Origin of the sequence: Thermobifida fusca NBRC 14071 = JCM 3263 (assembly GCF_001592045.1) — a bacterium.
In the GTDB taxonomy this organism is placed as follows: domain Bacteria; phylum Actinomycetota; class Actinomycetes; order Streptosporangiales; family Streptosporangiaceae; genus Thermobifida; species Thermobifida fusca.
The window spans coordinates 1-114,813 of sequence record NZ_BCWB01000037.1 but is presented as its reverse complement, the minus strand read 5'-3'; the positions used below and the strand labels follow the sequence as shown (position 1 = coordinate 114,813).

Here is a 114,813-nt window from a genome sequence, read left to right as displayed (position 1 = left end):
GATGGCCGAACTCGCGGCGAAGTGGTTCACCGGGCGCGATATCGCGGTGCTGTACTCTTCGCCGCTGGAACGGGCCCGGGAGACTGCGGAACCCATCTCTGCCGCGTTCGGCCTGCCGATCACCGTGGACGAGCGGCTGGTGGAGGCGGCCAACCATTTCCAGGGCATGGCCTTCACCTCGCGTTCGATCGCCAACCCGCGCACCTGGCGCAGGCTGTACAACCCCTTCCTGCCCTCGTGGGGGGAGCCGTACCGCAAAATCGTGCAGCGGATGAACGAGGTGATCGGCCAGGTACGCAAAGAAGCGTGGGGCCGGGAAGCGGTGTGCGTCAGCCACCAGTTGCCCATCTGGGTGACCCGGCGGGCAGCAGAACAGCGGCGCCTGTGGCATCGGCCGGACCGGCGCCAGTGCAACCTGGCGAGCGTCACCTCGCTGACCTTCGAAGAGGAACGGCTGGTCGGCGTCTCCTACGCGGAACCGGCGGCTTCCCTCTACCCGGGCAGCTCCTCGGTTCCGGGTGCCTGAGCACGAGGCTTTCTGCCCTAGCCGCGTTCGGCCAGCGGCGGAAGCGGGTACGCTAGCCCTTTGGGCAACCGCCTCGGTTGGGGCGGCTCGCCCGGTGCCGCGCCCCGGCGGGGCGTCCGGCGCCTTCGAGACGGCGGGCCGGTCCCCTGTCCAAAGTCGCCCGTCGTGTCATGTCTCTGTCCGTGTCAAACCGAGGTGGTGATCCCATGGGGTCAGTTGTTAAAAAGCGTCGCAAGCGCATGGCGAAGAAGAAGCACCGCAAGCTTCTGAAGAAGACCCGCATCGCACGCCGCAACAAGAAGTAGGCTTTTCTGTCTCCGCGGACGCCTGACGGCGCCGACCCCCTGCCGGCCCCCAACGGCACGGCGGCCGGGCGACGCGGAGAAGAACCTCGCTACTGCCGCCAGCCAGTCGAAGGAGTCTCGATATGGCCCGCGTCGTGCTCGTTACCGGGGTCTCCGACTATCTGGGGGCCAGGGTGGCTACCGCGCTCCAAGACCATCCCGAAGTAGCCCGGGTGGTCGGGGTGGACTCGGTGGAACCCGAGCACCCGCTGGGGCGGGCGGAGTTCATCCGGGCTGAACTGCACGACGGCAGCCTTGCCGAGGCCGTCCAGGATTCCGGTGCAGACACGGTGCTGCACCTCCGGCTGGCTCTCGCACCGTCGCACAACGGGCGGGAAGACAGGACAGGCAACGGGGTCCTGGGCACGATGCAACTGCTGGCGGCCTGCCAGCGGTCTACGACCGTGCGCAGGCTTGTGGTGCGTTCGACGGTCGCGGTCTACGATTGTCTGTCCGAGCCAGGGCAGTCGGTTCCAGAAGCGACGAAGGCCCGGGCACGCAAGGCGGCACGGGCCCGCCTCCACGAGGCCATGGAAGCCGCCAAAGCGGAACGCTACGTCCGCGGCCTGGCCCGCCGCCGTCCCGACCTGTCGATCGCGGTGCTGCGCTTTGCCGATCTCATGGGCCCGTCGGTGGACTCTCCGCTCACGCGCTACCTGGGGCGGCGCTGGGTGCCGGTGCTCCCCGGCCACGACCCCCGGATGCAGTTCCTCCACGAGGACGACGGGGTGGAAGTGATCCGACGGATGGCGCTCGTCGATCGGGAAGGCGTGTTCGACGTGGCCGCTCCGGGGACGATCCCCTTGTCACAATGCCTGCGCCGGACCGGGCGGTCCATGAAGCTGCCGATGCCTGCCCCTGGACTGCGCGTGCTGAGCAGTCTGGCAGGCCGCGACCGGTTGGCCTACTCACCGGAGCAACTGCGGCGCTTGGGCACGCCCCGGATGCTGGACTGCACTGAGGTCCAGCGGGTCCTCAACTGGTCTCCGACCTACACCTCTCAGGAGGCCTTCGACAGTTACGTGGCTGCCTGGGCGGCGACCTCGCGTGTGCTTTCCGTGCGCCGGCGTCGCCCGGCACGCAGCACCTGAGCGGCGTAGCGGCCCGGTACGGGCTTTCTCTCCCCGCGTTCTCAACCGCGTCGACGATTCCGGAGCAGCCCGACGAGGGCTCCTCCGGCCAGGGCGCCTGCCATGGCGGACGGCAGGCCGACGGTGAGGGCGGTGCGGTGCCTGCGGAAGTCGTGCACCGGCCAGCCGTGCGCTTGGGCGTGCCGATGCAGAGCGTCGTCCGGGTTGACCGCGTTGGGGTGGCCTACCAGGGACAGCAGCGGAAGGTCGTTGTAGGAGTCGCTGTAGGCGGTGCACTGCGCGAGGTCGAGTCCTTCGAGCTTCGCGAGCTTGCGGACCGCTTCGGCTTTGGCAGCCCCGTGTAACAGGTCCCCCACGAGACGCCCCGTGTACACCCCGTTCACTGATTCGGCGACCGTGCCCAGCGCTCCGGTCAGCCCGAGGCGGCGTTTGATGATGTCGGCGAGTTCGACCGGGGTCGCGGTGACCAGCCAGACCCGCTGTCCGGCATTGAGGTGCCGGTAGACCAGCCGCCGGGCCCCTTCCCAGATGCGGTCGGCCACGGTCTCGTCGTAGATCTCCTCGCACAAGGCGACGAGGTCGGAGACCTTGCGCCCGGCGACGAACGCGAGCGCCGTTTCGCATGCCTCGTTGATGTGATGCCGCTGCTCCGCCCCGCTGAAGCGGAAAACGAGCTGCCCCCAGCCGAAGCGGATCAGGTCGCGGGTGGTGAAGAGCTTCCGTGCTGCCAGTCCGCGGGCGAAGTAGTAGAGCGAGGCGCCGCGCATCAGCGTGTTGTCCACGTCGAAGAAGGCGGCGGTGCGGTCGAAACTGGGCGAGCGCGGTACCGGAGAGGAGAGTCGGGTCGACGCCGTGACGGAGGCCGCTCCGGTGAATGCGGTACGGCTGGGGCCACGGTCTCGGAGACGGCTCCACATGGAACTGAGCCTACGGCCCGAGATGCCGGATGAGTCCGTCATAGCAGATCCCCACCTATGATGAGTGAGGTAAGTCACAGATACCTGTTAGGTGTGACCGTTATGCGAGAATGATCCCGCTCTTTTGGTGGTCCGTTCCGGGAACGAATGCTCGTTCCGCCCGGAAAGTGCAGCATCATTGTCGGGATGGTCGAGGTAGGACTTGCATTCGTTTGCGCCCTGGTGGCGTGGAGCGCCACCGCGTCACTCGGTGTGCGCGCATACCGGTACCCGGACATCGCCACCATCGCCTGGGCGGTCTCCGCGACGGCCACCGCGATCGCGCTGAGCGCGGCGTTCCCCGCGGCGCTGCTGGACTTCTCCAACGCCACCTTCCGGCTCCTGCACATCGGGATCGGGCTCATCGGCCCGCTCTTCCTGGGCTGGGGCGCCATCGAATACACGGTGGAGTCGCCCCGCGGACGGTTCGGCACCCGTCTCGTCGTCACCACGCTCACCATCGTCCCGCTGGTGATCCTCACCATGGACCGGTTGCGTGGACGCTACGACACCAGCTACCCGGCGGCGGCCGACCACTACGACGTCATCCCGATGTTCGTCCTCACCCTCGTCCATCTCTTCGTCCTCGTGGCGCTCATCACCGGGGCGGCCCTTGCTGGAGTGCGCCTCTCCCGGGACCCCGAACGAGGACAGCGCGAACTGGGCGTGGTGGGGCTGATCGCGCTGGCAGCGCTTCTGGAGATCCTCGTCAGCCGGTTCGGTCTCGGCATCCTCGGCCAGCTCATGATGCTCGGTGCAGTATCCGCCCTGTGGGCTGCGGTGCACCGGGCCAGCGCCCCCGCCCGGCGCGGAGGACGGCGCCGGGTCCGCGACCACGACGAGGACGACTTCTTCGACGACGAGATTGACGACGAGGACGAGGAGGAAGAGCCAGTGCGGCGCAGACGGCGCAGGGCCGACTACGACGAGGACGACGAAACTCCCGCCCGGGGTCGGCGGAGGAGAAGCGAATACGACGACTACGAGGAAGACGGGGAGCCCGCACCGCGTTCCCAGGTCTCCCGACTGCAAGGCATCATCACCATCTACACGCTCCGGGAAGGCCACGAAGACCTCTTCGACGCCTGCGTCGCCGACGTCGTTGACGAAGTCGCCCGCCAGGAACCCGACACCCTCCTGTACGCCTGCCACACAGTGGCCAGCTCCCCCCAGCAGCGCATCGTCTACGCCATCTACCGCGACCGGCTCGCCTACGAAGAACACGAACAGCAGCCGCACGTCATCGACTTCGCGCGGCGTTCCGCCAGGTACGTGGTCGCCACCAACGTCATCGAGCTCTCCCTGTCCGGTGCGGTGGCGGGCGAGCGGCTGCTCGACATGCTCATGCCGGAGTAGAAGCGAGGGAGCCGAGCAGTGCCGGAGACAAGGTCATCCTGTGCGTTTCCTCAAAGTTCGCTGGGATACTCCGGTGCAAAACCAGGCCAACAGGACGAGTGCAGTAATCTCCTACCGATACCCGCGTCCGGTGCGTTATAAGCGCAGCGCGGCTCGCCGAATCGACGGAGTGTTCTGGAAACCCGATGAGAAAGTTCCTCGTCCTCCTGATTTTCCTGCTGGTGCTGCTAGCAGTCGCCGACAGGGGGGCGCACTACGCGGCAGAGAGCGAAATCGCCAAGCGGATTTCCTACCAGTACGAGATGGCGGCCAAACCCGAGGTCACCATCGGCGGCTTCCCGTTCCTCACCCAGGCCATCGGCGGGAACTATCAGGAGATCCACGTGGTCACCGGCGCGATGACGGTCGAGGAGGTGCAGGTCGACCGGGTCGATGTGACACTGACCGACGTCCAGGCGCCTTTCGCTGACCTGTTGACGGAACCCAGGGTGGTCGCCGGGGGAGTCGAAGGCACCGTGCTGCTCCCCTACAGCGAACTGCAGAAGCGACTGCCCCAAGGCATCGTGATCGAGACCGCTAACGGAACGCCGCGCATGTCCGGCGACCTCGCCTACCAAGGGTTCAGCGTCTCGCTCTCCAGCGAATTCCGCATCGAGGTGAACGGCGACGAACTCACCGTCACCCCGGACAACATCGAATTGGGCGAGGAATTCGTGCCGGTGAGCACCGTGGAGAGCATGCTCACGCTCACCATGAAACTGCCCCGGCTCCCCTTCGACCTCGAAGTGACCGGGGTCGAGCTGCTGCCCAACGGTATCCAGGCGACCGCCGTGGGGAGCAACGTGCCGATCGTCGGCAGCACACCGCAGGAATAGCCCGCAGCAACGTCTGTGTCAGGGCCGCTCACGCAGGGCGGCCCTGCTGCGTTTCCCCTGTGAAACAACCCACCCGTGACATTCCCCGCTTAAGCACGTACCATCGTCTGCGTGACTCTTCTGACAGATGCGCTTTTGACGAAGCGACGCGCTATCGACTTCTGCCGTGTCGCCACGGCGCTCTGTCCCCTTGCCCGTTAGAGCGCAATCGCTCACGGCCGCGCGGCTGTTTTCCGCCGCCCCTCTCCGTTTCCCCCACCGTTGCGCACCGAGCCGACTGCCCTGACGCGGGCAAGCGCCGGCTGCGCTGAGCACTACGTCCGATCCGATCCGCAGACAACCGCTGGCCGCAGCAGACTTCCCAGATCACCAGCATTCCGTGCCGGCAAGTATGCACACCGTCTCAGAGCGGTAGAACGCACACTAAGGAGGTTCCCCATGAGCCGCGCCGACGTCCTTGTGGACGCCGACTGGGTGGAGGCTCACCTGGACGACCCGAACGTCGTGATCGTCGAGGTCGACGAGGACACCTCGGCCTACGACAAGGGCCACATCCGCAACGCGATCAAGCTCGACTGGAGGAAGGACCTCCAGGACCCGGTCCGCCGCGACTTCGTCGACAAGGCCGGGTTCGAGGCACTGATGTCCGAGCGCGGTATCGCCAACGACCACACCGTGGTGCTCTACGGCGGCAACAACAACTGGTTCGCCGCCTACGCCTACTGGTACTTCAAGCTCTACGGCCACGAGAAGGTGCGCCTGCTCGACGGCGGCCGCAAGAAGTGGGAGCTGGACTCCCGCGAGCTGGTCACCGAGGTGCCGGAGCGCCCGAAGACCAACTACGTCGCCAAGGAGCAGGACACCTCCATTCGCGCCTTCCGCGACGAGGTCGTCGACGCGATCGGCAAGAAGGCCCTCGTCGACGTCCGTTCCCCCGACGAGTTCGTTGGCAAGCTTCTGGCCCCCGCGCACCTGCCCCAAGAGGTCTCCCAGGTTCCCGGCCACATCCCCACCGCCCGCAACGTCCCGTGGGCCAAGGTCGTGAACGAGGACGGTACCTTCAAGTCCGACGAGGAGCTCCGGAAGCTGTACGAAGAGGCCGGGGTCGACCTGGACAAGGAGATCATCGCCTACTGCCGGATCGGTGAGCGCTCCTCTATCGCGTGGTTCGCGCTCCACGAGCTCCTCGGCCTGCCGAACGTGAAGAACTACGACGGATCCTGGACCGAGTACGGATCTCTGGTCGGTGTTCCGGTGGAACTGGGAGAAGCCAAGTGAGCACTTGCGGAGCCCCTGCTGGAGGGGTGGCACTCGCAGACGTCAACGTGGGGAACCAGGCAGTCATCCAGGGCCGGGTGACCCGGGACGGCCAGCCGCTTGCCAGCGCCTACGTACGTCTGCTCAACTCCTCCGGCGACTTCGTCGGCGAGGTTGTGACCAACGAGGAGGGCACCTTCCGCTTCTTCGCCGCGGACGGCGAATGGAAGGTGCGGGTGCTGGCCTCCGGCGGTTTCACCGCTGAATACACGGTGACTGCCGAGGTCGGCAAGGCCGTCGAACTCAGCGTTCAGGCCTAGCCAGCCCGTTCTCGTTGACCTTTCCTCCACCGGTGGCGGCAGGCGGGTCCCCTGCCGCCACCGGTGACGTTCTTCTGCGGCAGTACCGCGGAAAGCCAGTATCCGCAGAGCCGGGGCTGTGCGCGGTCCCGCCGTTGCCGCCCGCGAAAGTGCCGCGTTCTGTCCTCATGAACCGGACGGGGCGTGCGGTGCTCCTGCTGCCCCGCCCCGAGCGGCACGACCGCACTGCCACCGGGGCTGTATGCCCCAGCCGAAGGGACCCCAGCGCGCACCCGCGCAGCGCGCAGACCACGTTCTGACCAGCGTTGTCCTCGCCGCTCGCCCCCGGGTAGCCCCAGAGCCGTCCCCGTATTTGGCCGCACCGCCAAGGGCGCATCCTTACCCAAAGGGGAGCAATGAGGGGACTATGCCGACAACAGGAGTGAAGCTAGGCTCTTGGCCATGCGTGACGCAGACATCGTGCACGCGATCGCGAAGGACGAGCGGGACGGGCTGAGCGCGGCGTACCGGGCCTACGCCGACCGCCTCTACGACTACAGTCTGGTCACGCTTGACGACGCTGAAGCCGCCGCTGACACGGTGCACGACGTCTTCCTCATCGCACGCGAACAGATCGCCCGCTTGCGGGACACCCACGCACTCCGCCCCTGGCTCTATGCGCTCACCCGTGCCCAATGCCACCGGGCATTGCGTCTCCGCGACGGCCATCCACCTCCCGACCTGCTGGACGGGCACCCCTCCCACGCCACCCTGTCCCCCGACGATCCCCGACTCCTCCTCCACGAAGCCCTCTGCGGTCTTCCCCCGCACGAACGCGAAATCCTCCACCTGACCGTGCGACACCAGCTCGCAGGACCAGAACTGGCCGCAATTCTCGGGACCAGCCGCAGGCGCGCCGACGCGAGAGCCGCTGCAGCGCACGCGAGTTTTACCGACGCGGTCGGCGTCCTCCTCGCCGTCCGGCGCACAGAAGCGCACTGCCCGGCGCTGCGCACCCTCCTCCAGCCGTGGGACGGCGGGCACCTCACTCCGGCGTGGCGCAAACGCATCACCCGCCACCTGAGGACGTGCCCGGACTGCGACCGCACCCGAGCGGCCCTCCCCGCCCCCGACGCACTGCGGGACGCCTTCCCCCTCACCGCGCCGCCCGCGTTCCTCCACGACCAGCTGTTGACCAACGCTTTCGACCCCGGCCTCGCCGCCCACCACGCCGAGTTCGCCGCCCAAGCCGGCCCGTACCGGAACGACGGCTTCCCCGCCACCGGCGGCCCTGCCGAGGAGACCGCCCTGCCGTGCACTCGGCTGCCCGCCGTCCTGACCCTGGCCGCCGCCCTCCTGTTCCTCGTGCTCATCGGCTGGGCCGCGCTCCCCCTCCTCACCGCTGTGGTGACCGGAAGCACCGGCGTGGAAGCAATCCCCGTCGTCTCACTCGAACCCGCCGAGCCGCCCAGCCCTGCCTCCTCCCCGCACAGTTGACCCGCCCGGCGCTGCCCCGCAGCAGTCGGCCGCCCAAGGCCGCAGCGCAGAAGCGGGGAGCGTGGGGGTGCTTTCCACAAACCTGTGACACCATGGCTACGAATTGGCCACGATCGTGTCTATCGCCTGAGGACTCGCTAGTTTGTCCCCTCGTAGCCGGGTGGGAGGTTGTGAGCGGTGCCCGACGACCGAGCGGAGCGGAAACGGCCGGGCAGGCCTTTTCTCGGTTGGCGCTACCAGACCCTGGTCCCCCCGCCAGGGCCGCCGCCGCGCCGCCCCACGCCCCCGGAGCGGGTCGACTACGACCTTGATTGGGAGAAGGCCAGGCTCCGCGCGGAAGCCGAGACCAACCGGCCGCTCCTGTTCGGACTGTGCCTGCTCGTCCTCATCGGCACCGTGCTGCTCCTGCTGACCATCGTCGGGGTCATGCCGCTCCTGCTCTCCCTCGTCGGCTGTCTCGCCTGCCTGGCCGTGGCCTTTCCCGTCCTGCTCATGCTCATTCAGAGCCGCAGCGACATGGGGGAACTGTTATCCCGGGAGCGAGCGAAAAGACGCGCGGAACAGGAACGCCGAGAACGAGAGCTCTGGGAGCGCCAGGAAGAACACGCCGCCCGATACACCGAATGGCAGCACCGCAAACGCGTCTATGAGGCCCAGCCCCGCTGGTATGCCGTGGAAATCCCCGAAGGCACCCAGCGGGTAGCCGCCGTGGGAGGAGCCGAGGCGGGATGGTCCGCGCTGCTCACCACGCTCGGAGCCGCACTGATCAAAGAAGGCGGCGACCTCACCGTCGTGGACCTGTCGGGGCGCGCGGTCGCCGAACAGTTCGTGTCCCTCACCCAGCGCTGCGGCCTCATCCCCCGGATCTGGGTGCTGCCCGCCGACCTGCCCCGGGTCAAGATCGGCGCTCACCTCAGCGCCCGGCGCCGTGCCGCCATCCTCGCCGCCACCGCCCAGGCCGTGGAGCCCGGGGACGAAATCGCTGCCCGCCGCAGCATCCTGGAACGGATCTTCGCTGTCCTGGGCAAGGACGCAGAAATCGTCCACGTCGTTGCCGCCCTGGGACTGCTCGCCCTCCCCGACGACGGCGACACCGCCGACGATCCGGCCCACCTCCTGCTCACCCGGGAAGAACGCGAAAAACTCCGCGCCGCGTTCGCCGACGAGCCTGACGTGGCAGTCCGCGCTGCCGCGCTGCACCGCGCCCTGCTCCCCTTCGAAGGACTGGGGATCAAGGCGGAACGCGAGCCCTATGCCCAGGTGAAGATCATCGCCACCGACCGCAGCGTCGGAGAGTTCGCGGAACGCGCCTACGGAACCTACACCGTCGAAGCGCTGAGCACCCTACTGGACCTGCGGGCGGCCCGCGGCAAACCGGGACGGCCGTGGGCGCGCATGATCATCCTGTGCGGCGCTGATGCACTCCCCGAGTGGGCGGTGCGGCGCCTGAGCGACGCGGCAGCGCGACTCGCCACCGGAGTGGTGCTGCTCTACCGGCGAGCCAGCGAGAACGCCCTGGCCCAACTGCGCGCCGACGGAACCCTCCCCGTGGTCATGCGCCAACCGGACGCTGCAGCAGCCGCGGCCGCCGCAGCCTTCCTCGGCGCAGACCACGCGGGGCGGATCCACCGCCTCACCGAGATCGTCGGCACTGCTCTGGACGGCGCCACTGCCGACGGGTACACCACCGATGCCTCCTACCAGGTCACCGCGGCCGCACCGGTCCGCTACGCCGCGAAGTCCATTGCTCCGCTGACCCTGGCCCGGCACATCCGCTCCGCCACCGCCTGGGGGAACGCCACCGGGCAAGCCGCCGAACACGACACCCTGTCCGCCGAGTCGGACACCGACCGGATGACCACCCAGAAGTTCGACGTCTACGGGCTGCAGCACCTGCCGCCCACCGCCATGATCATCCCCGAGCGGGGAGACGCGCCGATCATCGTCGACGCCAACCCGGGCATCCTCACCCTGCCCACCGCCACCCTGCAAACCGTGGCGGACGCCACCGCCCTCACCGAACAGGCCCTCGCCGACGTGGGCGCAGACGAGGTCGTGGCCCACATCGGCCCGCCCCCGGAGCGGCTCGACTGGCGGCGGTCCGCAGGGTGAGGGCGCGCACTACGCCGCGGCCAGGAAACCCGACAGCGCGGCACAACCGGATATTTCCCGCCTCAGAACCGTGCAAGAGTGTGTTCCCGCAGTGTTTCGGACATATGAAATTAAGAGCGACCCGAGGTGTGATGACGGTTTGTCTCCCCGCCAGGGCAATAGGCTTGAGCTGCCGCCTGTAGCGAAGGCGTTGTGCATTTCTTCTATCGAACGTTGTGGGGATCAATGAGCGAACTTCCCTTGCGTGCCCAGCTTGCTGCCGCGCTGGGTAGGGGTGCGGCCTCGTTGTCCCGGGCTACCGGACGCGGCGACGGCTCGGTCATCGGGGGGCGAATCGCGCTCAAGGTCGAACCGAACCTGCTTGCCGAACTCGCCCGTGGACGTCGGATCGCCCTGATCAGTGCCACCAACGGAAAAACCACCACGACCAGACTGATCGCTGCAGCGCTGCGCGAGATCGGTGAGATCGCCACCAACGAGCACGGCGCGAACATGCCGACCGGTCACATCACCGCGCTGGCCAACAACCCCAAAGCCCTGATCGGCGTTCTCGAAACCGACGAAAAATACTTGCCGCAGGTGCTCCGGGAAACCAACGCGGTCGTGGTCGTGCTGATGAACCTGAGCCGCGACCAGATGGACCGCGCCTCCGAAATCAACCTGCTGGCCAAGAAATGGCGGGAAGCACTAGCAGCCAGCCAGGCGCACGTCGTCGCCAACGCCGACGACCCGCTGGTCGCCTGGGCAGGGCTTGCCGCGCCCCACGCCACCTGGGTGGCGGCCGGGCAGCGGTGGAAAGAAGACTCGTGGTGCTGCCCCGAATGCGGGGGGCACCTCAAACGCGACCCCGACCCGCACTGGGAGTGCCCCGAATGCGGCCTCAGCCGGCCGTACACCACCTGGTCGCTGGACAACGCCACCGACACCGTCACCGACCCGGAAGGGAAGACGCACCGGCTCCAACTGCGGCTGCCGGGTGACGCCAACCGTTCCAACGCGGTGATCGCGCTGGCCACTGCCGCCGCCTACGGGCTCCGCCCCGAACAGGCACTCCCTCGGATGCGGGAGATCGAGTCGGTGGCCGGGCGCTACACCTCCATCGTCACCAAAGGGGTCGAAGTCCGGCTCCTGCTGGCGAAGAACCCCGCTGGATGGCTGGAGTCGTTCGCGATCCTGGACCCGCCCCGGGTGCCGGTCATCCTCTCCGTCAACGCCCAGGTCGCCGACGGCCGCGACACCTCGTGGCTGTGGGACGTGGACTACACCGTGCTCCGCGGGCGCCGTGTCTTCGTGATGGGGGAGCGCCGCACCGACCTCGCCCTGCGGTTGGAGACCGACGAAGTGCCCTTCGAGATCGCGGACAGCGTCGACCAGGCGCTCACCCGCCTCAAAACCGAGCAGCCCGACATCACCAAGGTCGATGTGATCGCCAACTACACCGCGTTCCAGCAGATCCGCACGGCCTACGGACGAGTCCAGTAGAAGGGGAGCCCATGAGCGACACCAGCAGCACCCTGCGGATCGTGTGGATTTACCCCGACCTCCTCAGCACGTACGGCGACCGGGGCAACGTGCTGATTCTCCGGAGGCGCGCCGAACTGCGCGGCATCCCCACCGAGGTCGTGCGGGTCCACTCCAGCGACCCGGTCCCGGAAGAAGGGGACGTCTACCTGCTCGGCGGCGGGGAAGACCGGCCGCAGATCCTCGCCGCGCAGCGGCTGCGCGCCGACGGCGGCTTGAAGCGGGCCGCGGAGCGGGGAGCCGTCGTCTTCGCGGTCTGCGCCGGATACCAGATCATCGGCGAAACCTACGGTGACGACCAGAACAACCCGCTGCCCGGCGTGGGCATCCTCGACGTGCGCAGCGGCCGCGGAGACACGCGGGCGGTGGGGGAGATCGTCGCCGACGTCGACCCGGCGCTCGGCGTGGGGCGGATCACCGGCTTCGAAAACCACCAGGGCCGCACCGCGATCGGGCCCGCGGCCCGGCCCCTGTCGACCACGGTGCGTGGGGTCGGCAACGACGGCACCACCGAAGGCGCCTACCAGGGCACCGTGATCGGCACCTACCTGCACGGACCGGCGCTGCCCCGCAACCCGGCCCTTGCCGACCTGCTGCTGCGCTGGCGGGTCGGCGAGATTCCGCCGCTCCCGCCGTCCTGGGGCGAGCGGCTCCACGAGGAGCGGCTGGCCGCCGCGCTCTAGGCGGGCAACGAGAAAGGACCGTGCCGCAGCGGCACGGTCCTTCGTGTTTCCTCTCGGTACACCAGGGGTTTAGGCGGGAGGCATACCCCAGACCAGGGTGCCGCCGAGGTATGCGGTGATCACCTCGCTGAGCTCCCAGTCAGTGTTGGTGCCGCGGCTGTAGTCGTCGCTTTCGTCGAAGTTCGCCCAGTTCGCGGTGTGGATCCGGCCTTGGAGCTCGGTGCTCGCCCCGGGAGCGAGGCTGCCGCTGAGGGTGAGCACCAGGGAGGTGTCGGCGCCCGGAGCCGACAGCGACGTGAAGGACGCGTTGACGTTGGCGCAGCCCACTTGAGCCCAGTCGCAGGTGAACTGGAGGGTACCGCCGGGCTCGTTGGTGAAGTAGTAGTGGATTTCCACGTCAGCCAGGTCGACCGTGCTGCTTCCGGTGTTGACCAGACGCAGCCCCGGCGCGATCTGGCTGTCGTCGGCCGCAAGACTGTTGTTGCGGTAGTAGACCTCGAGCGCACCCGTGGGGTTGGCGGGCGGCTCCGTCGGCTCCGTCGGCGGCTCCGTGGGCTCCGTCGGCGGCTCCGTGGGTTCCGTGGGCGGCTGGCTCGGTCCGCCCCCGCCGTAGTACTGGTTCAGCGACACACCGGTGGTGGAGCCCACCCCGCCCAGCGGCACATCGTGGTCCAGGCCGACGAACTTGCCGTTGGCGTCCTGCCACAGCGCAGGCTTGAGGAACGCGTACTTGGCCTCGTCCCAGGTTGTCCAGTCGTAGTTGAGCAGGCCGCCGGTGTCACCCGAGTTCGGGTTCAGCGCCCAGAAGGTGTGGTGCAGCTTCTCGTCGATGATGAGCGAGCGCAGCGCCGTCATCCACTTCTCGTTGTCGCCCCCATCCAGGAAGCCGCCCCACTCGCCGATGAGCAGCGGAGCGATGTCGTCTTCGTGGATGTAGAGCCAGTTGGGACGCCACACGTCCTCGGTCAGGGTCTGCCGGTTCCACTCGCCTTCGAACCAGGGCTGCTCGAACACGCTGGGACCGTAGTCGTGCGGCGAGTAGACCAACTGGTCCTGGTGGGCGCCCAGGTCGACGGGGTGGTCGGCGACGCCGCGCAGGTTGCCGCCCCACCAGGTGGAGTAGTAGTCCCGCCCATCGGTCGAGGACCAGTCCTGCCCATCCTTGGGGTAGATCTCGATCCCCTCGCACAGGATGAGCATGTTCGGGTTGATCGCGAGGATGCGCTTACCGGCGGTCTCGCAGACGTGCTTGAAGTTGTCGATGTCCGTGGAGCCGTCCCACTTGGCGCGCGGGGTCTCGTTGGCTTTGCCGTGGGGCTCGTTCTTGATGTCTGCGGCGACGATGGTGTCGTTGTTCTTGTACCGCTCGGTGACCCACTCCCAGGCCGTGTAGAAGTCCTCGGTGGTGATATCGCCCTTGTACCAGACCGGGTAGTAGTGCCCGGAGTTGTCGGCCTCCGCGCTGTGCACGTCAAGCATGACTTTGAGGCCGTACTCTTCGCACAGTTGCAGCCAGTAGTCGAACACTTCGAGGGTGTTCATCCCCGCCAGTTCGGGGTTGACGTACTCGTTGACTCCACTCGGTCCGGCCTGGCCGTTCTTCCACTCCAACAGCAGTTGGGTGCTGATGGGGACACGCACGATGTTGATGCCGCGCTCGGCCATCGCACTGGTGATGTCCTCGATGTTGGCGGCCCACAGCCCGTGGAACATCCGTTCGCTGGTGTTGAAGCCGAACCAGTTGGCTCCGGTGAGCCACACCTCGTTGCCCGCGGAGTCCACGATCCGGTTGCCGTCCGTGTGCAGCCAGTCAGCGGTGCCTGAGGCGGCTGCGGGGGAGGAAGTCAGGGGGATAAGAGCAGACGCTCCGATCGCGATCGCGGCTGCTCCGGCACGCAGTCGTCGCGTCAGGGGGGTCATTCTGCCCACTGCCGGTAGTCCTTTCGGGGAACACGCCTCCGCAGAGGCGTGGGGGGACGAAAAGCGCAGGGTGCGCTCCCGAATGGAAGGAGAAAACTTCAGTGGAGCCAGGAGAAGATTCAGGAAGAGTTCATTCACCGTTCGCCACTTTTGTGGCGCGGATCACCATAAAGCAGGGGGTGGAGAGAAGTCAATGTACCGTTACCGCAAGTAACAACCCCTGGGATGTCCCCCGGCGACGACCCGAAAGAGAACAGACATCCCCGCCTGCGACGTGTCCGGGCGAGAACCGCGCACGCTGCGCACGGCCTGCCACCGCCCCTTCCGACAGCTCAGCGCCGCAGCTCAGGGAACGCGGTGCGCAGCGCCTGCCCCAGGTCGGTGACCTCCACGACGGTGAGCCCTTCCTCGTGGACCGCATCGTCGGCCCCGGCCGGCACGATCGCGGTCGTGAACCCCAACCGCCGCGCCTCCTGGAGCCGTCGCGGCAGGCTGCTGACCACGCGCACGTCACCGGCCAGCCCCACCTCGCCGATAGCGACCATGCCGGGCGGCAGCGCCATATCGGTGTGCGACCCGGCCAATGCGAGCGCCAGCGCCAAGTCCACCGACGGCTCCACGAGACGCACCCCGCCCACCGTGGAGGTGTAGACGTCGGCCGCACCCATGCGCAGGTTCACCCGCTTCTCCAGCACCGCCAGCACCATCGCCACCCGCGCGGCATCCAACCCCGAGGTGGCGCGGCGCGGCTGCGGCAGGGCCGTGGGCGCCACCAGCGCCTGCACCTCGGCAATCAACGGGCGCCGCCCTTCCACGGTGACCGTGACACAGGTCCCGGGAACCGGCTCGGTACGCCGGGTGAGGAACAGGCCGCTCGGATCTGGCAGCCCCACGATCCCCGAGTCGGTGAGCTCGAAGCAGCCGATCTCATCGGTGGGGCCGTAGCGGTTCTTGACCGCGCGCAGGATACGCAGCTGCGAATGCCGGTCCCCCTCGAACTGCAGCACCACGTCCACCAGGTGCTCCAGCACCCGCGGGCCCGCAATCGAACCGTCCTTGGTGACGTGACCCACCAGGACTGTGGCGATGTCGCGTTCTTTCGCCAACCGGATCAGTCCCGCAGCCACCTCGCGGACCTGGGTCACCCCGCCCGGGGTTCCCGGCGCCTCGGGGACACTCATGGTCTGCACCGAGTCCACGATGAGCAGGCGAGGCATCACCTCGTCCACGTGCCCGGCAACCGCAGGAAGCTCTGTCTCCGCAGCCAGGTAGAGCTTGGGCGCCAGCGCGCCTACCCGTTCGGCGCGCAGCCGCACCTGCCCCGCCGACTCCTCGCCCGTCACATACAGCACCGGGCCCAGCGCGGCATAGCGTGCCGCCACCTCCAACAGGAGGGTGGACTTGCCCACTCCCGGCTCACCGGCGAGCAGCAGCACCCCGCCGGGAACCATCCCGCCCCCGAGGACCCGGTCGAGTTCCGCCAGTCCTGTGGGTGTGGCCTGGGCCGCTTCCACATCGATCTCAGCGATAGGCCGCGCGGGCGTCCCCGCCCGGATCGGAGCCACCCCGCTCGCCGCAGAGCCGGCAGCCTCCTCCACCGTGCCCCACGCCTGGCAGCCTCCACACCGGCCCACCCACTTCGGAGCGGTCCACCCGCACTCGGTACACCGGAACGTCCGTTTCGCTGCCCGTGCCATACCCGCACGCTATCGCCTGTCTGGCACCGGCTGGAACACACCGGGCCGGCCTGGGGAGAACCCGGTCCCCGCAGAGTCGGCCGGGAATCGAACCAGACGGCGCTGTGCACCGTCAGACAAGTACGCCCGAATCAACCGGGCGCCGCATCGGAGGACAACGTCCATGGCCCCCGCTCCCCAGGTTTCCGCACCGCGGTCCCGGCAGCTCGCTCCGGGACCGCCCCGGGCTGCAGCGCGGGACGCTTGCGTGCCTGGGCTGCCCTGCCCCACCGCGGGCGGGACAGGGCGCGCCGGCACGGCCCGGGGACAGCAGTGCCGCGGACAGCCGCGGCTTTCCGCCTCGCCGGTCCGTCCCCACCTGCCGGCAGGGGGCGAGAAGTATGCTCCGGGTGTGCGAGGCTGGGGCGTGTACCGTGGCATAGGGCAGAGTCCGCACACACGCCCACGCCGCTTCGGCACGTCACCGGCGCGGTTTTCCCCCGACCAGCCCCCGCGCCCCCACCGCGGAGCGTTGCGGCAGCATCCCAGTGCCGCATCCCACAACCAGCACACGAACCCCCGCCCCACACCCATGGTCCGCCTGCTCCGCCGACCCGTCTCCCAGGAACGGCGGGACGGTGCTCCGCTTCACTGGGGAAGGAAGGGAATCGCTTCGCGGCACGCGTTGTTCCCCTGGATGACCCTTACGACGACGCGGGGATGTCCGCAGCGGCCTGGCAGCGCAGCGCGCCGCCCCACGGGCCACTGGTGCGGCAGGGAATTTCACGACGACAGCACGTATGGTGGTTCAAGTGAACGCTATCCAGGTTCCAGACGCCCCCGTCGTCCTTTCGACGGCGTCGGTGTACCCGGAGAAAACTCCAGCGGCCTTCGAAATCGCCGCTGAACTCGGCTATGACGGCATCGAAGTCATGGTCACCGCAGACCCGGTCAGCCAGGACATCGACATGCTCCGTCGGCTGTCGGAGTACCACCAGATTCCCATCACCGCGATTCACGCCCCGTGCCTGATCTTCACCCAGCGGGTGTGGGGGCGGGACCCCTGGATCAAACTCATCAAATCGAAAGAGATGGCGGAAGCGCTGGGCGCAACGACCGTTGTGGTGCATCCGGCGTTCAAATGGCAGCGCGAATACGCCCGGGAATTCGAGTCCGGCATCCTGAAGATGCGGGACGAGACCGACGTGATCTTCGCGGTCGAAAACATGTACCAGGTGCGCATGCGGGGCAAAGAAGTCGTCCCCTACGCGCCGAGCTGGAACCCCTTGGACCGCGACTACCCTAACGTCACCCTGGACCTCTCCCACACCGCCATGTCGCAGTCGGACGCCATGGACATGGCGCGGCAGCTCGGCGACCGCCTCTCCCACGTGCACCTCGCTGACGGCGTCGGCGGACAGAACTTCGACGAGCACCTGATCCCCGGCCGCGGCAACCAGCCGTGCGCGGAACTCCTGGAACACCTCGCCAACAACGACTACCGCGGCCAGATCGTCCTGGAAGTCAACACCCGCAAGTCCGACCGGGAGACCCGGCTCACCGAACTCGCCGAAGCCCTCGCGTTCACCCGCCTCCACTTCGCGCGGAGCGTGCCGCCAGAGCCCCGCAGCGAACAGCCGGAACGCGAACAGATCGTGGTGCGCTCGGTGCCTGCTCCCGCCCTGCGTGTGTTCTCGGTCCACAGCGACGGCACCGTCAGCACCGATTGACCGGCACCGGTACCAGATCGCGCCCCTCTCCCGCATGCGGCCTTCGGCACGGGGCTGCCGCGGATTTGTAACCGTGCCGCCGCTCCGCCCGCAATATCCTCGCACTGGACGACCGGCGGGGCGCGCCGACACCGGGCCGCCACCGCGGTGAGCGGTGGGGCCGGGACAGCCACGGCACGGGACGGATGCCGACAACCCCCGCCCTGACCGGTCCACCGCCCACTACTGGGCAACGTGAGAAGGGTGTGACTCCATGATCGCGATCATTGGGGCAGGGCGGATGGGTGAAGCCCTGCTCGCCGGAATCCTCCACACCGGGCGGGACGCCGCGGAGGTGCTCATCAGCGAAGCGCGCGAAGACCGCGCCGCAGAACTCTGCCAGCGCTACGGGGTCGCCGCCGCCTCCCCGGCCGAAGCCGCCGCCCGCGCAGACACGCTGCTGCTCGCAGTCAAACCGCAGGACATGGTCGCGGCGTTGAACGAGATTGCCCCGGCACTGCCCCCCGGGCGCCTGGTGATCTCCGTAGCCGCCGGAATCACCACAGCCGTGCTGGAAAAGCACCTTCCCGCGGAGACCGCCGTGGTCCGAGCCATGCCCAACACCCCTGCCCTGGTCGGCCAGGGGATGACCGCCATCGCAGCCGGAACCCACACCCTTGAGGAGCACCTCGACCGCGCGGAGACCCTGCTCCGATCGGTGGGCGAGGTCGTGCGCGTACCGGAGAAGCACCTGGACGCGGTCACCGCCCTCTCCGGAAGCGGCCCTGCCTACTTCTACCTCGTCGCGGAAGCGATGATCGAAGCCGGAGTGCTCCTGGGGCTGCCGCGGCCGACCGCCGAGCGGCTCGTCACCCAGACCGCGGTGGGCTCCGCGGCAATGCTGCGCGACTCCGGGGACCATCCGACCCTGTTGCGGGAAGCAGTGACCTCGCCCGGGGGAACGACCGCCGCTGCCCTGCGGGAACTCGAACGCCACGGCCTGCGCAGCGCGTTCGCTGACGCGGTGGAAGCCGCGTGCCGGCGGAGCGCGGAACTCGCTGAAGGCTGAGGCCAGCAGGCGGATTGCGGGGTCCCCTGCGCTGCCACGCAGGCCCGGTCAACTACTGTGGTGAAGAACACTGTCACCGAGGGGGAGGGCGCATGGCTTGTTCACTGCGCATCGCATGGAATGACGGGCTGACCAGCTACAACTTCGGCCCGCAGCATCCACTTGCGCCCGTCCGGGTCGAGCTGACCATGGAGCTCTGCCGCCGCCTCGGCGTGTTCGATGCGCCCGGTGTCTCCTTCGCACCGGTCGAGCCTGCTGACGACGCCCTGCTGGAGCTTGTCCACAGCCGCGACTACATCGCTGCCGTCAAGCAGGCAGGGAAAACCCTGGAACCCAACATGAAGTACGCGCTGGGCACCAGCGACAACCCGGTCTTCCCCGACATGCACGAAGCGTCCGCCCTGGTTGCAGGCGCGTCCGTGGCGGCGGCGCGCGCCGTGTGGCAGGGGGAGGCGGAGCACGGCGCGAACATCGCGGGCGGCCTGCACCACGCCATGCCCAACAAGGCCTGGGGATTCTGCGTCTATAACGACGCCGCGGTCGCCATCGCCTGGCTGCTGGAGCAGGGCGCCAAACGGGTCGCCTACGTGGACGTGGACGTCCACCACGGTGACGGGGTGCAGGAGATGTTCTACAACGACCCCCGGGTGCTCACCATCAGCCTGCACGAGTCCCCCCTGACCCTCTTCCCCGGCACCGGGTACCCCGAGGAGATCGGCGGCCCGGACGCGGAAGGCTATGCGGTCAACGTGGCCCTGCCCGCGGGGACGAACGACGCCATGTGGCTCCGCGCGTTCCACGCCATCGTCCCGCCGCTGCTGCGCGAGTTCCAGCCGGAGGTGCTCGTCACCCAGCAGGGCTGCGACACCCACACCCTCGACCCACTGGCCAACCTGACGCTCAGTATCGACGGGCAGCGCCGGACCTACGAGGCCCTCCACGAGCTGGCCAAGGAGACCGCCGCAGGGCGCTGGGTGCTGCTCGGCGGCGGCGGATACGAGCTGGTGCAGGTGGTGCCGCGTGCGTGGACCCACCTGCTGGCCGAAGCCGCGGGCACCCCGATCGACCCGGAGACCCGCACCCCTGATGAGTGGCACGAGTTCGTCAAGGAACGCACCGGCGAGGTCCCGCCCCTGCACATGACGGACGGGCGGAAAGCCGACTACGTCCCGTTCGAAGCGGGCTTCGACCCGGCGGACGCGGTGGACCGCGCGATCCGGGCGACCCGGGCCGCGGTGTTCCCGTGCCACGGCATCGACCCGATGATGTGAGGCGGCCCGCCTGCACCCCGAGGCGGGCCGGCCAGCGCAGGGGAGGCGTTCCAGCCGCACCGGAAAACGGTGCAACGGGCGGCGGAATCATCGACAATGGTCCGACAAAGGCCGATCAGTGCTGGCTTGACCGGAAAAAGAAATAAAGGGGGTCTGTCTTGAAGCCGCCCTCCCGTGCGGAACTCATCGACTATTTGGTGACGACCGGTATCGCCGGTCAGGTCGCCACTCCGCGGCAGAACAACCTCAAGCACTACCGGCGGCTTGTCGAAGGAGACCCCTACCACCAGTTCGGCCTGACCTTCCAGCGGAAGTGGACGTTCTCGGACGTGCTGGCGCTCATGGCGCAGCGCTGCGGCGTGGTCGCGGACGAAGACTACGTGCAGGGAATCGACACCATCGACCCGGACCGCACGGTCGACGCCCTCGAGGTGGTCGCGGAGCGGCTCGCGCAAGCCGCACGCGACCGCGAACGCATCATGGTGGCCACCGGGCACCCCAACAATCTGGCCGAGCTCTACCGGGCGTGGAAAGATGTGCTCGTCGACCACGGGTGCACGGTGGTCACGGCCGCGGCCGGCTACTCGTATGACGCTCCTGGTGGACCCCCGCCGACCCGCCGCACCCTGGTCTGGCGCGACGACGTGGGTATGGTGACGGACGGCACAGAACCCCAGCACAGTCACCACCCTTTTGCGATGCGGGCGGTACTGGCCCAACTGTCTGAAACGGGTGGGCCATGGCCGCAGTTGGTCATCGCCGATCACGGTTTTGCTGGCGCGGCAGGTGAGGCTGGAGTGCCGACGATCGGGTTCGCCGACAGCAACGATCCTGCGCTCTTCCTGGGCGAACATGAAGGAAAACTTCATGTCACGGTGCCGCTCGACGACGGTTATGTTCCCGACGAGTACCGCCCGCTTTCGGACTACGTTATTTACCGCGCCGGGCTGGCCTGAAAATCGTTCCCCACGCTTTCCCACCGCAAAAAAGACCGGGAAAAGAGCAGATCATCCCATGAGTTTTCGCGGTGCGTCTCATGGTGTACCCACAGGCCAAACCTCGCCCTCCGGCCTGGGGCAGCGATAGTGACCGAGAGCGAAAAACACCCTTCTAATGACGTGACCCGAGATTTACTCTGAGAACGGACGGATCGAAAGTTGCTGGGTGACACGTGAGCGCGACCGGACGAAAACGGGAGGACGGTCGCGTTCAGGTGACAACGCGGGTGCACGTCCGGGAAAGAGAGCGTCGGGACATGAGCGGGAGCAAGGGATCACTGGGCGAAGTACGGTTCTTGACGGTGGCCGAGGTGGCCGCGATCATGCGCGTCTCCAAAATGACGGTCTACCGCATGGTGCACTCCGGAACGCTGCCGGCTATCCGGGTGGGGCGTTCCTACCGGGTGCCCAAGCGTGACGTGGACAACTACCTCCGCGAGGCGTTCGTCCACGCGGGCTGAGACGCGAACTATGTGGGGGCGGCGCAGTCTGCGCCGCCCCCACATAGTGTCCGAGCGGCTAGCCACGGGCCCGCGCAGCGGTCACCAGGGCGTCTACTACACTTCGTCGTTGTTGATGCATTGTCTGCCGCATCCCGCTGACGAGGTTCTTCCGCGATGCCCTTCACCAGACCAGGCCCCCGAGTGCGCGCTGCCGCGCTCCGCGGTCTTGCCGCCGTGGCGGTGCTGGCTGCCCTGGCCGGTTGCGCCGAGGAAATCGACACCGGGGCGGCGACCGAAGATGACCGCTACATCTCCGGGGACGGCTCCAGCACGCTGTTCCCCTCCGAAGACCGCGAACAAGCGCCCGCAGTCGAAGGAGAAACCCTCGACGGGGATCCGGTGAGCCTCGCCGACTACTCCGGGGACGTCGTCGTCATGAACTTCTGGGCCAGTTGGTGCGCCCCCTGCCGCGCGGAGACGCCCGTCCTCAACGAAGTCAACGCCGAGCACGCCGACCAAGGGGTGAGCTTCCTCGGCGTCAACATCAAGGACAACCGCACCGCTGCGCAGGCGTTCGAACGCAACCAGGACGTCTCCTACCCGAGCCTCTACGACCAGTCAGGCGAAATCCCGCAAGCCTTCCGCGACACGGTCCCCCCGCAGGCGATCCCCAGCACCCTGGTCATCGACCGGCAAGGGAGGATCGCAGCCCGGGTGATCGGCGCTACCAACTACAAGGAGCTGACGGAACTGGTCAGCACCGTCGCCGCCGAGGACGCTGATGTCCAGTGATTGCTGAGACTGTCCTCTCCGGATCCCTCTTCCTCGCCATTCCGCTGGCCGCAGCCGCCGGACTGGTCTCCTTCCTTTCCCCGTGCGTGCTGCCGCTCGTTCCCGGATACCTCTCGTACGTGACCGGGCTGACCGGGGCCGACATCGCGGCGCACCGGCGAGGAGAAGTGCACACCACCACAGCCGACGGCCAGCGCAGAGTCGCCACAGTGGACGACCTCATGGCCTCTCGCCGGTGGACCATGCTCGCCGGCAGCCTGCTTTTCATCGCCGGCTTCACCGCGGTTTTCGTGGCCGTCGGCGTGTTCGTCGGCGGGATCGGCGGGCTGCTCCTCGACTACTCCGCGGTCATCACCCGCGTGCTCGGGGCGCTGACCATCGTTCTAGGGCTGGCGTTCATGGGCCTCATCCCCGGGTTCAACCGCGAGTTCCGCGTCCACCGGCTTCCCGGGGCCGGTCTGGCCGGGGCCCCGCTGCTGGGCATCCTGTTCGGCCTGGGCTGGACCCCGTGCATCGGCCCCACCCTGGCCGCGGTACAGTCCCTCGTCTTCATCGAAGGGAGCGTGGGCCGGGGAGCGCTGCTGTCGCTGAGCTACTGCCTCGGCCTGGGCCTGCCGTTCGTGGCCGCGGCCCTGGTCTACCGTAGAGCGCTGGGAGCTTTCGACTGGGTCAAACGCCACTACCGTCTCGTCACCAGCGTGGGCGGCGCGATGCTGGTCGTGGTGGGCCTGCTGCTCGTCACGGGCCTGTGGACCGACATCACCGCCGTCATGCAGGGCTGGACCGCGAACTTCACCACGGTGATCTAGCAGTGACCCCAAGCCAATCGAGCACGGTGACCGAACCGCAGCAGGCGCCGCCCGCCGCACCCGCGCTGTCCCCCCTGGGGTGGGCGCGCTGGGCGTGGCGGGTGCTGACCTCGATGCGCACCGCGCTCATCCTGCTCTTCCTGCTCGCCCTGGGCGCGATCCCGGGTTCACTCCTGCCCCAGCGAGGCGTCAGCGTCGAAGAGGTCCAGAACTACTTCCTAGAGCACCCCGACCTCGCCCCGGTGCTCGACCGGTTCTTCCTGTTCGACGTCTACTCCTCGCCCTGGTATGCGGCGATCTACCTGCTGCTGGTCGTCTCGCTCGTGGGGTGCGTACTGCCCCGTGCGGGAGCGCACTACCGGCTGCTGCGGGCCCGGCCGCCGAAGACCCCGCGCCGCCTTGACCGGATGCCCTATTCGGCGACGTTCGAGACCGACGCCACCCCAGAGCAGGTGTTCGCCGAAGCACGAGGTCTGCTGCGCGGGCATCGGATCGCCGACTACGGCGACTCGCTATCCGCCGAGACCGGCTACCTGCGCGAGACCGGCAACGTGGTCTTCCACCTGTCACTGGTGGGCCTGCTCGTGTCGGTGGCGTGCACCGCGTTCTTCGGCTACCGGGGCAACGTCCTCCTCATCGAAGAGGACGCGTTCGCCAACACGCTGACCTCCTACGACGCCTTCTACCCGGGAATCGCGGTGGACTCGGCCAAGATCCAGCCGTTCTGGATCCGGCTCGACGAATTCGAAGCCTCCTTCGTGGAGGAGGGCGGGATGGCCGGCCAAGCCGCGAGCTACCGCGCCGACCTCACCTACCGGGAGCACCCGGACGCCCCCGAAGAGTCCCACATCCTGGAGGTCAACCACCCGCTCCGCGTCGACGGCGCCCAGGTCTACCTGCTCGGCCACGGCTACGCCCCTACGTTCCGGGTCACCGACGCCGACGGGCACGTGGTCTTCGACCAGGCGGTGCCGTTCCTGGACCGCGGAGACGGCAACTTCACCTCCGACGGGGTGGTGAAAGTCCCCGACATCGCCCCGGAGCAGCTGGGCTTCACCGGGGTGTTCCTTCCCTCAGCGGCCACCGACGACAACGGCGACCTCGTCTCGGAGTTCCCGGACGCGCGCAACCCCATGGTGGTGCTCAAGGGCTTTGTCGGCGACCTCGGATTGGACAGCGGCAACCCCCAGTCGGTGTACCAGTTGTACACCAAGCGCATGGAGGAGATCGGCGACTCTGCTCCGTTGGCTGTAGGCGACCGCTGGGAGCTGCCCGGTGGCGCCACGATCGAGTTCACCGGGTACCGCGACTACGTCACTCTGCTGGTCGCCAGCGACCCTGCCCGACCGTATGCGCTGGCCAGCGCGGTGGCGGCGGTACTGGGGCTGCTGTGCACCCTGTTCGTCCAGCCGCGACGGGTATGGGTCCGTGCCCGCCGCGGAGCAGACGGGCGTACCGTGGTCGAGATCGGCGGGCTTGCCAAGACCGAGGGGGCCGCGCCGCTGCGCCGGTTCCACGAACTGGCCACCCAGTTGAACCAACGGCTGCGGCGTTCCGACTGCCAAGCAGACATGGAGAAGGAGTAAGCGGTGCACGTTCTCGCGGCAGGCAGCGCGGTCGACCCCGCGCTGTCGAATCTCAGCGACAACCTTGTCCTCGGGATGATCCTGGTCTATGCGGTCGCCCTGTTCCTCTTCGTGTTCGAGGCAGCCTACGGACGCCGCCAGTCGCTGACCGGCACCCGCCTGGTCGCCGTCGGCGCCTCGGAAGCGGAGAACAGCGACCTGAAAGTGAGCCTGCGGGAACAGGAGCCCGAGGCCAAAGCGTCCCGCCACGTGGTCGGCAAGATCGGCATGGCCATGACCGCGGTGGGCCTGCTGCTCAACCTGGCCCAGATCGTCACCCGCGGCCTGGCAGTGGGACGCTGGCCGTGGGGCAACATGTTCGAGTTCGTCATCGCGATCTGCCTGTGCGGGGTGGCGGCGTTCCTCTTTGCCGCGATGCGTTACCGGGCCCATTACCTCGGTGCGTTTGTGCTGGTCCCCGTCCTGCTGCTGCTCGGTATCGCGGTGCGTTGGCTGTACTCGGAGAGCGGCCCCGTGGTCCCGGCGCTGGACTCCTACTGGATCGCTATCCACGTTTCCGCGCTCATCCTGGCGACCGGGGCGTTCATGGTGTCCGGGTCCGCGACGATCACCTATCTGCTGGCGCGACGCACCGAAGTCAAGCAGGCGCTCGGCCAGCAGGTGAGCGCGATCGCCGCCAAGCTGCCCAGCGCGGAACTGCTGGACCGGATCGCGCACCGCATGATCGTGCTGGCCTTCCCGCTGTGGACGTTCGGGGTGATCGCCGGGGCGATCTGGGCGGACGAGGCGTGGGGCCGCTACTGGGGCTGGGACCCCAAGGAAGTGTGGTCCTTCATCACCTGGATCGTGTACGCCGCCTACCTCCACGCGCGTGCCACAGCGGGCTGGCAGGGCCCGAAAGCCGCGTGGATCAGCCTCATCGGCTTTGGCTGTCTGCTGTTCAACTTCTTTGGGGTGAACTACCTGTTCAGCGGATTGCACAGCTACGCCTGACCGGGAGCGGGGCCCTGGGGTGCCGGGGCGCCCACGGTAGAGCGTCGGCAGAGTGAAGGCCCGCCCTCGGCTCACTCAGGGCGGGCCTTCACCATGCCGTGCGTGCTCAATCCTCCGGGTTGATGCGTTTGTCGAGTCGCCGCAGGAACTCGGGGTCGTCGTCTGGGCCCAGTGGACGGTTGCGCCCGGACGGCCGGTGGAAATCCGAGGGGTCCAGATGGTCGGCGGAGGAGACAGGCACCGAGGAGGAGACCGCTGTGCCGGGATGCGTGATGGGACGTCCGAGGAAGAGCCACAGGAGCGGACCGATCACCGCAAATAGCACGATGACGAGTAGCCAGATCACCTTGGGCAGGTTGCGGACTTCCTCAGCGGGACAGGTGAGCGCGTCGAAGAACGCGTACACCCAGAGCACGATCGTGAGCAGCGTAATGAGGCCACCGAGCCAAACCATGTCTTCCAGCCTATCCGGGTGTGACCTGGATGTGCGGGTGCGGACCACCACGGAGCGGGGCCGGTGCCATCGGGACGAGAGCCCAGAGTCTTCGCTGGTCAGTGCGAGGATTCAGGAGTCTCCCCGTGGAGCAGTGCGCGGACTTCGGACTCCCGGAAGCGGCGGTGCCCGCCGGGGGTGCGGATACTGCTGATCCGGCCGGAGGCGGCCCACCGGGTCACGGTCTTAGGGTCGACGCGGAAGAGGGAAGCGACCTCTCCCGGGGTCAGCAAGCGTTCCGTTGTTCTTTCCACCTTCGCCATCCCCCTTTACTCCCATCCCGGATGTGGTACGGGCGTTTAGTCCCCTAGTGTGCATGAGTCGGGCTGTTTCCTCCTTAGTTTTCGGAAAGATGGGAGGCAACGTGGGCGAGGGCGGGCAGATGTGATCGTAACGTGATATCCCCCTCAGGGGTGTCTTCTTTCTCAATCTCGGCACAGAAGATGAACACCGCCTTATCTGGGACAGGGGTCCGTGTCCGCAGGAAAAACCGCCCTTTAGGCTGGGGTGGAGAGGGACGATGCACGGTCGAGGACTGGGCAGGACCTGCTGGAGGGGCGGAGGGCACAGCCGTGAACCGCTGCCCCAGGGGCGTGCCGGGTCTTCACCGGGACTTTTCTGTGAACCGCCCGTTGTGAGGCAGTTTCATGCGTAACTTCATTGCTTATACCGCGGCCCGGGTGCTGCTCTTCGCGATCGCTTTCGGCGTGGTGTATCTCCTGGGCGCCCGCGAGCTGCTCGCGGTCATCCTCGCTCTGGTGATCAGCGGCCTGCTGAGTTTCGTGCTGCTCTCCCCGCAGCGCGACGCGCTCTCCGCCTCACTGGTGCGGGGGATGGAACGGATGCGGAGCGTGGGTGAGCGGCTCGATGCCGGGGCCAGCAGGGAAGACCACTTGCAGCAGGCCCCGTCACCCGGGAGTGCGTCCGGCAGTACCGCGGTGGAGCCGGGCCAGGCGGAGCAGCGTTCTGCTCCGGGGGAGACACCGTAGGGAGGACGGGCCGCAGGACCGGAACGCAGCACCCTCTAGGCTGTGCACCATGATCCGTGCCGAACTGGACAAGGACCCCCGAGACGTCGCCGCGATGTTCGACAGCATCGCGGACCGCTACGACCTGCTCAACCGGGTGCTCTCCCTGGGGCGGGAACGCTACTGGCGGCAGGCCACTGTGGCTGCGGTGGACGCCTACAGCGGCGAGCTGGTGCTCGACCTTGCGGCCGGGACGGGAACCTCGTCGGAATCCTTCACCCGCCGGGGTGCGCGGGTCATCGCCTGCGACTTCTCGTTCGGCATGCTCCGGGTCGGCGCTGAACGCCGCGGCGGTGCGTCCCGCAAGGGGGTCACCGTGGTGGCCGGGGACGCGCTGCACTTGCCGTTTGCGGATCAGACGTTCGACGCTGTCACGATCTCGTTCGGGCTGCGCAACGTCCACGACGTGGACCGGGCGCTGGCCGAGCTGCTGCGGGTCACCAAAGTCGGCGGCCGACTGGTGATCTGTGAATTCAGCCACCTTCCGGTGCAGCCGCTCGACCGGATGCTGGGCTGGGGGATGAAGATCGGCCTGCCGTGGGTGGCGCGCCAGTTCAGCGACAACCCGGACGCTTACGCCTACCTGTCGGAGTCGATCGCGGCCTGGCCGGACCAGGCTGGGCTCGCCCGGAAGATCAGCGCGGCCGGCTGGTCGCGGGTCGCCTGGCGCAATCTCACGTTCGGGGTGGTGGCGCTGCACCGCGCCTACCGCGAGCGCTGAGGCGCCGTACGTGTGTCTCTGCTCACCTCCGCGTCCCCGGACAAGGAGGTTTTTCTGTGGCGCAAATCACTACTCATGGTAATGGTAGTATCACCATGAGTCTTCGGTTTTGTTAAAAAGATCCCAATTTGAGCTTTTTGTGAACTTTGCCGAGACTGTGTCCTGTAACCGGCACACCGGTCAAAAGTGAACCGCCGCGCTGTTACCTGGTTTTTAAACCCCTAGGTCAGGGCAGCGCGACCGAAACCTCACCAACAGGGACCTGGGGTCGCTCGTGTGGCTGGGAAGGTCTAGACTTCGCATTGAAGACCTTGTGAAGCACTTCACAAGGGGGCGAGTTTATTCCCCTTTCTGGGACAGCCACAAGCTCGAACCCCAGTGTGAAACCGCGCCGAGCAGTCAGGACCATCCGTGAGCCAGACAGCACCGACCCCAGTCACAGACACCACGGTTCCCCACGAGGAAGCCGACGTCATCGTCGTCGGAGCAGGCCCGGCAGGGAGCACGGCAGCCCACTACCTGGCCACCGCGGGCCTCGACGTCCTGCTGCTGGAGAAGACTGCTTTCCCGCGGGAGAAGGTCTGCGGAGACGGCCTCACCCCCCGTGCAGTCAAACAGCTCGTCGCTATGGGGATCCCCATCAACGAAGAAGACGGCTGGATCCGCAACCGCGGCCTCCGCATCATCGGCGGCGGAACCCGACTCGAGCTTCCCTGGCCTGAACTTTCGGAATACCCCGGATTCGGTCTGGTACGCACCCGCTACGACTTCGACCAGATCCTCGCCCGCCACGCCGTGAAAACCGGTGTGCGGCTCCTGGAACGCACCAACGTCACCGCGCCCATCATCGACGAGCGCAGCAACCGCGTCGTCGGAGTCCAAGCCAAAGACGCCGAAGGCCGCATCCGCTCCTTCCGCGCACCCCTCGTCCTCGCCGCCGACGGCAACTCCTCGCGCCTGGCGATCGCCCTGGGCATCCGCAGACGCGACGACCGCCCCATGGGCGTGGCCGTCCGCACCTACTTCACCACCCCCCGGCACAACGACGACTACCTGGAGTCCTGGCTGGAACTCTGGGACACCACCGACGGCAAGCAGGTGCTGCTCCCCGGCTACGGCTGGATCTTCGGAGTCGGCGACGGCACCAGCAACGTAGGCCTGGGGATCCTCAACTCCACCCCCGCCTTCCAGAAGATCGACTACCGCAAACTGCTGCGCCGCTGGACGCAGAGCATGCCTGAAGAGTGGGGGTTCACCGAGGAGAACCAGAAAGGACCCATCCGCGGCGCCGCCCTGCCCATGGGCTTCAACCGGACACCGCACTACGCCCGTGGCATGATGCTGGTCGGTGACGCAGGAGGCATGGTCAACCCCTTTAACGGCGAGGGCATCGCCTACGCGATGGAAGCAGGTCGGATCGCCGCTGACGTGGCGGTCCAGGCGCTGAGCCGTCCCACACCGCGGGACCGCGAACGCACCCTGCTGCGCTACCCGGAGATCCTGCGGGATACCTACGGCGGCTATTACACGCTGGGGCGCTACTTCGTGAAGCTGATCGGCAACCCCTACTTCATGAAGTACGCCACCAAGTATGGTCTCCCGCGGCCCCTCCTGATGCGCTTCACCCTCAAGATGCTGGCGAACCTCACGGAACCCAGCCACGGCGACGCGCTGGACCGGCTCATCAACGGCCTGTCCAAGATCGCGCCCGCCTCGTGAGACAACTCAGGAGACCCATCCCGCGAGAACGGCAGGACATGAACCTCTTCCGTGCACAACACCAAGGGAGCGGCTAGCCGATGGAGCTGTACACCCCCATCTTCGTACTCGGCGGTATCGGCGCTGCCTTCGTGATCGTCTCGATGATCGTCGGAGCGATCGCCGGGCCTAAACGCTACAACCGCACCAAACTCCAGGCCTACGAGTGCGGGATCGAACCCACTCCCCAGCCCGTGGGCGGCGGTCGGTTCACGATCAAGTACTACCTGACGGCGATGTTGTTCATCGTCTTCGACATCGAGGTCATCTTCCTAGTGCCCTGGGCGGTGCACCTCGACGCGCTCGGGATCTTCGGCCTGGTCGTGATGATCCTGTTCCTCGTCAACGTCTCGATCGCCTACGCCTACGAATGGCGCCGCGGCGGCCTCGAATGGAACTGATCCGCATGACCAGCCCGCACCTGATCCCCAGTCGTCCCACTGAGACTGCAGAACCGGAAAGGGGGTTCGACTGATGGGCCTCGAAGAGAAGCTGCCCAGTGGAGTCCTGCTCACCACGGTCGAACAGATCGTCGGTTTCGTCCGCAAGACCTCCATGTGGCCCGCGACCTTCGGCCTTGCCTGCTGCGCCATCGAGATGATGGCGGTCGGCGGCCCGCGCTTCGACATCGCGCGCTTCGGTATGGAGCGCTTCTCCGCCACGCCTCGCCAAGCGGACCTGATGATCGTGGCCGGCCGAGTGAGCCAGAAGATGGCCCCGGTGCTGCGCACCATCTACGACCAGATGGCGGAGCCCAAGTGGGTCATCGCCATGGGCGTATGCGCCTCGAGCGGCGGCATGTTCAACAACTACGCCATCGTGCAGGGCGTCGACCACATCGTGCCGGTGGATATCTACCTCCCAGGTTGTCCGCCGCGCCCTGAGATGCTGTTGGACGCCATCCTCAAGCTGCACGACAAGGTCCAGAACACCAAGCTCGGCGTGCACCGCGAACGTGAGATCGAGGAACTGGAGCAGCGACGCCTGCGGGCGCTGCCGCTGATCCAGCAGACGGAGGAAGCCACCCGATGACCTCCAACGGGCAGCAAGGCAAGCCTAACCTACCAGAAAAGGACAACCTTCCCAGAGAGCTGGGGACGCAGCGCATCAATTCGCCGATCGCCCGCATGGGCATGTTCGGTGCCAAAACCACCGGCGACACGTCCGGCTACGGACGGCTGCGCGTCTACCGGCACGTGCCCGCCGCCGCCCAGCGTCCCTACAGCGACCCCAGCGACCCGCGCACGGCCTACTTCGACGAAGTCGCCGACGCGCTCGAACGCTCCCTGAAAGAGATCGGGACACCCTACGACACCGCGATCAGCCGGGTCGTGGTGGACCGCGGCGAGATCACCTTCCACGTGCAGCGCGAACACCTGCTGGACGTGGCCACCCGGCTGCGCGACGATCCGGCGCTCCGTTTCGAACTGTGCCTGGGGGTCACCGGGGTCCACTACCCCGAGGATGAGGGCAACGAACTGCACGCCGTCTACGCGTTGCGCTCCATCACGCACAACTACGAGATCCGGCTCGAAGTGAGCTGCCCCGACTCGGACCCGCACATCCCCTCGATCGTGAGCGTCTACCCCACCAACGACTGGCACGAACGAGAGGCCTGGGACTTCTTCGGGATCATCTTCGACGGCCACCCCGCCCTCACCCGTATCCACATGCCCGACGACTGGCACGGCCATCCCCAGCGCAAGGACTACCCGCTGGGCGGAATTCCGGTCGAGTACCGCGGGGCCAAGGTTCCCCCGCCGGACCAGCGGAGGTCGTACGCATGACCACTCCAACCGAGACCTACGTCGATGCCTCCGGAGGCGACTGGGACGAGGTGGTCGCCGCGGCCCAGCGGAGCCAGACCGACCGTCTCGTCATCAACATGGGGCCCCAGCACCCCTCCACCCACGGCGTGCTCCGGCTCATCCTCACCTTGGACGGCGAGACCGTCACCGAGGCCCGAGTCGGCATCGGCTACCTGCACACCGGTATCGAAAAGAACATGGAGTACCGGACGTGGACCCAAGGCACCACGTTCGTGACTCGCATGGACTACCTCACGCCGCTGTTCAACGAGACGGCCTACTGCCTGGCAGTGGAGAAGCTGCTGGGCATCACCGACCAGGTCCCGGAACGCGCCAACGTCATCCGCGTGATGATGATGGAGCTGAACCGGATCTCCTCCCACTTCGTGGCGATGGCGACGTTCGGCATGGAGCTGGGCGCCACCACCGTCATGACCAACGGGTTCCGGGAACGGGAAATGGTCCTGGACATCTTCGAGATGGTCACCGGGCTGCGCATGAACCACGCGTACATCCGCCCCGGCGGCGTGGCCCAGGACCTTCCGCCCGGCACGGTCGGGAAGGTGCGCGAACTCCTCACCGAGATGCCCAAGCGGCTGAAGGACATGCGCAAGCTTCTCGACGCCAACCCCATCTACCTGGCCCGCACCCGGGACGTGGCCTACCTGGACGTCACCGGATGCCTCGCGCTGGGCGTCACCGGCCCGATCCTGCGCGCCGCGGGCCTGCCCTGGGACCTGCGCAAGGCCAAGCCCTACTGCGGCTACGAGAACTACGAGTTCGACATCCCGGTCTCGGACGGTGCCGACGTCTACGCCCGCTACCGGGTGCGAATGGCCGAGATCGAGCAGAGTCTCAAGATCATCGAGCAGTGCCTGGACAAGCTCAAGCCGGGCCCGGTGATGATCGAAGACCCCAAGATCGGCTGGCCCGCCCAGCTCGCCCTCGGCCCCGACGGCATGGGCAACGCGCCGTCCCACATCGCCCACATCATGGGCAAGGGCGGCTCCATGGAAGCCCTCATCCACCACTTCAAGCTCGTCACCGAAGGCTTCCGGGTGCCCCCGGGCCAGGCCTACGCAGCGGTGGAAAGCCCCAAGGGCGAACTCGGCTGCTTCGCGGTCAGCGACGGCGGTCCCCGCCCCTACCGGGTGCACTTCCGGGACCCCTCGTTCACCAATCTCCAAGCTGTGGCGGCCATGTGCGAAGGCGGTACCGTCGCCGACGTCATCGCCGCTGTAGCCAGCATCGACCCCGTGATGGGAGGCGTGGACCGATGAGTACTCCCCCCAAGCCCAATCCGATCTTCAGCGGGGAGAACCGTGCCCGCCTGGAACTCGACGCCAAGGAGATCATCTCCCGTTACCCCAAGGCGCGCTCGGCACTGCTTCCGCTGCTGCACCTCGTGCAGTCGGAAGAGGGCTACGTGAGCAACGACGGCATCGCCTTCTGCGCCGAACAGCTCGGCCTCACCACCGCAGAGGTCACCGCGGTCGCCACGTTCTACACCATGTACAAGCGCCGCCCAGTCGGTGAATACCACGTGGGCGTGTGCACCAACCCGCTGTGCGCGGTCATGGGCGGCGATGAGATCTACTCCGCGCTCAAGGAGCACCTGGGTGTAGAGAACGACGGGGTCACCGAGGACGGAAAGATCTCCCTGGAGCACGTGGAGTGCAACGCCGCCTGCGACTTCGCTCCCGTGGTCATGATCAACTGGGAGTTCTTCGACAACCAGACCCCCGAGTCGATGAAGAAGATCGTCGACGACCTGCGCCTGGGCAAGGACGTCAAGCCGACCCGCGGCCCCAACCGCCTGTGCACCTGGAAGCAGGCCTCCCGGGTCCTGGCAGGGTTCGACGACGGCCGCGCCACCGAGGGCCCGCAGGCCGGAGAACCCTCCCTGGCCGGGCTCCGGCTGGCCAAGGAACGCGGCTGGCAGGCACCCGACCCGGCAGACACGGCTGCCGCGGCCGATGAGGAGGGGACCAAGTGACGACGCTGACCCCCGTGCTGTCCCGCAACTGGGACCGCCCGGACTCCTACACCCTCGACGCCTACCGGGAGAACGGTGGCTACGAGGCGCTGCGCAAGGCCCTGACCATGGAGCCCGACGCCATCGTCGAGATGGTCAAGGCCTCCGGCCTGCGCGGCCGCGGCGGTGCCGGCTTCCCCACCGGGATGAAGTGGGGTTTCCTCCCCAAGGACAACCCCAAGCCGCGCTACCTCGTCGTCAACGCCGACGAGTCTGAGCCCGGCACCTGCAAAGACATCCCGCTGATGATGGCCAACCCGCACGCGCTCATCGAAGGCGTCATCATCTCCGCCTACGCGATCAACAGCCACCAGGCCTTCATCTACGTCCGCGGGGAGGTCCTGCACGTCATCCGGCGGCTGCGGCACGCCGTCGCCGAAGCCTACGAGGCCGGGCTGCTCGGTAAGGACATCCTCGGCAGCGGCTTCGACCTCGACGTCGTCGTCCACGCCGGGGCGGGCGCCTACATCTGCGGTGAGGAGACCGCCCTGCTGGACTCGCTCGAGGGCTACCGCGGCCAGCCTCGCCTCAAGCCGCCGTTCCCCGCCGTCGCAGGTCTGTACGCCTCACCCACCGTGGTGAACAACGTCGAATCCATCGCCACCGTGCCGAGCATCGTCGCCAACGGCGCCGAGTGGTTCAAGTCCATGGGCACGGAGAAGTCCGCCGGCTTCGGCTTCTTCTCCCTGTCCGGCCACGTCAAGCGGCCCGGCCAGTACGAGGCCCCGCTCGGCGTGACCTTGCGCGAACTGCTCGAGATGGCCGGCGGTATCCGCGACGGGCACCGGCTCAAGTTCTGGACCCCCGGTGGCTCCTCCACCCCGATCTTCACCGAGGAGCACATCGACATCCCCCTGGACTTCGAGTCGGTCGGCGGAGCGGGCTCCATGCTCGGCACCCGCGCGCTGCAGATCTTCGACGAAACCACCTCGGTCGTCCGGGTCGTGCGCGGCTGGATCGAGTTCTACGCGCACGAGTCCTGCGGCAAGTGCACTCCGTGCCGCGAAGGCAACTACTGGATGGTCCAAGTCCTGCGCCGTATCGAAGCAGGCAAGGGGACCCAAGAGGACATCGACACGCTGCTCGACATCTGCGACAACCTGCTCGGGCGCTCCTTCTGCGCGCTCGGGGACGGTGCGACCAGCTCGGTGACCTCGGCGATCAAGTACTTCCGGGAGGAGTTCATCGCGGGAACCCACACTCCCGCGTGGGAGCTGTTCCCGTACCAGCGCACCACTCGCTGGGCGAATGAGTCCGTGGAAGAGGACGCCTGATGACAGTCACGACCAACACCTCCGCGGGCGGATCCCCCGCAGTGCCGCCAGAGGACCTCGTCACCGTTACCATCGACGGTTTCGAAATCCAGGTTCCCAAGGGCACCCTGCTGATCCGGGCGGCCGAACTGCTCGGCATCCAGATCCCGCGGTTCTGCGACCACCCGCTGCTCGACCCGGTCGGTGCCTGCCGCCAGTGCCTGGTGGAGATCACCGACATGGGCAACGGGCGCGGCATGCCCAAACCGCAGGCCTCCTGCACCATCACCGTCACGGACGGCATGGTCGTCAAGACCCAGCTGACCTCTCCGGTGGCGGAGAAAGCTCAGCGCGGTGTCATGGAGTTCCTGCTCATCAACCACCCGCTGGACTGCCCGATCTGCGACAAGGGCGGTGAATGCCCGCTGCAGAACCAGGCGCTGTCCCACGGGCAGGGCGAGAGCCGGTTCGTCGACGTCAAGCGGACCTTCCCCAAGCCGATCCCGCTGTCCACGCAGATCCTGCTGGACCGGGAGCGCTGCATCCAGTGCGCCCGCTGCACCCGCTTCTCCGCGCAGATCGCCGGTGACCCGTTCATCGACCTGATGGAACGCGGCGCCAAGGAGCAGGTGGGCATCGCCGAAGGACAGCCCTTTCAGTCCTACTTCTCCGGCAACACCGTGCAGATCTGTCCGGTCGGCGCCCTCACCGGAGCCGCCTACCGGTTCCGCGCCCGCCCGTTCGACCTGGTGTCCACGCCCAGCGTCTGCGAACACTGCGCGTCCGGCTGCGCCCAGCGCACCGACCACCGGCGCGGCAAGGTCACCCGGCGCCTGGCCGGGGACGACCCCCAGGTCAACGAAGAGTGGAACTGCGACAAGGGCCGGTGGGCGTTCACCTACGCCACCCAGCCCGACCGGCTCAAGCACCCGCTGGTGCGGGACGAGGACAGCCGCGCCCTGGAAGCCGCGTCCTGGCCGGAGGCCCTCCAGGTGGCCGCCCGCGGCCTGGCCGCCGCCCGCGGCCGGGTGGGTGTGCTCACCGGCGGACGGCTCACCCTGGAAGACGCCTACGCTTACGCCAAGTTCGCCCGGGTCGCGCTGCACACCAACGACATCGACTTCCGGGCCCGCCCCCACTCGGCTGAGGAAGCCGAATTCCTCGCCGCCCGGGTCGCCGGGCACGGCATCGAAGTCACCTACACCGACCTGGAGAAGGCGCCCGCCGTCCTCCTCGTCGGCTTCGAACCCGAAGACGAGTCGCCCATCGTCTTCCTGCGGCTGCGCAAGGCGGCCCGCAAGAACGGCACCCGAGTGTTCTCGATCGCGCCCTACGCCAGCCGCGGCCTGACCAAGACCAACGGAACCCTGATTCCCACGGTTCCCGGCGGTGAGGCCAGCGCCATGACCTCCCTGGGCACGGTGGCCCCCGAAGCGCTGGAAGCCCTGCACTCTCCGGGCGCCGTCATCCTGGCCGGGGAGCGGCTTGCTGAAGTGCCCGGGGCACTGTCCGCGGTGGCCCGCCTCGCCGACACCACCGGTGCCCGCCTGGCCTGGGTGCCCCGCCGCGCCGGTGACCGGGGAGCCATCGAAGCCGGTGCGCTGCCCAACCTGCTGCCGGTCGGCCGTCCCGTCACGGACGCGGTCGCCCGGGCCGAAGTCGCCCGCGTTTGGGCGGTCTCCGACCTGCCGGCTACCGAGGGCCGCGACACCGCGGGCATCCTCGCCGCCGCAGCAGCCGGAGAGCTCGACGCCCTGGTCATCGCAGGCGTCGACCTGGACGACCTGCCCGACCCGGAGGCAGCCCGAGCCGCTCTGGCGAAGGTGCCGTTCATCGTCAGCCTGGAACTGCGGGCCAGCAACGTCACCGACCGCGCCGACGTCGTCTTCCCGGTCGCCGCCGTCGCCGAGAAGTCCGGCACGTTCGTCAACTGGGAAGGCCGCGGCCGCCCGTTCGGCACCGCGCTGCAAGTGCCCGGAGCAATGTCCGACTTGCGGGTGCTGGCCGCGATCGCCGACGAAATGGACGTCCACCTGGGCCTTCCGGACCCGGCCGCTGCCCGGCGGGAACTCGCCGAACTCGGCGCCTGGAAGGGCACCCCGCTGCCCACCCCGGTGGTCCGCCCCGCCGACGTCGCTATCCCGCAACCCGGCCAGGCGGTCCTGGCCACCTGGGACCAGTTGCTCGGCCAAGGACGGATGCAGGACGGCGAACCGCACCTGGCGGGAACCGCCCGGCCCGCCGTCGCCCGCCTCTCGGCTGCCACCGCCGCCGAGATCGGCCTCGCCGACGGCCAGACACTGCGGGTCGAGGGACCGGCCGGAGCAGTGCGCCTCCCGGCCGTCATCACCGAGATGCCGGACCGTGTGGTGTGGCTGCCGACCAACGCCGCAGGCTGTGCCGTCCGGCGCGACCTCGGCGCGAGCACGGGGACCGTGGTGTCCCTGGCCGTGGACAACGGCACACCCGTCGAGACCGCGACGAGTGCTGGGAGTGAGAAGTGACACCGACGACTGTCGTCAGTGCGGCAGCTCTGGACGCCGAACCGGGGCTGGACGCCTTCGGCAATGATCCCTGGTGGATCATCCTGATCAAGGCCCTGGCCGTGTTCGTCTTCCTCATGCTGTGCGTGCTGATGATGATCATGGCCGACCGCAAGGTCATGGGCCGCATGCAGCAGCGCCACGGCCCTAACCGGTTCGGTCCGTGGGGGCTGCTGCAGTCCTTGGCTGACGGTGTGAAGCTGTCCCTGAAGGAAGACCTCATCCCCCGCACCGTCGACAAGGTCATCTACATCGCCGCCCCGATGATCGCCGCGATCCCGGCGTTCTTCGCCTTCTCGGTGATCCCGGTGGGCCCCGAAGTCACCATGTTCGGGGTGGAGACCCGGCTGCAACTGACCGACCTGCCCGTGGCAGTCCTGCTGGTCCTGGCCACCGCCTCCCTCGGCGTCTACGGCATCGTGCTCGCCGGGTGGGCCTCGCGGTCGCCCTACCCCCTCCTCGGAGGCCTGCGGGCGTCCGCCCAGGTCATCAGCTACGAGATCGCGATGGGGCTCTCCTTCATCGCGGTGTTCATCTACGCGGGCACGCTCAGCACGTCGGGAATCGTCGAAGCGCAGCAGAACATCTGGTTCGCCGTCATCCTCTTCCCGTCGTTCGTGATCTACCTGATCACCATGATCGGGGAGACGAACCGGCTGCCCTTCGACCTGCCGGAGGGTGAGGGCGAGCTCGTCGGCGGCTTCATGACCGAGTACTCGTCGATGAAGTTCACCATGTTCTTCCTCGCCGAGTACGTCAACATGGTCACCGTCTCGGCGATGAGCGTCACCCTGTTCCTCGGCGGGTACCTTGCGCCGCCGCCGATCACCACCTTCTGGCCGGGCGCCAACGAAGGCTGGTGGCCTGCGCTGTGGTGGCTCATCAAGTTCGTCTGCGTGATGTTCCTGTTCGTCTGGGTCCGCGGCTCCCTGCCCCGGGTCCGCTACGACCAGCTCATGAAACTGGGATGGAAGATCCTCATCCCCATCCAGCTGGTCTGGATCACTGCGGTCGCTGTCATCCGGGTGCTTAACAACCAGGAGTACCCGGGCTATGTGACGGCGATCGTCATCGGCGTGTTCGGTCTGCTGGTCTTCCTCGGACTGTGGGCGTGGAGCCGTGCCGCGGCGAAGGCCAAGGCGCAGGAGGCCGCCGAACACGAGGCCGAGCTGCGGGCACGCCGGGAGAACCCGATGTACGGCGGATTCCCCGTGCCCCCCATGATCGCTCCGCACTACGGCACCAGCGTGCTTGCGGAGGAACCCCGTTACCAGCCGGCCTCAGCCCCCAAGCGTGAGGAGGTTTCCGGTGCTTGAGTGGCTCAATCCCGTCAAGGGGTTCGGCGTCACCTTCCACACCATGTTCAAGAAGGTGCCGACCGTTGAATACCCCGAGGTCAAGGCACCCACGATGCCCCGCTTCCACGGCCGCCACCAGCTCAACCGCTGGCCGGACGGCCTAGAGAAGTGCATCGGCTGCGAACTGTGTGCTTGGGCCTGCCCCGCCGACGCCATCTACGTCGAAGCGGGGGACAACACCGAAGAAGAGCGGTACTCCCCGGGTGAGCGCTACGGGCGCGTCTACCAGATCAACTACCTGCGCTGCATTCTGTGCGGGCTGTGCGTCGAGGCGTGCCCCACCCGAGCGCTCACCATGACCAACGAGTACGAGCTCGCCGACGACAGCCGCGAAAGCCTCATCTACACCAAGGAGCAACTCCTCGCTCCCCTGCAGCAAGGAATGGAGGCGCCGCCGCACCCCATGCGGCTCGGCGAGACCGAGAAGGACTACTACCGGCTCGGACGTGACGACAACGCGGCGGCCCGTGCCGACGAGCAGAACAGCGAGGCTGTTCAGTGAACATCGTTCCGCTTCAAACAACGGCCGCCGCCATTGGCGGCGGTGAGACCGCGACCTTCTACATCCTGGGCTCCATCGTGGTGCTCGCCGCGCTCGGAGTAGTGTTCAGCCGCCGGGCTGTCTACTCCGCGCTCATGATGGCCGTGGTGATGATCGGCCTCGCCGTCTTCTACGGGATCAACGAGGCGCCGTTCCTGATGGTCGTGCAGATCGTCGTCTACACCGGCGCCGTGCTGATGCTCTTCCTGTTCGTCCTCATGCTGGTGGGCGTCAGCTCCTCCGACTCCCTCGTAGAGACGATCCGCGGGCACCGGCTCCTGACCGCGGTGATCGCCCTGTGCTTCCTCGTCCCGCTCGTCAGCGGGCTGAGCAGCATCGTGGCGGGTGAGCCCGTCGGGTTGAGCGCCGGGGTCGCCGCCGCGGGCGGCAGCATCCCGTGGCTCGCCAGCGAGATCATCTACCGCTACGTCATCGCCTTCGAAGCGACCGGGGCCCTCCTCATCACCGCGGTCCTCGGCGCCCTGGTGCTGGCCCACGCCGTCCGCACCAAGAAGAAGCGCACCCAGAAGCAGATGTCGATGGACCGGATCCGCAGCGGCCACCCCACTCCGCTGCCCGGACCGGGCACCTACGCCCGGCACAACGCCATCGACATGCCCGCGCTGCTGCCTGACGGGTCGGTCTCGGAACTCTCGATCAACCCGGTGCTGGCCGCGCGCAACCCCGAGGACCAGCACGGGGTCCCTGAAGACATGAGGTACTCGATCGGCGCGATCCCCGAATCGGGTGGTCGACCGGACGCACAGGCCTCCAACGGCGACGAGCAACGGGAGGACGAGAGCTCGTGGACCCGATGAACTACATCGTGCTCGCGGCGATCGTGTTCACCATCGGCGCCGTGGGCGTCCTGGTGCGGCGCAACGCGATCATCGTGTTCATGTGCGTGGAGCTGATGCTCAACGCCTGCAACCTCGCTTTTGTCGCCTTCGCGCGGATGCACGGAGGCATCGAAGGCCAAGTGATCGCGTTCTTCGTGATGGTGGTCGCTGCGGCCGAGGTCGTGGTGGGACTGGCCATCATCATGCAGATCTTCCGAACCCGCAGGTCCGCGTCGATCGACGACGCCAACCTGCTCAAGAACTAGGGCGGGGGCACGACGACGATGACGTCCACGCTGGCCGCCGGCGGGTACGCGGCCACGACCGCGGCCGACGGCGGGGTACTCTCCTACGCCTGGCTCATGATCGCCCTGCCTCTGCTGGGCGCGGCCGTCCTGCTGCTGGGCGGCAAGCGCACCAACGCCTGGGGGCACTGGCTTGCCATCGCGGCAGCGCTCTCCAGCTTCGTCTGGGCGGTCCTGAGCCTCGGACAGCTTTTGGGACGCGCTCCGGAAGAGCGCAGTGTCACAGTCCACGTCTACCAGTGGATCAAGGTCGGCACCTTCGACATCGACCTGAGCCTGCTCATCGACCCGCTGTCGATGACGTTCGCACTGCTCATCACCGGTGTGGGATCGCTCATCCACATCTACTCGGTGGGCTACATGGCGCACGACGAGAACCGGAGGCGCTTCTTCGCCTACCTCAACCTGTTCGTCGCAGCCATGCTGGTGCTGGTCCTCGCCGACAACTACGCGGTGCTGTTCCTCGGCTGGGAAGGTGTCGGCCTCGCTTCCTACCTGCTGATCGGGTTCTGGCAGCACAAGCCGGCAGCAGCAGTCGCCGCCAAGAAGGCGTTCCTCATCAACCGGGTCGGCGACATCGGCCTCCTCGTCTCGATCATGCTGCTGTTCACCACCTTCGGCACGGTCACCTTCCACCCCGTGTTCGAGTCGGTGGACGGCGCCGGCCGCGGGCTCATGACCGCGGTGGGACTGCTGTTGCTGCTGGGCGCCTGCGGTAAGTCGGCGCAGCTTCCGCTCCAGGCGTGGCTGCTCGACGCGATGGAGGGCCCCACCCCGGTGTCGGCGCTCATCCACGCCGCCACCATGGTCACCGCCGGTGTCTACCTCATCGTGCGGTCCGGACCGATCTTCGAAGCCGCGCCCACTGCGCAACTGGTGGTCACGATCGTCGGTGCGGCCACCCTGCTCGCCGGTGCGATCATCGGGTGTGCCAAGGACGACATCAAGAAGGCGCTGGCCGGTTCCACCATGAGCCAGATCGGCTACATGACCCTGGCCGCCGGCCTGGGACCGATCGGCTACGCCGCCGCCATCGCCCACCTGGTCACGCACGGCTTCTTCAAGGCCGGGCTGTTCCTCGGCGCCGGGTCGGTCATGCACGCCATGAACGACGAAGTCGACATGCGCCGCTACGGCGGCCTGCGCACCGTCATGCCGGTCACCTTCGCCACCTTCGGCGTCGGCTACCTCGCCATCATCGGCGTGCCGTTCCTGTCCGGCTGGTGGACGAAGGAAGGCATCATCCAGGCGGCGTTCGACTCCGGCGGCCTCACCGGCCAGATCCTGGGCTGGGTCACCGTGCTCGGCGCCGGGCTCACCGCCTTCTACATGTCGCGGATCATGTTCCTCACCTTCTTCGGTACGAAGCGCTGGGCTAAGGACGCGAATCCGCACGAGTCCCCGGCTGTCATGACGGTCCCGATGATCATCCTGGCCATCGGCTCGGCGGCACTCGGCGCGGTGCTGGTGGTCAACTACACCCTCGCGAACTTCCTCGCGCCCGTGGTGGGTGCCCCCGCGCACGAGTTCGACCTGGTCCACATGCTGACCAGCCCGTACTCGCTGGCCGCGCTGGTGCTCATGATCGTGGGTGTGGCGTACGCATGGGTGCGCTACGCCAACGACAAGGTCCCGGTCACGGCACCCAAGGGCAACTTCATCACGGTCGCCGCCCGGGAGGAGCTGTACGGCAACGCCATCAACGAAGGCCTGTTCATGCGGCCCGGCCAGCAGCTCACCAGGGCCACCGTCGCCTTCGACGACCACGGTGTCGACGGTGTCGTCACCGGGATCGCCCGTTCGGTCCGCGCAGCCTCGGAGAACCTGCGGCTCACCCAGACCGGGTTCGCCCGCAGCTACGCGCTGACCATGCTCTTCGGCGCGGCCGTCGTCGTGGTCACCACGTTGGGGGTGAACCTTGCGTAGACACCCCGACTCCCGCCGCACACCAGACCAGCAGGTGAGGATCTGAACCAATGACCATCCCCTGGCTGACACTCGCGATCGCGCTTCCCGCGCTGGGATCGCTGATCGTGGCACTCATTCCACGCGAGCGGGTGGAACTCGCCAAACGGGTCACCCTGGCCTGCACGCTGGTCGTGCTCGCCATTGTCGGCGCGATGGCGCTGAACTTCGACCCGAGCGGTGACCGCCTGCAGTTCACCGAGGTCCACCCGTGGATCGCGCGCTTCGGCGTGCACTACGCGGTGGGCGTCGACGGCATCGCGCTCACCCTGATCGTCCTGTCCGCGCTGCTGGTGCCGCTCGTGGTGCTCGCAGCCTGGAAGGAGCAGGAGGAAGCCGCAGACCGCGGCAAGGGCTACTTCGCCCTCATCCTGCTGCTCGAAGCGATGATGATCGGGGTCTTCGCCGCGATCGACGTCTTCCTCTTCTACGTGCTGTTCGAGGCCATGCTGATCCCGGTCTACTTCATGATCGGACGGTACGGCCGGGGCGAGGACCGCCGCTACGCCGCGATGAAGTTCCTGCTCTACAGCCTGGCGGGCGGGCTCCTCATGCTGGTCTCGGTGATCGGCGTGTACGCCTACAGCGCGCAGGCCGGCAACGGCACCTTCCTGTGGAGCGAACTGGCCGGACCGGAGGGGCTGCTCGCCGGTGTTGACACTGGCGCAGCCCGCTGGCTGTTCCTCGGGTTCTTCGTGGCGTTCGCCATCAAGGCCCCGATGTGGCCGGTGCACACGTGGCTGCCCACCGCGGCCGGCAGCGCCCGCCCGGGCACCGCGGTGCTGCTCGTGGGCGTGCTCGACAAGGTCGGCACCTACGGCATGCTGCGGTACTGCCTGGAACTGTTCCCCGGCGCCGCCAAGTGGTTCGTCTGGCCGGTGGTCGTCCTCAGCCTGGTCAGCATCATCTACGGCGCGATCGTGGCGATCGGGCAGAGCGACATGCTCCGCCTCATCGCCTACACCTCGGTGTCCCACTTCGGCTTCATCACGCTGGGCATCTTCGCGATGACCTCGCAGGGCCAGTCGGGTGCCGCGCTGTACATGGTCAACCACGGCTTCTCCACCGGCGCGCTGTTCCTCCTCGCGGGCTTCCTCATCGCCCGCAACAACGGTTCCGCGCAGATCGCCGACTACGGCGGCCTGCAGAAGGCGGCCCCGGTGCTCGCCGGAACCTTCCTCGTGGTCGGCCTGTCCAGCCTGGCGCTCCCAGGACTCTCCCCGTTCGTCAGCGAGTTCCTGGTGTTCGTCGGTACCTTCACGGTCCTTCCGGTGCCTGCGATCATCGCCACCATCGGCGTGGTCCTGGCCGCCCTCTACATCCTGTGGCTGTACCAGCGCACGATGACCGGACCGCTCCGGGAGAAGCTGGCAGGGGTGAAGGACCTTTCCGGTCGCGAACTGTGGGCCGTGGCCCCACTCGTCGCCGTCATCATCCTCTTCGGGGTCTTCCCGCAGCCGCTGCTGAACGTGATCAACCCCGCGGTGGAGCACACCATGCAGCAGGTCGATGTCAGCGACCCCGCTCCGGCGGTGGGTGTTGACCAGGCCAGCGGCCAGGAAGGAGCAGACGAATGATTCCGCTGAGCCTGTCGGAGACCACACTTCCGACAGTCACCACCCAGGCGCCCGACCTCGACTACTGGCTGCTGTCGCCACTGCTCGTGGTCTTCGCGGCCGGCGTAATCGGCGTCATCGTCGAAGCGTTCGTGCCGGCACAGCGCCGCTACAGCATCCAGACGGCGCTCGCCATGGTCGCGGTCGGTGTCGCCTTCGTGCTCACCCTCGTTCAAGTGGGTGCGCTGCCCGCCGACAGCGCGGGCCTCACCCTGGCCTTCGCCACCGTGGTGGTGGACCGGCCTTCCCTGTTCTTCCAAGGCGTCATCCTGGCGCTGGCACTGGCCAGCCTGCTGCTGATCGCCGAGCGGCGGGACGGGGAGAGCGCGTTCACCGGGCAGGCCGCCGCGGTACCGGGCAGTGAGGAAGAGCGGGCGCACGTGCTCGCCGGCAGCCAGCACACCGAGGTCTACCCGCTGGTGATGTTCGCGGTGCTGGGCATGCAGTTGTTCACGGCCGCGAACGACTTCCTCACCATGTTCATCGCCTTGGAGGTGATGAGCCTCCCGCTGTACCTGCTGTGCGGGCTGGCTCGGCGTCGCCGCCTGTTCTCCCAGGAAGCCGCGCTCAAGTACTTCCTGCTGGGCGCGTTCTCCTCGGCGTTCTTCCTGTTCGGCATCGCCATGGTGTACGGCTACGCGGGCGCGGTGGAGTTCGCCGCCGTCCGCGCGGCGGGAAGCTCCGGCGGGCTGATCGACGGCGGCGAGCCACTGCTGCTCATCGGTATCGCGATGATCGGCGTCGGCATGCTGTTCAAGGTGGGAACGGTGCCCTTCCACAACTGGAAGCCCGACGTCTACCAGGGCGCTCCCACCCCGATCACCGCGCTCATGGCCTCCGGCACCCTGGTCGCCGCGTTCGGCGCCATGCTCCGGGTGTTCTACGTCGCCTTCGGCACCACGGTGGCGCAGTGGCGGCCCATGCTGTGGGTCGTGGCAATTCTCACCATGGTGGTTGCCGCGGTCATCGCGGTGACCCAGCGTGACATCAAGCGGCTTCTGGCCTACTCCTCGGTGGTGCACGCGGGCTTCATCCTCACCGCGGTCGTGGCGGCCAACGCCGACGGCCTGACCGGGGCCATGTTCTACTTGGCCGCGTACGGTTTCACCACCGTGGGCGCCTTCGCCATCGTCACCTTGGTGCGCAACCCCGACAACGGGGCCGAGGCTGGCGACCTGACCCAGTGGGCTGGGCTGGGACGCACCTCGCCGTTCCTGGCCGCCTCCCTGGGCCTGTTCCTGCTCGCCTTCGCCGGTATCCCCTTGACCAGCGGCTTCATCGGCAAGTTCGCGGTGTTCGAGGCGGCGGTGGCGGCTGGAGCGACCCCGCTGGTGGTTGTGGGTGTGCTCAGCAGCGCGGTGACCGCGTTCTTCTACGTGCGCATCATCGTGCTGATGTTCTTCGCGGAACCCGCGGAGAACGCCCCCCGCGTCCTGAAGCCGGGGATCCTCACCGGCACTACCGTGGGGCTCGGGGTTGCGGCCACCCTGCTCCTGGGTATCCTGCCCGGACCGGTGCTGGAGCATGTGATCCCGCAGCCGGCCGCGGAGACGAGCGAGGCGGTTGCCGCGGAGCACACCGCTGCAGATAGTCTCTTTGCTCGGTGAGCAGGAAAGCCTGACACCGGCTTTGGCCATGGATGCGGTGTCGGATAACTTCTGAATCGGTTTGTGTTCGTTTCGGGAGCGCGCGGTACTTCGCTTTCGTGAAGTATCGCGCGCCCTGCTGACAGGTGGAGCTTCAGGTGAGCGGTGCTGTCCCGAGCGGGTTTTTGACGCTGCCGAGTATTGACGAAACGCTCGCCCGGGAGATCCAGGCAGAGCTGGAGCAGGTCGAGAAGGTGCTCCGCGACGCGGTGGCCGAGAGCGACCCGCTGCTCAGGGAAGCAGCCTCGCATCTGCTGGAAGCCGGGGGTAAGCGCTTCCGCGCCATCCTGGTCCTGCTGTCTGCCCGCTTCGGCGACGCAACCAACCCCGACCTCGTCTCGGCCGCGGCCGTGGTTGAGCTGACCCACGTGGCCACCTTGTACCACGACGACGTCATGGACGAGGCCGAGCTGCGGCGGGGGAGTCCCAGCGCCAACCGGCGCTGGGGGAACACGATCGCGATCCTCACCGGCGACTACGTGTTCGCGCGCGCCTCCGAGATCCTCGCTGATCTGGGCACCGAGGCGGTCCGGCTGCAGGCGCAGACCTTCGGCCGTCTGGTGCGCGGCCAGATCCTGGAGACCGCGGGGCCCCGCCCCGGCGTCGACCCGATGAAGCACTATCTCGACGTGATCGCGGACAAGACCGCGTCGCTGATCGCTTCGTCGGCCCGGTTCGGTGCGATGGTCGGCAACGCCGACCCCGAGGTGGTGGAGACACTCACCCGGGCTGGGGACGCGCTGGGGATGGCCTTCCAACTGTCGGACGACATCCTGGACGTGGCGAGCGAGACCGAGGAGTCCGGGAAGACGCCCGGCACCGACCTGCGGGAGGGTGTGCTGACCCTGCCGATGCTGTACGCGCTGCAGGGCACCGAGCCCGAGCATGCGCGTCTGCGGTCTCTGCTGGGCCGTCCGTTGAACGACGAGGAGGCCGCGGAGGCCTTGGCTTTGCTGCGCGCCCACCCGGCGATGGACGAGGCGCGGGCGGACTTGGCAGCCTGGGGGGAGCGGGCCCAAGCGGAGCTGGCCACCCTGCCGGAATGCCCGGCCAAGACCGCTTTCCTGGCCATCTGCGACTATGTGGTCAACCGGAAGGGCTGATCCGGAGCCGTCCAGTCGGTCACTTTATGCCCTTTTCTAGGTATATGTCGGGCAATATCGCGGATCACTCCGGGGGAGCCGGGTAGCCGATCCCTAACCGCTGTCCTGCCGGTGCGGCAGCGCGGTGAACGGTCGCCTACGGCGCCGGCAACAAGGGAGTTGATTCGCATGGCACCCCGGCTTGGAATCCAGGAACTGATCGGACACAAGCTGATCGACCAGGACGGCCACAGTGTCGGCAAGATCGGACAGGTCTACCGCGACGACCAGACCCAAGAACCGACGTGGGTGACGGTCCATACCGGGATGTTCGGCCACCAGGAAAGCTTCGTTCCGCTGGTTGGAGCCGAGGTTACCGAACAGGACTTGCGTGTCCCCTTCTCCAAGAAGATGATCAAGGACTCGCCCCGGTTCGAGACCGGCGGCCACCTCTCTCCGGAGCAGGAAGCCCAGCTCTACGAGCACTACGGGGTGCGGCCTAAGGTCCCGGGCCCGCGCGGCGACGTCGAGGGGGTTGCCGAGCAGGAGCGCGCCCAGCAGAAAGAGGAGACGTCCATGACGGTCTCCGAGGAGCGCGCCCGGATCGGTGTGGAACGGACCGAGAGCGGTCACGCCCGCGTCCACAAGACCGTGGAGCGCGAAGAGTTCGAACAGGACGTCCCGGTGCGCCGGGAGGAGCTCCGCATCGAGCGGGAACCCGTGACCGGTGAAGAGCAGGCCGCCGCGACGGACCGGATCGGCGAGCAGGATCAGGAGATCACCCTGCACGAAGAGCGTGCGGTGGTCGGTAAAGAAGAAGTCCCCGTGGAGAGGGTGCGCATCTCCAAGGAAGAAGTCACCGACACGGAACGGGTGAAGGGCGAACTCCGCAAGGAGCACCTCGAAGTCGAAGAGGAGGAAGAGGAAGGACCGTGAGCGTCCCCCTGTGAAAGGGGACGCCGCGGACGGGCGGCTGCCGCCTCAAAGGCAGCCGCCTTTCCCGTCTCAACTAGCCGCAGTTTCCTCGGCTTCCTCAGCGACAGGGGCTGACGGGGCAGGGCGGGGGGTGTGGCGTGCGTGGCGGAGCATGTCGACGACGAACACCACGAGCGCGGTCCACACCACGGCGAACCCGATCCACCGGCCAAGTGACAGGTCCTCCCCGAAGACCAGCCAGGCGATGAGGAAGTGCATCACCGGAACCATGAACTGCAGCAGCCCGACCAGGGTCAGCGGGATGCGGTGCGCTGCCGCGCCGAACAGCATGAGCGGCGCCGCGGTCACCACTCCGGCGCCCACCAGCAGCAACGCGTGGAGGGGGGAGACCGAGGTGAAGGTGCCGGTACCGGTCACTTCCAGGTAGACCGCGCCGCCCAGCGCAGGCAGGAACAGGACCGCGGTCTCCGCGCTGAGGCTCTCCACCCCGTCCAAGCCCACGAACTTCTTCAGCGCGCCGTAGACGGCGAAGGAGAACGCCATGGCCAGCGCCAACCAAGGCAGGGAGCCGTAGTCGACGGTCAGCACGGCTACGGCGAGGACGCCGAGCAGCAGTGCGGCCCACTGGCCTGGGCGCAGCCGCTCTTTGAACACCAGCAGCCCTAGCGCCACGCTCACCAGCGGGTTGATGAAGTAGGCGAGTGCCGATTGCAGGGTGTGCCCGGTCGTCACGGCGGTGATGAAAGCGCCCCAGTTCAGGGAGATGAGTGCGGCCGAGGCGAGGAGCAGCAGCAGGCGCCGCGGGCTCCGCAGCACGCCGCGGATCCACTGCCAGTTCCGCTGCACCAGCAGCACCACGAGCGTGACAACCAATGACCAGATCATCCTATGTAAGAGGACCTCAAAGGCCGTGGCAGGCGGGGTCAGCAGCGGCCAGTAGAGCGGCAGAAAGCCCCACATGAAGTACGAACTGGCGCCATAGAGCACACCCTTGCGGAAATCAGACATAGGGGTCAGATTACGAGAAAGATTCGCCGCGTTGTATCCGAACGACCGCCATCCAGCGCAGATAGCCTGAAACTATGTTCGGTTTTGTGAAGACAGACATGGTCGACCCGGCCAAGGCGTTGCCCGGCCGCGACACGCCGATGCCGGTCCCGGAACGCCACGAAGTGCTGGGCACCCCGCTTGCTCCGCCCTACCCGGAACACGCGCAGCTCGCCGATTTCGGCATGGGCTGCTTCTGGGGGGTGGAACGCATCTTCTGGCGGCTGGGAGCCGAGAACGGCATCATCACCACGGCCGCCGGGTATGCGGGCGGCTACACCCCGAACCCCACCTACGAAGAGGTCTGCACCGGCCGCACCGGGCACGCCGAAGTAGTGCGGGTCGTGTTCGACCCCGAACGCATCTCCTACACCGACCTGCTCAAGGTGTTCTGGGAGAACCACGACCCCACCCAGGGCATGCGCCAAGGCAACGACGTGGGCACCCAGTACCGGTCGATCATCCTCTACCACAACGAGGAGCAGCGGGCCGCCGCGGAAGCCAGCCGGGACGCCTTCCAGCCGGTGCTGACCCGAATGGGATACGGGCCTATCACCACCGAGATCGTTCCAGCCACCCCGTTCTACTTTGCCGAGCCCTACCACCAGCAGTACCTGTCAGAGGCGAAGAACCCCCACGGCTACTGCGGGGTGAGCGGGACCGGCGCTACCTGCCCGGTCGGTGTGGCCCGCACCAGCGGGTGAGGCCCGCAGGGTCGAGCGCCTCACGCAGCACACCCGGCACACCAGGGACCTCACCCGGACACGGTGCAGCGGCGCAGGCGAGGCACGCTTCGAAGATGCCAGCGCCCACAGGGGGAAGGACGCATCAGGGAACGCCGATGTGACACGGCGGGCATGGGCGGGCTGTCGCCGCGCTCGCAACGCCGCGAAACCCGCGGCGCAGGGGGCGGGAAGCGCCTGATACCTGGCCTGGACGACAGGCGGGGCCCGTGGCAGGCCTGTCCGCCGCGGCGGGACAGGGCCGGGTCAGACCCTGTCCCCTCCGCAGCTCACCACTGCTGCTGGCCGTATCCGGGGTACTGCTGGCCATACGGGTAGGGCTGCTGGCCGTAGCCCTGCTGCCCGTAGCCCGGGTACGGCTGCTGGCCGTAGCCCTGCTGCCCGTGCGGGTACGGGTAATTGGCGTACGGGTCCTGCTGGTAAGGCTGCTGCTGCCCGGTGTGCGGCTGCTGCTGGCCCGTGTGCGGTTGCGAGGCCTGCTCCGCGGCAGCCTGCTCCTGCTCGGCTTGCGGCTTAGCTTCCTCAGCGGGACGGAAGATGCACAACTGGGCGGGGTCCCCGTTGCTGTCCTGGCTGTAGGAGATCTGGTCCAACCGCCATCCGGCTTCCTCGATCCCCTCAAGGATGCGGGTCAACCCGGGGCGGACGCTGCTGGAAGGCTCGTCGTAGGCGTTGACGCGCAGTTGCACGACGAACATGCGCCGCTTCTGCTGCGCCGCCACCTTGGCGTGCTCGACGACAGTGCTGTCCCTCACAACCTGTGTGACGCCCATCTCTACCGTCCCCATCTGCCCTTGACGGGCGGTGCTCCACGTCCGTCACCCTCCCCGCTCTGAGTGCGGAGAACGCGGACTACCTCACCATGATGCCTTTTCTGCCTTTTGAGAGCCACCAGAGAGCCCGAGAGTTCGCAGCAATTACCGCACCCGCTTGCTACCGGCTCACCGCAGCGACCGCTTCGCTGATCGGCGTTTCCCCGCCAACCACTTCCAGCACTTTGCCGATGGTGCCGGGCGCGTCCAAGAGCGCCACGAGGACCGCAGCCACGTCGTCCCGCGAGATCGTGCTCCGCCCCACTCCGCTAGGAGCCAGCCGGACCTTCCCCGTGCCCGGGTCGTCCGTCAACCGCCCCGGACGCAGAATCGTCCAGTCCAACTGCTCGCTTCGCCCGCGCAGATCGTCGTCGGCGGCTTTCTTCGCCCGCAGGTAGGCTGCCCACACCGGGTCCGCATCCGGAGCAGGCCCCTCGTCCACGCCCATCGCGGAGATCATGAGGAAACGACGGGCCCCCACCAGAGACGCCGCGTCAGCCGTCAGAATCGCGGCAGCCCGGTCCACCGTGTCCTTGCGCGCGGCCCCGCTGCCCGGGCCAGCCCCGGCAGCGAACACGACCGCGTCCGCACCCATCATCTTCTCCGCCACCTGGGTGACGGTGGTCGCCTCCAAGTCGATGACGACCGGTTCCGCGCCGGCCGCCCGCACATCGTCGGCATGGTCAGGGTTACGGATAAGGCCCACCGGGGTGTCGCCGCGCTGGGCCAGCAGCCGTGCCAACCGCAGGGCGATCTTGCCGTGTCCTCCAGCGATGACAATACGCATGACCGAAAGGCTAGTACGCGGCATGGCGCACTCGACGGCATCCCCGGCACAGCAGGCGGGCACGGCCCTCTAAACGCCTGTGGGCGCGCACCGCACGGATGCGCGCCCACACACGGGAAACCGCGACTACTTGATGGTCCAGGTGTCGCTTCCCGCGAGGAGCTCCATCAGGTCACCCTCACCCTGCGTGGCCCGGGCCTGCTCGATCTGCTCGGCCATGGCCTCCTCGTAGGTGGGGGCCTCCACGTCACGGAACACGCCGATCGGCACGTGTTCGAACGCGGGTTCGTCCAGTTGGGCCAGAGCGAACGCGTAGGAGGGGTCAGCCCGGTGGGCGTCGTGCACCACGAGCTGGTCCTCGCTCACGTCAGCAAGGTCGACCACGGTCAACCGGCCGTACTCCCCGAAGACCACGCCCCGGTCCTCGCCGATCTTCAACGGCTGGCCGTGCTCCAGGCGCAGCACCCGGTTGTCTCGCTCGCCAGGCTCCTTCACGAGGGCGAACGCGTCGTCGTTGAAGATCGGGCAGTTCTGGTAGATCTCCACGAAGGAGGTCCCCGGGTGGTCCGCGGCGGCGCGCAGCACCTCGGTCAGGTGCTTGCGGTCCGAGTCCACGGTGCGCGCCACGAACGTCGCCCCGGCACCCAGCGCCAACGCCACCGGGTTGAACGGGTTGTCCAGCGACCCCATCGGCGACGACTTGGTGATCTTGCCCGCCTCAGAGGTGGGCGAGTACTGGCCCTTCGTCAACCCGTAGATCCGGTTGTTGAACATCAGGATGTTGAGGTTGACGTTGCGGCGCATCGCGTGGATGAGGTGGTTGCCGCCGATCGACAGGGCGTCGCCGTCACCGGTGACCACCCACACGCTCAGATCCGATCGGGAAGCCGCCAGCCCGGTAGCGATGGCCGGGGCGCGCCCGTGGATCGAGTGCATCCCGTAGGTGGACAGGTAGTAGGGGAACCGGGACGAGCAGCCGATACCGGAGATGACCACGATGTTCTCCCGCGGCACTCCCAGCTCGGGCAGGAAGCCCTGGAAGGCCGAGAGGATGGCGTAGTCACCGCACCCGGGGCACCAGCGCACCTCCTGGTCGGACTTGAAGTCCTTCATCTTGTAGGTGGTGTCGCTGCGCGGCACCAGCTTGAGACCGCGGAACACGGCTCCGTTCTTCTCACTCGGCACGGTCGATGACCTCCTGGAACACGCCCGCCAGTTCGTCGGACTTGAACGGCAGACCACGCACCTTGGTGTAGCTGATGACGTCGACCAGGAACCGGCCGCGCAGCAGCAGAGCCAACTGGCCCATGTTGATTTCAGGCACCACCACCCGCTCGTAGCGCTTCAGCACCTCGCCCAGGTTGGCGGGGAAGGGGTTGAGGTGGCGCAGGTGGGCGTGGGCGATTTTGGCCCCGGTCCGGCGGACCTGGCGCACCGCAGTCGCGATCGACCCATAGGTGCCGCCCCAGCCAAGCGCGAGCACGGTGGCGTCACCCGTGGGGTCGTCCACCTCGAGCGGTTCGATGTCGCGCGCAATCCCGTCGATCTTGGCCTGGCGGGTGCGCACCATCAGGTCGTGGTTGGCCGGAGCGTACGAGATCTCACCGGTGCGGTCGCTCTTCTCGATACCGCCGACCCGGTGCTCCAAGCCCGGCGTGCCCGGCACAGCCCAGGGACGGGCCAAGGTTTCCGGGTCGCGCAGGTACGGCAGGAACTCGCCGTTCTCGCCGTTGGGCTCCCGGGCGAACGCCACCTCCAGCTTCGGCAGCTCCGAAAGCTCGGGGATCCGCCACGGCTCCGAACCGTTGGCCAGGTAGCCGTCGGACAGCACGATGACCGGCGTGCGGTACTTGGTGGCGATCCGCACTGCCTCGATCGCGATCGCGAAGCAGTCGGAGGGCGAACGCGGCGCCAGCACGGGCAGCGGCGACTCGCCGTTACGCCCGAACATCGCCATGAGCAGGTCGGCCTGCTCCGTCTTGGTCGGCAGGCCCGTGGACGGGCCGCCCCGCTGCACGTCGATGATCACCAGCGGCAGTTCAGTCATCACCGCGAGGCCGATCGTCTCGGCCTTCAGCGCCATACCGGGACCCGACGTGGTGGTGACCCCCAGAGCGCCGCCGAAGGACGCACCCAGTGCGGCACCCACACCCGCGATCTCGTCCTCGGCCTGGAATGTGCGCACACCGAACCGCTTGTGCTTAGACAGTTCGTGCAGGATGTCCGAGGCCGGAGTGATCGGGTAGGAGCCGAGGAACAGCGGCAGACCGCTCAGCTTCGACGCGGCGATCAACCCGTAGGACAGCGCCAGGTTCCCGGTGATGTTACGGTAGCGGCCGGCGGGCAGGGCTGCCGGTTTGACCTCATAGGAGACCGCGAAGTCCTCAGTGGTCTCGCCGAAGTTCCACCCCGCTTTGAACGCCGCGATGTTGGCGTTCATGATCTCGGGCTTCTTCGCGAACTTCGTCTGCAGGAACTTCAGGGTGCCCTCGGTCGGACGGTTGTACATCCACGACAGCAGCCCCAGAGCGAACATGTTCTTGGCTCGCTCGGCGTCCTTCTTAGAAATGTCGAAGGACTCCAGCGCCTTGACCGTCAGCGAGGTCAACGGCACCGGGCTGACTTTGTAGTCGGCCAGGGACCCGTCTTCCAGGGGGTTGGTGGTGTAGCCGACCTTGGCCAGCGCGCGTTTGGTGAATTCGTCGGTATTGACGATGATGGTGGCGCCCTTGGGCAGGTCTTCCAGGTTCGCCTTCAGCGCCGCCGGGTTCATCGCGACCAGCACGTCGGGTGCATCACCCGGGGTCATGATGTCATGGTCGGCGAAGTGGAGCTGGAAGCTGGACACACCGGGCAGGGTCCCAGCCGGGGCGCGGATCTCCGCCGGGAAGTTCGGCAGGGTAGATAGGTCGTTGCCGAACGACGCGGTTTCCTGAGTGAACCGGTCGCCGGTCAGTTGCATACCGTCACCGGAGTCTCCGGCGAAACGGATGATGACACGGTCGAGTTGTTGGATCTCTTTGGGCACTGAGATCGCCGACCTCCTAAGGAAGTCGCCACGCTGCACGCGGCGGCTTGGGGTTGCCTCAGTCTCACCGTGGCGAGGAGTGGCTGGGTTCGTCACGGCTCAGTCGCTGTCCCGGGGTGAAGGGTCACCCCAAGTGCGGTCGGCGACGCTGCCGTGGCCGCACTTGCCTTCTAGGCTTCGGAGGAGAAGCCTACGCGTACCGGGAACAGAGACATGTCACAAGGATGGGGGTTGGGGGTGGCGGGCCAGGTCGATGGCGCCGTCTTCGGCTGTGGCCCCGGTGTCAGGGGCGACACAGACCGCCGTTGATCCTGAGCAGGTCCACATGCCGTCGCCGGACGAGGGTGCACCCGCTGCTGGGACGACGAGTAGTGAAGATCACAGAAAAACTATAGATGATCATAGTTTGCGCGTTGGGGGTGGGGTGGGCAGAAAGACGCCCCTTCCTCCCCTGGTCCGGGGAACGTCGCAGCAAGGTCTGGACGTTGGTCACGGTGTACTGACCGAGCAGGTGGGCAGGGCCATCCGAGCATGGAGGGGAGTGGGCGTGCGGCACAACGCGCTCCGCGCAACAGCGCTCGTGGTCGGTCTCTCCATACTGCTGATCATCCTGGGGTGGGTGTGCGGAGGGATCACCGGAATCAAGCTGGGGATCGTCATCGTCGCCCTCGTCAACGGCCTCATCTACCTCTTCGGCGACACGATGGCGCTGCGGGCGATGCATGCCCGCCCCGTCAGCGAAATCGAACAGCCCGAGCTGTACCGGATCGTCCGTGAGCTCGCCACCGAGGCACGCCAGCCCATGCCTCGGCTGTACCTGTCGCCCACGAAAGCCCCCAACGCGTTCACCACCGGGTGGAACCGCCGCCGCGCCGCACTGTGCTGCACCACCGGGCTCCTGTCCCTCCTCAACGAGCGCGAACTCCGCGGGGTCATCGCGCACGAACTCACCCACCTGCGCAAAGGCGACACCATCGTGGGTACGGTCGCCGCAATGCTCGCGTTGAGCATCACGTCCCTCACCGCGCTGTCCCTGCTGCTGCCTTTGGCCGACTCTGACGACGAGGACGGGCACGACCTGCTCCAAGGACTGCTCTTCCTCGTGGTCGGCCCGATCGCCGCCGCGGTCATCCGCGCCGCAGTCGGCCGCGCCCAAGAATACGCGGCGGACGAGGCGGCTGCCCGCCTCACCGGGGACCCTATCGGCTTGGCCAACGCCCTGCACCGGATCGAAGTCGTCTCCCGCGTCCACCCGCTCCCCGTGCACCGGGGGCTGCTCACCTCGGCACACTTGATGGTCGCCCACCCCTTCGCCGGCCAGCGGGAAGGGCGGATCTTCGCGGTGCACCCGCCGACCCGGGAGCGCATCCGCCGGCTCCATGCCCTCGCTCAGCGGTGGAACTGTGAATAACTCGGGGTGCCCGAGCCGGTGCACTACACCGCGGCCCCGACACCCCTGCGTCTGCCTATCCGGCTCGGTCCGCACCGGGGCCTAGCGGAAGTTCACGAACTGCAGCGCCACATCCAGGTCGCTGTTTTTCAGCATGGCGATGACCGCCTGCAAGTCGTCCTTCTTCTTCGAGCTGACCCGCAGCTCATCACCCTGGATTTGGGCCTTGACCCCCTTGGGGAACTCCTCTCGGATCATCTTGGCGATCTTCTTGGCGTTCTCCGGGCTGATGCCTTCCTTCAGCGTGATCGGCAGGCGGTACTCCTTGCCGGACACCTTCGGCGTCTCGGGCACGTCCAGGATCTTCAGCGACACACCGCGCTTGACCAGCTTGCTCTTGAAGACGTCGAGCGCCGCCTTCGCCCGTTCCTCCGAGTTGGACTTGATCTCTACCGCGTGCTCACCGGCCCACGAGATGGTCGACCCTGTCCCTTTGAAGTCGAAACGCTGGGACAGTTCCCGGCTGGCCTGGTTGACTGCGTTGTCCACCTCCTGCCGATCGATTTTGGAGACGATGTCGAAGCTGGATTCGGCAGCCACGTCTGCTCGCAACCCCCACATTTCCTGGGCCAGAGACTCTCGGTCCGGCCGGTAGACGGCGATCAGGGCGGGCCGGGCAGTGGTGTCACGGCCCAGCCGCAGCAGTGACAGAGCTTAGCCCGGAGCCTCTCCGAATATCCCAGAGCGCGAGGGAAGCGGGATTCGATTTCGTCTCTGGGCCACTGTCCGCTATCCTCATTCATGCGTGAGGTCACAGAGGCCACCACGCCCAAGGCAGGTTGCCCGAGCGGCCAAAGGGAGCAGACTGTAAATCTGCCGGCGTTAGCCTACGTAGGTTCGAACCCTACACCTGCCACAGGTCGCAGAAGCGGTCTTCACCAGGGACAACCCTGGAAGAAGGCCGCTTTTGCCGTCTTCGGGCACGGTTCAGCGCTCTCCGGCCGGTGCATCCCGGCACCTCTGGCAGACACCTGAGCCCGGTGGAATTCCCGACCGTATCGCGGGGAGCGAGCCAGATCTCAGCGGATTCGGGAGGCAACCGCCCCGGGAAATCTCTAGTCTGCTGTGATGTGGGTGACTCAGTGATCCGGGAGCCAGCAGACCGACGCGCGAAACCGCCGTACGGGCGCGCCGCCGTGCTCAGATTGGCTTCCTGGTTTGACCAGGCCGACGCGGCCACGGCCCACCGCCTCTTCACCGCCGCGTTCTCCCTCTACCCCGCGCGGCACCTCAGCGGCAGCACCGAGGAGACCATCGCAGTGGCCGCCAGTTGGTGGGATGTTCCCCCCGCGGACACGTCAGCGGTCCGCCCCGCCCGAGGCGGGGCTCTTGCCCCGGCAGAAGACCACAGCGCCCAACAGGTGCGCCTCCGCGACACCGCAGAAGCCGCGGCCCACTGGCGGCGCTCCGCTGCTGAGGAAGTGCGGTCCCGTCTCGCCGAACTGACGCCCCGCACCGGCCGTATCACCCTGTCCCAGGCGGCGCTCGGAGTGCTCGTGGAGCTCCTCACCCGTGCCCTCGGCTCCGGCGACGCCACGGCCGCCCCAGTCAGTGCCGGCGACCTCGAACTCGACATCCGGCTCCATGTGCGCCACGATGCCGATGCCGTCCTCGTGCTCAGTGAGGACGGCGGCGACCTCACCCTCACCGGGCTGCGGCTGTGCGCCACCCCTTACGCCCGCACCGAACCCGAGCACGGCAGCGACGCCGTAGCGGACACCGACACGGAGCCCCACACCCCCGTCCCGGCAATGAGTGGGTCGGACGACGCCGACAACCTCGCGGTGTAAGCAGCCGCCACCCGCTCCTGTCTTCGCAAGCACTCCCACCCCGACCAGGAAGGTGACGCCAGAACGTGGCCGCGAAGGAGGACATCGCGCTCACCATTGAGCGTCAGGCTGCGGCCCGCCGACTACTGGCGGACCCCCTCATCACCGTGCACAGCCATCCCGAGGATTTCGCGCTCGTCCAAGCCCACTCCGACTGGCTCGTCCGCCAGTTCCGGCGCGTGCTCGGCTACGAGCTGCTCATCGCCGACGACCACGCCAGGCTGGTGAAGACCGGGCTGGTCCACACGGTGACCACCCCACTGCTCCGCGACAGCGGCGCGCCGTTCACCCCGCGCGCCTACACCTATATGGCGTTGACTCTCGCGGCCCTGCCCGATGCAGGTCCGCGCACCACCGTCGCCGAGCTGGCTGCGGGGGTGCGGGCCGCTGCCGAGGAGGCCGGGCTCGCCCTCGACCCCGAAGCGAGGCTGGGGGAGCGCCGCGCTTTCGTCGCCGGGCTCACCAGACTCGTCGGATGGGGGGTGCTCACCGAGACCGGGGGACGGCTCGCCGACTACGCCAGGGACGGCACCTGCGAAGTCGCCCTGGCCGTCAACCACGGGATCGCCGCGCACCTGCTCGCCCACATCCCGCACACGGCCACCCCGGAGGAGTTCGTCAACCTGGTCCAACGCGACTCGGTCTCCTCCGACGAGAAAGCCGCCGAACTCACCCTGCGCCGCCTGCTCGCGGAAACCCCGGTCGTCTACCGGGAAGAGCTCAGCACGGTCCACCGGGTCCAGCTCGCCCGCCACCAGTGGCGGGCCGCAGCGGAACTCGCGGATCTCCTCGGCTGCGACCTGGAGATCCGCGCCGAAGGCGTGGCCCTGATCATGCCTGCAGAGGCCATGGATGACCCCCGGGAAGCCGTCCATCCCACGACCTTCCCCGGAAAAGGACTGGTGAGCTACTCCGCCCTGGTCCTGCTGTCCCGCCTCGTCACCATGCTCGCCCCGCCGCCGTTCAGCCACGGGATTCCGATCCCCGCGGAGCTGCTCGACACGGAACTCGCCGCGGTCGTTGACAACGTCCACCAGTGGTCACACACTGCCCACAGTCACGTCCCCGACCCTGACGATCTCGCCGAACGCATCCTGACCCTGCTCCACGACAGTCGACTGCTCGACCGTGTCACCACCGACGACGCGCCTCAACGCCTGACCGAAGGGTGGCGACTGCTCGCCGCCGCCGCACGCTACCGCGACGCCGCTTTCGCCCGGAGCGATGCCGAATGAGCGACCACGGTGCGACAACCACCCGCACGACAAAAGAGACATTCCCGATCATCTCTTGCATCCGGGACAATGACCCCATCCCCGGAGCCCTGCCTATCCGGCACGGTGGGCCCCAAGACGAGCGGTACGGAGTGGAGGACGGCCGATGAGACAGGACACCACCCTCCCCAAGCGCTACCGGCTCGAACGTGCCGGGATCCACAACGTCTGGCAGTACGACAACCACATCTTCGAATTCGGGGACGGGCGCCTGCTCCTGCGCGGACGTAACGGGGCAGGGAAATCCAAAGCCCTGGAAATGCTGCTGCCCTTCCTCCTTGACGGAGACGCCCGCCGTCTCGACACCACCGGCACCAGCCGGACCAGCCTGCGCTGGCTCATGCTGGAAGGGCGCACCGCCACCGAGACCGGGGACACCACCGCCACCCAGACCGACACCACCACGCTGGGCTACCTGTGGGTCGAATTCGCCCGCCGCGGCGACGACGGCCAACCGCAGCGGCGCACCCTCGGCGCCGCAGTCCTCGCCGTACCCGACCAGCCTGACGCCCGCCCGATCTTCTTCGTCACCGACCGCCGCGTCGGCGACGATCTCACCCTCATCGAGGGCGGCCGCCCGCTGCCCATCGAACGCCTCCGCGCCGCGGTCGGCCCCGACAACTGCTACGACACCGCCCTCGGCTACCGCACCAGGGTCATGCGCGACCTGTTCGGCCTCGACGACCCCATGCGGTACCGCAACCTCATCCACCTGCTCTACCGGCTCCGCCGCCCCACCGTCGGCGAACGCCTCGAAGCCGGCGAACTCGTCTCCGTACTGTCCGAAGCCCTCCCCCCGATGGACGACGCCGTCCTCGACGAGGTCGCCCGCAACATCGCCGACCTGGAAAGCGCCCGCGCCCGCCTCACCGCGCTGCGCACCGCCCACGAGCACGCCACCGCCTTCCTCACCGACTACCGCGGCTACCTGCACGGCGTCCTACGCCAGCAGGCCGCGGCGGTACGCGAGCAGATCACCGCATTCGAGGAACGCGACGCGGAACTCGCCCGGCTCGAAGCCGAACTCGACACCCTCGTCTCCGCGGAGAGCAAGGCACAAGAGGAACGCGACCGCCTGCGCCGCACCCGGGACACCGCACACTCGGACGCGGCGACCCTCACCGCAAGCGCCGCGCACCCGCGGCAGGCCTTGAGCCGGGGAGAACGCGAAGCCCGCTACGCCGCGGTAGCCGCCTACATCCGCGCCGCCGAAGCCGCCTGGGTCGCCAGCGAACACGCCCGTTCCGCGGAATCCCAGGCCCACCACCGCATCGACCGCGACTGCGCCGCCATCGAACGCGGCATCGGGGGACTGCGCCGCCTTCACTTCGGTCTCCGCGACGCCGCGCGCGCCTCCGGCATCGACCCTGCCCGCCTCGGCGAAGTCCCCCAGCCGGTCCGGGTCACCCTCGCCCCCCGGGAAAGCGTCACCCAGGTCAACCTTGAAGGGCTCGAGCAGGCCGTGGAACGCCCCCCGGTGCAGGGACTCGAGATAGACGCGCTGCGGCGACGGCTCGCCGACCTCCACGACCGGCTCACCCACACCGACGCTGCCGCCGCCGAGCGCGAAACCCTCGTCGACGACCTCTACCAGCGCGCCCTGGAACTGGAAGCGGCCGAACGCCGGGAAGCCGACCTCACCAGCGAAGCGGAATGGGCGGACAGCCACGTCGAACAAGCCCGGGAACGGGAACGCTCCGCCATCGACCAGGTCCGCGAAGCCAGCGACGACTACGCTGCCGCCGTCCGTGAATGGTGCAACGCCCTGCGCGCCGCTGCCCCGGACGACGCCGACATCGAAGGGGCGTTGGACGCTTTGGAACAGCGCGTCGAGCCTCCGCTCGACGAAGACTTGCGCGTCCTGTCCGCGGATCTGCCGGAAACCGTGCTCCACGAGGCCCACGCGGTCGTTGAACCGCTCCTCGCCCAGGTGCGCCACACCCGGGACGCAGCCCTCAGCGAGGAGCACGACCTCGCCGCGGAACTCGCGGAACTCGCGGAGCGCCGCGCAGACGAGACCGCCCCCGTCACCGCGCCTCGTCCGGCCTGGGCCACCGCCCCACGGGACGCTGACGCCGGCGTTCCCCTCTACCGCGCGGTCGACTTCGCCGACCATCTCTCCCCTGAGGAGCGGGCCGGGCTCGAAGCCGCTCTGGAAGCCTCCGGCCTGCTTGTCGGACTTATCACCCCCGAAGGGACAGTCGTCGACCACGACACTAGGGACCTGCTGCTCAGCCCCACCGCGGCGCTCAGCGGCCGTACCCTGGCCGACGCTCTGGTTCCGGTCGAGGACGAGTCCGTGAAAGTCGACCGTGCCGCGGTCACCGCACTGCTCTCCTCCATCCGCCTGCTCGGCGACGAAGAATCCCCCGCGCCATCCGGAGACGGATCGTCCTGGTTCCAGCCCGCTGACGCGTCTTCCGGAGCAGAGAACTACGTCTCCCTCGACGGGCGCTGGCGGCTCGGCGTCGCCTGGGGACGCCACCACAAGGCCACCGCCGAATACATCGGGGAGGAGGCCCGCGCCCAGGCGCTCGAACGCCACCGGGCCAAAGCTGAACGGCGCATCGAAATGGCGGAGGCGCTGCTCGCCGAAGCCCAGGAGCGCCGCGCCGAGATCGACAACCGCTACGAGAGCCTGGTGCGGATCAACCGGTCCGTCCCCTCCGGCGCCGACCTTGCCGCGGCCTGGGCCGTGCTGGACGAGGCCCGCACCTGGCTCGCCGCGACCGTCCGCGCCCACGCCGCGGCCCGCGCAGCCGCTGACGCAGCCCGCAGCGCCGCCCTCGAACAGCGGGCGTCGCTGGCCGAGCTCGCCCTGAAACACCAGCTCCCCGCCCACTACGAGGAGCTCGCCCGGATCCGCGGGGCCCTGGGGGCGCTGCGCGTGCAGATCTCCGCGGCCCACCGGGACTTGGAGATCCTCGCCGGACGACTCGAGGACTACCGGCGCCACGTCGCCGACTGGAAACGGGCCCGGGAAGCCCGCATCGTCGCCGAGGACGCGGCCAGCGCCGCCATCAACGACATGATCACCGTTCGGCGCGAGACCGAGCTCACCGACCGGGCCAGCGCCGCCGACCCGGCGCAGATCGAGAACGCGATCGAACAGGTGCGCTCCCGCGCCCACACCGCGGACGAGGCCCTGCCCGCAGTCGAACGGGACGCCCAACGCATCCGGGACGAGCGGGTCGCGGTCGAGACCCGCCACAGCGCTGCCACGGTGGAACGCGCCGAACAGGCCCACCGTGCCTTGGCCGCCGGAGCGCGGCTCCGAGCCATGCTCGCCACTCCCACCGGCGAAGTCGACCAGGGACTGCTGGCCGCGGCAGGACTCCGTGAACTCGCTGAACCTGAGGGAGCGCTGGCCGCCTACGATGCAGCGGAATCCGACCCGGAGCGCAGCGACGACCTCACCAAGCGCATCCGCGTCCTCGACACGCTGATCAGCGCGATCGAGTCCGGACTCGACCAGAGCGACACGGATGTCGACGACAGCGGCATCTTGCGCGGCCACGAGGAGCTGCACCGCGGCCTCGCCGCAATTCCCGCCGTGGCGGCCCGCACCGAACTCACCGAACCCGCAGGGGTGAAACGGGTCACCGTCCACGACGATCACGGCACCCACGACATCGTCGACTACGCCGAGCGGCTGCGCACGCGGATCACCGAAGCGGAAGAGACCGTGGCGGCCCGCGAAGAGGAAGCCTACGAACGGCACCTCCTCGGGGAGCTTGCGGGACACCTGTCCCGCCAGATCAGCGAGGCGCGAGAGCTCATCGACGCGATGAACAGCGTCCTGGGGGAGGTCACCACCTCCCAAGGTCTCGGGGTGCGTCTGGAGTGGACGCTCGCTCCTGATGCGGACGAGGACATCCACGCGGTGGTGCCGCTTTTGGAACGCCCGGCCGAGGAGCGCACCCGCGTGGAGACCACCCGGCTCCGCGACGCCCTGCGCCGCTGCATCGAGGCGATCCGCCGCCTCGACCCCACAGCGACCGGAAGCGCACAGTTGCGCGCCGCGCTGGACTACCGGTCCTGGTTCGCCTTCACCGTCTACGTCACCGACGCCGCCCACCCGGAACGGGAGCGGCGCCTCACCCACCGCACCGCGCTCAGCCAGGGCGAACAGCGGGTGATCGCCTACCTGGTGCTGTTCGCTGCGGCAGCAGCCCAGTTCAGCGCGCTCGCCGTCCACGCCCCGCAGACCCCCCGGCTGATCCTGCTCGACGACGCGTTCGCCAAGGTCGACGAACCCACCCACGGCCGTCTGCTGGGCATGCTCGTCGAACTCGACCTCGACTTCATGCTCACCTCGGAGCGCGTCTGGGGCTGCTTCCCGAACGTCCCCAAGCTCAACATCTACGAATGCCTGCGCGACCCGGCGGAACCCGGGATCGCCACCTTGCACTTCACCTGGGACGGCAAACGGCGCCGCCTCAATGGAGTGTGATAAAGATCGCTTCTTGCCTGCCGTGGTGGGGCGAGGGCGAAAGATCGTGGAGTCGGGGTCGCGGGCGTTTCCCGCCCACTGTCCCGGCTCCCGGGCACGGGGCCGCGGCACGATGGGAAATTCGCCCGCTATGTCCTAATCTGCACAGGCGAGGCCACGAACGGAGCAGGTGTGGTGACGACGGTGACGACCTCCCAGGGATTCACAGCGGAGCCTTCACAGCCGAGGTCGACAACCTCCCCCTTCTACGCCTTAGGGGAGCGGTTGGCCCAGTCGCCACTGGACCCCACGGCACGCCGATGGGTCCTCGCCGCCATCCACGGTGACGACGCGCTCGCCGCCTGCCTGCGCGGGGAACAAGTCGACCTCCCCCTCCCGTCCTCCGGACCGGCGCCGGCGCAGCCGCGGCACCTCCGGCACTGCTATCTCAGGCGAGTCCGTGTCCAAGGCTTCCGTGGCATCGGCCGCGCCGCCACCCTCGAATTCCCGCCCGGCCCCGGCCTCACCGTGATCGTGGGCCGCAACGGATCCGGGAAATCCAGCTTCGCCGAAGCAGTAGAGGCCGCTCTTACCGGCCGTAACCTCCGCTGGGAAGCCATGCCCACGGCGTGGCGGGACGGCTGGCGCAACCTGCACTGCGACGACGTGACGGAAATCACTGTCGAGTTGCAGCGGGTGGGCGAGGAAGGAGTGACCCGGGTCACCCGGGTGTGGACCGGGGAGAGCGTCCGCTCCGCCCGCGGCGAAGTAGTCCTGCCCACCGGGGACGTCGGCGGCCTCGCCAGCCTCGGCTGGGGAGAGGACCTCGCCCGGTACCGGCCCTTCCTCTCCTACGACGAACTGGGTCGCACCATCACGGGACGCTCCGCCGAGCTCTACGATACGCTGACCGCGCTGCTCGGACTGAGCGAACTCACCGAGATCGAACGCCGACTGGCCAAAGCGTGCGACCGGCTCGCCAAAACCACCCAGCGCCCCGCCCACGACCTGCCCTACCTCCTGGACCAGCTGCGCGCCAGCAACGACCCCCGGGCCGCCACCGCCGTCGAACTGCTGACCTCCTCCTCGCTCGACCTGGACCGGTTGGCCGCGATCGCCGCCGACAAAGGGCCCGCCGACCCTGCCCAGCAGGTCGTGCTCCGCCGCCTGCGCCGTCTCGCAGTGCCCGAACGCTCCCTCATCAACGACGTGGCCAGCGAGCTGCGCGGCGCCGCGATGGAGCTCGCCATGACCGCGGGGACCAAAGGGGACCGGGCACGCAGCCTGGTGGAGCTGCTCCGCCAGGCACTGGACCACCACGAGCGCTACCCCGCTGAAACCGACTGCCTGACCTGCGGCGCCCCCAATGCGCTCGGCCCGGAGTGGGTCAACCGCGTCCGCGCGGAGATCGCCCGACTGGAACCCATCGCCGCGAGCACCGCAGACGCCTACCAGCGGGCCGAAACCGCCCGAGACCAAGCCCGGTTCCTCATGGCCCCGCCGCCCTCGTGGCTGCCGCCGGAGAGCGAGCTGGGCCAGATCTGGGCCGAGTGGGCGGCCGGGGCGGAGATCACCGACCTCACCCAGTTGGCCAACCACCTGGAAACCGTGGGGCGGCGGCTGCGCTCCGCAGCGATCGCCGCGCGCAAGGCCGCCACCGAGCAGCTCACCGATCCCACTGACGGCTGGGCGGGCCTCGCCGAACAGTTGGGCGCCTGGCTCGAGGACGCACGGGAGGCCCTCACCGCGCGCCAGCGCTTGGAGCCCGCCCGCCGGGCCCTGGACTGGCTGTCCGCGGTCGCTCGCGAGATGCGCGCGGAACGGCTCACTCCCTTGGCCGCCCACGCCGAGAAGGTGTGGGCGCAGCTCCGCCAGGAGCGCCACATCGACCTGACAGCGCTGCGCCTGGTGGGCCGGGGAGCACAGCGCCGCGTCGCGGTCGACGTGAGCGTGGAGGGCATCGACGGGCCGGACAGCGCTCCCGGGCTGCTCAGCCAGGGCGAGTTCCAGGCCCTCGCGCTCTCCATCTGCCTGCCCCGCACCCTGGTGCCGGGCAACCCGTTCGGTTTCCTGCTGCTCGACGACCCGGTGCAGGCGATGGACACCGAGACCGTGGAGGGACTGGCCACGGTCTTGGCGGAGGTGGGCCGTCACCGGCAGCTCGTGGTCTTCACCCACGACACCCGCCTGCCTGATGCGCTGCGCCGCCTCAACCTGCCTGCGGATATCCGGACGATCCACCGCGACGCCCTGTCGAACGTCTGGGTGACCCCGCACTGATCTCCGAGATGGAACCTGATCTCCAGGATGAGCGGTCCATAGACCCGGTAACACGTCCGATGACCTGCGGATATAGTGAGAAGGGAGAGGGCGGGCAGCGCCTAGGGTCCTGGCCGCGGCGAGATTCGAGAGCAGTGCGCCGGGCTTCGAGTTGGCAGAGCACCCCGGAAGCGATGTATATTCGAATCAACGCGAAGGGCGGACCCCAAAAGGGGGAAGCCAACAGAGCGTGCCCCTTTAGCTCAGTCGGCAGAGCGTCTCCATGGTAAGGAGAAGGTCTACGGTTCGATTCCGTAAAGGGGCTCCACGATTGAGGTCCGGTCCACGCACGTGGTCGGTCGTCAGACAGGCCACTCGCCGGCCAGGTCAAGAGCCGGTGTCGCTGCTGGTGGACCGGATTCTCGATTCAAGGCGGAGTAGCTCAGTCGGTAGAGCAAGCGGCTCATAATCGCTGTGTCGTCGGTTCGAGTCCGGCCTCCGCTACTACCTGCGGGACCCCCGGAAACCGGGGACGAACGCGGGTTTTTTCAATGTCCGTTGTCGCTCAGTGAGAAAGGCACTCCACTGTGGCTGCCACCGACGTGAGGCCGAAGATCACCCTGGCCTGCCAGGAGTGCAAGCACCGCAACTACATCACCCGCAAGAACCGTCGGAACACTCCCGACCGCCTCGAGCTGAGGAAGTACTGCCCCAACTGCCGTACGCATCGGGAGCACAGGGAAACCCGCTAGGTCGATATCCCGCAGGCCGCCAGCGCTCAACAGTGGAGCGCGGCCCAGCAGCGGTCGTGGTGGATCTTCAGATTCCGACCGGACGCGGTCTGGACTTCCCGGTAGCCCAGTGAGCCTGCCCGCTCACTGGGCTACCGGTGTGTTGGCCCTGTCCCAGTTCCGGCACGACCCGGCATGATGAGACCCCACGGTGTGACAAGTGAAGGACGTCGATGGCGATCAACCGCGACTATCTGGGACGGGCATACGAGCTCCCCGAGCCCTATGAGGTGACCCGGGTCAAGATCCGCGAGTTCGCGGACGCGATCTCGGACCCGAACCCGCTCTACCGCGATCCTGCCCACGCCAAAGAAGCCGGGTACACCGACGTCATCGCGCCTCCCACCTTCCCCATCATCCTGAGCATGGAAGGTGCGGGGCAGGCTATCGCCGACCCTGAACTGGCCCTGGACTTCTCCCGGGTGGTCCACGGGGACCAGCGGTTCCGCTACAGCCGCCCCCTCCAGGCCGGGGACGTGGTGACCTGCCGCACCACGATCACCGACATCAAATCCCTGGCCGGCAACGAGATGCTGACCTTGGAAAGCGAGATCGCCACCACGGCCGGGGAACACGTCGTCACCTCGGTCACCATGCTCGTGGTACGCGGCGATGCACCGTCCGGGACGTGAGTGAGGAGCAGCCCAGATGACCACTGTCCGGTATGCCGACGTTGAGGTGGGCACGGAACTGCCCGAGCGGACGTTCCGGGTGCGTCGCAGCGACCTCGTCCGCTACGCCGGAGCCTCCGGCGACTTCAACCCCATCCACTGGAGCGACCGGGTCGCCCGCAACGTGGGACTGCCCGGTGTGATCGCGCACGGCATGTTCACCATGGCCCAGGCCGGCCGCGTCATCACCGACTGGGTCGGCGACCCTGGCGCGGTGGTGGAGTACGGGGTCCGCTTCTCCGCTCCTGTCGTCGTCCCGGACGACGACGAGGGAGCCGAACTCGTGGTCGGCGGAACCGTCACGAAGAAGCTCGACGACAACCAGGTTGTCGTCACCATCACCGCCCGTTCCGCCGGCGCCAAGGTCCTGGCGCGCTCCACCGCCGTGGTGCGCCTGCCCTGACTGTTCCGGGCCCTGTGCCGCACCAGGCTGCGGCACAGGAGGTTTCCGCTCCCAGACCCACAGAGGTGCCACCCGTGACCACCAGCTTCGCCCGCAACGTGCCGCTCGCCGACTACACCACGCTCGGGCTGGGCGGCCCCGCCGCACGCTTCTGCTCCGTGGCCAGCACCGACGAACTGATCGCGACCGTGCGGGACGTCGACCGCAGCGGCGACCCGCTGCTCGTGCTGGGCGGCGGCAGCAACCTGGTGGTGGCCGACGAAGGGTTCGCGGGCACAGTGATCCAGGTGGACTCCTCCGACCTCTCCTACACCGAAGTCGACGACACCGTCGTCCGCGTGCGCGTTGACGCCGGGATGGAATGGGACTCCTTCGTCGCCCGCTGTGTAGACGAGGGACTGTCCGGAGTGGAAGCCCTCTCCGGTATCCCCGGCCGGGTCGGCGCCACCCCCATCCAGAACGTGGGCGCCTACGGCCAGGACATCAGCCAGACCGTGGTCGAAGTCACGGTCTACGACCGCGCAGCAGACCGCACCAGAGTGCTCTCGGCCGCGGAGTGCGGGTTCGCCTACCGCACCAGCATCTTCAAGGGCCGCGACCGCTACGTGGTGTGCGACGTGGTCTTCGAACTGACCCGGTCGAAGCTGAGCCGTCCGATCAGGTACGCCGAACTAGCCCGCAGCCTCGGCGTTTCCCAAGGCGACCAGGTACCGCTCGCGGACGTCCGCGACGCCGTGCTGTCCCTGCGCCGCAGCAAAGGCATGGTGCTCGACCCTGCGGACCCGGACACGCGCAGCGCAGGATCGTTCTTCACCAACCCGATCCTGTCCGCCGACGAGTTCGCTCGGTTCACCCAGCGGGTCGCGGAAGTGCTCGGTCCGGAGGTGACCCCACCCGCCTACCCGGATGGCGACGGCCGCGTGAAGACGTCGGCCGCCTGGCTGATCGAACGCGCGGGCTTCCCCAAGGGGTACGGCACCGGACCGGTGGGCATCTCCACCAAGCACACGCTGGCGTTGACCAACCGGGGCGGCGCCACCACCGCCGACCTGCTGGCCCTGGCGCGTGAAGTGCGCGCGGGCGTGGCCCGCGTATTCGGGATCACGCTGGTCAACGAGCCGGTCATGATCGGCGTCACCCTCTGAACGGGGAGCACCGCGGCCAGGCGGACGCGGCAGCGCGCCGCCAGGCCGCTCCTGACTGCCCGCGGACACTTCCCCCTCGAGGCTTTCTGCTCCGCGGCCTTTTCCCGCCGTGGTCTTCCCCTGACCCCAGGACACCCCCTGCCCTGCCGCGGACAGAAAGCAGACCGCCTCCGCGCCCCCGCTGCACCCCCCGACCACGGGCGATAAAACCAACACATCTCTTGGCCTGAGCCAAAAGAAAAATAAGGCGCACCGAACTCTTTTGTTTGCCTGGGGCCCGATTTAAAAAAGCCATTCCAATGAATTGCCCTCTCGAATTCTCTTCACTACGGTGGATGCCGTGCAGAGGGGAGTAGTCCTTGCGCTGCGTGGGCACTCCACCGGCTCTCACCAGGAGTGGCCTGGATCACGCGGGTGTATATTCCAGCGGACAAACCCCTCGAATGCTCGGGTGTTTTCGGGATGAAGAGCGGTATTCACCTTTCTTCTTCCCGAAAATAAAAATGAGGGGCGGAATTAATGGCTTTTCTCGGTGCTCTGGGCATGAGCACGGCCGTGGTCCTCGTCGCCGAAATGGGGGACAAAACCCAATTGGTGGCGATGTCCTTGGCCAGCCGCTACCGGATCCGCACCGTCCTACTGGGGATCACCGCGGCCACGGTCGTCGTCCACGGCATCAGCGTGCTGCTCGCCGAGATCCTGGGCATGGCCCTGCCCCACGACTGGCTGTCCCTCATCGCCGGCCTGGCTTTCCTCGGCTTCGGAGTGTGGACCCTCCGCGGCGACGAACTCACCGACGCTGACGAAGCACGCGCGGCCACGCGGCCCACCCGTTCCGTGTTCCTCACCGTGGCCATGATCTTCTTCCTCGCCGAACTCGGCGACAAGACCATGCTCGCCACGGTCACCGTCGGCGCAGACCACGTGGGCATCCCCCTGTCGTGGCTGGCGGTGTGGATCGGCTCCACCGTGGGCATGGTCGCGGCGGACGCTCTCGGGATCGCGCTCGGCGCGCTGCTGGGGAAGAAGCTTCCAGAGCACGTCATCCGGATCGGGGCGGCCACCCTGTTCTTCCTCGCCGGCCTGGTCATGGTGGTCCAAGGGCTCGGCCAACTCGTGCTGTCCACAGCCTGAGGAGAGGGCCCGGCCGGCAGCCTCACCCGCAGGGCCTAGGAGCGGGCGGGCGGGGCTGCCAGCCAGGCGTCCACTCCGGCGAGCATCTCCTTCTTCCGCGCCTCCGGGGCACCGGACGCGCGGATCGACATCCGGGCCAGTTCGGCCAGCTCCGCATCAGAGAAGCCGAAGACCTCCCGGGCGATGTGGTACTGCTCGGCCAGCCGGGGACCGAACAGCAGCGGGTCGTCGGCGCCGAGCGCGACCGGCACCCCCGCGTCGAACAACCGGCGAAGCGGGACCTCCTCGAGCTCGTCGACCACCCCGAGACTGACGTTCGAGGTCGGACACACTTCGAGGGTCACCTCCTGCGCGGCCAGCCGCTCCACCAGGACAGGGTCTTCGACCGCGCGCACCCCGTGCCCGATGCGGTCGGCCTGCAGCATGTCCAGGCACTCGCGCACACTCCGCGGCCCGCTCAACTCCCCGCCGTGCGGCGCCAGCAGCAGGTCGGCCCGGCGCGCAATCCGGAACGCGCCCTCGAAATCCAGGGCCCGCCCGCGCCGCTCGTCATTGTTCAACCCGAAAGACACGACCCCGCGGCCCGCGTACTGGACCGCCAGCCGGGCCAGGGTCTTGGCGTCCAGCGGATGCTTGGTCCGGTTGGCCGCCACCATCACCCCGATCCCCACCCCGGTCGCCGCCTCCGCAACCTGCGCGGCGTCCAGGATCAACTCGAGCGTGGCGGTCAGACCACCGAAACGGGACGCATACCCGCTGGGATCCACCTGGATCTCCAGCCAGCCGGCACCGGCAGCCCGCTCGTCCTCGGCGGTCTCCCGCAGCAGCCGGTACAGGTCGTCGGGGGTTTGCAGCACCGAACGGGCGATGTCGTAGAGCCGCTGGAAGCGGAACCAGCCCCGTTCGTCGGTGGCACGCAGCTTCGGCGGCCACTCCTCGACCAGCGCGTGCGGCAGGTGCACCCCGTGCTTGGCTGCCAGCTCGATCAGGGTGGAATGCCGCATCGAACCGGTGAAGTGCAGGTGGAGGTGGGCTTTGGGAAGTTGTTCGATGGGACGTCTCATGACACAAGGGTGCCGTAAAGCGTCTCCCAATGGTGCCCAATGAAACGAAAGAAGCCGTCCGCCTCGAGGACGGACGGCTCAGCTGGTACGGCCACCTGCCCCGCACAGCCGCGAGGCGCCGCACCTGACGCCGGTCAGTGGGCTTCGCTCAGCAGCTTGGCGATCCGGCTGACCCCTTCGACCAGATCGGCGTCGCTCAACGCGTAGGACAACCGCAGGTAGCCCGGAGTGCCGAACGCCTCGCCCGGGACCACCGCGACCTTGGCGTGCTCCAGGATCAGCGACGCCAGCTCGCTGGAGGTCTGCGGACGCTGACCGCGGATCTCCTTGCCGAGGATCTCCTTGACCGACGGGTAGGCGTAGAACGCGCCCTGGGGCTCGGGGCACACCACACCGGGGATCTCGTTGAGCATCCGCACAATGGTCTGCCGCCGCCGGTCGAAGGCCTGCTTCATCTCCTCCACGGCCGACAGGTCGCCGGAGACCGCTGCCAGAGCCGCGGCCTGCGAGACGTTGGCCACATTGGAGGTGGCGTGCGACTGCAGGTTGGTCGCAGCCTTGACCACGTCCACGGGGCCGATGAGCCAGCCGACCCGCCACCCGGTCATGGCGTAGGTCTTGGCCACCCCGTTGACCACCACGGTGCGGTCGGCCAGTTCCGGAACTTCCACCGGCATCGAGGAGAACCGGGCGTCCCCGTAGACGAGGTGCTCGTAGATCTCGTCGGTGAGCACCCACAGGTTGTGTTCGAGGGCCCACCGGCCGATCTCGCGGACCTGCTCGGGCGAGTACACTGCGCCGGTCGGGTTCGAGGGGGAGACGAACAGCAGCACCTTGGTGCGGTCGGTGCGGGCCGCCTCCAGCTGCTCGACCGTGGCCAGGTAGCCAGTGGACTCGTCGGTGACCACGTAGACCGGGGTTCCTCCGGCCAGCCGGATCGATTCAGGGTAGGTGGTCCAGTAGGGCGCGATCACGATGACCTCGTCGCCCGGATCGAGCAGCGTGGCGAACGCCTCGTAGATCGCTTGCTTGCCGCCGTTGGTGACCAGGACTTGGTTCGGCTCCACCCGGTAGCCGGAGTCGCGCAGCGTCTTAGCCGCGATGGCTTCCTTGAGTTCGGGGAGGCCTCCCGCCGGGGTGTAGCGGTGGAAGCGCGAGTCGCGGCAGGCGGCGACCGCTGCCTCCACGATGTAGTCGGGCGTGGGGAAGTCAGGCTCCCCGGCGCCGAAGCCGATCACGGGATGCCCAGCGGCCTTCAGGGCCTTGGCCTTGGCGTCCACCGCCAGGGTCGCTGACTCGGAGATACCGCCGATGCGTGCGGAGATACGAGGTCGGTCAGTCATGGCTCCATCGTTCCATGCCTGCTTCCGGAGTTTGATACTCCGGTAGGCCGACGGGAAAGGACGAAAGTCACCCGGGTGTCACTCTCCGCTGCACCTTGCTTACCAGCGATAACGGAATCCGAGTTGGTTATAGGCACAGAGTTGGCATAGACTCTGGCCACTGATAGCCGGTTCGCAGCCGACGACTGCGGGCTATCTGGCCGTGGAAGCCGGTAACCGGTTATCGTGTAGTCAGGCATGGCCAAGGGCAGTAGCTCAATTGGTAGAGCACCGGTCTCCAAAACCGGCGGTTGGGGGTTCGAGTCCCTTCTGCCCTGCAAACGAGACTCTGAGAGCAGAGTGTCCCGAGCCCTAAGGACCTGAGGTGGCACAGACTGACACGGGCGCCAAGAGCGGGGAGCGGAAGCGTCGTACCGGTCCGGTGACCTTCACCAAGCAGGTCGTCGCTGAACTCCGTAAGGTCCGCTGGCCAACTCAGCGCGAACTCTTTACCTACACCGTTGTGGTCATCGTGTTCGTGCTGATCATGATCGGCTATGTGTCCCTCGTGAACTTCGGCTTCGGCGAAGGCGTCACCTGGCTGTATGGCCTGGTGGGCCAGGCAGCCTAACCTGGCATATCCGAGGTCGGCACGGTCAGAAAGGTCTCATCGCCTCGGGTGAGACCATAAGCTGACAGTGCTGGCCTCTTGTGTTTTCGAAGCCAGTAGTGAGCGCTTAATCCGACGAGAGAAAGAGCAGCCGTGTCCGAGTCCCCACTGACCTCTGACGACCTCCCCAACGAGGAGCGGGATCAGTCGTCGGCGGAAGAGACCGGTCCGCGTGCCGAGCAGGCGGAAGCTGCTGAGGTTGCCGACGAAGTCGAGGCCCAGGAGAGCGACACCTCCAAGGACCAGACTCCCGAGCTCGACCCGATCGAGGAGTTCAAAGCCGAGCTTCGGCTGCTGCCCGGCGAATGGTACGTCGTGCACACCTACGCGGGCTACGAGAACCGGGTGAAGGCCAACCTGGAGAACCGCACGCAGTCCCTCAACATGGAGGACTACATTTTCCAGGTTGAGGTGCCTACGCAGGAGGTCACTGAGGTCAAGAGCGGCAAGCGACAGCAGGTCACCGAGAAGGTGCTGCCCGGCTACGTGCTGGTCCGCATGGAACTCACCGACGAGTCCTGGGCGGCCGTCCGGCACACGCCTGGCGTCACCGGTTTCGTGGGTCTGTCGAACCGCCCTGTCCCGCTGAGCCTCGACGAGGTTGCGGAACTGTTGGCGCCCGAGCCCGAGACGGAAGAGGAGCAGGCGAAGAAGGAAGCCGAGCCTCGTGGCGAGGTCGAATACGAGATCGGCGAGTCAGTCACCGTGATGGACGGTCCCTTCGCCACGCTTCCCGCCACCGTCAGCGAGGTCAACCCCGACACCCAGAAGCTCAAGGTGTTGGTGTCGATCTTCGGGCGGGAGACACCGGTGGAACTGGGATTCAACCAGGTCTCCAAGATCTGACAGTTCGCTTAGACTTGACGGGTCCACCTCGGTGGGCCCGTCATGCACTGGCCCGTAAGGCTGGAAGACGACCGAACGGTCCCCGCGGTCACCGAGCCGCCCCCGCCACGTTCCGGGGGCAGGAAATCCCGGCTGCCCTGCCCTGGGCCGCCGTGTGCCCCGCTACGCAGGCGGGGCGAGGGGCCATGATCAACCCGAGATGTAAGACAAGGACCCGAAATGCCTCCGAAGAAGAAGCTTGCGGCTGTGGTTAAGGTCCAGCTTCCCGCTGGTCAGGCCACTCCGGCGCCGCCTGTCGGTACCGCGCTTGGTCCGCACGGCGTCAACATCATGGAATTCTGCAAGCAGTACAACGCTGCTACAGAATCCCAGCGCGGCAACATCATCCCCGTAGAAATCTCTATCTACGAGGACCGCTCCTTCAGCTTCGTCACCAAGACGCCTCCGGCGCCTGCGCTGATCCTCAAGGCCGCCGGGCTGGAGAAGGGGGCCAGCACGCCGAGCCGCAGCGTCGCCGGTTCGATCACGCGGGACCAGGTCCGCGAGATCGCACAGACCAAGCTCCCTGACCTGAACACCACCAGCCTGGAAGCCGCCGAGAAGATCATCGCCGGCACCGCCCGCTCCATGGGCATCGAAGTCAAGTAGTCAGGCGCCTTCCGGCGACTGTCTTTTTCTCTTTGTTCCTCCGTGGCAGGGCCAGGCGCTGGCCCACACCACAAGCCTTTCCCAGGAGTACCCGTGAAGCGCAGCAAGAGCTACCGCAAGGCGGCTGAGCAGATCGACCGCACTCGGCTCTACACGCCCGCCGAAGCTGTCCGGTTGGCCAAGGAGACCAGCACCGTCAAGTTCGACGCGACCGTCGAGGTCGCTATGCGGCTGGGTGTCGACCCGCGTAAGGCCGACCAGATGGTGCGCGGCACCGTCAACCTGCCCCACGGCACCGGCAAGACCGCCCGGGTCCTGGTCTTCGCTGCCGGTGAGCGTGCCGAGCAGGCCCGGGCCGCAGGCGCCGACTACGTGGGCGACGACGACCTGGTCGAGCGGATCCAGCAGGGCTTCCTCGACTTCGACGCGGTCGTGGCCACCCCCGACATGATGGGCAAGATCGGTCGCCTGGGCCGCATCCTCGGTCCGCGCGGCCTCATGCCCAACCCGAAGACCGGCACGGTCACCATGGACGTGGCCAAGGCGGTCTCCGACATCAAGGGCGGCAAGATCGAGTTCCGCGTCGACCGCCACGGCAACCTCCACCTCATCATCGGCAAGGTCTCCTTCGACGAGCAGAAGCTGCTGGAGAACTACCTGGCCGCCGTCGACGAGGTGCTGCGGCTCAAGCCGTCCGCTGCGAAGGGGCGCTACATCAAGAAGATCACCTTGACCACCACGATGGGCCCTGGTATCCCGGTCGACCCGAATGCCACGCGTGAGGCGGCGAAGGCTGCCTGACGTTTCAGCGCAGAGGTGGTAACGGGCGCACTCGACACTGTCGAGGCGCCCGTTTTCTGTGAATTGCGCCATATATACGCCGCTAGGTGGGATGCGCGATCTGGGCAATGTCCTGGCACGGTGCAGCTTCCGCCCTAGCGCTGGGGCAGAACGGCGGGGCGGGCAGGTGCCCGGAGCTGCGGCTGAGATGGTGTGGGCAGGATCCCGTTCGACTCGGCTCTGCTTATCGCCTAGCATGGAACACTGCCGAAGACCGCTGGTCGTCACCCGTGAGGTGGCCTAAGGTCCCGCAACAGTCGGGCGGCCCGCGCAGGTTGCTGTGAGCTTCCGGATCCGTGACGTGGTCCACCGCGTCCGCGATCCTGGGCCCCGCTGCGCTTGTGCCGGGGCTTTATTCTTTCGCGACCGCGCTGCTCGCCGCACGGGGATCTCGACCGGTGTTCACCGTTGGAAGGAGACCCATGCCGAGGCCGGATAAGGCAGCAGTGGTCGCCGAGCTCAAGGAGGAATTCCAGACCTCGAGCGGCGCCGTGCTGACCGAATACCGCGGGCTCACTGTTGCGCAGCTCACCGAGCTGCGTCGCAGCCTCGGCCAGAACGCACGCTTCCGTGTGGCGAAGAACACGCTGACCAAGATCGCGGCCAAAGAGGCCGGCGTGACGGACAGCGAGGTCCTCGACCTGCTCAAGGGTCCCTCCGCCATCGCCTTCGTCAAGGGCGACGTGGTGGAGGCAGCCAAAGGGCTGCGTGACTTCGCCAAGGAGAACGCGGCGCTGGTGATCAAGGGCGGCCTCATCGACGGCAAGCCGATGACGCCCGAAGAGATCACCAAGCTGGCCGATCTCGAATCCCGCGAGGTGCTCCTCTCGAAGCTTGCTGGCGCGTTCAAGGCCAAGCAGAGCCAGGCTGCCGCCGTGTTCCAGGCGCTGCCGTCCAAGGCTGTGCGGCTGGTCCAGGCGCTGGCGGACAAGCGAGGGGAGTCTCAGTAGACTCGCGGCCTTCCCCGCGGTGGGGGAGGTTCCGCATCTTCTGTCCGTGGCCGGCGCAGTCCGCGTCGGCGTTGCAGGCTCGGTGCCGCGTCGCAGAGCGCGGCTGCCGGTAGAGAAAGAGAGATCTCAACCATGGCGAAGCTCAGCCACGAGGAGCTGCTCAGCGCGTTCGAGGAGATGACTCTCCTGGAGCTCTCCGAGTTCGTCAAGCTGTTCGAGGAGAAGTTCGACGTCACCGCTGCTGCTCCTGCTGCGGTGGTTGCCGCTGCTCCCGCCGGTGGCGGTGGCGGCGAGGCCGCTGTTGAGGAGGAGAAGGACGAGTTCGACGTCATCCTCGAGTCCGCTGGCGACAAGAAGATCCAGGTCATCAAGGAGGTCCGCGGCCTCACCAACCTGGGTCTCAAGGACGCCAAGGACCTGGTCGACAGCGCCCCCAAGCCGGTGCTGGAGGGCGTCAACAAGGAGACCGCGGAGAAGGCCAAGGCTGCCCTCGAGGGTGCCGGCGCTACCGTGACCCTGAAGTAAGCCTTTTTCGGCTATGGCGGGCGGCTGCCCCTTGCGGGGCGGCCGCCTTCGTTGTTTTCTGGGCTGCGGCACGGGGAGCGTGTCCGGGAGCGCCTGCGTGGCCGGCGGCAGGGGAGAACACGACAGTGGGCCAGAGAGCCCTCTACCACGATTGTGTGATTTAAATCACGATCGCGTGGATGGGTAGTGCAGCGAGGCGAGGGGCAGCGGCAACCCCGAGGGTGAGTCGGGGCGCGGTACCGGGGCGGTGCCGTGCTGACCGTGCCTTCTCGTGCGGCGGCGTCCCCCGGTGGGGCCGGACGAACCGGGAAGCTGGCAGAGAAGTGGGGATTTCTTGACGACACCGTGAACTTTTCTTCTTTCCCCGATGTTGATTAGCTCACACCTCTTAGGGGCTGTGTATCCTCTCACTCTGCCGGAACTGGTCGGAATGCCCTCTCTGGGCTTGACGAATCGGCCCGCAACAGGGATGCTGCCAGATGTCTTTGAGTGGCCGCGAGGCACACTGGTGGACAGCGGTGTAGCATTCGGCTACACTGCCCTTTTGCGCTGCCCTTTGACGTTTCCTGTGGAGAGTCCGTGTGTCTGCGGGCTTGATCCTCAACTGACCTAGCCCGGCCCGCACGGTTCTCGCACCCGTAGATCCACCCCTGTCTGGTGGCTCTTCGGCATTGGAACGTCCGGCGTGCGCGCGCATCAACCGCCACAAGCCTTCGGAAGGACCCCTGTTGGCAGCCTCGCGCATCGCCTCCGCTAACGCCCTTGGTCCGAACCGCGTTTCTTTCGCTCGCATCAAGGAACCACTTGAGGTCCCGAACCTCCTTGCCCTGCAGACCGAGTCCTTCGACTGGCTGCTCGGCAACGAGAGGTGGCGTGCCCGAGTCGAAGCGGCCCGCAAAGCCGGCCGTAAGGACATTCCGGAGCAGTCCGGCCTGGAAGAGATCTTCGAAGAGATCAGTCCGATCGAGGACTTCTCGGGCACGATGTCGCTGTCGTTCCGCGACCATCGGTTCGAGCCTCCCAAGTACTCCGAAGAGGAGTGCAAGGACAAGGACATGACCTACTCCGCCCCGATGTTCGTGACGGCGGAGTTCATCAACAACGACACGGGTGAGATCAAGAGCCAGACGGTGTTCATGGGCGACTTCCCGCTCATGACCGCCAAGGGCACGTTCATCATCAACGGCACCGAGCGTGTCGTCGTCTCCCAGCTTGTCCGCTCGCCTGGCGTGTACTTCGACAGCCAGATGGACAAGTCCTCCGACAAGGAGCTCTACGGGTGCAAGATCATCCCGTCCCGTGGAGCCTGGCTGGAATTCGAGATCGACAAGCGCGACTTCGTCGGTGTCCGTATCGACCGCAAGCGCAAGCAGGCTGTCACCATCCTGCTCAAGGCGCTGGGCTGGACCACCGACCAGATCCTGGAACGCTTCGGCGAGTACGAGTCCATCCGCGCCACCCTGGAGAAGGACCCCACTGCGGGGACCGACGACGCGCTGCTGGACATCTACCGCAAGCTCCGCCCGGGCGAGCCTCCCACGAAGGAGGCCGCGCAGGCTCTGCTGGAAAACCTGTACTTCAACCCCAAGCGCTACGACCTCGCCAAGGTCGGCCGCTACAAGATCAACAAGAAGCTGGGGTTGGAGATCGACATCACCCAGGGGACGCTCACCGAAGAGGACATCGTCGCCACCGTCGACTACCTCGTCCGGCTGCACGCCGGGGAGAAGGAGCTGGTGCGTCCGCACGGCACCTTCCCGATCGAGGTCGACGACATCGACCACTTCGGTAACCGCCGGCTGCGCACCGTCGGTGAGCTCATCCAGAACCAGGTCCGCCTGGGGCTGGCCCGCATGGAACGGGTCGTCCGGGAGCGCATGACCACCCAGGACGTCGAGGCGATAACGCCGCAGACGCTGATCAACATCCGTCCGGTCGTCGCCTCCATCCGGGAGTTCTTCGGCACCAGCCAGCTCTCCCAGTTCATGGACCAGACCAACCCGCTGGCCGGCCTGACCCACAAGCGCCGCCTCTCCGCGCTGGGACCGGGCGGTCTGTCCCGTGAGCGGGCGGGCTTCGAGGTCCGCGACGTCCACCCGTCGCACTACGGCCGCATGTGCCCGATCGAGACACCGGAAGGCCCGAACATCGGCCTCATCGGCTCGCTTGCGGCCTACGCCCGGGTCAACTCCTTCGGGTTCATCGAGACCCCCTACCGCAAGGTGGTCGACGGCCGGATCACCGACGAGGTGGTCTACCTCACCGCGGACGAAGAGGACCGGTACGTCATCGCCCAGGCGAACACCCCGGTCAACCCCGACGGGACCTTCGCGGAGTCCCAGGTGCTGGCACGCCGCAAGGGCGGGGAGTTCGAGTCCGTCGCCGCGGAAGAAGTCCACTACATGGACATCTCCCCGCGGCAGATGGTGTCGGTCGCCACCGCCATGATCCCGTTCCTGGAGCACGACGACGCCAACCGGGCGCTCATGGGCTCCAACATGCAGCGTCAGGCGGTGCCACTGCTGCGTGCCGAGGCCCCGCTCGTGGGTACCGGTATGGAGTACCGCGCGGCCACCGACGCCGGCGACGTCATCCTGGCGGAGAAGTCCGGTGTCGTCGAGGACGTCACCGCCGACTACATCACCGTCCTGGCCGACGACGGCACCCGCAAGACCTACCGGGTCCACAAGTTCCGCCGCACCAACCAGGGCACCTGCTTCAACCAGCGCCCCATCGTCGAAGAAGGCCAGCGGGTCGAGGAAGGCCAGGTGCTCGCCGACGGACCGTCCACCGAGGCCGGTGAGATGGCGCTCGGCAAGAACCTCCTCGTGGCGTACATGTCCTGGGAGGGCCACAACTACGAGGACGCCATCGTGCTGTCCCAGCGCCTGGTCGAAGAGGACATCCTCTCCTCGATCCACATCGAGGAACACGAGGTCGACGCGCGCGAGACCAAGCTGGGCCCCGAGGAGATCACCCGCGAGATCCCCAACGTCAGCGAGGAAGTCCTCGCCGACCTCGACGAACGCGGCATCATCCGCATCGGTGCCGAGGTCGTCGACGGTGACATCCTCGTCGGTAAGGTCACGCCCAAGGGTGAGACCGAGCTGACCCCGGAGGAGCGCCTGCTCCGCGCGATCTTCGGGGAGAAGGCCCGCGAGGTCCGCGACACCTCCTTGAAGGTGCCGCACGGTGAGTCCGGCAAGGTCATCGGTGTGCGCGTCTTCAGCCGCGAGGAAGGCGACGAGCTTCCTCCGGGCGTGAACGAACTGGTCCGCGTCTACGTGGCCCAGAAGCGCAAGATCACCGATGGCGACAAGCTCGCCGGACGGCACGGCAACAAGGGTGTCATCGCCAAGATCCTCCCCAAGGAAGACATGCCCTTCCTGGAGGACGGCACCCCCGTGGACATCGTGCTCAACCCGCTGGGTGTGCCTGGCCGGATGAACATCGGCCAGATCATGGAAATGCACCTCGGGTGGCTCGCGAAACACGGGTGGAAGGTCGAAGGCGACGACGCCGAATGGAAGCGCCGGCTGCGTGACATCGGGGCACACGAGGCACCGCCCAACTCCAAGGTCGCGACGCCCGTCTTCGACGGTGCCCGGGAAGACGAGATCAGCGGTCTGCTGAGCTGCGTCCTGCCCGACCAGGACGGCGACATCCTGGTCAACAAGTTCGGCAAGGCCAAGCTGTACGACGGACGCACCGGCGAACCGTTCAAGGAGCCGGTCGCGGTCGGCTACGCCTACTTCCTGAAGCTGCACCACCTCGTGGACGACAAGATCCACGCCCGGTCCACCGGCCCGTACTCGATGATCACCCAGCAGCCGCTGGGTGGTAAGGCGCAGTTCGGTGGACAGCGCTTCGGCGAGATGGAGGTGTGGGCGCTCGAGGCCTACGGCGCTGCCTACGCCCTGCAAGAGCTGCTCACCATCAAGTCCGACGACATCAACGGTCGCGTCAAGGTCTACGAGGCCATCGTCAAGGGCGAGAACATCCCCGAGCCCGGCATCCCCGAGTCCTTCAAGGTGCTCATCAAGGAGATGCAGTCGCTCTGCCTCAACGTGGAAGTTCTCTCCCGCGACGGCATGTCCATCGAGATGCGCGACAGCGAGGAAGACGTCTTCCGTGCGGCCGAAGAACTGGGTATCGACCTTGGTCGGCGTGAGCCGAGCAGTGTCGAAGAGGTCTGATTCCGCGATCCAAGAGCAGGGGACGAATTAAGTGCTCGACGTCAACTTCTTCGACGAGCTCCGGATTGGTCTCGCGACCGCTGACGACATCCGTCAGTGGTCGCACGGCGAGGTCAAAAAGCCGGAAACCATCAACTACCGGACCCTCAAGCCCGAAAAGGACGGACTCTTCTGCGAGAAGATCTTCGGTCCGACCCGGGACTGGGAGTGCTACTGCGGTAAGTACAAGCGGGTCCGCTTCAAGGGCATCATTTGCGAACGCTGCGGTGTCGAGGTCACGCGGGCCAAGGTGCGGCGGGAACGCATGGGCCACATCGAGCTGGCCGCTCCCGTCACCCACATCTGGTACTTCAAGGGCGTGCCCAGCCGCCTGGGCTACCTCCTCGACCTCGCACCCAAGGACCTGGAGAAGGTCATCTACTTCGCGGCCTACATGGTCACCTGGGTGGACACCGAGGCCCGCGAGCGCGACCTGCCGTCCCTGGAAGCCCAGATCTCCGTCGAGCGGCAGCACCTCGAGCAGCGCCGCGACTCCGCGATCGAGGAGCGCCACCGCAAGCTCGAAGCCGACCTGGCCGAACTGGAGGAACAGGGCGCCAAGGCGGATGCCCGCCGCAAGGTGCGCGAGGCCGCCGAGCGGGAGATCCGGCAGATCCGCGACCGCGCCCAGCGGGAGATCGACCGCCTCGAAGAGGTCTGGAACCGCTTCAAGAACCTCAAGGTCCAGGACCTCGAAGGCGATGAGCAGCTCTACCGCGAAATGCGGGACCGCTTCGGCAAGTACTTCCGCGGCGGTATGGGCGCCCAGGCGATCAAGGAGCGGCTGGCCAACTTCGACCTGGAGGCCGAAGCCGAGAAGCTCCGCGAGATCATCCGCACAGGCAAGGGCCAGAAGAAGGCCCGCGCCCTCAAGCGGCTCAAGGTCGTCTCGGCGTTCCTCAACACCCGCAACAGCCCGATGGGCATGGTGCTGGACTGCGTCCCGGTGATCCCGCCGGACCTGCGTCCCATGGTTCAGCTCGACGGTGGCCGCTTCGCCACCTCCGACCTGAACGACCTGTACCGTCGGGTCATCAACCGCAACAACCGGCTCAAGCGGCTTCTCGACCTCGGCGCGCCCGAGATCATCGTCAACAACGAGAAGCGCATGCTCCAGGAGGCCGTTGACGCGCTGTTCGACAACGGCCGCCGCGGCCGCCCCGTCACCGGTCCGGGCAACCGTCCGCTCAAGTCCCTGTCCGACATGCTCAAGGGCAAGCAGGGACGGTTCCGCCAGAACCTGCTGGGTAAGCGCGTCGACTACTCTGGCCGCTCGGTCATCGTGGTCGGCCCGCAGCTCAAGCTGCACCAGTGCGGCCTGCCCAAGCAGATGGCGCTGGAGCTGTTCAAGCCGTTCGTGATGAAGCGCCTGGTCGACCTGAACCATGCGCAGAACATCAAGAGCGCCAAACGCATGGTGGAGCGGGCCCGGCCCGTGGTGTGGGACGTGCTGGAGGAAGTCATCTCCGAGCACCCCGTCCTGCTCAACCGGGCGCCGACCCTGCACCGCCTGGGCATCCAGGCGTTCGAACCGCAGTTGGTCGAGGGCAAGGCCATCCAGATCCACCCGCTCGTCTGCACCGCGTTCAACGCGGACTTCGACGGCGACCAGATGGCGGTCCACCTGCCGCTGTCGGCGGAGGCCCAGGCCGAGGCGCGCATCCTGATGCTCGCCACGAACAACATCCTCAAGCCCTCCGACGGCAAGCCGGTCACCATGCCCACCCAGGACATGGTCATCGGCCTGTACTACCTGACCACCATGAAGGAGGGTGCGAAGGGAGAAGGCCGGGCGTTCAGCAACATCGGCGAGGCCATCATGGCCTACGACCTCGGCGAACTCGACCTGCAAGCGAAGATCAAACTGCGGGTCGAGGGCGACACGGTGCCGCCGGTGAACTGGGAGCCGCCCGAGGACTACCAGCCGGGCCAGCCGTACATCCTGGAGACCACCCTCGGCCGGTACCTGTTCAACGAGACCACGCCCGAGGACTACCCGTTCGTCAACCAGCAGATGGGCAAGAAGCAGTTGTCCGCGCTGGTGACCGAACTGGCGGAGAAGTACTCGAAGGTCCAGGTGGCTACCACCCTGGACGCCCTCAAGGACGCCGGATACTACTGGGCGACCCGTTCGGGGCTGACCATCAGCATCAGCGATGTGATCCCGCCGCCGAACAAGCAGCAGATCCTCGACAAGTACGAGCAGCAGGCCCAGAAGATCCAGCGCCAGTACGAGCGTGGTCTGATCAGCGACGACGAACGCCGCCAGGAGCTGATCCACATCTGGACCAAGGCCACGGACGAAGTGGCCAAGGACATGGAGGAGAACTCGCCTCCGGACAACCCGGTCTGGATGATGGTCAACTCCGGATCCCGCGGTAACCCGCTGCAGGTCCGGCAGATCGCCGCTATCCGCGGCCTGGTCTCCAACACCAAGGGTGAGACGATTCCGCGGCCGATCAAGTCCTCGTACCGCGAGGGCCTAACGGTGCTGGAGTACTTCATCTCCACCCACGGCCAGCGGAAGGGTCTGGCGGACACCGCGCTGCGTACCGCCGACTCCGGATACCTCACCCGTCGTCTCGTGGACGTCGCCCAGGACGTCATCGTCCGCGAGGTCGACTGCGGCACTGACCGTTTCCTGTGGCAGGAGATCGGCGAACGGCGCCCCGACGGCACGATTGTGCGCAAGCACAACGTCGAGAACACCGGTTTCGGCCGGACTCTCGCCGAAGACGTGGTGGTCGACGGCAAGGTCATCGCGACCAAGCTGAGCGACACTACCGAGGCGCTGATCGACAAGCTGCTCGCCGCCGGGGTCACCCGGATCCGCATCCGCAGCGCACTGGTGTGCGAGTCCAAGATCGGGGTGTGCGCCACCTGCTACGGCCGCTCCCTGGCCACAGGCAAGCCGGTCGACGTCGGTGAGGCTGTCGGTATCATCGCCGCCCAGTCCATTGGTGAGCCCGGTACCCAGCTGACCATGCGTACCTTCCACATGGGTGGTACGGCGGGTCAGGACATCACCCACGGTCTGCCCCGTGTCCAGGAGCTGTTCGAGGCCCGCGTCCCCAAGGGCGTGGCCCCGATCAGCGAAGTGGAGGGCCGGGTCCGGATTGAGGAGACCGACAAGAGCCGTAAGATCATTGTCGTCCCGGACGACGGCTCCGACGAGGTCAGCTACCAGGTGCCCATGCGGGCTCCGCTGCTTGTCCAAGACGGGCAGCGCGTCGAAGTCGGTCAGCAGCTCGTCCAGGGTACGGTCAACCCGCACGAGATCCTGCGGATCCTCGGCCCGCGCGCGGTGCAACAGCACCTCGTCTCCGAGGTCCAGGAGGTCTACAAGTCGCAGGGTGTCTCGATCCACGACAAGCACATCGAGATCATCGTGCGGCAGATGCTCAAGCGGGTGAACGTCCTCGAGTCCGGTGACACTAAGCTGCTGCCGGGCGAAATGATCGAACGTCCCAAGTTCGAGGAGATCAACCGCCGCGTCGTGGCCGAAGGCGGCCAACCCGCTTCGGCTCGTCCCGTCCTCCTCGGCATCACGAAGGCGTCGTTGGCCACAGAATCGTGGCTCTCCGCGGCCTCCTTCCAGGAGACCACCCGGGTGCTCACCGAGAACGCCATTCACGGTAAGAGCGACCCGCTGCTCGGTCTCAAGGAGAACGTCATCATCGGTAAGCTCATCCCGGCCGGTACCGGTATGCCGCAGTACCGGAACATCCGGGTTGAGCCCACTGAGGAGGCCAAGGCCTCGATGTACTCGGTTTCCTCCTACGAGGAGCCCAGTGAGTACACCTTCGGCCAGGGATCCGGTGAGGCCGTTCCGCTGGAGGACTACGATTTCGGGTCCTACAACAGGTAACCCGGAACGATTGGTGACGTCTCGCTGAGCTGAACGACGGCGGTAGTGCATCTCACAACGGGCAGCACTACCGCCGTCCGTCGTTACCGGTTGACATACTCACTCTGGGAGAATCTGTTAAGCGCGCGAAGCGGTCGGGAGAACAAGCAGTGACGGAGCACGGGGGAGTGCCGGACCGACCAAGTGGCGGACAGGAGCGGTCTCAACGGCAGACGAGTTCCTGGTTTCAGCCCAGCGAGGAGCGGTACCGGACTCAGGCACAGTACCGAGACCCCTATGAAGAGCGGCAGAAGAACCAGGATGGTTCCGTAGACACGGGAGCGTCGGACCGCCCCGACACGCCGTCGGCCCCTCGCTACCCGAACAGCGGCGGCTATCCGGGCTTGGGCGGCTACCAGGGCGGCGCCCCCGGCATGGCCGAACCGTATCCTCCGGCGTTGAGTGGGACAGGACTGTCCGGAGACGCGCAGGCACCGTCGTTGGGCGGTGACTACCCCTTCGACCTTCCTCCCCGTGACCGGGTCCCCTCGTACCGTGACTTTGCGGAAAGTGGGACCGAACGTGCCGCTTCGGGCCAGGACAGGGACCTGGACGACGATTCCGGCCCCGGCTCTGCCTACGATCTCTCGACCCGCTCCTACCGCCCCGAAGACTTGTACCCCTCGGGAACGACCCCCTCCGGTGCGTCGCACTCGACCTTCTCCCCCGGAGTTGAGTCGACCCCGTCAACCCCCCAAGGCGCCACGTACCGGTTGGAGGATCCGACTCCAGGCACCACCTCGGGCTACGAGTTCGGACGCTCGCCATCCTCCCCCGAGTCCGCTCCATCCAGCGGCTCCTCCACCACCGGAACGTGGACGGTGAAGACAGAGGGCGAGCGGGGGGCCACGTACCGGTTGGAGGATCCGGCTCCGGGCACCACCTCGGGCTACGAGTTCGGTCGTCAGCCGTCCGAGCCCGCTGCGGCTGCAGAGCCTTCAGGCAAGGAAAGCGGACCGGAAGGGGCCACCGGTGGCTGGCCGTCGGCTAAGCCGGACAGCACCCTCCCCGGTTACTCCGCCGGTATCGGGAACCCCTACACGCCGTCGGCAAGCAGCACCGATACGGCGCCCGCCGGACAGAGCACGGAGGCTTCAGGAGGGCAGCCCCACCGGCCGCCTGATCCCACGAGCGTGTACCGCATCCCTACCGGAGACAAAGCGCAGTCGCCGCTTGCCCCCAACCGGATCGTGCCTCCCTACCGCACACAGGCCAATGCGCCCTACCCCGGCTGGGGCGGTGCGAAGAGCGAGGACAGCAGTCCGTTGGGCGATGGCGGGGCTTCTGCTGGCAGCTACGGGCCGTCAGGCCAGGGAGAGTCACGTTCTACGGCAGAGTCTTCGTTGGGTGAGTCCACGTGGAGTGGGCTGGGCACCGGAAGCAGTAGCCCGTTGGATGGCAGCGGGGCTTCTGCTGGTGGTGCTGAGTCTGTGGAGCGGGAGGAGCCGCGGTCTGCTGCGGACTCTCTGCTGGGTGAGTCCACGTGGAGCGGTCGAGGCGCCGGAGACAGCAGTCCGCTGGATGACAGCGGGGCTTCTGGTGCTCCGGGCGTTGTGGAGCGGGAAGAGCCGCGCCCGACGTCGGAGCCCTCGTTGGGTGAGTCCACGTGGAGTGGGCTGGGCACCGGAAGCAGCAGTCCGTTGGGCGATGGCGGGGCTTCTGCTGGCAGCTACGGGCCGTCAGACCAGGGAGAGTCACGCTCTGCGGCAGAGTCTCCGTTGGGTGAGTCCACGTGGAGCGGGTTGGGCACCGGAAGCAGTAGCCCGTTGGATGGCAGCGGGGCTTCTGCTGGTGGTGCTGAGTCTGTGGAGCGGGAGGAGCCGCGGTCTGCTGCGGACTCTCTGCTGGGTGAGTCCACGTGGAGTGGGCTGGGCACCGGAGGCAGCAGTCCGTTGGGCGATGGCGGGGCTTCTGCTGGCAGCTACGGGCCGTCAGACCAGGGAGAGTCACGCTCTGCGGCAGAGTCCTCGCTGGGCGGCTCCCTGGGTACCGGCAGTGGAAACACGTGGGCTTTCAGCCGGGATGATCCCCGACTCCCGGACAGCGTGCGCGAGATCGCGGAACGCGCTGCCCAGCGGTCTTCCAGAACCGACACCTCCTCGGACCCCTTGTCGAGCTCGCACGACCCGCAGGCGACTGCGGCGTGGGATTCGTTGAAGACGACGGATTTCACGTCCCGGGATTCCGCGGACGACCGGTGGAACGGTGCTGCCGAGGACTCCACCGACGCCGAGGAGACCCGGCACGACTCTCCTGGTGAGAAGAACACGTCGGAGCAGTCGACTGCGGATCCCCTGCTGGCGATCGCCAACGAGCAGAGCCGGGCCCGCAGCAAGGAACTGGCCTCTCAGAGCGAAGCCGACAACTGGGACCTCGCGGAAGGGATCGTTAAGGAGAACACCGGGGCTGTCCCCCTGCCTCCCGATCTCAGCGAGGAGGTTCTCGAAGGCGACCGCTACGACGAACTGGGGTACGACGGGCGCAGCCGGGACGCGGATTACGACGACCGCGACTACGACGACTACCCGGAGGATCGCCGCTACGACCGGGACGAGGACTACGACAGCGGATGGCGCGGGGAAGGGGACCGCTCCTACGACGACCGGCGTGGTGGGGACGACGAGTACTACGACGACGTCGATGACCGGTACTATCCCGAACCGGTCCGCGATCGGGGTGCTCGCGCCTCCCGGCGGAAGGACAAGATCGCCAAGGAGTTCCCCGGGTTCACCGAGCCGGTCGGCGGGTCAGCCGCGGACTACCCCGGCTACGACAACATCGATGTGTGGCCCGAGACCGAAGGCTTGGCCACCGCGACCTTGTGGCTTGGTATCTTCGCCCTGCTCCCGGGCCTCGGCCTCCTGCCGGCGGTCGTCGCCCTGGTTCTGGGGCCCAAAGCGAAGAAGAACATTCGCGACTCCCAGGGACACCTTGAAGGCGAACAACTCGTCAAAGCAGGTACCATACTTGCGACAATTGGGATTGTTGTGAGCGTGCTCACTGTGGTCGGCTACGTGTTGCTGTTCTGAGTCGGCATGGCATTTCCCCGGCATCAGCGGAGAGGAGAGGTTTACCGAAAATTCGCTGACGCTGGGGAAAAGCGTGTCCGTGGGGACCGAAAAATCAACGCGACCACTCTTGACACGCCGTACACTAGAAGAAGACCTACGGCAGCATGAGGCTGCGGAGTGCGGACACCGGACCAGGTCACCCCGATTTTGACCGGGTGATCGGGGTTCGGTAGTCTCCAACTTCGTGCCCGTGAGTCTACGGGTCACACGTGTGCGCTTTTTGTGTCTGTCCCTGTGCATGCGGGCGACGGGGAGAGCGGCGCGTGACACCTCCTCCCACAACAATCGACCACCGGTCGGGTGTAGTGCTCCACTGTGCTTAGAAACTGGGGCGACACGCCCGAGCGCGGGGGTCGGGGGGAGCGGGAAATCCAGCAGGTCATAGCGCATCCAATGACTATGGAACCGGCGTAGGTCAAGAGGGAAGTACGGAGACGCGGTGCCCACGATTCAGCAGTTGGTCCGTAAGGGCCGTAAGACCAAGGTTTCGAAGAACAAGACTCCGGCGCTCAAGGGAAGCCCTCAGCGTCGCGGCGTGTGCACACGTGTCTACACAACCACGCCGAAGAAGCCGAACTCTGCGCTGCGGAAGGTCGCTCGTGTCCGGCTGAGCAGCCAGATCGAGGTCACTGCTTACATTCCCGGCGTCGGCCACAACCTCCAGGAGCACTCCATCGTGCTCGTGCGTGGTGGCCGTGTGAAGGACCTTCCGGGCGTGCGCTACCGCATCGTTCGCGGCGCACTCGACACGCAGGGCGTTCGCAACCGCAAGCAGGCTCGTAGCCGCTACGGCGCCAAGAAGGAGAAGTAAATGCCGCGCAAAGGTCCGGCGCCGAAGCGCCAACTGATGACTGACCCGGTCTATGGATCGCCTCTGGTCACTGCACTGATCAACAAGGTGCTGCGGGACGGTAAGCGATCCCTGGCCCAGTCGATCGTCTACAACGCTCTTGAGGGTGCCCGGGAGAAGACCGGGCAGGACCCCCTGGTCATCCTCAAGCGGGCCATCGACAACGTGAAGCCCACCCTCGAGGTGCGCAGCCGCCGTGTTGGTGGCGCCACCTACCAGGTACCGGTCGAGGTCCGCGCATCGCGCAGCACCACCCTGGCGCTCCGCTGGCTGGTGCAGTACGCGCGTCTGCGCCGTGAGAAGACCATGACCGAACGTCTGATGAACGAGCTGGTCGACGCCAGCAACGGTCTTGGCGCCGCTGTCAAGCGACGTGAGGACACCCACAAGATGGCGGAGTCCAACAAGGCCTTCGCCCACTACCGCTGGTAACCCCCGCGGGTTTGCCACACGAGAGACCGAGAGAAGACGAGCCCCATGGCTACCACTGCTCTTGACCTCGCCAAGGTCCGCAACATCGGGATCATGGCGCACATCGACGCGGGCAAGACCACGACGACAGAGCGCATCCTCTTTTACACCGGTGTCAACTACAAGCTCGGCGAGACCCACGAGGGCTCGGCGACGATGGACTGGATGAAAGAGGAGCAGGAGCGCGGCATCACGATTACGTCTGCCGCGACCACCTGTCGTTGGAACGACACCACGATCAACATCATCGACACGCCCGGTCACGTCGACTTCACCATTGAGGTGGAGCGTTCGCTGCGGGTCCTCGATGGCGCAGTCGCCGTGTTCGACGGCAAGGAAGGTGTCGAGCCCCAGTCGGAGCAGGTGTGGCGCCAGGCCGACCGGTACAACGTGCCGCGGATCTGCTTCGTCAACAAGATGGACAAGATCGGCGCGGACTTCCAGCGCTGCGTCGACATGATCCGCGAGCGTCTTGGCGCCAACCCGCTGGCTGTCCAGCTTCCGATTGGCGCCGAATCCGACTTCCAGGGTGTCATCGACCTCATCCGGATGAAGGCTTACGTCTGGAGTCCGGACGCCCCCAAGGGCGAAATGTACGACACCATCGAGATCCCGGACGCCTACGCAGAGGCCGCGCAGGAGGGCCACGAGCGGCTCGTCGAGGCTGTGGCTGAAGCTGATGACGAGATCATGGAGCTGTACCTCGAGGGCCAGGAGCCCACGGTGGAGCAGCTCGTTGCCGCGATCCGTCGGGCCACGATCTCCGGTGCCGCCGTTCCGGTCCTGTGCGGTAGCGCGTTCAAGAACAAGGGCGTGCAGCCCTTGCTGGACGCCATCGTCGCCTACCTGCCGTCGCCGCTGGACATCGAGGCGATCGAGGGTCACGACCCCCAGGACAAGGACGAGGAAGTCACGCTCCAGCGCAAGCCCAGCGAAGAAGAGCCGCTGGCCGCTCTCGCATTCAAGATCATGAGCGACCAGCACCTCGGTAAGCTCACCTACCTGCGGATCTACTCCGGGGTGCTCGAAAGCGGCATGCAGGTTCTCAACAGCATCAAGGGCCGCAAGGAGCGGATTGGCAAGATTTACCGGATGCACGCCAACAAGCGTGAGGAGATCACGCGGGTGGGCGCCGGTGACATCGTCGCAGTGGTGGGCCTGAAGGACACCACCACCGGCGAAACCCTGTGCGACCAGGCCAACCCGATTGTCCTGGAGTCGATGACCTTCCCCGCTCCCGTCATCGAAGTCGCGATCGAGCCCAAGACCAAGAGCGACCAGGAGAAGCTCGGTACCGCGATTCAGCGTCTTGCGGAGGAGGACCCCTCCTTCCGAGTGACTACCGACGAGGAGACCGGTCAGACCGTCATCTCCGGTATGGGCGAGCTGCACCTCGAGGTGCTCGTCAACCGGATGCGCGAAGAGTTCAAGGTCGAGGCCAACATCGGTAAGCCCCAGGTGGCCTACCGCGAGACGATTCGCCGCAAGGTCGAAGGCGTCGAGTACACCCACAAGAAGCAGACGGGTGGCGCCGGCCAGTACGGTCGCGTGGTCATCGACCTCGAACCGCTTCCGATCGACGGTGACGGTGACAGCCCGGGCTACGAGTTCGTCAACAACATCACTGGCGGTCGTATCCCGCGGGAGTACATCCCGTCGGTAGACGCTGGTTGCCAGGAGGCCGCCCAGTTCGGTGTCCTCGCTGGATACCCGCTGGTCGGCATCAAGGTGACCCTCCAGGACGGGGCCTACCACGACGTGGACTCCTCTGAGCTCGCCTTCAAGATCGCCGGTTCCATGGCCTTCAAGGAGGCGGCCAGTAAAGCCAACCCGGTTCTCCTCGAGCCGGTCATGGCGGTTGAGGTCACCACGCCGGAAGAGTACATGGGCGACGTGATCGGTGACCTGAACAGCCGGCGCGGTCAGATCCAGTCCATGGAGGAACGCGCCGGGACCCGTGTCGTCAAGGCACTCGTTCCGTTGTCGGAAATGTTTGGCTACGTGGGTGACCTGCGCAGCCGTACCCAGGGTCGGGCTAACTACACGATGGTGTTCCACTCCTACGCGGAGGTCCCCTCCAACGTCTCGCAGGAGATCGTTGCGAAGGCCCGCGGCGAATAGCCACGACACCTCACCTGTCCAGCTAAGCAACCTGTACGTCTAGGAGTAATCCAGTGGCGAAGGCCAAGTTCGAGCGGACCAAGCCGCACGTAAACATCGGCACCATCGGTCACATCGACCACGGTAAAACCACGCTGACCGCGGCGATTACCAAGGTTCTGCACGACAAGTACCCGGACCTCAACCCGTTCACGCCTTTCGAGGACATCGACAAGGCCCCGGAGGAGCGCGAGCGCGGTATCACCATCTCCATCTCGCACGTGGAGTACCAGACCGAGAGCCGCCACTACGCGCACGTGGACTGCCCCGGTCACGCGGACTACGTGAAGAACATGATCACCGGTGCCGCCCAGATGGACGGCGCGATCCTGGTGGTCGCCGCTACTGACGGTCCGATGCCGCAGACCAAGGAGCACGTGCTCCTGGCTCGCCAGGTCGGCGTCCCCTACATTGTCGTGGCTCTCAACAAGTCCGACATGGTGGACGACGAGGAGATCTTCGACCTCGTTGAGCTCGAGGTCCGCGAGCTGCTCAACGAGTACGAGTTCCCGGGCGACGAGGTGCCCGTGATCCGCGTCTCCGCGCTGAAGGCCCTCGAGGGTGACCCCGAGTGGGGCAAGAAGATCCTCGAGCTGATGGAGGCCGTGGACCAGAACATCCCCGAGCCGCAGCGGGACATCGACAAGCCGTTCCTCATGCCGATCGAGGACGTGTTCTCGATCACCGGTCGCGGTACCGTCGTCACCGGCCGTATCGAGCGCGGTGTCATCAACGTCAACGACACCGTCGAGATCGTCGGCCTCAAGGACGACAAGATCACCACCACCGTCACCGGTGTGGAGATGTTCCGCAAGCTGCTCGACCAGGGCCAGGCCGGTGACAACGTCGGTCTGCTGCTGCGTGGTGTCAAGCGCGAGGAGGTGGAGCGCGGTCAGGTCGTCATCAAGCCTGGCACCACCACCCCGCACACCGAGTTCGAGGCCCAGGTCGTCATCCTCTCCAAGGACGAGGGTGGCCGCCACACGCCCTTCTTCAACAACTACCGCCCGCAGTTCTACTTCCGGACCACGGACGTCACCGGTGTCGTTACCCTCCCCGAGGGCACCGAGATGGTCATGCCCGGTGACAACACCTCGATGACCGTCAAGCTGATCCAGCCGGTCGCGATGGAAGAGGGTCTGAAGTTCGCCATCCGTGAGGGTGGACGGACCGTAGGCGCGGGTCGCGTCACCAAGATCATCAAGTAGCACGACTCTGGTCGGGCGGTCGGGTCCGTCAGCAACCCGACCGCCCGACACCATGAAGGACGTCATCGGGCTCTTGCGGTGATGCCACCCAGCAGGGAACAGCCCTGTAGCGGTTTCTCAGGTGAATAGAGCCTCAACCGGAAGTTCCTCCGGAGCGCACTGGCCCTTTACGGCGCTGCGTCTCTAGGACACTGACACGAAGGACGAAGGCCACCATGGCGGGACAGAAGATCCGCATTCGGCTCAAGGCCTATGACCACGAGGTCATCGATAAATCGGCCCGCAGGATCGTCGAGACTGTGACGAGGACCGGCGCGCAAGTCGCGGGCCCGGTGCCGTTGCCGACCGAGAAGAACGTGTACTGCGTCATCCGATCGCCGCACAAGTACAAGGACTCGCGTGAGCACTTCGAGATGCGCACGCACAAGCGGCTGATCGACATCATCGACCCGACGCCGAAGACCGTCGACTCGCTGATGCGGCTCGACCTCCCGGCTGGTGTCGACATCGAGATCAAGCTCTAAAGGACGCTGAAGACATGACGACCAAGCAGATCAAGGGAGTCCTGGGCGAAAAGCTCGGCATGACCCAGGTCTTCGACGAGTCCGGCAAAGTTGTGCCTGTGACGGTGTTGAAGGCCGGCCCAGCTGTCGTGACTCGCGTCCGTACCCCGGAGACCGATGGGTACTCCGCGATTCAGCTCGGCTACGGCCACATCAACCCGCGCAAGGTGAACAAGCCGCTCGGCGATTACCTGCGTAAGCACAACCTCACCCCTCGCCGCCACTACGTCGAGGTGCGCACCTCCGACGCCAGCGAGTACACGGTCGGTCAGGAGATCACCGCTGACGTGTTCCAGCCTGGTGAAAAGGTTGACGTCACCGGAAAGACGAAAGGCAAGGGGTACGCCGGTGTCATGAAGCGCCACGGCTTCGGCGGCCTCGGCGCCTCGCACGGCACCCAGCGCAAGCACCGTTCTCCTGGTTCCATTGGTGGCTGCGCCACCCCAGGCCGTGTTTTCAAGGGAATGCGCATGGCCGGCCGCATGGGCAACGTGCGCCGCACCGTGCAGAACCTCACCGTGCACTCAGTTGACGCCGAGAAGGGCCTCCTTCTGGTCAAGGGTGCGGTTCCCGGTCCCAACGGTGGCCTGGTTCTCGTCCGCACCGCCGTGAAGGGGGGCAAGTAAGCCATGGCGACCATCGAGGTCAAGGACCGCGAGGGCGCGGCGAAGGGAAGCGTCGAGCTCCCTGACGAGATCTTCGCGCAGAAGGTCAACATCCCGCTGATCCACCAGGTCGTGGTCGCCCAGCAGGCCGCAGGCCGGCAGGGGACGCACTCCACCAAGACCCGCGGTGAGGTCCGCGGTGGTGGTAAGAAGCCGTACCGCCAGAAGGGCACCGGCCGGGCCCGCCAGGGTTCTGTCCGTGCGCCCCAGTTCACCGGCGGTGGTACGGTGCACGGCCCCAAGCCGCGCGACTACGCCCAGCGGACGCCCAAGAAGATGAAGGCTGCCGCCCTGCGCGGGGCGCTCAGCAACCGGGCGCAGCACGGACGTATCCACGTCGTCAGCGAGTTCGTCCCCGAGGACGTCACCACCAAGCGCACCCAGACTGCGCTGAAGACGCTGCGTAAGATCACCGACTCTGACAAGGTGCTGGTGGTTCTGTCGCGCGAAGACCAGCACAACCGTCTCGCGCTGCGGAACCTCCCCGAGGTGCACATCCTCGACGCCAACCAGGTCAACACCTACGACGTGCTCTACGCCGACGACATCGTGTTCACCGAAGCCGGTTACCAGGAGTTCCTGGCACACGCCAAGGGCAGCAAGATCGCGGCGTCTCAGGAGGACGACCAGTGAGGATCCCTGACCCTCGGGACATCATCATCAAGCCGGTGATTTCCGAGAAAAGCTACGGCCTGCTGGACCAGAACAAGTACACCTTCCTGGTCCACCCCGAGGCCAACAAAACCCAGATCAAGATGGCGGTGGAGCAGATCTTCGACGTGAAGGTCACCTCCGTCAACACGATTAACCGGAAAGGCAAGCGCAAGCGCACCCGGTTCGGCTACGGCAAGCGGCCCGACACCAAGCGCGCGATCGTGAGCCTGAAGGACGGCGACCGGATCGACATCTTCGGAGTCTGATCTCCAGCCGTGCCGTTTGAGATCGATTCACACGTAAGGAATGCACGAAAGAGATGGGCATTCGAAAGTACAAGCCGACGAGCCCAGGGCGTCGCGGGGGGAGCGTCAGCACATTCGCTGAGATCACCCGCTCGAAGCCTGAGAAGTCCCTGGTCCGTCCGCTGCACTCCAAGGGCGGGCGCAACGGTCACGGTCGCATCACTGCCCGCCACCAGGGCGGCGGCCACAAGCGCGCCTACCGGCTGATCGACTTCCGCCGCCACGACAAGGACGGTATTCCCGCCAAGGTCGCTCACATCGAGTACGACCCGAACCGCACCGCACGTATCGCGCTGCTCCACTACGTGGACGGCGAGAAGCGGTACATCCTGGCGCCTGTGGGTCTGAAGCAGGGCGACCGGGTCGAGAACGGCCCCGCGGCTGACATCAAGCCGGGGAACTGCCTGCCGCTGCGCAACATCCCCACCGGTACGTTCGTGCACGCGGTGGAGCTCAAGCCGGGCGGCGGTGCCAAGCTGGGCCGTGCGGCCGGAGCGGCGATCCAGCTCCTCGCCAAGGAGGGTGCCTACGCCACCCTGCGTATGCCCTCGGGCGAGATGCGGCAGGTCGAGGTCGCATGCCGGGCCACTGTGGGCCAGGTCGGCAACGTCGAACACGCCAACATCAGCTGGGGTAAGGCCGGCCGGATGCGGTGGAAGGGCAAGCGCCCGAGCGTCCGTGGTGTGGCGATGAACCCGATCGACCACCCGCACGGTGGTGGTGAGGGCCGGACCTCCGGTGGCCGCCACCCCGTCAGCCCGTGGGGTAAGGCCGAGGGCCGGACCCGTAAGAAGGGCAAGCCCAGCGACCGGCTCATCGTGCGTCGGCGTAGCAAGAAGAAGCGGTAAGGAGCACGACTGATGCCACGTAGCCTTAAGAAGGGGCCTTTCGTCGACCACCACCTCATGAAGAAGGTGCTGGAGCAGAACGAGAAGGGCACCAAGAACGTCATCAAGACGTGGTCGCGCCGCTCCATGGTCGTTCCCGAGATGATCGGGCACACCATCGCCGTGCATGATGGCCGCAAGCACGTCCCCGTGTTCATCACCGAAGCGATGATCGGCCACAAGCTCGGCGAGTTCGCCCCCACGCGTACTTTCCGCAGCCACGTCAAGGAGGACCGCCGCAGCCGCCGCTAGCGGACGTCCGGTCAGTTGTGAGAAGCGTCAGGACCCCACGGTGGTGGGGGTGAGATTTCCGTGAGCGAGGGAAAAGCGATGGGAACGAGGGCACAAGCGCGGTTTGTCCGCGTCACGCCCCGAAAGGCCCGCCGGGTGGTGGACCTTATTCGCGGGCTGCCCGCTGAGGAGGCTCAGGCGGTGCTCCGGTTCGCACCTCAGGCGGCAAGTGGACCGGTGGGGAAGGTGCTCGCCAGCGCCATCGCCAATGCCGAGCACAACGACAAGTTGGACCGTGAAACGCTGGTCGTCAGTCGCGCCTGGGTGGACGAAGGACCGACTCTGAAGCGCATTCGGCCGCGAGGCTTCGGCCGTGCGTTCCGAGTCAACAAGCGGACGAGCCACATCACTGTGGAAGTCGCGCCGCGTGACACCGTGGGCGCCGCGTCGGCCAAGAGGAAGGAAAGGACCCGATAGTGGGACAGAAAGTCAACCCGCACGGGTTCCGCCTCGGAGTGACCACCGACTTCAAGAGCCGGTGGTTTGCCGACAAGCTGTACAAGGACTACGTCAAGGAAGACGTAGCCATCCGCCAGATGCTGACTCGCGGCATGGAGCGCGCCGGGATCTCCAAGGTGGAGATCGAGCGCACCCGTGAGCGGGTCCGGGTCGACGTCCACACCGCCCGGCCGGGCATCGTCATCGGCCGCCGCGGTGCGGAGGCCGACCGCATCCGTGCCAACCTCGAGAAGCTGACCAACAAGCAGGTCCAGCTCAACATCCTCGAGGTGAAGAACCCTGAGATCGACGCCCAGCTCGTCGCTCAAGGGGTGGCGGAGCAGCTGTCGAGCCGAGTCGCGTTCCGCCGTGCCATGCGCAAGGCCATTCAGAGCGCGATGAAGAGCGGGGCCAAGGGCATCCGTGTCCAGTGCAGTGGCCGTCTCGGCGGCGCCGAGATGTCGCGTTCCGAGTTCTACCGCGAAGGCCGGGTGCCGCTGCACACGCTGCGCGCCGACATTGACTACGGCTTCTTTGAGGCGCGTACCACCTTCGGCCGTATCGGCGTGAAGGTCTGGATCTACAAGGGCGAAGCGCCGATGACCCGCGCTGAGCGCGAGGCCGCCCAGGCCGCGCAGCGTGCTGCTGGTCCGCAGCGCCGGGAGCGTCCGGGACGCCGTCGTCGTGGCGGCGGCGGAGGCGGCGGCCAGCAGCAACAGCAGGCTGAGAAGGCGACCGCCCAGGCGACCGAGGCCGCTAAGGCCGCGAAGTCCGGGAACGAGGGGAGCTGACGATGCTCATTCCCCGCAAGGTCAAGCACCGCAAGCAGCACCACCCCAGCCTGCGGGGGCGTGCTAAGGGCGGTACGAGCGTCCACTTCGGCGAGTACGGCATCCAGGCTCTGGAGTCCGCCTACGTCACTAACCGGCAGATCGAGGCGGCGCGTATCGCGATGACCCGCCACATCCGCCGTGGTGGCAAGGTCTGGATCAACATCTTCCCGGACCGTCCGCTGACCAAGAAGCCGGCTGAGACCCGGATGGGTTCCGGTAAAGGCTCCCCGGAGTGGTGGGTCGCTCCGGTCAAAGCCGGCCGGGTGATGTTTGAGCTGGCAGGTGTGCCTGAGCCTGTGGCGAAGGAAGCCCTTCGCCGGGCCATCCACAAACTGCCGATGAAGTGCAAGGTCGTGAAGCGAGAGGCGGGGGAGTAATGGCTAAGTCCCTTACCGCCGCTGAGCTTCGCGGTTACTCCGTCAAGGAGCTGACCGAGAAGCTCAAGGAGGCGAAGGAAGAGCTGTTCAACCTCCGTTTTCAGGCCGCTACTGGGCAGCTGGACAACAACAGTCGCTTGCGGATTGTCAAGCGTGAGATTGCGCGGATCTACACGGTGCTGCGCGAACACGAGTTGGGCATCATGCCGCTGGCTGCCGAGGAGTCGGCTGACAAGGCGAAGGAAGCAGCCGAATGAGTGAGAAGACCACGGCACAGGAACGTAACCACCGCAAGGTCCGCGAGGGTTACGTCGTCAGCGACAAGATGGACAAGACGGTGGTCGTGGCGGTGGAGAACCGCTTCAAGCACCCGCTGTACGGCAAGATCATCCGCCGCACCACCAAGTACAAGGCCCACGACGAAGCGAACATCGCCGGTGTTGGCGACCGGGTGCGTCTGATGGAGACCCGGCCGTTGTCTGCGACTAAGCGCTGGCGCGTCGTGGAGATCCTGGAGAAGGCCAAGTAAGGGATCGCCGCTGCGATCTCTGACCCGCCGCGGTGATCGGTTGGTGGAGACCGGTCACCGCGGCGGGGCGGACCAGCTAGCGAGCGCGGGTGATGAGCCCGCGCGCACATATCAGGAGCAGACGTGATTCAGCAGGAGTCGCGACTCAAGGTCGCCGACAACACGGGTGCGAAGGAGCTGCTGACCATCCGTGTCCTTGGCGGCTCGGGCAGGCGGTACGCGAGCATCGGTGACACGATTGTGGCGACCGTCAAGGACGCCCTGCCCGGCGCGGGGGTCAAGAAGGGCGACATCGTCAAAGCCGTTGTCGTGCGCACCACGAAGGAACGCCGTCGGCCCGACGGCTCCTACATCCGCTTCGATGAGAACGCCGCCGTGCTCATCAAGGACGGTGGGGACCCGCGGGGCACCCGTATTTTCGGCCCGGTCGGCCGTGAACTGCGAGACAAGAAGTTCATGCGCATCATTTCGCTGGCGCCGGAGGTGCTCTAGGCGATGAAGATCAAGAAGGGCGACGAGGTTATCGTCATCGCCGGTAAGGACAAGGGTGCCACGGGGAAGGTCAAGAAGGCCCTTCCCAAGGAGCAGCGAGTCATCGTCGAGGGCGTCAACCTCATTAAGAAGCACAAGAAGGCGAACCAGGCGGGTGGCCAGCAGGGTGAGGTTGTCACCCTCGAAGCGCCGATCCACGTGAGCAACGTCGCGCTCCTTGAGGACGGCCGTCCTACCCGGGTCGGCTACCGCTTCAAGGAGGACGGAACCAAGGTTCGGATCTCCCGCCGTACCGGTAAGGAAATCTGATGACGGTCACGAACGAGATCGACGCTCCGCCCATTCCGCGGCTGAAGCAGAAGTACCGCGAGGAGATCATCCCGGCCCTGCGTGAAGAGTTCGGCTACACGAACATCATGCAGGTGCCTGGGCTGACCAAGATCGTGGTCAACATGGGTGTCGGCGACGCGGCCCGGGACGCCAAGCTCATCCAGGGTGCGATCGCTGACCTGTCCGCGATCACGGGACAGAAGCCCAAGATCAACCGGGCCAAGAAGTCCATCGCGCAGTTCAAGCTGCGGCAGGGTCAGCCCATCGGAGCCAGTGTGACGCTGCGCGGCGACCGGATGTGGGAGTTCCTGGACCGGCTGCTCACCCTAGCGCTTCCGCGCATCCGTGACTTCCGCGGCCTGTCGGCCAAGCAGTTCGACGGGAACGGGAACTACACCTTCGGTCTCACCGAACAGGTGATGTTCCACGAGATCGACCCGGACAAGGTCGACCGGCAGCGCGGCATGGACATCACGATCGTCACCACGGCGGCCACCGACGAGGAAGGGCGGAGCCTGCTGCGGCGGCTCGGATTCCCTTTCAAGGAAGACTAGGGGAGTAGGGATGGCCAAGAAGGCGCTGATCGCCAAGGCGAACCGGAAGCCCAAGTTCCGGGTTCGTGCGTATACTCGATGCTCGCGGTGTGGCCGCCCGCGCGCTGTCTTCCGGAAGTTCGGCCTGTGCCGGATCTGCTTCCGCGAGATGGCGCACCGGGGCGAGCTGCCGGGCGTCACCAAGGCCAGCTGGTAGCAAGCAGACTCGTCGGGTCGGCCGGTCCGGCCGGCCCCGGCAGGTATGCGGTGGGGCGTGTGCCCGCCGCTCATCATTGTGTTCACGACCGACCGGACATCACGCGGAACACCCACCCGCCCGATGTCCATGACCACGCGGCAGGTCCTCGGACAACCCGAATAAATCGGGACGCGGGCTCGGGGGAGAGTTCCGTTTCCGGGGAAACCGCAGCGAGGAAAGGGCCAATCGGCCATGACGATGACCGACCCAATCGCAGACATGCTCACACGTCTGCGTAACGCGAACGCGGCATACCACGAGACCGTGGCGATGCCGTATTCGAAGATTAAGGCGCACATCGCCGAGATCCTCCAGAAGGAGGGCTACATCCAGGGCTGGCGTGTCGAAGACGCCCGCGTCGGCAAGAACCTGGTGGTGACTCTCAAGTACGGGCCCACCCGTGAGCGTGCTATCGCCGGGCTCCGTCGTGTGTCCAAGCCTGGTCTGCGGGTGTACGCGAAGAAGGACAACCTTCCGCGTGTCCTCGGCGGACTTGGCGTGGCCATTATTTCGACGTCCAGCGGCCTGATGACGGACAAAGAGGCCAAGAAGAACGGCGTGGGCGGCGAAGTCCTCGCTTACGTCTGGTAACAGGGAGAGATTTCAGCATGTCGCGTATTGGCCGACAGCCGATCTCGGTCCCCAAGGGCGTCGAAGTCACCATCGACGGTAAAGACGTCAAAGTCAAGGGGCCGAAGGGCGAACTCAAGCACACTGTCCCGCCGTCGATCACCGTTACCCTGGAAGACGGCCAGGTAAAGGTATCGCGTGCGGACGATCGACCGCAGACCCGTTCCTTGCACGGGCTTACCCGCTCGTTGATTGCCAACCTGATCGAGGGCACCTCCAAGGGGTACACCAAGACCCTCGAGATCTCGGGTGTGGGCTACCGCGTCCAGGCCAAGGGCCGGAACCTGGAGTTCTCTCTGGGCTACAGCCACCCCATCGTCGTGGAACCTCCGGAGGGCATCACGTTCCGGGTGGAGAAGCCGACCCTGCTGCACGTCGAGGGAATCGACAAGCAGAAGGTGGGCCAGGTGGCCGCGGACATCCGCAGCCTGCGCAAGCCCGACCCCTACAAGGCGAAGGGCATCCGCTACCAGGGCGAGAGAATCCGCCGCAAGGCCGGAAAGGCTGGTAAGTAAGCATGGCGAAGAGGTCGTCGCTTACCCGCAGGGGCGTTTCCCCCCGTGCGGCCGCCCGGGCGCGCCGCCACATGCGGGTCCGCAAGAAGGTTCGGGGCACGCCGGAGCGTCCGCGTCTGGTCGTCACCCGTTCGCTCAAGCACATCGTCGCGCAGATTGTGGACGACACCAAGGGGCACACCCTGGTGTCCGCCTCCACCCTGGAGGCCTCCATCCGCGGCGAGGAGGGCAGGAAAACCGAGAAGTCGCACCTGGTGGGCAAGGTGCTCGCCGAGCGTGCGAAAGCCGCCGGGATCACCGCTGTCGTTTTCGACAGGGCCGGCTACCGCTACCACGGCCGTGTCGCGGCGCTGGCTAACGGCGCGCGCGAAGGCGGCCTGGAGTTCTAGTGATGACTCCTGACAACCGCAGTTTCAACGACGGGAAGAGGAACCACTGATGGCTGCAGCTCCGCGGCGCGGCGCCGGTGGCGAGCGGCGTTCCGGCCGTGACGATCGCCGCGGCGGTTCCGCTGACAAGGGCGTCTCCTACATCGAGCGGGTTGTGAAGATCAACCGGGTCGCCAAGGTCGTCAAGGGTGGACGCCGGTTCAGCTTCACCGCTCTGGTCGTGGTCGGCGACGGCAACGGCATGGTCGGCGTCGGCTACGGCAAGGCGAAGGAAGTGCCCGCGGCGATCGCCAAGGGTGTTGAGGAAGCGAAGAAGAACTTTTTCCGGGTCCCGCGGATCGGGGGCACCATCGTGCACCAGGTCCAGGGAGAGGACGCTGCCGGCGTGGTCCTGCTCCGCCCGGCCGCTCCCGGTACCGGTGTGATCGCCGGTGGTCCGGTGCGTGCCGTGCTGGAGTGCGCTGGCATCCACGACGTCCTCACCAAGTCGCTCGGGTCGTCGAACCCGATCAACATTGTGCGCGCGACGGTTGCTGCTCTGAAGAGCCTGAGCCGTCCCGAAGAGATCGCCGCCCGGCGTGGCCTGCCGCTGGAAGATGTCGTTCCGGCGCCCATGCTGCGCGCTCGCGCGGAAGCCAAGGCGGGGGTGTAGGTGATGGCGAAGCTCAAGATTACCCAGGTCCGGTCGAAGATCGGCGGTAACCGGAAGCAGCACGCCGCGCTTGCCTCCCTCGGCCTCGGTCGGATCGGTAAGTCGGTCATCCGCGACGACCGCCCCGAGGTTCGCGGACAGATCAACGTTGTCGCGCACCTCGTCACCGTCGAGGAGGTCAGCTCATGAGCGAGTTGCTCAAGCTCCACCACCTGCGTCCGGCCCCCGGCTCCAACAAGGCCAAGATCCGCAAGGGCCGCGGTGAGGCGTCGAAGGGTAAGACCGCCGGCCGCGGTACCAAGGGCACCAAGGCTCGGAGCACGGTGCCGGCCGGTTTCGAGGGTGGCCAGATGCCCCTCATCCGCCGGATTCCGAAGCTCAAGGGCTTCAGTAACGCCAAATTCAAGACCGTGTACCAGGTGGTGAACCTGGACAAGCTGAGCAAGCTGTACCCCGAGGGCGGCGAGGTCACCATTGAGGACCTGGTCGCCAAGGGTGCGGTGCGCAAGAATCAGCCGGTCAAGGTGCTGGGCACTGGAGAGATTTCGGTTCCGGTGCGGGTGAGCGCGAACGCGTTCTCCAGCTCTGCCAAGGAGAAGATCCTTGCGGCTGGTGGCAGCGTCACCGAGATCTAGGGGCATCCCTGAGGACGTGTGGGGGCGTCTCATCGATCATGCCCACGAGATTGGGAAGATCGGTGAACGCCCCTGTCCCTTTTTCCGGGGGGTTCTTGGTACGGTGTGCCACCGAGTGTGTTCTTATTGTGAACTTGGTGGTCCACACCAATTGTTCAATGGCTGCTAATGTGCCTTCTGCTTGACTTGACGAGGCTCCGGCTGTTGTGGTCGGGGCCGATGATTACGACGATCCAGGATCGGCCGCGATGTCTCGAATCGGCTGCGCCGTCGACGCCTGGCAGGAGGAGACGTGCTAGGTGCGTTCGTCCGTGCGTTTCGCACGCCTGAACTACGTAACAAACTGCTGTTCACGCTGTTTATCCTGACGATTTTCAGGCTTGGCGCCGTCATCCCCGCCCCGGGGATCGACAGTGTCGCTATTGAGAAGTGTGTCCAGCAGACGGCCGAGACCGGTGCCTCGAATATCTATGCGCTGATCAACTTGTTCAGCGGTGGCGCGCTGCTGCAACTCGCCGTCTTCGCGCTGGGCATCATGCCGTACATCACCGCGAGCATTATCCTCAACCTGCTCACGGTGGTGGTGCCGCGGCTTGAAGCACTGAAGAAGGAAGGCCAGGCCGGGCAGAGCAAGATCACACAATACACCCGTTACCTGACGATCGCTCTGGCCGTCCTCCAGTCCACCAGTGTCATCGCGATGGCCCGGACCGGGCAGCTCTTCCAGAACGCCTGTATACCCGAAGAGTACATGCCCTTCCTCCACACCTCTTACGAGCTGCCGGTCCTGATCATGATCGTGTTCGTGATGACTGCGGGCACCTGCGTCATCATGTGGTTCGGTGAGCTGATCACCGAGCGCGGGGTCGGCAACGGCATGTCGCTGCTGATCTTCACCCAGATCATCGCGGAGTTCCCCGCCGGCATGATGCGCATCTGGAGCGAGAACCCCGCGTGGGTCTTCGCCCTCGTCTGCGTGGCCGGAGTGGTGCTTATCACAGGTGTGGTCTTCATCGAGCAGGCCCAGCGCCGTATCCCCGTGCAGTACGCCAAGCGCATGGTGGGCCGCCGGATGTACGGTGGCAGCTCGACCTACATCCCGCTGAAGGTGAACCAGGCCGGTGTGATTCCGGTCATCTTCGCCTCGTCCCTGCTGTACCTGCCGACCCTGGTGGTCGGACTGCTGGGCGCCGAAACCGACAACAAGGTGGTGGACTTCCTCAACACCTACTTCAACCCGATGGGGAACCACCCGGTTTACCTGACCACCTTCTTCCTCCTCATTGTCGGCTTCGCCTTCTTCTACGTGGCCATTACTTTCAACCCCGCTGAAGTGGCCGACAACATGAAGAAGTACGGTGGATTCATCCCGAGTATTCGCCCGGGACGTCCGACCGCCGAGTACCTGGACTACGTCCTTACCCGGCTGACGACGCCTGGTGCGCTGTACCTGGGTGTGATCGCGCTGTTGCCGATGGTGGCTCTGGGGACTTCCGGGGCTGCCGCGAACTTCCCGTTCGGCGGCGTCAGCATCCTGATCATGGTTGGTGTCGGGCTGGACACGGTGAAGCAGATCGAGAGTCACCTCCAGCAGAGGAACTACGAGGGTTTTCTGCGATAGATGCGCGTTGTACTGGTGGGACCTCCAGGGGCCGGAAAAGGCACCCAGGCCCAGATCTTGGCGTCCAAACTGTCGATTCCGAAGGTGTCCACCGGAGACATCTTCCGTGCCAACGTCAGCGGTGGCACCGAGTTGGGTAAGAAGGCCCAGGCCTATATGGACCGTGGCGACCTCGTCCCTGACGAGATCACCAACGCCATGGTGCGCGATAGGCTGGCCGAGGACGACGCTCGTGCAGGCTTCCTCTTGGACGGCTTTCCGCGCAATCTCGCGCAGGCGGAAACGCTGGACGAGATGCTTGCCGATCTGGGTGTCAAGCTCGACGTTGTCCTCGAGCTCGTCGTTGACGAGGAGGAAGTGATCCGGCGGCTTGCGGAGCGGGCCCGGATCGACAACCGCAGCGACGACAACGAGGAGACGATCCGGCACCGTTTGGTCGTCTACCGGGAGCAAACTGCTCCGCTGGTCTCCTTCTACGAGAAGCGCGGACTGCTGGAGAAGATCGACGCAGTCGGGCCGATCGAGGAGGTCACCCAGCGGGCCATGACAGCGCTGAAAAGCAGAGCCTGATGTTGCGTAAAGGGCGAAACCGGATCGAACTGAAGTCGCCGGCTGAGATCGAGAAGATGCGGGCTGCGGGGCGAGTCGTGGCCCGCACTCTCGACCTGCTGCGCGAGGCGGTGCGTCCCGGGATCAGCACCTTGGAGTTGGACGCCCTTGCCGAGCAGAGCATCCGCGAGGCAGGGGCCATCCCGTCCTTCAAGGGCTATCACGGTTTCCCCGGATCGATCTGCGCTTCCGTCAATGAAGAGGTGGTCCACGGGATTCCGCGGGCCACCAAGGTGCTTGCGGACGGGGACATCATCTCCATCGACTGCGGGGCCATCCTCGACGGGTGGCACGGCGACTCCGCCATCACGGTCCCGGTGGGGACGGTTACCGAGGAGGACCGCACGGTGATGGAGGTGTGCGAGGAAGCGATGTGGCAGGGCATCGCGCAGATGCGTCCGGGCAACCGGCTCGGCGACATCGGGCATGCCATCGAGTCCTACATCGCTTCGCGCGGCAACTTCGGAAACGTCCGCGAGTACGGCGGGCACGGGATCGGCACCCAGATGCACATGGAGCCGCACGTGCTCAACTACTCGCCGCCCGGCCGGGGAATGCGCCTGGTCGAAGGCATGTGCCTGGCGATCGAGCCCATGGTCAACCGCGGCACCCGGCACGTCCACCTGCTGGAGGACGGGTGGACCGTGGTGACACGGGATGGGAGCCGCTCGGCGCACTTCGAGCACTCGGTGGCGATCACAGCCGACGGCCCCCTGGTGCTCACCGCCCGAGAGGAGAACCGGGAGAAGATCGCCTCGCTCGGATTCCCGGATCCCGGTTTCTGAACCGCAGTGCTGAAGCAGTGCTGAATTCGTGTGGGCCGCCTCCTTCCCAGGCGGCCCACACGAATTTTCAGCCGCGGTCTTTGCTCCTCCTTGCCACCGGACCGTAGCGTGAAAAGGACAGAGCGGCGGAGGAGGTGTGGTGGCGGAGTCCAACCCCCATGTCCGGGCTTCCGACGCGGATCGGGAGCGTGTCGCCGAACGCCTCCGGGAACATTGCGCGCAGGGGCGCTTGGACGAGGAGGAGCTCGCCGAGCGGATCGCGCAGGCGTACCAGGCGCGGACCCGGGGCGAACTGGCCGCGCTCACCGAGGACCTGCCCGGCTATGACTTGGCTGATCTTCCTGGGCTGGTGGCGAGTACCCGACACACCCGGGCCCCGGTTGCTGCGGGTACGGCCAGGCGCTGGCTGGTGGGCGGGGCGAGCACGCTGCTCTTCGGCGGTGCGCTGACCGCCTTCGTCTCCTTCGGTGCAGACCTCGTATGGTATGTCGCGGCGATCGGCCTGTGGGCGGTGGCCGTGGTGTACATCACTGTGTGGGGTCAGCGGACGCACCGAGGGTAGTGGGGCGGCAGGCATACCGCGGCGCGGAGCGGCCTGACAAAGACGTTCACGGGAGCAGGTAGACTGAGAGAGCACAACACTCGGGTTGTTGGGTCAGGCTGCCTGCAGAAGCGTCTTCGATCCGCGTGACGTAAGATAGTGCAGTTGACCTGCATTTCAGTGGTCAATTCCTGGTCGGGCGCCGGATCATTCCACACTCGGAGAGATCCGCACCCGTAGCCCCCGTGTTCACGGGGCCGATTCCAGAAGCGTGGAGGATATGGCTAAGAAAGACGGCGCCATCGAGATTGAGGGCACCGTTATCGAGTCCCTGCCCAACGCTATGTTCCGAGTGGAGCTTGACAACGGGCATAAGGTTCTGGCTCACATCAGCGGAAAGATGCGGATGCACTACATCCGTATTCTTCCCGACGACCGAGTTGTTGTGGAGCTGAGCCCGTACGATCTCACGCGCGGGCGCATCGTTTACCGCTACAAGTAGCTTCTCCGCTCGCGTCCACCGTTCCGCGGTCGACGCAGGTGGACCCAGAACCCGGAGTGACGATGAAGGTTAAGCCGAGCGTTAAGAGAATCTGCGCGAAGTGCCGAGTGATCCGCCGTCACGGCAAGATCAGGGTGATCTGCGAGGACCCGCGGCACAAGCAGCGCCAGGGTTAATCCAGTCCTGGCTTTCTGACATAGGAGAATCAGTTCGCCGGTGACGACATGTGTCGGCCGGCATTGCAGTGTGAAGAATCCCGTTCCTATCCCGGCGGAGCATTGTGCCCCGGGACCACCCCCGGTCGGAGGCCGGGGCCTCGTCGTTGGGCGGCGAGAGGGCACGGGAACGGGAAAGACCTCCGCGACATAGAAGGAGTACGCCCGATGGCGCGCATCGCCGGCGTCGACCTCCCCCGGGACAAAAGGGTGGAGGTCGCTCTTACATACGTCTACGGCATCGGCCGGAGCCGCGCGGCCGAGACTCTGGCCAACACCGGGGTCAACCCCGACACCCGCGTCTACCAGTTGACCGAAGAGGAGCTGGTCAAGCTCCGCGAGTGGATCGACGCCAACTACAAGGTCGAGGGTGACCTGCGCCGCGAGGTTGCGGCCGACATTCGGCGCAAGATCGAGATCGGCTGCTACCAGGGTATCCGGCACCGCCGCGGCCTGCCGGTCCGCGGCCAGCGCACGCAGACCAACGCACGGACCCGCAAGGGCAAGAAGAAGACCGTGGCCGGAAAGAAGAAGGCCGGTCGGAAGTAGTCCGTTCGGGCCCCGCCATTCGGGCCCGATGCCAGCAACGGATCGATGATCTTGGGAGTAGGGAATGCCGCCTAAGAGCCGTCAGGGCGCCGGGCGCAAGGTGCGCCGCAAAGAGAAGAAGAACGTCGTCCACGGGCACGCGCACATCAAGAGCACCTTCAACAACACGATTGTGAGCATCACCGACCCGACCGGCGCGGTGATCTCCTGGGCCAGTGCCGGACAGGTCGGGTTCAAGGGGTCGCGGAAGTCCACTCCGTTCGCCGCGCAGATGGCTGCCGAGGCCGCCGCACGCCGCGCGCAGGAGCATGGGGTGCGCAAGGTCGACGTCTTCGTCAAGGGTCCGGGCTCGGGCCGGGAAACCGCGATCCGTTCGCTGCAGGCGACCGGGCTCGAGGTCGGCTCGATCCAGGACGTCACCCCGGTTCCGCACAACGGCTGCCGTCCGCCGAAACGGCGCCGGGTCTGATTCGCGTTCCATACGCCGCCTCCGCCGCGTAAGACCGGGCGGAGGGGCGGACCGGCAGTTGCTAGTTAATGGTCCCGCAGGCCGCGGGGCCGACCAGTGGCCGTCATATAGCGGGCGGCCGTGGGAGAGATAGGAAGAAACGGACCATGCTGATCGCTCAGCGTCCCACCCTGACCGAAGAGCCGATCTCCGAGTTCCGCTCCAAGTTCATCCTTGAACCCCTGGAGCCGGGCTTCGGCTACACCATCGGGAACTCGCTGCGCCGCACCCTGCTGTCGTCGATTCCCGGTGCTGCCGTGACCAGCATCCGCATCGAGGGTGTTGAGCACGAGTTCACCACCGTGCCCGGCGTCAAGGAGGACGTTACCGAGATCATCCTGAACCTCAAGGGTCTCGTGGTGAGCTCGGAGCACGACGAGCCGGTACTGATGTACCTGCGCAAGCAGGGACCGGGAGTGGTCACCGCCGCCGATATCGCTCCGCCTGCCGGGGTCGAGGTGCACAACCCGGAGATGCACATCGCGACCCTGAACAGCAAGGGCAAGCTGGAGATGGAGATGACGGTCGAACGGGGCCGTGGCTACGTCTCCGCCGCCCAGAACAAGCAGCCGGGGCAGGAGATCGGCCGGATTCCGATTGACTCCATCTACTCTCCCGTCATGCGGGTCACCTACAAGGTCGAGGCGACCCGTGTCGAGCAGCGCACCGACTTCGACCGCCTCATCCTGGACGTCTGGACCAAGCCGGCCATCCGGCCTCGCGACGCGGTGGCCAGCGCGGGCAAGACCCTGGTGGAGCTGTTCGGGTTGGCGCGGGAGCTCAACGTCGACGCCGAAGGCATCGACATGGGTCCCTCTCCCACGGACGCTGCGCTGGCCGCGGATCTGGCACTGCCGATCGAGGACCTCAACCTCACGGTCCGCTCCTACAACTGCCTCAAGCGCGAGGGTATCCACACGGTCGGCGAGCTCGTCGCTCGCACCGAGCAGGACCTGCTGGACATCCGGAACTTCGGTGCGAAGTCAATAGAGGAAGTCAAGCAGAAGCTGAGCGACATGGGGCTCGCGCTGAAGGACGCCCAGGGCGGGTTCGACCCGGGGAGCGCGGCCGGTTCGTACGGTTCCGACCACGACCAGTCCTACGTCGAGACTGAGCAGTACTAGACCACAGACCCCCGGCTGGTCCGGTCCAGCTCAGGACTGGGGCGGCCGCATCAAAGGAGAACACCATGCCTACGCCAACGAAAGGGCCTCGGCTGGGCGGAGGCCCGGCACACGAGCGGCTCATGCTGGCGAACCTGGCGACCGCCCTGTTCCGGCACGGTCGCATCAAGACCACGGAGGCCAAGGCCAAGCGTCTGCGCCCCTACGCGGAGAAGCTGATCACGCTGGGGAAGCGCGGTGACCTGCACGCTCGCCGCCAGGTCCTGACCAAGATCCGGGACAAGGCGGTTGTGCACGAGCTGTTCACCGAGATCGGCCCGCGCTACGAGAACCGCAACGGCGGGTACACGCGGATCACCAAGATCGGCAACCGCAAGGGCGACAACGCGCCGATGGCCGTGATCGAGCTGGTGGAAGCCCTGAACAAGCCGGCGACGGGCAGCAAGCGGGCGCAGACCGAGGAAGCGGCGAGCCAGGAACCCGCCGCTGAGGCCGGCAAGCAGCCCGCGGAGGGCGCCACCTCGGTGCAGACCGCGGAGGCCGCCGACGCTTCTCAGGCTGAAGGGGAAGCGGAGGAGAAGTAACCTCCCCAGCCTTCACTCGTGTGATGGTGTGAATGCCCGGTTCCCGTCAGGGGGCCGGGCATTTGTCGTGGACGGAGACAGGAACAGTGACGGACGAGACTCTGACCCGGCTGAGGTTAGACATTTCCTATGACGGCACGGACTTCTCCGGGTGGGCGGAGCAGCCGGGAAGGCGCACCGTCCAAGGGGAGCTCCAGGCAGCACTGGCCCGGGTGCTGCGGATCCCCACCCCCCAGTTGACCGTGGCGGGCCGCACGGATGCGGGAGTGCACGCCCGCGGCCAGGTGGCCCACGTGGACGTGCCCGCGTCCGTGTGGGAGGCCGAGGGGGAGCGGCTGCTGCGCCGCCTGGCCGGGGTGCTGCCTCTTGACGTCCGGGTGACCGCGGTAGCCCCGGCACCCCCGGGGTTCGACGCCCGGTTTTCCGCGCTGTTCCGCCGCTACGTTTACCGGGTGAGCGATGCCCCGGGCGGGGTGGATCCGCTGCGCCGCCACGAAGTCTTGTGGCACCGCCGCCCCTTGGACGTCGACCGGATGAACGAGGCTGCGGCCGCCCTGCTGGGCGAACACGACTTCGCCGCCTACTGCCGGAAACGGGAGGGAGCGTCCACGGTCCGGGAGCTCCAGCGTTTGGAGTGGCGGCGGGAGAGCGAGCACGTGTACGCGGCCACGGTGCAAGCGGACGCGTTCTGCCACAACATGGTGCGCGCCCTAGTGGGGGCGCTGCTCGCGGTGGGGGACGGCCGTCGTCCCCCGGAGTGGCCTGCTCAAGTGCTCCGGGCCGGGGTACGCGATTCGGCGGTGCACGTGGTGCCGCCGCACGGCCTCACGTTGGAGGAGGTGCGCTACCCGGCGGATGAGGAGCTGGCCGCACGGGCCGCGGCGACCCGCAGGTTCCGGGTCTTGGAGCGGGCCGCAGAGTAGCCGCGGCCCGGGGGTGCCACGGCCGCGGCACCCCCGGCAGGGTGGTTGCAGGGCCTACTGCACGGCCCGCTCGCCCAAGGGGGCGAGAGCCAGGTCAATGAAGTGGGCGCTGATCTTCTCCAGCTCCGGGTCTTCGTTTTCCGGGGTTCGGCCGTCTGCGTTGGCAGCGAGGGAGAAGACCACGTAGCGGCCCCACACCGCGCTGGCCACGTGGCCGCCGGCGATGTCCATCCGCTCGGCCCCGCTGCCTTCCTGGCCGGCTAGTCCAGCGAACCACAGGGTGTTTGCGGGGTCTTGTGCTTCGGCTGCTGCCTGCGCGCCGTCGGAGTTGGCCATCGCGGCCACCCCGACGGTGACAGCGCGGGTGCCGTCCTCGTTCGCGTAGGTGGCCCGTACCACTTGGCGGCAGTCGTGCTCGGTGAGCACCGCGGCGTAGTCGCCGTGCGCGGTGGTGTCGCACCGGTCGGTGTCGTCGGTGAGCAGGAGGCTGAAGGTTTCCCCGTCGATGTCGACGGTCTCTTCCGCGAAGAGCTCCCCGGCTTTGAGCGGTTCCGGATCGGTGGATTCGTCGGAGACGAGCGAGACGTCGTAGCCGCCTTCCGGCGAAGGGGCGGCGGACTCGGAGCCGCCTCCTCCTGAAGCGAGCAGGAACGCGCCTCCTCCGGCAACGAGGAGGAGAGCGACGAATCCAGCGCCGATGAGGAGCGGACGCGCCGGGAAGCGGCGGCGCTGGCTGTCCACGTAGTCGTCGTACTCGGACAGGTCCATTTCCGCGGTGCTGGCCGCCGGCTCCGATGCGGCGACCTCGTCCCGGAACATGGGCCGACCGCCGAAGATGTCGTCCCGCCCAGCCGAGGGCGCGGCTCCTGCGGGCGGCATCGCCTGCGTGGCTGCCGCGTCCACCGGGGGCACCACCTGGGTGGCGTCGTCAGCGACCGGAGGAACGACCTGGGTAGCGTCCTCGGCCCCGGGTGCCTTCCCCCCTGGGGGCAGCACGGTCCCCTGGAGCGGCTGCTCCGTGGGCTGCTGCGGGGGGAAGGGCGCCGTGGGCGGCGGTGATGCCGCAGCCTGTCCCGCCGGAGGCGCAAGAGGCGGCTGGGCGCCGCTGGGGGCATTCCATGCGGCGGGGCCTTGCTGGGGTCCGGAGGGGGCGGCCCCGGCTGGGGGAAGGGGTGGGGCGGCTGGTGGTGGTCCGGCGGGTGGGGCCTGGCGGGGTGGTGGGGCGGGGGGTTGCCCGGGGCCGGGCTGTCCTTGGGGTGGTTGAGGCCCCGTCATCGGCTGGCCTTGCGCAGGACCGGGCTGGCCCTGTGCAGGCTGCGGCCCCGGCGGTACCGGGTGGCCAGGGCCGGGCACCGGCGGCGCCGGGGAAGGCTGTGGCGGCGGGGCGGAGGAACCGCCCTGGGCTGGTGCAGGAAGGCGTGGTTGGGCGCCGCTGGGGGCATTCCATGCGGCGGGGCCTTGCTGGGGTCCGGAGGGGGCGGCCCCGGCTGGGGGAAGGGGTGGTCCGGCGGGTGGGGCCTGGCGGGGTGGTGGGCCGGGGGGTTGTCCGGGGCCGGGCTGTCCTTGGGGTGGTTGAGGCCCCGTCATCGGCTGGCCTTGCGTAGGACCGGGCTGGCCCTGTGCAGGCTGCGGGCCGGTAAGCGCGGGCTGCCCCTGACCGGGGTGCGGGCCCGCAGGCACGGGCTGTCCTTGGGCAGGCTGCGGCCCCGTCGACGCGTGGCCCGGAGCGGGCTGCGGGCCGGAAGGTCCAGGCTGTCCAGGAGATGGCTGGGGTGGACGAGCTGTGGATGGCATAGGTCCTAACGGGGATTGCGATTCCAACCCGAGAAGGTCATGGCCTTGGCTGGATGGGGATGATGGAAGGGAAGAAGCAGACCGCGGAGCCTGCGCGGTCTCGTCCGCGCCCTGATGAGGGTCGGCGGGCGGGGGAGGGAACGACGGTCCGAGAGGAGTTGGTCCGTCGGCTGGCTCGTTCGGTTGCGGTGCGATGGGAGACTCCGGATGCTGTCCTGGGGCGGGGAGTGGAGCCGCGAACGGCTGAACCCCGCCGCGTGCTTCGTCACGAATTCCGTATTCTCGCCTGTTCAGAATCGGTCGCGAAGCCGCGAACCGGACCAGGGGGGCGAACAGTCCTGTCGGAGCGTCGCACGTTCGAGCGGACACACCGCCAGGGGCAGAACAGAAGAAACGAGGAGAGCGGTGCGGGGTTTCCCCGCTCACACGCTATCCTCATGTGATAAGGCGGTGGCGACACTGCCGGCACCATCCTAGTCAGTGCTTTCCGCAGTGGACCGTTCCACCGTCCGGTTCCCCTGGGGCAGAGCACCTGACCTCGAATTGACGCGCGTGGTGGTGTGATCGACCCGGCGGGTCGGGACCGGTGACAGTGCGCAAGCACTCGACGGTCAAGGCATAATGAGAGTGGAGTAATCGCGCATCGTGCGCGAGCCTGGTCGCCCCATGGCATGCCACGAGAGCCATGGGGATTTTGACCGTGGCCTGCGTGCGGGTTACGATTCTCTGTCGTTGTGCGTTGAGTTGCCGTGGGTACCCACCAGACCTCGTTGGGCGCCGATCACGCATCACCGTCTGCGCACTCAAATCTATCGAAGAGTTCCGGGACACCCGGAGACTGTTCGGTCCAGTAAGTACGAGTTTGCCGTCTCGCACAGAGACGGACACCGCCGACTGAGAAGGCAATACGATCGTGCGCACATTCAGCCCCAAGCCCAGCGATATTCAGCGTCAGTGGCACGTCATCGACGCCTCCGATGTCGTGCTCGGCAGGCTGGCTAGTCGCGTTGCCACGCTGTTGCGCGGCAAGCACAAGCCGTACTACGCGCCCCACGTCGACACCGGTGACTACGTGATCGTCGTGAACGCCGACAAGGTGGTGCTGACCGGTAAGAAGCTGGAGCAGAAGCGGGCCTACCGTCACTCCGGCTACCCCGGCGGCCTGCGTTCCATTCCCTACAGCGAACTGATGGCGAAGAACCCGGCACGCGCTGTAGAGAAGGCGGTCAAGGGCATGTTGCCGAAGAACTCTCTCGGCCGTCGGATGGCGAAGAAGCTCAAGGTGTACGCCGGGCCGGAGCACCCGCACCAGGCCCAGAAGCCGGTGCCGTACGAGATCACCAAGATCAAGCAGCCCGCGTAGGCGTCGCGAGACTAAGGAAGTACGAGGAGAACCGTGGTCGAGCCCACCGGCATCGAAGACGTTCAGGAATACGACGAGAACTCCGAAGAGTACCCGGCCGAGTACACCACCGAGACTCCCGAGACGGTCGGCGAGACATACATCCCGACGGCGGTCGGCCCCTCTCTGGGAACGGGCCGCCGGAAGACCGCTGTCGCGCGCGTCCGTGTCGTCCCGGGCACCGGTGAGTGGAAGATCAACGGCAAGTCGCTTGAGGAGTACTTCCCGAACAAGGTGCACCAGCAGCTCATCAAGGAGCCCTTGGCCACTCTGGGTTTTGAGGGCGCCTACGACGTCTTCGCACGCCTGAACGGCGGTGGCACCAGCGGCCAGGCCGGTGCGCTCCGTCACGGCCTCGCCCGCGCACTTGCCGCCATGGATCCCGAGCACAACCGTCCGCCGCTGAAGAAGGCCGGCTTCCTCACTCGGGACGCCCGGAAGGTCGAGCGGAAGAAGGCCGGTCTTAAGAAGGCCCGCAAGGCGCCCCAGTACTCCAAGCGGTAGTTCTTTTCCGACTTGGCGACCACGTTATTACAACGTGGTCACGATTGGACGTGTCCCACGGGGAACAGGTCCTAGGCCCGCACTGATGACTCGTTGTCTCAAAAACGAGTGGTCAGTGCGGGCCATAGTCGTTTCTATCGGCATTGGTGCGCTCTCGCCGCCACATACTGGTGTCCGTAGCGGCGACCAGCGCCATCATCTGGACGAAACGGAGCGATTGGTTCGTGACACGGCTGTTTGGCACCGACGGAGTCCGCGGGCTTGCGGGCCGCGATCTCACTGCTGGACTAACCCTGGAGCTCGCCATTGCGGCGGCTGAAGTCCTCCCAGAGCGAGGCATTCCCGGAAAGCGGCCCCGCGCCGTGGTCGGCCGTGATCCGCGTGCCTCAGGCGAGTTCCTGGAAGCGGCCGTAGTAGCGGGACTCGCCAGCGCCGGGGTGGACGTCATCCGCCTCGGTGTGCTGCCCACGCCTGCCGTGGCTTTTCTGACAGGCGAACTGGACGCGGACTTCGGGGTGATGCTCTCCGCCAGTCACAATCCGGCTCCGGACAACGGCATCAAATTCTTCGCCCGCGGCGGCCACAAACTGTCAGACGAGGTGGAAGACGAGATCGAACGGCGGCTGGGCCGTGCCGTGGCGGGGGCAACCGGCCGGGACGTCGGCCGGGTCACCGACGATACGGACAGCGTGGAACGCTACATCACCCACCTGGTGAACTCCCTGCCCAACCGCTTGGACGGGTTGAAAGTCGTTGTGGACTGCGCCAACGGTGCGGCAGCGGGGATCGCCCCGGAGGCGCTGCGCCGTGCCGGCGCCGACGTGATCGCGATCGGCGACAAGCCCGACGGGTTCAACATCAACGAGGGATGCGGGTCCACCAACCTGGACGCG

The 114,813-nt window shown here is 66.9% G+C and carries 112 protein-coding genes, 4 tRNA genes and 1 pseudogene (1 of these 117 only partly in view); 103 read left to right on the top strand and 14 right to left on the bottom strand.

What is annotated here, in order from left to right:
- From TF1_RS08610 to TF1_RS08605, 3 genes are all read left to right on the top strand, one after another.
- A protein-coding gene (locus tag TF1_RS08610) for a histidine phosphatase family protein (RefSeq protein ID WP_011293148.1) crosses the window boundary here: on the top strand, positions 1–526 show its 3' portion. It extends 110 nt beyond the left edge of the window; the window shows 526 of its 636 coding nt (coding positions 111–636); its start codon lies beyond the left edge, outside the window; it ends in the stop codon at positions 524–526.
- Positions 527–732: 206 nt separating this feature from the next.
- A complete protein-coding gene (locus TF1_RS15850; RefSeq protein ID WP_011293147.1) occupies positions 733–831 on the top strand; it encodes a 30S ribosomal protein bS22 in 99 nt (32 codons plus the stop codon).
- A gap of 122 nt (positions 832–953) precedes the next feature.
- Entirely contained in the window at positions 954–1,961 is a 1,008-nt protein-coding gene (locus TF1_RS08605; RefSeq protein ID WP_011293146.1) for an NAD-dependent epimerase/dehydratase family protein, read from the top strand.
- Positions 1,962–2,002: 41 nt separating this feature from the next.
- Here TF1_RS08605 and TF1_RS08600 read toward each other — a convergent pair whose 3' ends face one another.
- The gene (locus tag TF1_RS08600) at positions 2,003–2,920 is read right to left on the bottom strand and encodes an HAD family hydrolase (RefSeq protein WP_011293145.1); all 918 of its coding nucleotides are present in this window, start codon (positions 2,918–2,920) and stop codon (positions 2,003–2,005) included.
- A gap of 144 nt (positions 2,921–3,064) precedes the next feature.
- Here TF1_RS08600 and TF1_RS08595 point away from each other — a divergent pair, with 144 nt between their 5' ends.
- From TF1_RS08595 to TF1_RS08560, 9 genes are all read left to right on the top strand, one after another.
- Positions 3,065–4,273, top strand: coding sequence for an antibiotic biosynthesis monooxygenase (locus TF1_RS08595; RefSeq protein WP_016189272.1), 1,209 nt, complete (start codon positions 3,065–3,067; stop codon positions 4,271–4,273).
- 185 nt (positions 4,274–4,458) lie between these two features.
- On the top strand, positions 4,459–5,148 hold the full coding sequence (locus tag TF1_RS08590; RefSeq protein WP_011293143.1) for an LmeA family phospholipid-binding protein: 690 nt from the start codon (positions 4,459–4,461) through the stop codon (positions 5,146–5,148).
- A gap of 111 nt (positions 5,149–5,259) precedes the next feature.
- A complete protein-coding gene (locus TF1_RS16640) occupies positions 5,260–5,349 on the top strand; it encodes a putative leader peptide (protein WP_353801228.1) in 90 nt (29 codons plus the stop codon).
- A gap of 237 nt (positions 5,350–5,586) precedes the next feature.
- Positions 5,587–6,426 (top strand): sulfurtransferase, encoded by an 840-nt coding sequence (locus TF1_RS08585; RefSeq protein WP_011293142.1) that lies wholly within the window; start codon positions 5,587–5,589, stop codon positions 6,424–6,426.
- Positions 6,423–6,725, top strand: coding sequence for a DUF1416 domain-containing protein (locus tag TF1_RS08580; protein WP_011293141.1), 303 nt, complete (start codon positions 6,423–6,425; stop codon positions 6,723–6,725). The genes TF1_RS08585 and TF1_RS08580 overlap by 4 nt, the downstream gene beginning before the upstream one ends.
- A 441-nt stretch (positions 6,726–7,166) precedes the next feature.
- Entirely contained in the window at positions 7,167–8,201 is a 1,035-nt protein-coding gene (locus TF1_RS08575; protein WP_011293139.1) for an RNA polymerase sigma factor, read from the top strand.
- 177 nt (positions 8,202–8,378) lie between these two features.
- Positions 8,379–10,313 (top strand): hypothetical protein, encoded by a 1,935-nt coding sequence (locus TF1_RS08570; protein WP_016189271.1) that lies wholly within the window; start codon positions 8,379–8,381, stop codon positions 10,311–10,313.
- A 225-nt stretch (positions 10,314–10,538) separates the two neighbouring features.
- Positions 10,539–11,795 (top strand): MurT ligase domain-containing protein, encoded by a 1,257-nt coding sequence (locus tag TF1_RS08565; protein WP_011293137.1) that lies wholly within the window; start codon positions 10,539–10,541, stop codon positions 11,793–11,795.
- Positions 11,796–11,806: 11 nt separating this feature from the next.
- Complete coding sequence (locus tag TF1_RS08560) at positions 11,807–12,517, top strand: type 1 glutamine amidotransferase (RefSeq protein ID WP_011293136.1); 711 nt, start codon at positions 11,807–11,809, stop codon at positions 12,515–12,517.
- Positions 12,518–12,586: 69 nt separating this feature from the next.
- Here the strand turns inward: TF1_RS08560 and TF1_RS08555 are convergent, their stop codons facing one another.
- Both TF1_RS08555 and radA read right to left on the bottom strand, forming a co-directional pair.
- The gene (locus tag TF1_RS08555) at positions 12,587–14,437 is read right to left on the bottom strand and encodes a cellulase family glycosylhydrolase (RefSeq protein ID WP_061783798.1); all 1,851 of its coding nucleotides are present in this window, start codon (positions 14,435–14,437) and stop codon (positions 12,587–12,589) included.
- Positions 14,438–14,769: 332 nt separating this feature from the next.
- Positions 14,770–16,134, bottom strand: a complete 1,365-nt coding sequence (gene radA, locus TF1_RS08550) for a DNA repair protein RadA (RefSeq protein ID WP_011293134.1) — start codon at positions 16,132–16,134, stop codon at positions 14,770–14,772.
- Between the two features lie 791 nt (positions 16,135–16,925).
- Between radA and TF1_RS08545 the strand changes: the two genes are divergently transcribed.
- The 9 genes from TF1_RS08545 to ccsB all read left to right on the top strand — a co-directional run bounded on the left by TF1_RS08545 (position 16,926) and on the right by ccsB (position 25,783).
- Positions 16,926–17,843, top strand: a complete 918-nt coding sequence (locus TF1_RS08545) for a sugar phosphate isomerase/epimerase family protein (RefSeq protein ID WP_011293132.1) — start codon at positions 16,926–16,928, stop codon at positions 17,841–17,843.
- A 253-nt stretch (positions 17,844–18,096) separates the two neighbouring features.
- Positions 18,097–18,891: a pyrroline-5-carboxylate reductase gene (gene proC / locus TF1_RS08540; protein ID WP_011293131.1), complete on the top strand. Its 795-nt coding sequence runs from the start codon at positions 18,097–18,099 to the stop codon at positions 18,889–18,891.
- A 92-nt stretch (positions 18,892–18,983) separates the two neighbouring features.
- Positions 18,984–20,162: an acetoin utilization protein AcuC gene (locus TF1_RS08535; RefSeq protein WP_011293130.1), complete on the top strand. Its 1,179-nt coding sequence runs from the start codon at positions 18,984–18,986 to the stop codon at positions 20,160–20,162.
- Between the two features lie 158 nt (positions 20,163–20,320).
- Positions 20,321–21,118, top strand: a complete 798-nt coding sequence (locus tag TF1_RS08530) for a phosphatase (protein ID WP_011293129.1) — start codon at positions 20,321–20,323, stop codon at positions 21,116–21,118.
- Between the two features lie 299 nt (positions 21,119–21,417).
- A complete protein-coding gene (locus TF1_RS08525) occupies positions 21,418–21,621 on the top strand; it encodes a helix-turn-helix domain-containing protein (protein WP_016189267.1) in 204 nt (67 codons plus the stop codon).
- Positions 21,622–21,777: 156 nt separating this feature from the next.
- Positions 21,778–22,395 carry a TlpA family protein disulfide reductase gene (locus TF1_RS08520; protein ID WP_011293127.1) on the top strand — a complete coding sequence of 206 codons (618 nt, stop codon included), beginning with the start codon at positions 21,778–21,780 and terminating at the stop codon, positions 22,393–22,395.
- Positions 22,392–23,204 (top strand): cytochrome c biogenesis CcdA family protein, encoded by an 813-nt coding sequence (locus TF1_RS08515; RefSeq protein ID WP_011293126.1) that lies wholly within the window; start codon positions 22,392–22,394, stop codon positions 23,202–23,204. Before TF1_RS08520 ends, TF1_RS08515 begins: the two co-directional genes overlap by 4 nt.
- A 2-nt stretch (positions 23,205–23,206) precedes the next feature.
- Positions 23,207–24,790, top strand: a complete 1,584-nt coding sequence (resB, locus tag TF1_RS08510; RefSeq protein WP_061783797.1) for a cytochrome c biogenesis protein ResB — start codon at positions 23,207–23,209, stop codon at positions 24,788–24,790.
- 3 nt (positions 24,791–24,793) lie between these two features.
- Positions 24,794–25,783 carry a c-type cytochrome biogenesis protein CcsB gene (gene ccsB, locus TF1_RS08505; protein ID WP_011293124.1) on the top strand — a complete coding sequence of 330 codons (990 nt, stop codon included), beginning with the start codon at positions 24,794–24,796 and terminating at the stop codon, positions 25,781–25,783.
- A gap of 106 nt (positions 25,784–25,889) precedes the next feature.
- Here ccsB and TF1_RS08500 read toward each other — a convergent pair whose 3' ends face one another.
- Positions 25,890–26,237, bottom strand: coding sequence for a PLD nuclease N-terminal domain-containing protein (locus tag TF1_RS08500; protein WP_011293123.1), 348 nt, complete (start codon positions 26,235–26,237; stop codon positions 25,890–25,892).
- Positions 26,238–26,335: 98 nt separating this feature from the next.
- Entirely contained in the window at positions 26,336–26,539 is a 204-nt protein-coding gene (locus tag TF1_RS08495; RefSeq protein WP_011293122.1) for a BldC family transcriptional regulator, read from the bottom strand.
- Between the two features lie 384 nt (positions 26,540–26,923).
- On the opposite strand from TF1_RS08495, the gene TF1_RS08490 reads away from it, so the two are divergent.
- From TF1_RS08490 to TF1_RS08400, 19 genes are all read left to right on the top strand, one after another.
- Positions 26,924–27,265: a DUF4229 domain-containing protein gene (locus TF1_RS08490; protein ID WP_011293121.1), complete on the top strand. Its 342-nt coding sequence runs from the start codon at positions 26,924–26,926 to the stop codon at positions 27,263–27,265.
- Positions 27,266–27,314: 49 nt separating this feature from the next.
- On the top strand, positions 27,315–28,025 hold the full coding sequence (locus TF1_RS08485; protein WP_011293120.1) for a demethylmenaquinone methyltransferase: 711 nt from the start codon (positions 27,315–27,317) through the stop codon (positions 28,023–28,025).
- 411 nt (positions 28,026–28,436) lie between these two features.
- A complete protein-coding gene (locus TF1_RS08480; RefSeq protein ID WP_011293119.1) occupies positions 28,437–29,744 on the top strand; it encodes a geranylgeranyl reductase family protein in 1,308 nt (435 codons plus the stop codon).
- 80 nt (positions 29,745–29,824) lie between these two features.
- Complete coding sequence (locus tag TF1_RS08475; RefSeq protein WP_011293118.1) at positions 29,825–30,184, top strand: NADH-quinone oxidoreductase subunit A; 360 nt, start codon at positions 29,825–29,827, stop codon at positions 30,182–30,184.
- Positions 30,185–30,257: 73 nt separating this feature from the next.
- The gene (locus tag TF1_RS08470; protein WP_016189262.1) at positions 30,258–30,815 is read left to right on the top strand and encodes a NuoB/complex I 20 kDa subunit family protein; all 558 of its coding nucleotides are present in this window, start codon (positions 30,258–30,260) and stop codon (positions 30,813–30,815) included.
- Positions 30,812–31,570 (top strand): NADH-quinone oxidoreductase subunit C, encoded by a 759-nt coding sequence (locus TF1_RS08465; protein WP_011293116.1) that lies wholly within the window; start codon positions 30,812–30,814, stop codon positions 31,568–31,570. Before TF1_RS08470 ends, TF1_RS08465 begins: the two co-directional genes overlap by 4 nt.
- Positions 31,567–32,871, top strand: a complete 1,305-nt coding sequence (locus TF1_RS08460; protein ID WP_011293115.1) for an NADH-quinone oxidoreductase subunit D — start codon at positions 31,567–31,569, stop codon at positions 32,869–32,871. Before TF1_RS08465 ends, TF1_RS08460 begins: the two co-directional genes overlap by 4 nt.
- Positions 32,868–33,587 (top strand): NADH-quinone oxidoreductase subunit NuoE, encoded by a 720-nt coding sequence (nuoE, locus tag TF1_RS08455; RefSeq protein ID WP_011293114.1) that lies wholly within the window; start codon positions 32,868–32,870, stop codon positions 33,585–33,587. The genes TF1_RS08460 and nuoE overlap by 4 nt, the downstream gene beginning before the upstream one ends.
- On the top strand, positions 33,584–34,900 hold the full coding sequence (nuoF, locus tag TF1_RS08450) for an NADH-quinone oxidoreductase subunit NuoF (protein WP_011293113.1): 1,317 nt from the start codon (positions 33,584–33,586) through the stop codon (positions 34,898–34,900). The genes nuoE and nuoF overlap by 4 nt, the downstream gene beginning before the upstream one ends.
- A complete protein-coding gene (locus tag TF1_RS08445) occupies positions 34,900–37,383 on the top strand; it encodes an NADH-quinone oxidoreductase subunit G (RefSeq protein ID WP_011293112.1) in 2,484 nt (827 codons plus the stop codon). The genes nuoF and TF1_RS08445 overlap by 1 nt, the downstream gene beginning before the upstream one ends.
- Positions 37,380–38,738: an NADH-quinone oxidoreductase subunit NuoH gene (nuoH, locus tag TF1_RS08440; protein WP_061783796.1), complete on the top strand. Its 1,359-nt coding sequence runs from the start codon at positions 37,380–37,382 to the stop codon at positions 38,736–38,738. Before TF1_RS08445 ends, nuoH begins: the two co-directional genes overlap by 4 nt.
- Complete coding sequence (gene nuoI, locus TF1_RS08435) at positions 38,731–39,282, top strand: NADH-quinone oxidoreductase subunit NuoI (RefSeq protein WP_011293110.1); 552 nt, start codon at positions 38,731–38,733, stop codon at positions 39,280–39,282. Before nuoH ends, nuoI begins: the two co-directional genes overlap by 8 nt.
- A complete protein-coding gene (locus TF1_RS08430; RefSeq protein ID WP_011293109.1) occupies positions 39,279–40,139 on the top strand; it encodes an NADH-quinone oxidoreductase subunit J in 861 nt (286 codons plus the stop codon). The genes nuoI and TF1_RS08430 overlap by 4 nt, the downstream gene beginning before the upstream one ends.
- Positions 40,127–40,426 (top strand): NADH-quinone oxidoreductase subunit NuoK, encoded by a 300-nt coding sequence (gene nuoK, locus TF1_RS08425; protein WP_016189259.1) that lies wholly within the window; start codon positions 40,127–40,129, stop codon positions 40,424–40,426. The genes TF1_RS08430 and nuoK overlap by 13 nt, the downstream gene beginning before the upstream one ends.
- A gap of 18 nt (positions 40,427–40,444) precedes the next feature.
- Entirely contained in the window at positions 40,445–42,391 is a 1,947-nt protein-coding gene (nuoL, locus tag TF1_RS08420) for an NADH-quinone oxidoreductase subunit L (RefSeq protein ID WP_016189258.1), read from the top strand.
- 50 nt (positions 42,392–42,441) lie between these two features.
- Positions 42,442–44,007, top strand: a complete 1,566-nt coding sequence (locus tag TF1_RS08415; protein WP_011293106.1) for an NADH-quinone oxidoreductase subunit M — start codon at positions 42,442–42,444, stop codon at positions 44,005–44,007.
- Complete coding sequence (gene nuoN, locus TF1_RS08410; protein ID WP_011293105.1) at positions 44,004–45,653, top strand: NADH-quinone oxidoreductase subunit NuoN; 1,650 nt, start codon at positions 44,004–44,006, stop codon at positions 45,651–45,653. Before TF1_RS08415 ends, nuoN begins: the two co-directional genes overlap by 4 nt.
- Before the next feature lie 137 nt (positions 45,654–45,790).
- Positions 45,791–46,795 (top strand): polyprenyl synthetase family protein, encoded by a 1,005-nt coding sequence (locus tag TF1_RS08405; RefSeq protein WP_011293104.1) that lies wholly within the window; start codon positions 45,791–45,793, stop codon positions 46,793–46,795.
- A 168-nt stretch (positions 46,796–46,963) separates the two neighbouring features.
- Positions 46,964–47,710: a YsnF/AvaK domain-containing protein gene (locus TF1_RS08400; RefSeq protein ID WP_011293103.1), complete on the top strand. Its 747-nt coding sequence runs from the start codon at positions 46,964–46,966 to the stop codon at positions 47,708–47,710.
- A gap of 69 nt (positions 47,711–47,779) precedes the next feature.
- On the opposite strand, the gene rarD is transcribed toward TF1_RS08400, so the two are convergent.
- Positions 47,780–48,718 (bottom strand): EamA family transporter RarD, encoded by a 939-nt coding sequence (rarD, locus tag TF1_RS08395; protein WP_011293102.1) that lies wholly within the window; start codon positions 48,716–48,718, stop codon positions 47,780–47,782.
- A gap of 74 nt (positions 48,719–48,792) precedes the next feature.
- Between rarD and msrA the strand changes: the two genes are divergently transcribed.
- Entirely contained in the window at positions 48,793–49,461 is a 669-nt protein-coding gene (gene msrA, locus TF1_RS08390; RefSeq protein ID WP_011293101.1) for a peptide-methionine (S)-S-oxide reductase MsrA, read from the top strand.
- Positions 49,462–49,769: 308 nt separating this feature from the next.
- On the opposite strand, the gene TF1_RS08385 is transcribed toward msrA, so the two are convergent.
- The 4 genes from TF1_RS08385 to TF1_RS08370 form a co-directional block, all read right to left on the bottom strand.
- Positions 49,770–50,273 carry a hypothetical protein gene (locus TF1_RS08385; protein ID WP_011293100.1) on the bottom strand — a complete coding sequence of 168 codons (504 nt, stop codon included), beginning with the start codon at positions 50,271–50,273 and terminating at the stop codon, positions 49,770–49,772.
- A 160-nt stretch (positions 50,274–50,433) separates the two neighbouring features.
- Positions 50,434–51,099, bottom strand: coding sequence for an SDR family oxidoreductase (locus TF1_RS08380; RefSeq protein WP_016189253.1), 666 nt, complete (start codon positions 51,097–51,099; stop codon positions 50,434–50,436).
- 126 nt (positions 51,100–51,225) lie between these two features.
- Complete coding sequence (locus TF1_RS08375) at positions 51,226–52,284, bottom strand: 2-oxoacid:ferredoxin oxidoreductase subunit beta (protein ID WP_016189252.1); 1,059 nt, start codon at positions 52,282–52,284, stop codon at positions 51,226–51,228.
- Positions 52,274–54,127: a 2-oxoacid:acceptor oxidoreductase subunit alpha gene (locus TF1_RS08370; RefSeq protein WP_011293097.1), complete on the bottom strand. Its 1,854-nt coding sequence runs from the start codon at positions 54,125–54,127 to the stop codon at positions 52,274–52,276. The genes TF1_RS08375 and TF1_RS08370 overlap by 11 nt, the downstream gene beginning before the upstream one ends.
- A gap of 547 nt (positions 54,128–54,674) precedes the next feature.
- Between TF1_RS08370 and TF1_RS08365 the strand changes: the two genes are divergently transcribed.
- Positions 54,675–55,538, top strand: coding sequence for a M48 family metalloprotease (locus TF1_RS08365; protein WP_016189251.1), 864 nt, complete (start codon positions 54,675–54,677; stop codon positions 55,536–55,538).
- An 81-nt stretch (positions 55,539–55,619) separates the two neighbouring features.
- On the opposite strand, the gene TF1_RS08360 is transcribed toward TF1_RS08365, so the two are convergent.
- The gene (locus TF1_RS08360; RefSeq protein WP_011293095.1) at positions 55,620–56,117 is read right to left on the bottom strand and encodes a YajQ family cyclic di-GMP-binding protein; all 498 of its coding nucleotides are present in this window, start codon (positions 56,115–56,117) and stop codon (positions 55,620–55,622) included.
- A 233-nt stretch (positions 56,118–56,350) separates the two neighbouring features.
- On the opposite strand from TF1_RS08360, the gene TF1_RS08355 reads away from it, so the two are divergent.
- The 12 genes from TF1_RS08355 (at position 56,351) to TF1_RS08300 (ending at position 69,515) form a co-directional block, all read left to right on the top strand.
- Positions 56,351–56,433: transfer RNA gene (locus tag TF1_RS08355), tRNA-Tyr, on the top strand.
- 280 nt (positions 56,434–56,713) lie between these two features.
- Positions 56,714–57,367, top strand: coding sequence for a DUF2397 family protein (locus TF1_RS08350; protein WP_234351651.1), 654 nt, complete (start codon positions 56,714–56,716; stop codon positions 57,365–57,367).
- Positions 57,368–57,432: 65 nt separating this feature from the next.
- On the top strand, positions 57,433–58,641 hold the full coding sequence (locus TF1_RS08345; RefSeq protein WP_011293093.1) for a TIGR02678 family protein: 1,209 nt from the start codon (positions 57,433–57,435) through the stop codon (positions 58,639–58,641).
- 145 nt (positions 58,642–58,786) lie between these two features.
- Positions 58,787–63,133: a TIGR02680 family protein gene (locus tag TF1_RS08340; RefSeq protein ID WP_061783795.1), complete on the top strand. Its 4,347-nt coding sequence runs from the start codon at positions 58,787–58,789 to the stop codon at positions 63,131–63,133.
- 171 nt (positions 63,134–63,304) lie between these two features.
- Positions 63,305–65,392, top strand: a complete 2,088-nt coding sequence (locus TF1_RS08335) for an ATP-binding protein (protein WP_011293091.1) — start codon at positions 63,305–63,307, stop codon at positions 65,390–65,392.
- A 231-nt stretch (positions 65,393–65,623) separates the two neighbouring features.
- A tRNA-Thr gene (locus TF1_RS08330) sits at positions 65,624–65,699 on the top strand.
- A 103-nt stretch (positions 65,700–65,802) separates the two neighbouring features.
- A tRNA-Met gene (locus tag TF1_RS08325) sits at positions 65,803–65,875 on the top strand.
- An 83-nt stretch (positions 65,876–65,958) separates the two neighbouring features.
- Positions 65,959–66,123 (top strand): 50S ribosomal protein L33, encoded by a 165-nt coding sequence (gene rpmG / locus TF1_RS08320; RefSeq protein WP_011293090.1) that lies wholly within the window; start codon positions 65,959–65,961, stop codon positions 66,121–66,123.
- Positions 66,124–66,335: 212 nt separating this feature from the next.
- On the top strand, positions 66,336–66,794 hold the full coding sequence (locus TF1_RS08315; RefSeq protein ID WP_011293089.1) for a MaoC family dehydratase N-terminal domain-containing protein: 459 nt from the start codon (positions 66,336–66,338) through the stop codon (positions 66,792–66,794).
- A 16-nt stretch (positions 66,795–66,810) separates the two neighbouring features.
- Positions 66,811–67,236 carry a MaoC family dehydratase gene (locus TF1_RS08310; RefSeq protein ID WP_011293088.1) on the top strand — a complete coding sequence of 142 codons (426 nt, stop codon included), beginning with the start codon at positions 66,811–66,813 and terminating at the stop codon, positions 67,234–67,236.
- Between the two features lie 74 nt (positions 67,237–67,310).
- Complete coding sequence (locus tag TF1_RS08305; protein WP_011293087.1) at positions 67,311–68,381, top strand: UDP-N-acetylmuramate dehydrogenase; 1,071 nt, start codon at positions 67,311–67,313, stop codon at positions 68,379–68,381.
- 519 nt (positions 68,382–68,900) lie between these two features.
- The gene (locus TF1_RS08300; RefSeq protein WP_011293086.1) at positions 68,901–69,515 is read left to right on the top strand and encodes a TMEM165/GDT1 family protein; all 615 of its coding nucleotides are present in this window, start codon (positions 68,901–68,903) and stop codon (positions 69,513–69,515) included.
- Positions 69,516–69,550: 35 nt separating this feature from the next.
- Here TF1_RS08300 and TF1_RS08295 read toward each other — a convergent pair whose 3' ends face one another.
- On the bottom strand, positions 69,551–70,579 hold the full coding sequence (locus TF1_RS08295) for an adenosine deaminase (protein ID WP_011293085.1): 1,029 nt from the start codon (positions 70,577–70,579) through the stop codon (positions 69,551–69,553).
- Between the two features lie 134 nt (positions 70,580–70,713).
- Positions 70,714–71,922, bottom strand: coding sequence for a pyridoxal phosphate-dependent aminotransferase (locus TF1_RS08290; protein ID WP_011293084.1), 1,209 nt, complete (start codon positions 71,920–71,922; stop codon positions 70,714–70,716).
- A gap of 244 nt (positions 71,923–72,166) precedes the next feature.
- Between TF1_RS08290 and TF1_RS08285 the strand changes: the two genes are divergently transcribed.
- The 46 genes from TF1_RS08285 to truA all read left to right on the top strand — a co-directional run bounded on the left by TF1_RS08285 (position 72,167) and on the right by truA (position 110,220).
- A tRNA-Trp gene (locus tag TF1_RS08285) sits at positions 72,167–72,239 on the top strand.
- Between the two features lie 47 nt (positions 72,240–72,286).
- Entirely contained in the window at positions 72,287–72,532 is a 246-nt protein-coding gene (secE, locus tag TF1_RS08280) for a preprotein translocase subunit SecE (RefSeq protein ID WP_011293083.1), read from the top strand.
- 132 nt (positions 72,533–72,664) lie between these two features.
- Complete coding sequence (gene nusG, locus TF1_RS08275) at positions 72,665–73,417, top strand: transcription termination/antitermination protein NusG (RefSeq protein WP_011293082.1); 753 nt, start codon at positions 72,665–72,667, stop codon at positions 73,415–73,417.
- A gap of 219 nt (positions 73,418–73,636) precedes the next feature.
- Positions 73,637–74,065, top strand: a complete 429-nt coding sequence (gene rplK / locus TF1_RS08270) for a 50S ribosomal protein L11 (RefSeq protein WP_011293081.1) — start codon at positions 73,637–73,639, stop codon at positions 74,063–74,065.
- 93 nt (positions 74,066–74,158) lie between these two features.
- A complete protein-coding gene (gene rplA, locus TF1_RS08265; protein WP_011293080.1) occupies positions 74,159–74,866 on the top strand; it encodes a 50S ribosomal protein L1 in 708 nt (235 codons plus the stop codon).
- 461 nt (positions 74,867–75,327) lie between these two features.
- Positions 75,328–75,855: a 50S ribosomal protein L10 gene (gene rplJ / locus TF1_RS08260; protein WP_011293079.1), complete on the top strand. Its 528-nt coding sequence runs from the start codon at positions 75,328–75,330 to the stop codon at positions 75,853–75,855.
- 132 nt (positions 75,856–75,987) lie between these two features.
- Positions 75,988–76,380 carry a 50S ribosomal protein L7/L12 gene (rplL, locus tag TF1_RS08255; protein WP_011293078.1) on the top strand — a complete coding sequence of 131 codons (393 nt, stop codon included), beginning with the start codon at positions 75,988–75,990 and terminating at the stop codon, positions 76,378–76,380.
- 728 nt (positions 76,381–77,108) lie between these two features.
- Positions 77,109–80,576, top strand: a complete 3,468-nt coding sequence (gene rpoB / locus TF1_RS08250; RefSeq protein WP_011293077.1) for a DNA-directed RNA polymerase subunit beta — start codon at positions 77,109–77,111, stop codon at positions 80,574–80,576.
- Positions 80,577–80,607: 31 nt separating this feature from the next.
- Positions 80,608–84,483, top strand: a complete 3,876-nt coding sequence (locus TF1_RS08245; RefSeq protein ID WP_011293076.1) for a DNA-directed RNA polymerase subunit beta' — start codon at positions 80,608–80,610, stop codon at positions 84,481–84,483.
- 2,084 nt (positions 84,484–86,567) lie between these two features.
- Positions 86,568–87,551 carry a DUF4190 domain-containing protein gene (locus tag TF1_RS08240; RefSeq protein ID WP_016189241.1) on the top strand — a complete coding sequence of 328 codons (984 nt, stop codon included), beginning with the start codon at positions 86,568–86,570 and terminating at the stop codon, positions 87,549–87,551.
- Between the two features lie 481 nt (positions 87,552–88,032).
- Complete coding sequence (rpsL, locus tag TF1_RS08235; protein ID WP_011293074.1) at positions 88,033–88,404, top strand: 30S ribosomal protein S12; 372 nt, start codon at positions 88,033–88,035, stop codon at positions 88,402–88,404.
- Positions 88,405–88,875 carry a 30S ribosomal protein S7 gene (gene rpsG, locus TF1_RS08230; RefSeq protein WP_011293073.1) on the top strand — a complete coding sequence of 157 codons (471 nt, stop codon included), beginning with the start codon at positions 88,405–88,407 and terminating at the stop codon, positions 88,873–88,875.
- 45 nt (positions 88,876–88,920) lie between these two features.
- A complete protein-coding gene (gene fusA, locus TF1_RS08225; protein WP_011293072.1) occupies positions 88,921–91,035 on the top strand; it encodes an elongation factor G in 2,115 nt (704 codons plus the stop codon).
- Positions 91,036–91,088: 53 nt separating this feature from the next.
- Complete coding sequence (gene tuf / locus TF1_RS08220) at positions 91,089–92,282, top strand: elongation factor Tu (protein ID WP_011293071.1); 1,194 nt, start codon at positions 91,089–91,091, stop codon at positions 92,280–92,282.
- A 215-nt stretch (positions 92,283–92,497) separates the two neighbouring features.
- A complete protein-coding gene (gene rpsJ, locus TF1_RS08215; RefSeq protein WP_011293070.1) occupies positions 92,498–92,806 on the top strand; it encodes a 30S ribosomal protein S10 in 309 nt (102 codons plus the stop codon).
- A gap of 14 nt (positions 92,807–92,820) precedes the next feature.
- Positions 92,821–93,471 (top strand): 50S ribosomal protein L3, encoded by a 651-nt coding sequence (gene rplC, locus TF1_RS08210; protein ID WP_011293069.1) that lies wholly within the window; start codon positions 92,821–92,823, stop codon positions 93,469–93,471.
- A gap of 3 nt (positions 93,472–93,474) precedes the next feature.
- Positions 93,475–94,143, top strand: coding sequence for a 50S ribosomal protein L4 (gene rplD, locus TF1_RS08205; RefSeq protein WP_011293068.1), 669 nt, complete (start codon positions 93,475–93,477; stop codon positions 94,141–94,143).
- Positions 94,140–94,430, top strand: coding sequence for a 50S ribosomal protein L23 (gene rplW, locus TF1_RS08200; RefSeq protein WP_011293067.1), 291 nt, complete (start codon positions 94,140–94,142; stop codon positions 94,428–94,430). The genes rplD and rplW overlap by 4 nt, the downstream gene beginning before the upstream one ends.
- A 53-nt stretch (positions 94,431–94,483) precedes the next feature.
- Positions 94,484–95,317: a 50S ribosomal protein L2 gene (rplB, locus tag TF1_RS08195; RefSeq protein WP_011293066.1), complete on the top strand. Its 834-nt coding sequence runs from the start codon at positions 94,484–94,486 to the stop codon at positions 95,315–95,317.
- A gap of 12 nt (positions 95,318–95,329) precedes the next feature.
- Positions 95,330–95,608: a 30S ribosomal protein S19 gene (rpsS, locus tag TF1_RS08190; protein ID WP_011293065.1), complete on the top strand. Its 279-nt coding sequence runs from the start codon at positions 95,330–95,332 to the stop codon at positions 95,606–95,608.
- A 78-nt stretch (positions 95,609–95,686) separates the two neighbouring features.
- Positions 95,687–96,064, top strand: a complete 378-nt coding sequence (gene rplV, locus TF1_RS08185) for a 50S ribosomal protein L22 (protein ID WP_011293064.1) — start codon at positions 95,687–95,689, stop codon at positions 96,062–96,064.
- Positions 96,064–96,876 (top strand): 30S ribosomal protein S3, encoded by an 813-nt coding sequence (gene rpsC, locus TF1_RS08180; protein ID WP_011293063.1) that lies wholly within the window; start codon positions 96,064–96,066, stop codon positions 96,874–96,876. Before rplV ends, rpsC begins: the two co-directional genes overlap by 1 nt.
- Positions 96,877–96,878: 2 nt before the next feature.
- Positions 96,879–97,295, top strand: a complete 417-nt coding sequence (rplP, locus tag TF1_RS08175; protein ID WP_011293062.1) for a 50S ribosomal protein L16 — start codon at positions 96,879–96,881, stop codon at positions 97,293–97,295.
- Positions 97,295–97,552, top strand: coding sequence for a 50S ribosomal protein L29 (gene rpmC / locus TF1_RS08170; RefSeq protein ID WP_011293061.1), 258 nt, complete (start codon positions 97,295–97,297; stop codon positions 97,550–97,552). Before rplP ends, rpmC begins: the two co-directional genes overlap by 1 nt.
- Complete coding sequence (gene rpsQ / locus TF1_RS08165) at positions 97,549–97,824, top strand: 30S ribosomal protein S17 (RefSeq protein ID WP_011293060.1); 276 nt, start codon at positions 97,549–97,551, stop codon at positions 97,822–97,824. The genes rpmC and rpsQ overlap by 4 nt, the downstream gene beginning before the upstream one ends.
- Positions 97,825–97,947: 123 nt before the next feature.
- The gene (rplN, locus tag TF1_RS08160; protein ID WP_016189239.1) at positions 97,948–98,316 is read left to right on the top strand and encodes a 50S ribosomal protein L14; all 369 of its coding nucleotides are present in this window, start codon (positions 97,948–97,950) and stop codon (positions 98,314–98,316) included.
- Positions 98,317–98,319: 3 nt separating this feature from the next.
- Positions 98,320–98,625, top strand: coding sequence for a 50S ribosomal protein L24 (gene rplX, locus TF1_RS08155; RefSeq protein WP_011293058.1), 306 nt, complete (start codon positions 98,320–98,322; stop codon positions 98,623–98,625).
- Positions 98,625–99,200, top strand: coding sequence for a 50S ribosomal protein L5 (gene rplE, locus TF1_RS08150; protein WP_011293057.1), 576 nt, complete (start codon positions 98,625–98,627; stop codon positions 99,198–99,200). The genes rplX and rplE overlap by 1 nt, the downstream gene beginning before the upstream one ends.
- 10 nt (positions 99,201–99,210) lie before the next feature.
- Positions 99,211–99,396, top strand: a complete 186-nt coding sequence (locus TF1_RS08145) for a type Z 30S ribosomal protein S14 (protein ID WP_011293056.1) — start codon at positions 99,211–99,213, stop codon at positions 99,394–99,396.
- A 234-nt stretch (positions 99,397–99,630) separates the two neighbouring features.
- A complete protein-coding gene (gene rpsH, locus TF1_RS08140; protein WP_011293055.1) occupies positions 99,631–100,029 on the top strand; it encodes a 30S ribosomal protein S8 in 399 nt (132 codons plus the stop codon).
- Positions 100,030–100,046: 17 nt separating this feature from the next.
- Positions 100,047–100,583, top strand: a complete 537-nt coding sequence (gene rplF / locus TF1_RS08135; protein WP_011293054.1) for a 50S ribosomal protein L6 — start codon at positions 100,047–100,049, stop codon at positions 100,581–100,583.
- Between the two features lie 2 nt (positions 100,584–100,585).
- On the top strand, positions 100,586–100,972 hold the full coding sequence (gene rplR / locus TF1_RS08130) for a 50S ribosomal protein L18 (protein WP_011293053.1): 387 nt from the start codon (positions 100,586–100,588) through the stop codon (positions 100,970–100,972).
- A gap of 49 nt (positions 100,973–101,021) precedes the next feature.
- A complete protein-coding gene (gene rpsE, locus TF1_RS08125) occupies positions 101,022–101,624 on the top strand; it encodes a 30S ribosomal protein S5 (RefSeq protein WP_011293052.1) in 603 nt (200 codons plus the stop codon).
- A 3-nt stretch (positions 101,625–101,627) separates the two neighbouring features.
- A complete protein-coding gene (rpmD, locus tag TF1_RS08120) occupies positions 101,628–101,813 on the top strand; it encodes a 50S ribosomal protein L30 (protein ID WP_011293051.1) in 186 nt (61 codons plus the stop codon).
- Entirely contained in the window at positions 101,810–102,259 is a 450-nt protein-coding gene (gene rplO / locus TF1_RS08115) for a 50S ribosomal protein L15 (RefSeq protein WP_011293050.1), read from the top strand. The genes rpmD and rplO overlap by 4 nt, the downstream gene beginning before the upstream one ends.
- Before the next feature lie 292 nt (positions 102,260–102,551).
- Positions 102,552–103,880 carry a preprotein translocase subunit SecY gene (gene secY / locus TF1_RS08110; protein WP_011293049.1) on the top strand — a complete coding sequence of 443 codons (1,329 nt, stop codon included), beginning with the start codon at positions 102,552–102,554 and terminating at the stop codon, positions 103,878–103,880.
- A complete protein-coding gene (locus TF1_RS08105; protein ID WP_011293048.1) occupies positions 103,881–104,450 on the top strand; it encodes an adenylate kinase in 570 nt (189 codons plus the stop codon).
- The gene (gene map, locus TF1_RS08100) at positions 104,450–105,274 is read left to right on the top strand and encodes a type I methionyl aminopeptidase (protein ID WP_011293047.1); all 825 of its coding nucleotides are present in this window, start codon (positions 104,450–104,452) and stop codon (positions 105,272–105,274) included. Before TF1_RS08105 ends, map begins: the two co-directional genes overlap by 1 nt.
- 139 nt (positions 105,275–105,413) lie before the next feature.
- Entirely contained in the window at positions 105,414–105,836 is a 423-nt protein-coding gene (locus TF1_RS08095; RefSeq protein ID WP_227480927.1) for a DUF1707 SHOCT-like domain-containing protein, read from the top strand.
- A 259-nt stretch (positions 105,837–106,095) separates the two neighbouring features.
- Positions 106,096–106,317, top strand: a complete 222-nt coding sequence (gene infA / locus TF1_RS08090) for a translation initiation factor IF-1 (RefSeq protein ID WP_011293045.1) — start codon at positions 106,096–106,098, stop codon at positions 106,315–106,317.
- A gap of 62 nt (positions 106,318–106,379) precedes the next feature.
- Positions 106,380–106,493, top strand: coding sequence for a 50S ribosomal protein L36 (gene rpmJ / locus TF1_RS15840; RefSeq protein ID WP_011293044.1), 114 nt, complete (start codon positions 106,380–106,382; stop codon positions 106,491–106,493).
- A gap of 207 nt (positions 106,494–106,700) precedes the next feature.
- Positions 106,701–107,081, top strand: coding sequence for a 30S ribosomal protein S13 (gene rpsM / locus TF1_RS08085; protein WP_011293043.1), 381 nt, complete (start codon positions 106,701–106,703; stop codon positions 107,079–107,081).
- A gap of 64 nt (positions 107,082–107,145) precedes the next feature.
- Positions 107,146–107,550, top strand: coding sequence for a 30S ribosomal protein S11 (gene rpsK, locus TF1_RS08080; RefSeq protein ID WP_011293042.1), 405 nt, complete (start codon positions 107,146–107,148; stop codon positions 107,548–107,550).
- 146 nt (positions 107,551–107,696) lie between these two features.
- Positions 107,697–108,713, top strand: coding sequence for a DNA-directed RNA polymerase subunit alpha (locus TF1_RS08075; RefSeq protein WP_011293041.1), 1,017 nt, complete (start codon positions 107,697–107,699; stop codon positions 108,711–108,713).
- Between the two features lie 65 nt (positions 108,714–108,778).
- Positions 108,779–109,297 carry a 50S ribosomal protein L17 gene (gene rplQ / locus TF1_RS08070; RefSeq protein ID WP_011293040.1) on the top strand — a complete coding sequence of 173 codons (519 nt, stop codon included), beginning with the start codon at positions 108,779–108,781 and terminating at the stop codon, positions 109,295–109,297.
- A gap of 32 nt (positions 109,298–109,329) precedes the next feature.
- Complete coding sequence (truA, locus tag TF1_RS08065) at positions 109,330–110,220, top strand: tRNA pseudouridine(38-40) synthase TruA (protein ID WP_156482494.1); 891 nt, start codon at positions 109,330–109,332, stop codon at positions 110,218–110,220.
- 54 nt (positions 110,221–110,274) lie between these two features.
- Here the strand turns inward: truA and TF1_RS08060 are convergent, their stop codons facing one another.
- The gene (locus TF1_RS08060; RefSeq protein WP_016189234.1) at positions 110,275–111,216 is read right to left on the bottom strand and encodes a hypothetical protein; all 942 of its coding nucleotides are present in this window, start codon (positions 111,214–111,216) and stop codon (positions 110,275–110,277) included.
- Positions 111,217–112,927: 1,711 nt separating this feature from the next.
- Here TF1_RS08060 and rplM point away from each other — a divergent pair.
- The 3 genes and pseudogenes from rplM to TF1_RS08045 form a co-directional block, all read left to right on the top strand.
- Positions 112,928–113,377: a 50S ribosomal protein L13 gene (gene rplM / locus TF1_RS08055; protein ID WP_011293037.1), complete on the top strand. Its 450-nt coding sequence runs from the start codon at positions 112,928–112,930 to the stop codon at positions 113,375–113,377.
- A 33-nt stretch (positions 113,378–113,410) separates the two neighbouring features.
- Complete coding sequence (gene rpsI, locus TF1_RS08050) at positions 113,411–113,920, top strand: 30S ribosomal protein S9 (protein ID WP_011293036.1); 510 nt, start codon at positions 113,411–113,413, stop codon at positions 113,918–113,920.
- Between the two features lie 224 nt (positions 113,921–114,144).
- A pseudogene (locus tag TF1_RS08045) lies at positions 114,145–114,813 on the top strand (phosphoglucosamine mutase); the annotation flags it as partial.

Bases quoted from the DNA above. Each gene is read 5' to 3' on its own strand.
- rpsJ (WP_011293070.1), top strand. From the start codon at position 92,498: ATGGCGGGACAGAAGATCCGCATTCGGCTCAAGGCCTATGACCACGAG.
- nuoE (WP_011293114.1), top strand. From the start codon at position 32,868: ATGAGTACTCCCCCCAAGCCCAATCCGATCTTCAGCGGGGAGAACCGT.
- TF1_RS08340 (WP_061783795.1), top strand. From the start codon at position 58,787: ATGAGACAGGACACCACCCTCCCCAAGCGCTACCGGCTCGAACGTGCC.
- TF1_RS08460 (WP_011293115.1), top strand. From the start codon at position 31,567: ATGACCACTCCAACCGAGACCTACGTCGATGCCTCCGGAGGCGACTGG.
- proC (WP_011293131.1), top strand. From the start codon at position 18,097: ATGATCGCGATCATTGGGGCAGGGCGGATGGGTGAAGCCCTGCTCGCC.
- TF1_RS08565 (WP_011293137.1), top strand. From the start codon at position 10,539: ATGAGCGAACTTCCCTTGCGTGCCCAGCTTGCTGCCGCGCTGGGTAGG.
- TF1_RS08590 (WP_011293143.1), top strand. From the start codon at position 4,459: ATGAGAAAGTTCCTCGTCCTCCTGATTTTCCTGCTGGTGCTGCTAGCA.
- TF1_RS08560 (WP_011293136.1), top strand. From the start codon at position 11,807: ATGAGCGACACCAGCAGCACCCTGCGGATCGTGTGGATTTACCCCGAC.
- rpmD (WP_011293051.1), top strand. From the start codon at position 101,628: ATGGCGAAGCTCAAGATTACCCAGGTCCGGTCGAAGATCGGCGGTAAC.
- TF1_RS08465 (WP_011293116.1), top strand. From the start codon at position 30,812: ATGACCTCCAACGGGCAGCAAGGCAAGCCTAACCTACCAGAAAAGGAC.
- TF1_RS08555 (WP_061783798.1), bottom strand. From the start codon at position 14,437: ATGACCCCCCTGACGCGACGACTGCGTGCCGGAGCAGCCGCGATCGCG.
- rplC (WP_011293069.1), top strand. From the start codon at position 92,821: ATGACGACCAAGCAGATCAAGGGAGTCCTGGGCGAAAAGCTCGGCATG.
- TF1_RS08380 (WP_016189253.1), bottom strand. From the start codon at position 51,099: ATGCGTATTGTCATCGCTGGAGGACACGGCAAGATCGCCCTGCGGTTG.
- rplB (WP_011293066.1), top strand. From the start codon at position 94,484: ATGGGCATTCGAAAGTACAAGCCGACGAGCCCAGGGCGTCGCGGGGGG.
- TF1_RS08500 (WP_011293123.1), bottom strand. From the start codon at position 26,237: ATGGTTTGGCTCGGTGGCCTCATTACGCTGCTCACGATCGTGCTCTGG.
- rpsG (WP_011293073.1), top strand. From the start codon at position 88,405: ATGCCGCGCAAAGGTCCGGCGCCGAAGCGCCAACTGATGACTGACCCG.
- rplO (WP_011293050.1), top strand. From the start codon at position 101,810: ATGAGCGAGTTGCTCAAGCTCCACCACCTGCGTCCGGCCCCCGGCTCC.
- rplX (WP_011293058.1), top strand. From the start codon at position 98,320: ATGAAGATCAAGAAGGGCGACGAGGTTATCGTCATCGCCGGTAAGGAC.
- TF1_RS08385 (WP_011293100.1), bottom strand. From the start codon at position 50,273: ATGGGCGTCACACAGGTTGTGAGGGACAGCACTGTCGTCGAGCACGCC.
- rplK (WP_011293081.1), top strand. From the start codon at position 73,637: ATGCCTCCGAAGAAGAAGCTTGCGGCTGTGGTTAAGGTCCAGCTTCCC.
- TF1_RS15850 (WP_011293147.1), top strand. From the start codon at position 733: ATGGGGTCAGTTGTTAAAAAGCGTCGCAAGCGCATGGCGAAGAAGAAG.
- rpsS (WP_011293065.1), top strand. From the start codon at position 95,330: ATGCCACGTAGCCTTAAGAAGGGGCCTTTCGTCGACCACCACCTCATG.
- rplR (WP_011293053.1), top strand. From the start codon at position 100,586: ATGGCGAAGAGGTCGTCGCTTACCCGCAGGGGCGTTTCCCCCCGTGCG.
- TF1_RS08490 (WP_011293121.1), top strand. From the start codon at position 26,924: ATGCGTAACTTCATTGCTTATACCGCGGCCCGGGTGCTGCTCTTCGCG.
- TF1_RS08475 (WP_011293118.1), top strand. From the start codon at position 29,825: ATGGAGCTGTACACCCCCATCTTCGTACTCGGCGGTATCGGCGCTGCC.
- rpsH (WP_011293055.1), top strand. From the start codon at position 99,631: ATGACGATGACCGACCCAATCGCAGACATGCTCACACGTCTGCGTAAC.
- rplF (WP_011293054.1), top strand. From the start codon at position 100,047: ATGTCGCGTATTGGCCGACAGCCGATCTCGGTCCCCAAGGGCGTCGAA.
- infA (WP_011293045.1), top strand. From the start codon at position 106,096: ATGGCTAAGAAAGACGGCGCCATCGAGATTGAGGGCACCGTTATCGAG.
- map (WP_011293047.1), top strand. From the start codon at position 104,450: ATGTTGCGTAAAGGGCGAAACCGGATCGAACTGAAGTCGCCGGCTGAG.
- rplQ (WP_011293040.1), top strand. From the start codon at position 108,779: ATGCCTACGCCAACGAAAGGGCCTCGGCTGGGCGGAGGCCCGGCACAC.
- TF1_RS08495 (WP_011293122.1), bottom strand. From the start codon at position 26,539: ATGGCGAAGGTGGAAAGAACAACGGAACGCTTGCTGACCCCGGGAGAG.
- rpsM (WP_011293043.1), top strand. From the start codon at position 106,701: ATGGCGCGCATCGCCGGCGTCGACCTCCCCCGGGACAAAAGGGTGGAG.
- TF1_RS08105 (WP_011293048.1), top strand. From the start codon at position 103,881: ATGCGCGTTGTACTGGTGGGACCTCCAGGGGCCGGAAAAGGCACCCAG.
- TF1_RS08315 (WP_011293089.1), top strand. From the start codon at position 66,336: ATGGCGATCAACCGCGACTATCTGGGACGGGCATACGAGCTCCCCGAG.
- truA (WP_156482494.1), top strand. From the start codon at position 109,330: ATGCCCGGTTCCCGTCAGGGGGCCGGGCATTTGTCGTGGACGGAGACA.
- TF1_RS08310 (WP_011293088.1), top strand. From the start codon at position 66,811: ATGACCACTGTCCGGTATGCCGACGTTGAGGTGGGCACGGAACTGCCC.
- nuoN (WP_011293105.1), top strand. From the start codon at position 44,004: ATGATTCCGCTGAGCCTGTCGGAGACCACACTTCCGACAGTCACCACC.
- TF1_RS08485 (WP_011293120.1), top strand. From the start codon at position 27,315: ATGATCCGTGCCGAACTGGACAAGGACCCCCGAGACGTCGCCGCGATG.
- rpsQ (WP_011293060.1), top strand. From the start codon at position 97,549: ATGAGTGAGAAGACCACGGCACAGGAACGTAACCACCGCAAGGTCCGC.
- fusA (WP_011293072.1), top strand. From the start codon at position 88,921: ATGGCTACCACTGCTCTTGACCTCGCCAAGGTCCGCAACATCGGGATC.
- TF1_RS08415 (WP_011293106.1), top strand. From the start codon at position 42,442: ATGACCATCCCCTGGCTGACACTCGCGATCGCGCTTCCCGCGCTGGGA.
- rpmC (WP_011293061.1), top strand. From the start codon at position 97,295: ATGGCTAAGTCCCTTACCGCCGCTGAGCTTCGCGGTTACTCCGTCAAG.
- rarD (WP_011293102.1), bottom strand. From the start codon at position 48,718: ATGTCTGATTTCCGCAAGGGTGTGCTCTATGGCGCCAGTTCGTACTTC.
- rplJ (WP_011293079.1), top strand. From the start codon at position 75,328: ATGCCGAGGCCGGATAAGGCAGCAGTGGTCGCCGAGCTCAAGGAGGAA.
- rplD (WP_011293068.1), top strand. From the start codon at position 93,475: ATGGCGACCATCGAGGTCAAGGACCGCGAGGGCGCGGCGAAGGGAAGC.
- rplE (WP_011293057.1), top strand. From the start codon at position 98,625: ATGACGGTCACGAACGAGATCGACGCTCCGCCCATTCCGCGGCTGAAG.
- TF1_RS08075 (WP_011293041.1), top strand. From the start codon at position 107,697: ATGCTGATCGCTCAGCGTCCCACCCTGACCGAAGAGCCGATCTCCGAG.
- TF1_RS08145 (WP_011293056.1), top strand. From the start codon at position 99,211: ATGGCCAAGAAGGCGCTGATCGCCAAGGCGAACCGGAAGCCCAAGTTC.
- TF1_RS08520 (WP_011293127.1), top strand. From the start codon at position 21,778: ATGCCCTTCACCAGACCAGGCCCCCGAGTGCGCGCTGCCGCGCTCCGC.
- msrA (WP_011293101.1), top strand. From the start codon at position 48,793: ATGTTCGGTTTTGTGAAGACAGACATGGTCGACCCGGCCAAGGCGTTG.
- TF1_RS08290 (WP_011293084.1), bottom strand. From the start codon at position 71,922: ATGACTGACCGACCTCGTATCTCCGCACGCATCGGCGGTATCTCCGAG.
- TF1_RS08400 (WP_011293103.1), top strand. From the start codon at position 46,964: ATGGCACCCCGGCTTGGAATCCAGGAACTGATCGGACACAAGCTGATC.
- TF1_RS08575 (WP_011293139.1), top strand. From the start codon at position 7,167: ATGCGTGACGCAGACATCGTGCACGCGATCGCGAAGGACGAGCGGGAC.
- TF1_RS08295 (WP_011293085.1), bottom strand. From the start codon at position 70,579: ATGAGACGTCCCATCGAACAACTTCCCAAAGCCCACCTCCACCTGCAC.
- TF1_RS08535 (WP_011293130.1), top strand. From the start codon at position 18,984: ATGGCTTGTTCACTGCGCATCGCATGGAATGACGGGCTGACCAGCTAC.
- TF1_RS08470 (WP_016189262.1), top strand. From the start codon at position 30,258: ATGGGCCTCGAAGAGAAGCTGCCCAGTGGAGTCCTGCTCACCACGGTC.
- rpsK (WP_011293042.1), top strand. From the start codon at position 107,146: ATGCCGCCTAAGAGCCGTCAGGGCGCCGGGCGCAAGGTGCGCCGCAAA.
- nuoL (WP_016189258.1), top strand. From the start codon at position 40,445: ATGACGTCCACGCTGGCCGCCGGCGGGTACGCGGCCACGACCGCGGCC.
- TF1_RS08445 (WP_011293112.1), top strand. From the start codon at position 34,900: ATGACAGTCACGACCAACACCTCCGCGGGCGGATCCCCCGCAGTGCCG.
- rplV (WP_011293064.1), top strand. From the start codon at position 95,687: ATGGGAACGAGGGCACAAGCGCGGTTTGTCCGCGTCACGCCCCGAAAG.
- radA (WP_011293134.1), bottom strand. From the start codon at position 16,134: ATGGCACGGGCAGCGAAACGGACGTTCCGGTGTACCGAGTGCGGGTGG.
- rpmJ (WP_011293044.1), top strand. From the start codon at position 106,380: ATGAAGGTTAAGCCGAGCGTTAAGAGAATCTGCGCGAAGTGCCGAGTG.
- TF1_RS08525 (WP_016189267.1), top strand. From the start codon at position 21,418: ATGAGCGGGAGCAAGGGATCACTGGGCGAAGTACGGTTCTTGACGGTG.
- TF1_RS08585 (WP_011293142.1), top strand. From the start codon at position 5,587: ATGAGCCGCGCCGACGTCCTTGTGGACGCCGACTGGGTGGAGGCTCAC.
- TF1_RS08605 (WP_011293146.1), top strand. From the start codon at position 954: ATGGCCCGCGTCGTGCTCGTTACCGGGGTCTCCGACTATCTGGGGGCC.
- rplL (WP_011293078.1), top strand. From the start codon at position 75,988: ATGGCGAAGCTCAGCCACGAGGAGCTGCTCAGCGCGTTCGAGGAGATG.
- TF1_RS08600 (WP_011293145.1), bottom strand. From the start codon at position 2,920: ATGACGGACTCATCCGGCATCTCGGGCCGTAGGCTCAGTTCCATGTGG.
- rplP (WP_011293062.1), top strand. From the start codon at position 96,879: ATGCTCATTCCCCGCAAGGTCAAGCACCGCAAGCAGCACCACCCCAGC.
- rpsE (WP_011293052.1), top strand. From the start codon at position 101,022: ATGGCTGCAGCTCCGCGGCGCGGCGCCGGTGGCGAGCGGCGTTCCGGC.
- TF1_RS08300 (WP_011293086.1), top strand. From the start codon at position 68,901: ATGGCTTTTCTCGGTGCTCTGGGCATGAGCACGGCCGTGGTCCTCGTC.
- TF1_RS08595 (WP_016189272.1), top strand. From the start codon at position 3,065: ATGGTCGAGGTAGGACTTGCATTCGTTTGCGCCCTGGTGGCGTGGAGC.